This window comes from Streptomyces sp. NPDC088194 (genome assembly GCF_040702025.1).
Lineage (GTDB): Bacteria > Actinomycetota > Actinomycetes > Streptomycetales > Streptomycetaceae > Actinacidiphila.
Window position 1 is genome coordinate 1 of record NZ_JBFBIV010000013.1, and the last position, 113,198, is coordinate 113,198.

Consider the following 113,198-nt stretch of genomic DNA (forward strand, 5'->3'; position numbering starts at 1 on the left):
TCTCGCCGCCCTCGAACTGGTACTTGCCGTCCTTGTAGAACTCGGACGCGGCCACGTCGAGCGGAGGATCTGGGCGCCCGGCGCCTCGCTGACGTTCAGGGCCCGTTGCAGGTGGTGGGCGAGCAGGAGGGCGCCGGCGCCGGTGGGACCCGGGCGGGGGGACGCGGTGCCGTGGTGTTCGGCGCCGACGACCCGTCCGGCCGCCTCGTCGGACCACGCCCAGGCGTAGTGGCGCTCCTCGGCGTCGCCGGCCGGCAGCGCCTCGACCAGCGCCGGAGCGGCGTACTGCCGCAGGGCGCACGGCGCCGCCCAGCCGGCCAGCGCGGTGACCCAGCCGAACTCCCCGTCGTGCCGGGCGAACACGTCGCCGAGCGAGGGGATCTCCAGGATCTCCAGGTCGAGCAGCCAGGCCGCGCCGATCAGCGCGTGCGGGGCCAACTCGCGGCCCGGTACGGAGCCCGGCCCCGCGCCCGGCGCGGCGGGCCGGCCGGGCCGGTGCACCTCGACGGCGCCGCGCTCCGGGTCGTCCACGAACACGGTGTGCGGGCAGCCCAGCCGCGCGGCCAGTTCCTGGCGCGAGCGGCGGTCGGGATACGGCCGCCCGTCGCGTACGACCGCGACCTCGCTGCCGTGACGGCGGTCGGGGCCGCACAGCACGGTCAGCACGTCGACACTGGTACGGGTGGCTGGCACGGGAGCATTCAACCAGCCCGGACCGTACCGCGGTCACCGGTCGTGTCGCGTTGCGGGCGGCGGGCCGGGCCGGGACAGTGGGCCCATGACACGGACGGCGGCAACGGACCCGGCGGCCATGCTCGCGGTGGCCCTCCAGGAGGCGCGGGCGGGGCTGACCGAGGGCGGGGTCCCGATCGGCGCGGCCCTGTTCGGCCCGGACGGCGACCTGCTCGGCCGCGGCCGCAACCGCCGGGTGCAGGACGGCGATCCGTCGGCGCACGCCGAGACCTCGGCGTTCCGCGCGGCGGGGCGGCTGCGCGGATACCGGCTCACCACCATGGTCACCACCTTGTCGCCGTGCTGGTACTGCTCCGGCCTGGTGCGGCAGTTCGGCATCGGCCAGGTGCTGATCGGCGAGGCGCGCACCTTCCACGGCGGCCACGACTGGCTCGCCGAGCACGGCGTGCGGGTGACGGTGCTGGACGACGACGCGTGCGTCACGCTGATGCGGGACTTCATCGCGACACGGCCGGAGTTGTGGGCCGAGGACATCGGGGAATAGCCCGGCGGGAGGTCCTCGGCGGCACGGGCGCCGGACCGCCCGGATACGTCGCGGGGCGGTCCGGCGGCCCGACCTGGCTACCAGCGGCGGTAGTTGACCATCCGTCAGGTGCAACGCGCCTGTCAGGCGAAGGCGTTCACGCCGGTGAGTTCGGCCGACAGGGTCCACAGCCGGGCCGCCTGCTCGGGGTCGACGGCATACTCCTTGACGCCGGTGCGGGGACCGTCGGGCACCGCGACGTCCGCGATGTCGCAGTCCTCCAGGTAGACCCCGCCCTTGCCGTCGAGTTGGGGTGAGGTGGCGGCGAAGACCTGGGTGGCGGCGCCCTGTTCGGGTGTCTTGAAACCCTCCGGGTTCAGCGGGTTGCCGTCCTCGTCGATCCAGCCGCGGTCCACCATCTCCTGCTGGGGAAGGTGGCGTTGGAGCGGGGTGAGGATACCGCCGGGGTGCAGCGCGAAGGCCCGCACGCCGCGGTCGCGGGCGAGGGCGTCGAGCTGGACGGCGAACAGCACGTTGGCGGTCTTGGCCTGGCCGTACGCCTCCCACTTGTCGTAGTCGCCCTGCTCGAACCCGAGGTCGTCCCAGCGGATCGCGGAGTAGTGGTGACCGGCGGAGGAGACCGCGACGACCCGGCCGCGGCCCCGCTCGATCGCCGGCCACAGCCGGTTGACCAGGGCGTAGTGGCCGAGGTGGTTGGTGGCGAACTGCGCCTCCCAGCCCGGGCCGACCCGGGTCTCCGGGCAGGCCATGACGGCGGCGCTGTTGATGACGAGGTGGATGTCGCGGCCGGTGGCGAGGAACCGCTCGGCGAACTTCTCGACGCTGCCGAGGTCGGCCAGATCCAGTTCCTCCAGCTCGACGCCGTCGATGCCGGCCAGCGCCTCCCGCGCGGTGTCGGGGCGGCGGGCCGGCACGACGACGTGCGCGCCGGCCGCGGTCAGCGCGCGGGTGGTCTCCAGGCCGAGCCCGGAGTAGCCGCCGGTGACGACCGCGAGCTTCCCCGTCAGGTCGATTCCGCGCAGGACCTCGGCCGCGGTGCTCTCGGCGCCGAATCCGGATGCGATGGGCTGCTGTGGTGTGGTCATGGCTTCGAGGCTAGGAGCTGGAGTGCTCTCCAAGGCAAATGGCTGCGCGGCATTCGAGCCGAACGGCGGCGGGTTTCACCTCTTCCGCCGCGTTCAGCCGCTGCCGGAAGCGGGCGCGGTTCCGTGTCCGGGCGCGCCGCCCGGACCAGGCGCGCCGCCCGGACCAGGCGCGGCGCCCGGACCAGGCTCAGCGCCCGGACCAGGTGCGGCTCCGGGATCAGGCGCGGCTCCGGCAGGGGGCCGGGACAGCACGGCCGTGGCCACGTACGACACCACGACCGCCACGATCACCAGCGGCATCACGGTCAGGCCGTCCTTGCCGATCAGGAGGGTGGCCAGCAGCACCGACGTGAGCGGCAGCCGCAGCATGGCCACGCTCATCGCCCCCATCCCGGTGGCGAAGGCGGCGACCAGCGGCAGGCCGGGCAGGTGCGACATGAGCACGCCGCCGGCCGCGCCGACGAACAGGGCCGGGAAGATCGGGCCGCCGCGGAAGGCGCTCAACGACGCGGAGTACGCCAGGACCTTGCACACGACCAGCAGCGCGAGCGTGCCGATCGAGAACGTGGCGGCGTCGCTGAGCAGCGGACCCATCGCGGTCTGCCCGGAGTAGAGCACATCGGTGGCGGGCTTGCCCGAGCCCTCCGCGTAGGCGATGGCCAGGCCCGCGACGACCAGGCCGAGCAGCACGGTGAGCGGCAGCCGGTGGCCCTCGACGTGCCGGCGCAGCCGCCGCGCGAGCCACCGGAGTCCGGCCGCGATCAGTGCCGCGGCCAGCCCGATCAGCAGCGCCCAGCCGAACTCGGCCGCGGTGGGGTCGGCCGCCTTCGGCACGTGCGGCAGCTTCAGGGAGTACGTCCCGAGGCCCGTCCACGAGCCCATGCCGACGAAGATGAGCGCGCCGATCCCGGACGCGAGCAGGCCGGGCACCAGCACCGGGCCGAGCATCGGACCGCCCAGCCCGGCCGCCTCCATCAGCAGGAACGCACCCAGCAGCGGCGAGCCGAGCAGTGAACTGACCGCGGCGAAGCTGCCGGTGGCGCCGACCACCGCGTACGTCCGCTCGGGCAGGCCGGGCCGCAGCAGCCGGATCGACCCGGCGGCCAGCCCGCCGCCCAGCGCGAGCAGCGGCGCCTCCGGGCCGAGCACCGCGCCGAAGGAGAGGGTGGCGAGAGCGGCGAGGAAGACGCCGGGCAGCGCGCTCAGCCCGAACGTGCCGGTCGCGGAGAACCCGTCGGTCGGCTCGTGGCCGCCTGCACCGGGCAGGAAACGTACGCACAGCGCGGTCAGCACCCCGCCGACCGCGAGCATCGGCACCGGCCACCACGGCGGGGTCCCGTCGAAGCCGAGCGAGCGGGGCAGGTCGTGGTAGATCAGCGGTTCGAGCTTCGCGGTCAGCGCGAGGAAGCCGAACGCCGCCGCGGAGATCGGGACGCCGAGCAGGACCGCGAATCCCAGCAGGGCGAGGTAGGCGCGGCTGCGCAGCAGCGCGTCCGCCTCGGCCGCCACGCCGTTCCCGCCCGAACCGGCCCCGGGCGCGCCGCCCGTGCCCGGCCCGCCACCCGTGCCACCGCCCATTCCGCCGCCCGTTCCGCCAGGTGTGCCCGCCGCCCCTGCCGCCCCGGCTGCCCCGCCCGCCATGACCCACCGCCTCACCGCCGACCGCGTTCGCGTACCCCGACCCGCCGACCCAAGCACCAGGCGCCGCCCGCCCGGCCGCCGACACCGGTCAGGTCACCCGGCGGAGCGGCGGGAGCGGGCCGAATGCCGCACGGACCGCGGCGCGCCCCGCGGTTCACGGCCGCTGTTCGCGACCTGCCTGGCCCCGGACCGGCACCGGACCCGCCCCGCGGTCATCCACGCGCCCGCCCGCTCCCCGACCACCCCGCCACGCACACGCACGGTGACGGCTCAAGCACGTCCCGTCCGCTACGGTGAGGCACGTGACAGCTCAGCCCGGACCCCGGTGCCTGGTGACCGGGGCGACCGGGTACATCGGCGGCCGGCTCGTCCCGCAACTCCTCGACGCCGGACACGAGGTGCGGTGCCTGGCCCGCACCCCGGAGAAACTGCGCGACCACCCGTGGGTGGGCCGGGTCGAGGTCGCGGCCGGCGACGTGCTGGACCGCGAGGCGGTGGGCGCGGCGCTGCGGGACGTCGAGGTGGCGTACTACCTGGTGCACGCGCTCGGCACCGGCGCCGAGTTCGAGCACACCGACCGCAAGGCGGCGCGGATCTTCGCCGAGCAGGCCAGGGCCGCGGGCGTGCGGCGGATCGTCTACCTCGGCGGGCTCACCCCGCGGGACGTGCCGACCGGCCGGCTCTCCCCGCACCTGCGCTCGCGCACCGAGGTCGGCGAGATCCTGCTGGCGTCGGGCGTGCCGACCACGGTGCTGCGGGCCGCGGTGATCATCGGCTCGGGCTCCGCGTCGTTCGAGATGCTGCGCTACCTCACCGAGCGGCTGCCGGCGATGGTGACGCCGAGTTGGGTACGCACCCGGCTTCAGCCGATCGCCGTCCGCGACGTGCTGCGCTACCTGGTGGGCAGCGCCGCCATGCCGTCCGACGTGAACCGGGCGTTCGACATCGGCGGCACCGGCGTGGTCACGTACCGGGACATGATGCGGCGGTACGCGACGGTGGCCGGGCTGCCGCGGCGGGTGATCGTGCCGGTGCCGGTGCTCACGCCCCGGCTGTCCAGCCACTGGGTCGGGCTGGTCACGCCGGTCCCGGCGAGCGTGGCGCGCCCGCTCGCCGAGTCGCTGCGGCACGAAGTGGTCTGCCACGAGCACGACATCGCCGACCACGTGCCCGACCCGCCCGGCGGTCCGCTCGACGTGGACACCGCGCTGCGGCTGGCGCTGCAACGGGTGCGGGACGCGCAGGTCACCACCCGCTGGTCGTCGGCGTCGGTGCCCGGCGCGCCGAGCGACCCGCTGCCGACCGACCCCGACTGGACCGGCGGCAGCCTCTACACCGACGAGCGGGAGGCGGTGGTCGACGCCTCACCGGCCGATCTGTGGCGGGTGATCGAGGGCATCGGCGGCGAACACGGCTGGTACTCCTTCCCGTTGGCGTGGGCGGTGCGCGGCTGGCTGGACCGGCTGGTGGGCGGGGTCGGGCTGCGGCGCGGCCGGCGCGACGCGGAACGGCTGCGGATCGGCGACTCGTTGGACTTCTGGCGGGTGGAGGAGATCGAACGGGGCCGGCTGCTGCGGTTGCGCGCCGAGATGCGGCTGCCCGGCCCGGCGTGGCTGGAGATGCGCGCGGGCACCGACGGCTCCGGCCGCACCCGCTACCACCAGCGCGCCGTCTTCCAGCCCCGCGGTCTGCTCGGGCACGCCTACTGGTGGTCCATCTCCCCTTTCCACGCTGCCGTGTTCGGCGGGATGGCGCGCAACATCGCGCGGGCGGCGAGCCGTGTGGACGCCTCGGAGGGCCGCGCCTCCGCCGCGAGCGCGTCGGGCCGGCTCACGAAAGGCGGCCGCACGCGATGAGCGGGTCCGCGAAGTCCGCCAAGTCCGCGAAGTCCGCCAAGTCCGCGAAGTCCGCCAAGTCCGCGAAGCCCGCCAAGTCCGCCGACTCCGCTACGGCCGGGGCGCGTTCGGCGACGACGCGGCGTGCGGTCGTGCTGTTCACCTCCGACCTGCGGGTGCACGACCATCCGCCGCTGCGGGCCGCGCTGGCCGGCGCCGACGAGGTGGTGCCGCTGTTCGTCCGCGATCCCGCAGTGGACGGCGCCGGGTTCGCCGCGCCCAACCGGCGGGCGTTCCTCGCCGACTGCCTGGGCGCGCTGGACGCCGGGCTGCGCGAGCGCGGCGGGCGGCTGGTGCTGCGGGCCGGGGAGACGGTCGCGGAGGTGTGCGCGGTCGCGCGGGAGGCGGACGCGGCCGAGGTGCATGTGGCCGCCGGGTGCAGCGGGTTCGCGCAGCGCCGTGAGGAGCGGCTGCGGCGCGCCCTCACCGCGGACGGGCGGCGGCTGCACGTCCACGACGCGGTGGTCACGGCGGTGCCGCCGGGCCGGATCACCCCGCAGAACTCCGGCCACTTCGCGGTGTTCACCCCGTACTTCCGGCGCTGGCGGCAGGAGGGGCTGCGCGATCCGCTGCCCGCACCGAGAGCCGTGCGGGTGCCGGAGTCGGTGCGCTCGGCCGCGATCGAGCCGCGCGCGGCGGTCGGCGCGGTGTCACCCGAACTGGCCGCGGGCGGTGAGGACGTGGCCCGCCGGCTGCTCGCCGCGTGGCTGCGGCGCGGTGTCGGGGAGTACGACGCGCGCCATGACGACATGCCGGGGGACGCGACGTCGCGGCTCTCCCCGCACCTGCACTTCGGCACGCTCTCGCCGGTCGAGGCGGTGCGGCGGGCGCTGGCGAAGGGCGGGCCGGGCGCGGAGGCGTTCGCCCGGCAGGTGTGCTGGCGCGACTTCAACCACCAGTTGCTGGCCGCCCGTCCGGCGGTGTCGGCGGCCGACTACCGCACCCGGCACGACCGTTGGCGTACCGGGGCTTCGGCGGAGGCCGACGCGGAGGCGTGGCGGCAGGGCCGGACCGGCTACCCGGTGGTCGACGCGGCGATGCGGCAGCTGCGTACGGAGGGCTGGATGCACAACCGGGGCCGGCTGCTGACCGCGAGCTTCCTGACCAAGACCCTCTACCTGGACTGGCGGGTGGGCGCCCGGCACTTCCTGGAGCTGCTGGTCGACGGCGACATCGCCAACAACCAGCTCAACTGGCAGTGGGTGGCCGGCACCGGCACCGACTCCCGCCCCAACCGGGTGCTCAACCCGCTGCTCCAGGCGAAGCGGTACGACCCGGACGGCAGTTACGTGCGCCGCTGGGTGCCGGAGCTGGCCGGTGTGGCGGGTGCGGCGGTGCACGAGCCGTGGAAGCTGCCGGCGCGGGAGCGCGCGGGGTGCGGCGACTATCCCGAGCCGATCGTCGAACTGGCCGAGGGGCTGGCCCGGTTCAGGCAGGCGCGGGGGCTCGGGTAGCGAAGCGGCCGGAAGTGGACCGTGGCCGGGCATGGCGGTGCCGCCGGACGGGATGCGTCCGGCGGCACCGTGGAGCGGTGAAGCGTTCAGAGCGGTGGAGCCGTGGTGCGGTGGTGCGGTGACGCCGTGGTGCGTTCAGAGCCGTGGAACGTTCAGAGCAGTGGAGCCGCGGGTCAGATGTTCCAGACCTGGAACTCCGAGAGCTGCCCGGCCGGCCAGCCGGTGTTCGCCGTGACGTTCAGCCGGAAGTAGCGCTGGCTGGTCGCGGGGAACGACAGGGTGACGGTGTTGGACGAGGTCGGGCTGAAGCTGTAACTCGCCGACGCCTTCAGGGTGGTGAAGGTGGAGCCGTCGGTGCTCGCGGACAGCGCCAGCGTCTCGTTGCGGGCACCCCAGCTCGCGGGGAGCTGGAGCACGACCCGGCTGGCGCTCTGCGCGGAGCCGAGGTCCACCTGGACCCACTGCGGGAAGGCGCTGTTGGCGCTCTCCCAGTAGCTGTCCTGGTTGCCGTCCGTCACGTTGGACGAGGGGTAGACGTCGGTGTGGCTGGACTCGCTGGTGGCCGCGTGCAGGGCCAGGTTGGCGCTCACCGTGCCGGTGCCGGTGCCGGTCAGCGGGACCGTGGTCGGGCTGTTCGACGCGTTGCCGGTGACGGTGAGGGTGCCGGTGCGGGCGCCGGTCGCGGTGGGCTTGAAGGTGACGCTCACCGTGCAGGTGCCGCCTGCCGCGATCGAGCTGCCGCAGGTGTTGGTCTGCGCGAAGTCACCGGAGGCGGCGATCGAGGAGACCGAGGCGGCCGCGGAACCGCTGTTGGTGAGGGTGACGGTCTTCGGGTCGCTGCTGATGCCCGGTGCCACGCTGCCGAAGCTCAGCGACGACGGGCTGGCGGCGAGGGTCGCCGAGGACGGCGGGGTGCTGCCGCCGCTCCCGCTGGGGAAGACCTCCAGGTCCGACAACTGGGCCTGCGTCCAGCCGGAGTTGGCGGTGATGTTCACCCGGACGTACCGCGCGTCGGCGGCGTTGAAGGTGATGGTGACGGTGTTGCCGGTGGACGGGTCGAAGGTGCGGTCGGCGGAGGCCGCCAGCGTGGAGAAGCTGGAGCCGTCCGTGGAGCCCTGCACCGACAGGGTCTGGGTGCGGGTGGACCACGCCGTGGCCGGCGGGAGCTTGAGCACGACCTTGCCGACGCTGTAGCTCGCGCCGAGGTCGACCTGCGCCCACTGCGGGAACGCGCCGGAGCTCTCCCAGTACGTCGACGCGTCCGGGTCGGTGATGTTCGTCGCCGGGTAGAGGCTGTTGCTGCTGCTCGCGGTGGCGGGCTTGCCGGCCGCGATGTCGGTGCTGCTGTCGATGCCGCTGCCGGTCAGGCCGACCGTGGTCGGGCTGTTGTTGGCGTTGCTGGTGACGGTGAGGGTGCCGCTGCGGGCGCCGCCGGTGGTCGGCTTGAAGGTGACGTTGACGGTGCAGGAGGCGCCGACCGCGACGGTGGAGCAGTTGTTGGTCTGGGCGAAGTCACCGGTCACCGCGACGCCGGAGACGGTCGCGGAGGTGGTGCCGGAGTTGGTGACGGTGACCGCCTGCGCGGCGGTGGTGGCGCCGACCACGGTGCCGGCGAAGGACAGGCCGCCCGGGTTGGTGTTGAGAATCGGGCCGGGTGCGGTGCCGGTGCCGGACAGGGTGACGGTGTTGGTGACACCGCCGGCGTTGACGGTCAGTGCACCGGTGCGCGCACCGGTCGCCGTCGGGCTGAACTTGACGCTGACCGTGCACGACCCGTTCGCCGCGATGGAGCTGCCGCAGGTGTTGGTCTGCGCGAAGTCACCGGAGGCGGCGATCGAGGAGACCGACGCGGCCGCGTTGGTCGGGTTGGAGACGGTCACGCTCTGCGCGGCGCTGGTGGTGCCGGTGGCGACCGAACCGAAGGACAGCGCGCTGGGGCTGGCGGTGACGCCGGACGGCGGGTACGGCGGGAAGACCGGGGTCGGCCACGGCCCGCAGACCGGGGTGCCGTCGATCCCGGAGTTGCCGCCGCCGTCGGTGACCGCGAAGTTGCCGCCCTCGCAGCTGTAGACCGGCGAGGGGGCGCCCACGCCGGTGGCGGTGACGTTGGTGAACTTCGCGGCGCCGCCGGTCTGTTCCTGCAGCGCGAAGGTGCCGGTGCCGGCGATGGTGACGTTGCTGAGGTTGACCCCGCTGACCGTGCCCTCCACCCACTGCACGGCCTCGTACGGGCTCTGCTCGATCAGGGCGTTGGAGACGTTGATCGGGCCGGTGATGGCGCCCTGGCTGCCGTCGAACCACAGCGCGCCCACGCCGAACTGCCAGTTCGGGTCGAGGCTGCCGTCGCGGATCATGGTGTTGTTGCTGATGGTGGTGGTGCCGACCGGCGTGGAGGTGAAGCGCTGGCCGACCTGGATGCCGCCGCCCTGCGCGAGGCCGGTGTCCTGGACCAGGTTGCCGGTCACGGTGTTGTCGTGGCCGCCGTAGATCGCGATGCCGTTGGCGAGGGTCTGCACCGAGACGGTGTTGTCGGAGATGGTGTCGTTGGCGTCGGCGCCGAGCGAGGAGTCCGCCCAGGTGGCGATGCCGTCGTCACCGGTGTTGCGGATGTCGCTGTTGGTGACCGTCGAATTGGTCACCCCGCCGTGGAAGTTGATGCCGTCGGCGGTGGTGTCGCGGATGCGCATCCCGCTGAAGGTCAGCTTGTCCATCGGGCCGTCCATCCAGGCCCCGACCTTCATGTGGTCGATCCACAGGTTGGAGACGGACGAGTTGCTCATCGCGCCGCCGATCCCGTTCACCTGCGCGTTGTCGTCGCGCTCCTGGACGTTGCCGAAGATCGCGAAGTTCTGCAGGTGGACGTTGGTGCTCGCCGGGCCGCCGGTGCCGTAGGTCCCGTAGAAGCCGGGGGCGGTGCCGGTGACGGTCGAGTACCACATGCCGGCGCCCGCGACGGTGACGTTGTTGACGCTGATGTGGCCGGGGATGTTGTACGTGCCCGGCGGAATCCACACGGTGCCGCCCGACCCGGCCGCGCTGATCGCGGCGTTGAACGCGGCGGTGGAGTCGGCCGCGCCGCTGGAGTCGGCGCCCTCGCTGGTCACCGAGACCGAGCCGGCCGGCTGCGGGAGCGCGGCGCCGACCTGTTCGAAGTCGGCGAAGTCGAGGGTGTAGGAGGACGCGCTGTCGCCCGCGTCGACCTGGAACTTGAAGGTGGTGCCGGCCGGATACGTCGTGTCGAAGAGCCGGTGCGCCTCGTCGTAGAAGTGATGCGGGTTGCTGCCCGGCGAGTTGGTGAACGGGTAGCTGCCGTAGTACCAGGAGTACGCGTTCGTCAGCGTGAAGTCCGGCTGCTTGGTGCCGTCGACGTACAGCGACAGCGGCGCCGTGTACACCGAGCCGCCCGCGGTGTCCGGGATGCTGTACCGGAAGTCGATCGAGTTCGTGGCGACCGGCGTGGTGAACGTGACGTACTTGCCCGAGCCCTGCAGCGTCACCGCCTTGCGGTAGGACGCCTCGTCGGCGAGGTTGCCGGCCGCGTAACTCGGGCCGATCACGGTGCCGTTGGTGGCGGAGTTCTCCGCTTGCACCTCGACGTAGGGAAGGTTCGCGCCGCTGCCGCCGGTGGCGACCGCCGCCGTGGCCGCGATCGCGGGCTGGAACGCGAGGCCGAGCACGCCGCCCGCGGCGAGCACCGCGGTGGTGCCTCCGACCGCGACCGCACGTCTGAGACTTCGCAGGTGTCTGAACACGTCTTGCTCCTTTCGACACGAACAGCCGGACCGGCACCGCGGCGCCGAGCGCGACCGGGTGCGGGCCGAGGAGTGCACGAGCTGGGAGGAGGGGTGGGGAAAGGGGGGAAACGCCGGTGCACCACCGGGGTTCGGGTGGCGACGCAGGGGGACCGTAACCCCTCCGACACATCGCTGCAATATCCAGATCCGTTTTCGTTGAATCTCGACTTTTACTTGCAAGATTGAGTGTGATCACTTGAGTAACCGGCCGCCGTGGCACGGGAGTCGGCGGGGTTCGCACCGACAGCGCGGCAGCGGCGCGGGGCGGCGGCGGGCGGCCGGCGGACACCACGACGCACCCCGCCCCGCACACCGCGACGGCATCGGACGTGCCGGGGCCGTTTCCTCCGCTTGCGCGAGGTCACAATCACGTGAAAACGGCCTGGCCGGAGCGCCTCGCGCCATTGACAGGCGGCTTTGCAGTGATTGTCATGGACATCAATCGAGACCGTGCCCGAGTGGCCCGTTCCGCGCGGTCCCGGACGAGGAGGTCAGCCCGCACCGTGGCACACGAAGCCGCCGGCGCAGCACCGGCCTACCGGCCGTACGCACCCCTGCCCGCGCCCGCGCGCACGGGCGGCGGCGCCGTGCGGCGCCCGCGCACCGCCCCGACCGGACGCGAGGCGCTGCTGGAGGCGGGGTGGGAACACCTCGCGCGCAGCGGCGGGTTGCTGCTGCACGGCCCGGCCGGGATCGGCAAGTCCGTGGTGCTCGACGCGCTCGCCGCACGCGCCACCGACGAGGGCGCCACGGTGCTGTGCTGCTCCCCCACCGCCGCGGACACCCCGCTGCCCTACCTGGGAGTCATCGACCTCTTCGCCCGGGTGCCCGAGGACGTGGTGCGGGCGCTGCCGTCCGGGCCGCGTACCGCGCTGCGCACCGCGCTGCTGCGCGGGCACGGACCGGTCGGGCCGTACGGCGGGCTCGCGGTGCGGCTGGCCGTGCTGGAGGCGCTGCGGCTGCTGGCCGCGCGGGCACCGGTCGTGCTGGTGGTGGACGGCTTGCAGTGGCTGGACGAACCGAGCGCGGAGGTACTGGCGTTCGTCGCGCGCCGGCTGGAGAGCACCGACGTGCGGATGGCCGCGACCGAGCGGGTGGCCGAGGACGGCCGGCCCGCCCGCGCCCGCTGCTGCCCGGCCGGCAGCGCCGAAGTCACCGTGCCCGCACTGGGGGACGACGACATCGCGCTGCTGCTGCTCGCCTCCGGCGTGACCCTGCCGCCGTCCGCGCTGCGCGCGGTGCTGCACGCGGCGGCCGGAAACCCGCTGTACGCGCTGGCGTTGGGCCGGGACGCGCTGCGGGCCGGCACGCCCTCGCTCCCCGACGGCCACCAGCCGGTGCCGCCGGAGCTGCGCGCGCTCGTGCTGGACCGGGTCCGCGCGCTGCCCGGGCCGGTCCAGGAGGTGCTGCTGCTGGCCGCGGCCGCCACCCGGCCGACCCTCACCCTGCTGCGGTCGGCGGCCGGCACCGAGCCCACCGCGGCCGCGCTGGATGCCGCGGAGCGGCTCGGGGTGGCGGCCTGCGACGCGTCGGGCGCGGTGCGTTTCAGCCATCCGCTGCTGCCCGTCGCGCTGAGCGCGGACGCCTCGGGACCGGCCCGCCGCCGCGCGCACGCGCTGCTGGCCGCCGCGGTCGGCGAACCCGTCGACGCGGCACGGCACCTGGCGCTGGCGCACCCGCAGGAGGACGAGGCGACCGCGGGTACGGTGATGGCCGCCGCGCACCTGGCCCGGGAGCGCGGTGAGGCCGCCACCGCGGCCGAGCTGGCCGCGCTCGCCGCCGGCCGGACCCCCGCCGACCGCACCGAGCTGCACGACCAACGCCTGCTGGCCGCCGCCGGGTTCGCCTGCGACGCCGGCCACCGCGAGGAGTCCGAGCGGATCGCGCAGAGCGTGCTGGACTGCTCCACCTCCGCGCCCGGCCGGGTCGCGGCCCGGCTGGTGCTGCTGCGCAACGCCGGGCAGGCGCTGCGCGACAAGGCCGCGCTGATCACGGACGGGCTGCGGGAGGCGGCCGGGGACCAGGCGCTGGAAGCGAAGTTGTACGACTGGGCGGCGCTGCGCGGCCTGCTGTGCGGGGAGTTGGCGCAGGCGGCCGAGCACGCGCTGCGCGCCGCCCGTCGCGCGGCGGCCGTCGGGGACACCGGCACGGAGGTGGACGCGCTGTCCACGCTCGCCCGGGTGCGCTCGCTGGCCGGTGAACCGGCCGCCGCCGAGGCCGCGTTGGACCAGGCGCTGGCCCGGGCCGACCACGGGCCGCGCAGTTGGGGCATCCAGCGGATGCGGGCGATCCTCACCCTCGACTCCGACCGGGTCGGGTCCGCGCGGGCCCAGGTGCTCGCGCTGCTGGGCGCCACCGGCGCGGCGGCCGACGTCGAGCAGGACGTGGCGTCGCTGGTGGCGCTCACCCGGGTCCAGGTGCGGGCCGGCGAGTGCCGGGAGGCGCTGCGGACCGCGGCGCACTGCGCCCGCGTGGTCGCCGACGCCGGTCTCACCTCCGCGCCCGCGCTCTACGCGGCGGCCCTGGCGCGGACGTTCGGCGGCGACACGGACGAGGCGTGCCGGCTCGCGGTGGAGGCGGTGGCTGCCTCGGAGGCCGACGGCGACCAGCTCTTCCTGCTGCGCGCGCTCGCGGCGCTGGGGCAGGCCGCGCTCTTCGCGGGCGACCGGCGGCGCGCGGCCCAGTCCGTCGAGTCGCTGCGCCGCGCGCTGGAGATCGGTGCCGCGATGGGCGCCGCCGACCCGCCGCTGCTGTGCTGGCACGCCGACCTCGCCGAGGCACTGGTCACCGCGGGCGAGACGGACGCGGCCGCCACGGTGCTCGGCCTGGCCCGCGCCCGGGTCACCGGTCCCGTGCCCGGCAGCGTGCTGGCGGCGCTGGAGCGCACCGAGGGGCTGCGGGAGGCGGCGGCCGGTCGGGCGAAGGAGGGCGCGGTGCTCCTGCGCTCGTCGGCGCAGCGGCTGCGCCCGCTGGAGCTGCCGGTGGAGCTGGTCCGTACGCTCACCGCGCTCGGTGCGGTGGAGCGCCGGGCCCGGCACCGTACGGCGGCGCGAGCCGCGCTCACCGAGGCGCTGGAGCTGGCCGAGCGGACCGGCGCGGCGCCGCTCGCCGCGCGGGCCCGGGACGAACTCGCCCGGGTGGACGCGGTGGTGCGCGGCACGGCGAGCGCGGCGCACCTGACGCCGGCGGAGACGCGGGTCGCCGATCTCGTCCGCGGCGGGGCCACCAACCGGGAGGTGGCCGCGGAGCTGTTCATCAGCGTCAAGACGGTCGAGGGGACGCTGTCGCGGCTGTACCGGAAGTTCGGTGTGCGGTCCAGGACGGAACTGGCCCATGTGATGGCGTCCGCGGGGCTCCGGCCGGCGTAGGGGCCGCGCCACCCGGCACCGCCACCCGCACCCCGCGCACGCACCCGGACCGAGAGCGCCCGTCACCCGCACCCGCACCCCGGGCCCGCCCCCTGCGCACGTACCCGGACCGCGAGCGCCCGGGCCCGCCGCCCCACCCCCGTATCCCCGGCGAGCCCCCGCCCGACGCCCGTCCCTCCTCCCCCTGGACCTCTGCCGGACCTCCGCGCACACCATTCCCCCACATACGGCCCACCAACTCCCCACACCTGCCACGGGAAACACATCGTTAACAGTCGTCGCAAGGGTTCCCACGCTTATGTCCGGCCCCAACCGTCCCTAGCGTGGTGGTCGTCCCGATCCGGGCACCATCCCCTCATGGAGGACCTTCGTGACGCTCCGTCTGAAACTGCTGGTCGCCGCCGCGACTCCAGCGTTGCTGGCCGCGGCCATCCCCGCCGCGTACGCCTCCGCCCCCCACGCGGACTCGGCCCGTACCTCCCTGTCCGGCGACGTCGTGCCGGGCCTCACCTCGCACGCCGTCCGCACCGGTGACGTCGCGGCCGGAAAGCAGATATCCGTCGCGGTGAGCCTCACGGCCCGGAACGAGGGCGCGCTGGACACCTTCATCGCCAACGTCAGCGACCCCCACTCCTCCTCCTACGGCCACTACCTGACGAAGGCGCAGTACGCCGCCGAGTTCGGCCGCAGCGACGCCGACGTCAAGAAGGTCACCGACTACCTGCGCTCCCAGGGGCTCAAGGTCGGCAAGGTGCACTCCGGCAACCAGCTGATCGACGCCACCGGCACCGCCACCCAGCTGAAGAAGGCGTTCGGCACCACGCTGGCGAACTACAAGGACGGCGCCACCGGCCGCACCTTCTACGCCAACACCGCCGCGCCGTCGGTGCCCTCCTCGATCGCCTCGATCGTCGGCAGCGTCTCCGGCCTCAACAACCGTTCGCTGCTGCACCACACGGACGCGAAGGTCACTCCGCACAACGGCCCGGGCGGCGGCTACACCCCGGCGCAGATCAAGGGCGGCTACAACGTCTCCGGCGCCACCGGCAGCGGCCAGAAGGTCGCGCTGCTGGAGTTCGACGGCTTCCAGCAGTCCAACATCACCAAGTACGACAGCAACTACGGCCTCAGCTCCACCGCGCCCACCGTCAGCAAGGTGGACGGCGGCTCCGGCTCGCTCGGCGACGGGCAGGTCGAGGTCGAGCTGGACATCGAGGTGCTGAACGCGGTCGCGCCGGCCGCGCAGATCACGGTCTTCGAGGGCCCCAACTCCGACGCGGGCGAGGTCGACACCTACCAGGCGATCGTGGACAGCGGCATCCCCGTCACCTCGATCAGCTGGGGCGCCGCCGAGTCGGAGCGCACCAGCGCCAACATCACCGCCGTGGACGCCGTCTTCAAGCAGGGTGCGGCCGAGGGCCTGGGCTTCTTCGCGGCCTCCGGTGACGACGGCTCCGACGACGCCGGCAACGGCGGCAAGTCGGTCGACTACCCGGCGAGCGACCCGTACGTCACGGGCGTCGGCGGCACCACGCTGACGGTCACCTCGGGGAACGCCTGGAGCAAGGAGACCGCCTGGTCCGGCGGCGGCGGTGGCGTGTCCACCAAGTTCGCCATCCCGAGCTGGCAGACCTCGGTCCAGCAGAGCGCGGGCGGCGGCAAGCGCCAGGTGCCGGACGTCTCGGCGCTGGCCAACCCGAGCCCGGGTGTGTCCATCTACTCGCAGGGCAGTTGGGGCCAGGTCGGCGGCACCAGCGCCGCGGCGCCCGAGTGGGCCGCCTTCGCCGCCCTCTACAACCAGCAGGCCACCGCGGCCGGCAAGGCCAAGCTCGGCTTCGCCAACCCGGCGCTGTACACGGCGGCCGGCACCGGCTTCCACGACATCACCAGTGGCAACAACGGCGCCTACTCGGCCGCCAAGGGCTGGGACTTCGTGACGGGTTGGGGCTCGTACAACGCCGCCACCCTCTCGTCCACGCTGCTCGGCCAGTGAGGTGACGGCCTTCGGGCCGTGAGCACGACCCGGCCCGGACGGGGTGTCCCCGTCCGGGCCGCGGGCTGTCCGGACGTACGGCTCAGCGTTGCCGGTTCAGCGTTGCCGGTTCAGCGTTGCCGGTTCAGCGCTGCCGGCTTGCCGCCTCGCGGTTCACGGCTTGCCCGCCCTACGGCTTGCGGCCGATGGCCGCGTAGACCGGGGTGCGGTCGCCGCCCTCGGGTTCGGGCCAGGGCATCGGCACCGCGAGCTCCGGGTGCCACCGGGGCGCGACGACCAGCCCGGGCTCGACGAGTTCGAAGCCGTCGAAGAACCGCGCCACCTCCGCGTGCGAGCGGACCTGCGCCGGGGTGCCGCCGGCCCGGTAGACCTTCGCCACCCCTTCGCCGGCCTCCGCGTCGAAGTCGCCGGTGACCTGGCTGATGGCGAGGTAACTGCCGGGCACCAGCTGGTCGGTGAGCGTCTTCACGATGCCGTGCGGGTCGAACTCGTCGGAGATGAAGTGCAGCAGCGCGACCATCGTCATCGCGACCGGACGGCTCAGGTCGAGGTGGGCCCGGGCCGCCTCCAGGATCTTCTGCGGTTCCCGGACGTCCGCGTGCACGTAGGAGATCCGGCCCTCGGGGTCCTGCTGGGACAGGTTCTCGGTGTAGCGCAGCACCGTCTTGCTGAAGTCCGTGCACAGGATGCGGGCTTCGGGCCGGGCGGCACGGATGACCTGGTGGTAGTTGGGCTCGGTCGGGATGCCGGTGCCCACGTCGATGAACTGGTCGACCTCCGTCGACTCGCCGAAGTAGCGGGCCATCCGCAGCAGCAGCATCCGGTTGATCCGGGCCGCGTCCTTGATGCCCGGGTAGGCGCGCTCGGCCGCGTCCACCCGCTCCCGGTCGATCGCGTAGTTGTCCTTTCCACCGAGGATGTAGTCGTACATACGCGCCGAACTCGGCACGCTCTCGGCGTCGTCCACGGTGGTGCCGCCGGTCGCCGGATCGTTCACTGCTGTCTCCCGGGTGGGTGTCGGTACGGACGGGGGCAGGTCAGGGGAGGTCGGGACGGGCCAGGAAGTCCGCCCGGCCGTCCTTGGCGGCGGCCACGAACATCGCCATCGCCTCCGCGGGGAAGATCAGCGCGGGACCGCCGGGATCGGTCGACTGCCGGACCGCGACCAGGCCGCCGACGAGCACCTTGACCTCCACGCACGCTTCGCCGTTGGTGCCGCTCCACGGGCGGGACCAGCCCTCGGCGCCGAGTGCGGCGGGGGCGTGCGGAACGTGCGGAACATGCGGAACGTGCGGGGCGTACAGCGCGGGCGGCGGGTTCATCGCAGGTACTCCTTGCGCAGGCCGTCCAGAAAGCCCTTGGTGCGTCGCCGCGCCAGCGCTCCGGTCATCAGATGCTCGAACGTCTGCCGGTAGAGCTCGACTTCGGCGCTCTCGTCCCGGTACGCGGTGCCCAGGAGGCTGTCGACGCACGCGATGTCCGGGAAGTCCGGGATCGGGAAGCGGAAGAGCGTGAACGGCCCGAACGCGCCCCGGTGCAGGCCGGCGTCGAACGGATGCAGCTGGAGCGCCACGTTCGGCAGGTCGGCGGTCTCCATCAGCCGCTCGATCTGCTCGGCCATCACCGCGCGGTCGCCGGCCGGCCGCCGGATCGCGGTCTCGTCGATCACCGCCCACAGGAACGGCGGGCTGTCGGCGCGGGTCAGCACGTTCTGCCGCTGGAGCCGCAGCGCGACCCTGCGGCGCACCTCGTCGTCGGACTCCCGGGGGAAGCCGAGCCGGATGACCGCCTCGCAGTAGGCCGGGGTCTGGAGCAGCCCGGGCACCACCTGGGGTTCGTAGCTGCGGATCTGGGAGGCGGCGCTCTCCAGGCTGACGTACACCCCGAACCTGCCCGGCAGCACGTCGCGGTAACTCTGCCACCAGCCCGACTCGTTGGCCTTGTCGACCAGGGTCAGGAAGTCCGCGGCCTCGGGCCCGGTGACGCCGTACAGCTCCAACAGGGCTTTGACGGTGGCGTAGTTGAGCGAGGTCCTGGCGCCTTCGAGCCGGGTGACGGTGGACTGCGCCACGCGGATGCGCTCACCTGCCTGCGCCGCGGACAACCCGGCCGACTCGCGCAGGTCCCGCAGCCGCCGGCCGAGCGAGATCTGCAACACCGTGGGAGCAGCACGCCGTTCACTCACGCCGATGCGCCTTCCTCTTCGCACGTGCGCCGACCGTGGTGGCAGTCTGCCACGCGTTCGGGCATCAGGCACCCTGCATCATGCACATTGCCCCTTGCGTAGTGATCGGATGCCCGCGCATAGTGAAGCCGTGACACCTGCTGTGACGCCCACTCAGCTCGCCTCGCGCGGCGGCTCGTACGACCCGCGCGGCATGCGGCGTCCGCACGACTCGTGTATCGGGACCGGCGTCCGCGGCCGGGGCGGTGCGGCCGCAGGAGGTGCGGCGACGGCGGGGCACGACTCCCCCAGCGATCCGGAGACACCATGATCCCCACCGTCCACCCCGAAGTGCAGAAGACCGTCGAGGAGTACCTCGCACCGGTCGCGGGGGTGCGCGGCGCCCTGGTGGTCGCGGCGGACGGGCTGCCGCTGTGCGGGTACGAACTGGACGACGAACGCGTCGAGCACTGGGCGGCGTTGGGCGCCACCATGATGGGCGTCGCGCGGCGGGCCGCGGAGCGGGCCGAGGGCGGGGGCATCCGGACGCTGGTGGTCGACATGCACGACGGGCGGATCGTGCTCGCCGAGGCGGGCTCCGACAGCGTGCTGGTGGTGATAGCCGCGGCGGACGCGGAACTCGACCCGGCCGGACCCGAACTCGCCGCGCTCGCGCAGCAGTTGGTGGGCATCCTCGGTGCGGGTGCGCCGGGCGCCGAGGGGGACGGTCCGTCATGACGGACCCGCGCCCGGCGCGCGTCCCCGGCCCGCGGTCCCTGCGCGCCTTAGCCGAAGGGTGCGACGCGCACGCCCGCCCCGCCGCGCCCGACCCGTACGGCCCGCGCGACGCCTACGACCGGTTCGGCCCGCACACCACACGCCCCCGGCCCGAGCCGTCGCCCCTGCCGCCCGGCCGCCCCGCTCCCGCCCAACCCCCGGTCGGCGCGGTCGTGTTCGGGCTGGCCCTCCAGTCGCTGCGCCGCGGCTCCGCGTCCGGCGCGAACCCGGTACGCGGCCGGGCCGACGCGGCCCGGTCCATCGGCGCCGGCACCCGGGCGATCACCCGCCTGGAAGGCGCGCTCGGCGGCCACGGCATCGGCCCGGACGCCCGCCACGCCCTGCTCGCGCGCTACGGCATGACCGACCCCGAAACCCGCGACGCGACCGCGCGGCTCCTCCACGCGCCCGACCCGGCGGCGCTGCACGACAGCGGCGCCGGCTGGCCGCAGCGGCTCGCGGCCTGCGTCGGCCGGGCCGGCCGGGTCCGCACCTACGCCCTGACGGTCTTCCCGCGCGTGCTGTGGACGGCCGGCTACGCCCACGCGCTGTGCACCGCCCACCGGATGCCGCCCGGCCGGTTCACGCCACCGGCCCGGGTGCCCGAGGGGGTGCCGATCACCGCGCTCCTGGACGAGATGGTCCTGTGCCACCTGTGGAACGTCGACCTCGACCCGGCCGTGACCGCCGCCCAACTCGACCACGTGCTCGGCCTCGTGGCCGGCGGCACCCTCACCGTCCGGGTGATCGGGATGCACGCCCAGCCCACCGGCGCCGCCATGATCACCGAACTCGCCCGCGCCGGCGGCCGCCACCACCTCTTCGCCGAGGAGTACGACGACTTCTCCGGCGTCCACTACCGCACCGCACCCTCCCCCGGCCCCTACCCCGGCCTCCTCGACACCGCGGAGAGCCGCGCGATGTCCCCCACCGACAGCCTCGCCGTCCTCAAGGCCGCCCGCCGCCACGCCACCCCCTCGCCCAGCGGCGGCCGTTGACCCCTGCCGCGTCTCCGGCCACCGGTGCCGGGTGGCCCGCCGGCCCGCCGCGGCCCGCCGTGGCCCGCGAACCCGCCCAGGACCGGCGCGAGCGTCGCCGTACGCGTCCGCCGGACATCGTCGCGGGGCAACGCTCAGAGCAGCGGCTTGCGTTCGGGCCACCACCGCTCGACGGCCTCGACGGTGGTGAACGGGCTCACGTTGAAACAGAGCTTCGCACCGGGTGCCAGCTCGTGGGTGGTGTTGACCAGCACCTCCAGCAGCGGGGTGAGCGCCGGGTCCAGCCGGACACCGGCGCCGATCATCACGAGGTCGTAGTCCTTCGCGGCCAGCGCGGCGCGGTACACCGCCTCGGCCGTGCGGCCGTAGTCCAGCAGGCAGAGGTCGACGGTGAAGCCGAGCTCCTCCAGCCGGGCCCGGCCGGCGGCCACACCGGCCCGGACCGTTTCGGCGTCGATCTCGGGGAACGCCGCCCGTGACGAGGGCGCGTCGTCCACCAGCGCGGGGTCCAGTCCGACGGTGAGCATGGTCGGGGACATGCCTCGATACCTCCTGTGCCTCGGGATTTCCGGCTCAAGGGTAGGCAGCGGGGGCGCCGCACGGCCCTCCCCCACTTCTGGGATACCGTTCGGCCGGTGAGTTCCCCGGTGGCCCGGCGCGAGGCCGTGCGTGACATCGAGGCGATCTGCCGTCTCGACCTCGGCTCCCGGGAGCTGCGACGCCGGATCGCCGACCGGCTGACGCGGCTCGTCCCGGCCGACTCCTACTGTTTCGGCACGATCGACCCGACGACGATGCTGATCACCGACGACGTGAGCGTCGGCCTCACGTCGGCCGCGGCCGCGGCGGCCGTGCGCAACGAGTACCTGGTGGACGACGTCCTGAAGTTCTCGGTGCTCGCCCGCTCCAAGGTGCCCGCGGGCACGCTCGGCGCGGCCACCGGCGGCGACCCGGAGTCCAGCCACCGGTACCGGTCCGTGCTGCCGATGATCGACGCGCGGCACGAGCTGCGGGCGAGCTTCGTGAGCGACCGCCGGTGCTGGGGCGCCATCGCCCTGTTCCGCGGCGGTGGGCGGCCCGACTTCACCCCGGCCGACGTCGACGTGCTGCGGCGGCTGTCCGCTCCGGTGGCCACGGCCCTGCGCCGGACCGTTCACCGGGCACCGGGCGGCGACCCCGCTCCGGGCCCGGCCGAGGCGGGCGTGTTCCTGCTCGACCAGGACCTGCGGCTGCTCTCGGAGAATCCGGCCGCGAAACTCTGGCGGGACGAGCTGGTCTCGTCGGGCACTGAGCTGCCCGTCGCGGTCCTGGAGGTCGCCGCGCTGGGGAAGCGCACGACGCTGCCGGCGCACGGGCGGCTCCGCGGCGGTTCGGGCCGGTGGCTGTCGGTCCACGCCTCGCCGCTGAGCGGCGGCCCGCACCCGGCGGTCCTCGCCGTCACGATGCACCCGGCACCGGCCGCCGACGTGGCCGAGGTGCTGCTGCTCGCGTACGGGCTCACCCCGCGCGAGCGGGACGTCCTGGCGCGGGTCGTCGCCGGCCTGCCGTCCCGGGCCATCGCCGCGGAACTGCACATCACCGCGGCCACCGTGCAGGACCACCTGAAGAGCGTCTTCGCGAAGACCGGTGTCCGCAGCCGCCGCGAACTGGTGGCCACGATCCTGGACTTGTGAGCGAGCGCTTCCCTCACCTGTCCACTGTCCACAAGCGCTGACGGTTCCGCCCGGCCGAGCGGCATCATGTCGCCATGACCCTCGCGACGCGCGCGACCGCCGCGCACCCGTCCGGCGCCACGCCCGGCGCCACGCCCGGCGCCGACCCGGCCGCGTACGCGCGCGAGTTGCTGGTGGAGCGGCTCAACCGCGCGCTGCGCCGTCCCGCGGACTTCGGTGGCCTGCCCGCCATACGTTCCCTGCTCGACCGGCTCGCCGCGGACGCCGGGGACGCCGGGGACGCCGGGGCCGCGGCCGGCACCGTGTGGCTGGCCGACACGAACGCGCGGCTGAGCGACGCGGCCCTGCTGCGCCACTGCCTGACGGACCCCGAGGTGCACGTGGCCGCCGCGCAGTACGCCGAGGACGCGCACCGCCTCGGCTGGCTGCGGCCGGACCGTATGCTGCCGGCCGCCGGGCACGCCGCGCTGGTCGAGGGCGTCCTGGAGTGGGCGCGGGCCGACCGGGACGGGGCGGACGTGGTCGCGGCGTACGGGCCGCCCTCGGTGACCTTCGGGGACCCGGACCCGGGGCGGCCGAAGACCCTCGGCTACGTCGGCGCGGACGGGCGCGGCCCGCTCGTCTCCTTCCACCTCGGGCACGCGCCCGGCCGCTCGGGCCCGGCGCTGCTCGCGGCCAGGATCGGCGAGCCGGGCGATTCCCTCTTCCGCTCGGACGGCGGCAGCGAGTTCACCCCGAGCGGGGACGCGCTGCTGGACGCCGAGGGGCAGTGAGGACGGCCGTGCGCGGGGTGGGGGCAGGGGTGCGGGTCAGGTCGGGGTCCACTCGCGGAGGGTGCGGGCCAGGGCGGCGGGCTGGTCGAGCGGGAGGAGGGTGTAGCTGTCCGGGATGGTCACGAGGGTGGCGTGCGGCAGGAGTTCGGCCAGGCGGCGGCCGTGCTCCGGCGGCATGACCTTGTCCTGCTCGGCCCAGACCACCAGGGCGGGCCGGTCGTAGCCGGCCAGTTCGGCCGCGGCCTCGGTGAGCGCGCCGCGGTGCGCGGAGATGCCGCGCAGTATCCGTACGGTGTCGCGCCGGATGGCGGGCCGGGCGAGCAGCGGCTTGATCCAGCGGGCGGTGGCGGCGTCACCGCGCTTGGTCAGCCGGCCGAACGAGACCGGCAGCCGGCGCAGCGGCTTGATCCGCATCTGCTGCATGAACAGGCCGAAGAGGGCGGGCGGAAGCTTGCCGGTGGCGACGACGGTCCGGCCGGTGAGGCCGGGCGGGAAGTTGTCGAACGCGTCGCAGGAGGCGAGCACCACCCGGCCCACCTGCGGCGCGCCCGCGGCAAGCAGGATCTGGACCAGCGCGCCGCCGGTGTCGTTGCCGACGAGGGTGACGTCGTCGAGTTCCAGCCGTTCCAGGAACTCGCCGAGCAGCCGCGCGAGGCCCCGCGGCGACAGGTCGGCGTCCTCCCGCATCGGCAGCGTGTGCGCGCCCAGCGGCAGCGTCGGCACCACGCAGCGGTGGTCCGCCCGCAGGTCGGCCACGACGTCGTCCCAGAGCGAACCGTCCATCAGCAGCCCGTGCACCAGCACCACGACGGGGCCGTCCCCGCCGGTGTCCTCGTACGCGACGGGTCCGGCCGAGAGGTCGAGCTGTTCCATGGTCGGCCGCCACGTAGGGCTCCGGGTGGACCGCGACGGGTTCGGCCTGGGGCGGTGCCGGGCGGCGCGGCGGCGACACGGCCTGCCGGGGCCCGGGCCGTGCTCGTGGCGTGCCCGCCGGTACGGCGCGCGGCGGTCCGATGCGTCCGGTGCGCGGCGGCGTCCGGGTCCGGTCGGGCTCTGGCCTCCCAACGTCCCTCCTCCGTCACTCAGTTGGTGGTCCGGCGGGACGGCCCGCGGCGCCGCTGCGCCGGCAGGGCGGCGGCGCCCCTGCCACCCGGGAGCGCCCGCAGCGCCGCGAGTCCCGCGAGGCTCGCGTACCGGCCCGGGCGGGCCGCGCGCAGCCACAGGGCGTAGCCGCTGCCGCCCGCGCCCGCCACGACCAGCAGCCAGGGCAAGGACGTCACGAGCGGGTTCGAAGTACCGGTCAGGACACGGAAGTTGCACACGACCAGCACCGTGGCGGCGAGCAGCCCGGCGGCGCCCAGCGCGGGGGCGAGCCCGGTGCGCCACCAGTGGCCGGGCCGGCGCCGGTAGTAGCCGAGCACCGCGATCGAGGCGAGGGCCTGGAGCGCGATGACCCCGAGGGTGCCCAGGCCGAGCAGGGTGGTGGACATGTTCAGGTACGGGTCGAGGCCGGCCACGGCGAACACCGTCGCCACGACGGCGGCCAGCGCGGTCTGCACGGCGCTCGCCCGGTGCGGGGCGTGGTGCCGCGGGTGCACCGCGTCGAGCCGGCCGGGCAGCAGCCGGTCCCGCCCCAGCACCAGCAGGTAGCGGTTGGCGGCGTTGTGCAGGGCCAGCCAGCTCGCGAACAGGCTTGTGCAGAGCAGGAGTTGCATGGCCGTGGAGGCGGCGCCGCCCAGGTAGCGGTCGCCGAGGACGAAGAAGAGGTCGCCGAGGTGCGCGGCGGCGGTGGTACGGACCCGGTCCGGCCCGACCGCGCCCACCGCGACCCAGCTGGTGAGCGCGTAGAACGAGGCGACCAGCAGCACCGCGACGAGCGTCGCGCGCGGCACGCTCCGGCCCGGGTCGCGCGCCTCCTCGCCGTAGAGCGCGGCGGACTCGAAGCCGATGAACGACGCGAAGGCGAACATCACGGAGACCCCGGCGCCCGGGACCAGGACCTGGTGCGGGGCGAACGACACGGCGGGCAGAGCGGCCGGGCCGTGCTCGACCAGCACCGCGACGTCCAGCGCGAGCAGGATCGCGATCTCCCCGACCATGCACGCCGCCAGCGCGCGGGCGCTCAACTCGACGTGGCGGTAGCCGAGTACGCCGACCGCCGCGAGCCCCAGCGCGGCCCACACCTCCCACGCGAGGTGCAACCCGTGTGCGGCGGCGACGCCTTGGGCGAAGTACCCGAACGCGCCCAGCAGCGACACCGCGACCGCGTTGTACGCCACGACCGCGACCATCCCGGCGCCGACCGCCACCGGCCGGCCCAGGCCGCGCGCGATGTACCCGTAGAAGCCGCCGCCTTGGCCGATGTCGCGGCTGATCGCGGCGTACCCGCAGGAGAAGCAGAGCAGGGTCAGCCCGGCGAGGAGCAGGAGCGCCGGGACCCCGGGGCCGGCGCCCAGCGCGAAGGAGAGCGGCACCGTGAAGACCATCGCGGCCAGCGGGGCCGCCGCTGCGACGACGATGAAGACGATCTTCGGAGTGGTGAGGGTGCGGGTCAACCGCCCCTGGCGCGCGGCGAGTCGGCCGGGAAGGTCAGCGGCGGCGGATACGGCGTCGGGTGGCGGCAACGGCGACATACCCGGATCTTCCCGGCCCGCCCCACCGCCCGCCGCTCCTTCGCCCCGCCGTCCCACGACGGAGTGACCCCCGACCACCCCAACGCCACACCACCCGGGGCAACTCCGCGTACGCGCGGTGCCGTTCGGCCCCGCGCGGCGGCCTGCTCGGCGGCTCGCTCGGTGGCCCCTTCAGTGGCCCGCCACGGCGACCAGCACGGCAGAGGCCGTGAACAGGCACCCCCAGACGATCGGGAACCACGGCACGACCCCGGCCCGGACCCGCCGCCCGAACCGCGGCTCGTGCCGTACGGTCCCCCGGCTCGGCCCGCCCGTCGCCCGACCGTAAACCCGAGGCGGGATTCCGGAGGAGGCCGCTACCGTGAAGCCCATGCCACACGCTTCCGCGCTCCTCGTCATCGACATGCAGAACGATCCGATGGAGATCGCCTATCGGGCCGCGGAGACCGTCGCCGTGATCGCCGGGCTGCGCGAGCGCGCCGGGGTCGCCGGGGTTCCGGTCGTGACGATCCAGGACCAGGGCGGCGGGATGACAGCCGGGACGGAGGGCTGGCGGGTGGTGGCCCGACTGGCTCCGGGCGAGGGCGAGTCGGTGGTGCACAAGACGAGCCCGGACAGCTTTCTCGGCACCGATCTCGACAGGGTGCTGAAGGAGCGGGGCGTCACCGAGGTGGTCGTCACCGGGTTCGCCACCGAGATCTGCGTGGACACCACGGCGCGGCAGGCGCTCAGCCACGGCTACGACCTGGTGGTGGTCGCCGACGGGCACACGACGTCGGTACGGCCCGACGGCGGCGCGTTCGCCTCGCCGGCGCGGTCGATCGCGCACCACAACGAGATCTTCCGGCACCTCGGGTTCCCCGGACGGAGCATCCGGGTGCTGCCCGCGTCCGAAGTGGACTTCGCCCCGCCCCGATAGGCCGCCCTGCTGCCTGCGCGGGGCGGCGGGCACCGGCACGGGTTGTCGGTGGCTGCCGGCAGCATCGGCGCATGAGTATCGAGACGGTGGAGAAGGAAGACGGCGAGAAGACGTCGTTGCTGGGGTTCCTCGCGGCGCAGAGGGCGTGCGTGCTCGCGGTGGTCGACGGCCTCGACACCGAGGCCCTGACCGCATCGGTGCTGCCCTCCGGGTGGACCCCGCTCGGGCTCGTGGAGCACCTGGGGTACGCGGAGCGGCACTGGTTCCAGGAGGTCGCCACCGGCGCGGCCGAGCCGCTGGACTGGCCCGAGGACCCCGCTCCGTTGACGACACCCCGGCCGCCGGACGTGGTCTTCGCCTTCTACCGTGAGCAGTGCCGGCGCTCCGACGCCGTCCTCGCCGCCGCCCCGCTCTCGACGTCGCCGCGGGGCCGGCACCCCGGCGCTCAGGAGGACGAGGTCACCGACCTGCGCTGGATCGTCCTGCACATGATCGAGGAGACCGCGCGCCACGCCGGCCATCTCGACGTCGTGCGCGAGCTGCTCGACGGGCGGACGGGACTCGGGCCCCGGTAGCCGCCGCGCCGGGCGCCGGGCGCCGGGCGGAAGGCGCGAGCGGCACGCGGCAAGGGGCAACGGGCAAGCGGCAAGCGGCAAGCGGCGGGTCAGGCGACCCAGTGCGGGCGGCGGGTCGCGGCGGAGGGCGGGAGCCCGTCGGCGAGCGCGGTCGCCATCCGCTGCACCGCTTCCCGCAGGGTGTCGGGCTCCGCGGTGTAGGGAATCCGCAGCCGCTGCTCGAAGATGCCGGGGTCGGTGGCGAAGTACGCACCGCCCTCGATCCGTACGCCGTAGTCGAGGACGCGTTCGGCCAGGGCGGAGGCGACGGGTTCGCCGAGGTCGACCCACAACGACAGCCCGCCGGGCGGCAGTTGCCAGGTCCACCGCGGCAGGTGTTCGGCCAGGGCGGCGGTGAGGGCGGCGCGCTGCCCGCGCAGCCGGGTCAGCCGGTCCGGCGGCGGTCCGCCGTCCGCGCCGGACAGCAGGTCGAGCGCGAGGAGCTGGTCGAGCACCGAGCCGCCCATGTCGGAGGCGACGCGCTGCGCGGCGAGTTCGGTGACCAGCCGCGAGGGCGCGCGCAGCCAGCCGACCCGCAGCCCGGCCCAGTGCGTCTTGCTCATCGACCCGACGGTGATGACCTGCCCGGTGCCGCCGGGCGGCGCGTGCGAGGCGAACGGCGCGGGCGCGGGGACGTCCAGGGCGAGTTCGGTGAGCGTCTCGTCGACGACCAGCCAGGTGCCGGCGTGCTGGGCGGCGCGCAGGATACGGGCCCGCTCGCCGTCGGGCATGAGGCATCCGGTCGGGTTGTGGAAGTCGGGGATCAGGTAGGCCAGTTGGGGCACCGCCTGGCGCAGCGTGGACTCCACGATGCCGGCGTCCCAGCCGGTGTCGGCCACCGGCACGGGGACGGTGCGCAGCCGGGCGCGGCGCATCGCCTCCAGGGCGTTGGGGTAGGAGGGGTTCTCGACCGCGATCCGGTCGCCGGGCGCTGACAGCAGGCCGAGCACCAGGGTGAGGGCGTGCTGGGCGCCGGAGGTCACCAGGATCTGGTCCGGCACGGTCGCCAGTCCCCGCCGGGTGAAGCGTTCGGCGACGGCGGCGCGCAACTCCGGCAGGCCGTAGGGGTGGTAGCCGGGGGTACGGGCGTGCTCGGCCAGCCGCGGGGCGACCCGGGCGAGAGCGTCCGCGAGGGTCCGCTCGGGCAGCCCGAGGGATGCCCTGGCCAGGTCGATCGCGGTGTCGGGGAGCCCGAGCGCGCGGGTGACGCCGCGGGGGGTGCGGCCCTCGGGCAGCGCGGTCCAGGTGCCCGCGCCCTGCCGGCTGTGCGCGTGGCCGCTCGCGCGCAGCAGGTCGTACACGGCGGTGACCGTGGCGCGGCTGGTGCCGAGGGCGGCGGCCAGTTCGCGCTCGGCCGGGAGCCTGACGTGCAGGGCGATCCGCCCGTCGAGGATCAACGTGCCGATGGCGCGGGCGAGGTGGCGGTAGGCGGGCCGGGCGCCGGACGGGTCGGGCAGCATCGCGGCGAGTTGCCGGCTGCCCAGGGTCCGGCCGCCGTGCGGCGCGCCCTCCACGGGCCGGGACGGCTGCGGGCCAGCCATACCATTTCCTCCCGATTGGCCATGTGATCCAGGCCAATCACTGTACAGAATCGCCTGCGGTGGCCTCGCCGGCGGACCGGGCGGGGCCTGTGAGGTCCGGCGCTCCCCCGCGGCCACCGTCCAGCGAGGGCGGGGCCGTCTCGTGGCGGGCCCACGCGGACCGACCCGATCCCGCTCGACCCGACCCGACCCCCAGGAGGCGACCGCATGCAGGACCCCGACGACCTCGGCACGGCACAGGACGCCGTCCCCGGCACCGCGAAGGTGACGGTGACGTCGACCGCGACGGCGACCACGACCAACGGACCTCCGCCCGAAGGGCATACGGCCGCCCGCCGCACCCCGGCATCCGCGGACCGCACCGACTACGCCGACCACGCCGACCCCGCCGACCGCCCGGTGCGGATCGCCCTCATGGACGCCGGGATCGGGCTGCTCGCCGCCGCGGCCGCCGTGCGCCGGCTGCGTCCCGACGCCGACCTCGTGCTGGCCTCGGACCCCGACGGCATGCCGTGGGGGCCGCGTACCCCCGCCGACCTCGCGGAGCGCGCGCTGGCCGTCGCCGGGGCCGCGGCCGCGTACGGCCCGGACGCGCTGATCGTGGCCTGCAACACCGCCACCGTGCACGCCCTGCCCGCGCTGCGCGCCCGGTTCGAGCCCCGGCTGCCGGTGATCGGCACCGTCCCCGCGGTCAAGCCGGCCGCCGCGGGCGGCGGGCCGGTCGCGGTGTGGGCCACCCCCGCGACCACCGGCAGCCGCTACCAGCGCGCGCTGATCGACGAGTTCGCGGCCGGGGTGCGCGTCACCGAAGTGCCGTGCGCCGGGCTGTCCGACGCGGTGGAACGGGCGGACGGGGAAGCCGTCGAGCGGGCGATCGCCGCTGCCGCCGCGCGCACCCCGACCGATGTAAGGGCTGTCGTCCTGGGGTGCACCCATTACGAACTGGTCGCCGAACAGGTTCGTGCGGCCCTGCGGCACCCCGGCCGGCCGCCCGTCGTCCTGTACGGCACCGCGGACGCGGTCGCCGCCCAGGCGCTGCGCAGGATCGGCGCCCGCCCCGCACCCGGCTCCCCCGCCGCCGGCACCCTGCGCGTCGTCCACAGCGGCCGCCCTGCCGCCCTCCCCGCCGCCGCGCTCACCTATCCCGAGGGCCGCCTGCTGCACGCGGCTCCCGGCGGCCCCGCGCCCGTACCCGACCGGCGGTCCGCTCGTGCACGGTGACGCCCCGGGCCCCGGCGTCGGCACCCCGCGCCACCCCGCCCCACCGACCCCCGTACCCGCGACCGCACCGGCAGCGGCACCGGCACCCGCGCCCCGGACCCGCGCTCCGCTGCCGGCGCTCGGCTACCTCCCGCTCCGCCTGGCCCCCCGCCGCCGCCTGCCCCAACTGCTGGTCGGCCTGGCCCTGTACGGGTTCGGGCTGTCCGCCATGGTCCGGGCCTCGCTCGGCGTCAATCCGTGGAGCGTGCTCTACGAGGGGGTGCAGCGGCACACATCGCTGAGCTTCGGCACGGTCAACGGGCTGGTCGGGGCGTTCGTGCTGCTGCTGTGGATTCCGCTGCGGCAGCGGCCGACGTTCGGCACGGTCGCGAACATCGTGGTCCTGTCGTTCTCCTCCGACCTCGGCCTCGCGCTCCTGCCCCCGCACCCCGGGCTGCCGGCCCGGGTCGGCCTGCTGCTCGGGGGCGTGCTGCTCAACGGGCTCTCCGTCGCGATCTACGTCGGCGCGCGGCTCGGGCCGGGCCCGCGGGACGGGCTGATGACCGGCACCTCGGCCGCCACCAGCCGCTCGATCCGCTTCGTCCGCACCCTGATGGAGGTCACCGTCCTCGCCGTGGGTGTGCTGCTCGGCGGGAGCGTCGGGCCGGGCACCGTGCTGTACGCGGTGGCGATCGGCCCGACCGCCCAGTCGCTGCTGCCGCGCTTCGCCTACCGGACGGCGGCGGACCGCCGCCGCGACGAGGAGGAGGACGCGCGGGCCGCGCCGGTCAGCTCCGGGTGGCGGCTTCGGACCCGGCGTCGGCCGTGACGTCCGCCTCGGCCTTGACGTCCGCGCCGGCCGTGCCCTCGGGCTCGGGCCCGCGCGGCGCGGGGGGCGCCGCCGCGGCCGGGGCGGCGGCCTTCTTGCGCCGCTCCTTCAGCTCCTGGCGCAGCAGAATCCACCAGCCGACCGGCACCATGAGGGCGAACAGCCACCACTGGATCGCGTAGGGCAGGTGGACGCCCTGGCCGACGACCGCCATGTCGGTGCCCGAGCTGTCGCTGCCCGGCGCGCCGATCTGCTCGGCGGACTGGCCTTTGGTGAGCGGCGGGCTGGTCTTCACGAGTTCCAGGTAGCCGCTGAGCACCGGCTTGGACAGCTTCTTCGTCTGCTCGGTGCTGTTGATCAGCATGAACTGGCGGGGCGGCAGGCCGCCGACGTTCCGAATACCACTGATACGGGTGGTTTCGTCCAGTTGGAGCCGCCCGGTGAGGGTGACCGTCCCGGTGGGCGTCTTCGGCACCGCGGGGAACGCCGCGGTGTCGTCGGCGGGCGCGACCCAGCCCCGGTTGACCAGCACCGCGTCACCGTTGGAGATGATCAGCGGGGTGATCAGGAAGAAGCCCTGGTCGCCGTCGGCGTTGGTGCGGCGCCGGACCACGAACTGGTGCGCGGGGTCGTACTGCCCGGTGGCGGTCACCGGCCGGTAGCGCTCGCTGCCGGGCAGGTTCGCGCCCGGACGGGACAGCGTCTGGATCGGGACCGGCTTGGCGTGCTGGGCCAGCGAGATCTTGTGGTTGCTGCGCTTGGTCTGCTCGTAGCGGTGGTACTGCCACAGGCCCAACCGGCCCATGACCAGTATCAGGGCCACGAACAGGATGGTCAGCAGAATCCAGCGGCGGGTGAACACGACGCGAAGCACGAAACGACGTTACCTCCCGCCCCGCGACCACCCGCACACCGGGTGTGCCCTGCGCGGTGCCCGGGCGGGCGAGCCGAGGCCGCGGGGGTCGGGGCCGCGGGGGTCGGGGCCGCGGGGGTCGGCGACCGGGACGGCGCCGCAGCGGTCGGGGACGGGGGACGGGAAACGAGGAACGGGGGTCACCACTCCGCGTCGTCCACGGCCACCTCCGGGCGGCGCGCGGTGTCGCTGATCCGGATCAGGATGCCGACCAGCGCCCAGTTCGCGGTCACGGACGACCCGCCGTACGCGACGAACGGCAGCGTCATGCCGGTCAGCGGGATGAGGCCCATGACGCCGCCCGCCACGACGAAGACCTGGAGCGCGAACGCGGCCGACAGCCCGCCGGCGAGCAGCTTGCCGAACGGGTCGCGGGTGGCGAGCGCGGTCCGCATGCCGCGCTCGACGATCAGCGCGTAGAGCAGCAGCAGCGCCACCACGCCGGCCAGGCCCAGTTCCTCGCCCACGGTGGCCAGGATGAAGTCGGAGTTCGCGGCGAAGCCGATCAGGTCGGAGTTGCCCTGCCCCAGGCCGGTGCCGATCAGGCCGCCCGAGCCGAACGCCCACAGCGCCTGCATGGACTGCTCGGAGTGGCCGGCCAGGCCCTGCCGGCTCTTCAGGTACTCGCCCATGGGGTGCAGCCACGCCTGCACCCGCTGCTGGACGTGCGGCTCGAAGGAGTCGACGCCCACCGCGCCGCCCGCCGCCATCAGCAGGCCGAAGACGATCCAGCTGGTGCGCTCGGTGGCGATGTAGAGCATCACCACGAACATGCCGAAGAACAGCAGCGAGGTGCCCAGGTCCGTCTCGAAGACCAGGATCAGGATCGACACCGCCCACACCGCGAGGATCGGCCCCAGGTCCCGGCCGCGCGGCAGCGCAAGTCCGGCGAAGCGGCGGCCCGCCAGCGCCAGCGCGTCCCGTTTCAGCACCAGGTAGCCGGCGAAGAAGACCGCGATCACGATCTTCGCGAACTCCGCGGGCTGGAAGCTGAACCCGGCCACCGCGACCCAGATCCGCGCCCCGTACACGTCGACCCCGAGCCCGGGCACCAGCGGCAGGAGCAGCAGCGCCAGCGCGCCGGCCATCGAGATGTACGTGTACCGCTGGAGCTTGCGGTGGTCTCTCAGGACCACCAGCACCGTGCCGAACAGCGCCAGCCCCATCGCGGAGTAGAGCAGTTGACGGGGCGTGTCCGCCACGAAACCGGGGTCGGCCCGCAGCCGCTTCGACTGGTCGAGCCGCCAGATGATCACCAGGCCGAGGCCGTTGAGCAGCGTCGCGATCGGCAGCAGCAACGGGTCCGCGTACCGGGCGAACCTGCGCACCACCAGATGCCCGAGGCCCGCCAGCAGTCCGAGGCCGAGACCGTAGCTCAGCAGCCCGGAGGGCACCTCGCCGTGCAGGGCCAGTCCGGTGTCGACGTAGGCGAAGAGCGGGATCGCGACGGCGAGGAGCAGCAGCGCCAGCTCGGTGTTGCGGCGATCGGGCACGCCCGAGGCGTAGTTCGTCACCATGTGTCCCCCGCGGTCTTCCGTCCCCCGGGCGCCGCCCGCGCGCGACCCGCGCCCGGCGTCCCGCCGCCCCTCCATGATCACGGACTCCGCGGGGCCGCACGCAGTTCCCCGGGTACGTCCCCGGGCCGTCAGCCGGGGTCGGCCTCCACGAGTGCGGCGAGGTTCGCCAGCGCCATCCGCGTGCCGGTCTCGTTGTCGGCGGCGGGCACACCGTCGGGGATGCCCTCGTGCACGACCAGCACCTCGGTGCCGCCGCGCCCGTCGGTGCCCGCACCCGCGTCGGTCAGCGTGGTCGTCATCCTCATCATGCCGTGGAAGCGGGCCTCGCCCGTCTCGAACTCGAACTCCTCCACCACTTCCTCGCCGGGCACGAGCCGCACGAACCGGCCGTGGTAGGTGTCCGTGCGCGCCTCGGACTTGCCGCTCGCGGCGGGCGCGTCATAGGTGAGCGAGATCCGGAACGCGCCCCCCTCGCGGGCGTCGAACGCGTGCACCTCGCTGCGCATGCCGTCCGGCACCCGCCACTTCGCCAGCGCCTCCGCGTCGACCAGCGCCGCGTAGACGTCCGCGCGCGGCGCGTTCACATGACCGGCCACCCGAGTGGTGTACATGCCCGCACTCTACGGCCGCGCGCGCTGCGGACGGCAGTACGCGCCCCGCGTGCCGCGCCGCGTGCCTCGCCGCGGACCGGACGCCGGCGCGGCCACCGGCGGGACCACGGCGGGATCACGACACGACCGGCGCCCCGGCCCCTCAGCGCAACTCCTCAGCGCAGCTTGAGCTTCTTCATGAACCCGGCGTCCACCGCGCCGGCATGGCGGCGGAACGCCGGCAGCGGGACGTCCCGCAGCTCGCCGGTCTCCAAGTAGCTCTGCCGGCCCGCCGCGTCGTCCACCGTGCCCGCGGGCAGCGCCAGCACGCCGGGGAGTTCGCCGTGCCGCTTCGTGGTGATCTTGGCGACCCGCGCGGAGGTCCCCCGCACCGTCAGCACCAGGCAGGGCCGGTCCTTGGACCCGGGCCCGTCCTCGAAGGGCACCTCCGCCCACCACACCTCGCCCCTGCGCGGCACCCGGTCGGCGCCCCGACTCCCTTGCCCGGCACGCGACTTGGGGCCCGTACCGGCGCGCGGCTGCGGGCCCCGCGGCGGGCGCTGCCGGGTGCGCCGCGGCGGACGCCGCGACCTCGCCCGGCCGTCGATCAGCGCGGCGACCAGCGCCAGCGCCGCCACCGCGGCCACAGCCGCCCACATCCCGCCGCTCATCCCTCGCCCGCCTTCTCTTCACCCGGTTCTCCGCGCCCGGTTCTCCGCACCCGACCCCGCCGACGAGTCTGCCCCACGCCCGCCGCACGCCCCGAACCCGCACCCGGGAGCCCGCCGCGCGCCCCCTCCGTCGCGGCCGTTTCCCGGACACGGCGGCCCCCACGATGCCACGATCGCCCGTATGCGGCCCTCTTCGGCGAACGACTCGCACGGTCCGGAGCGCTACGGTCCGGAGCACCAGGACGGCTCCTGGCAGGCCCTGCTCCGGGAAGGAACCGGCCCCGTACAGGAGAGCTTCCTCGACCTGGTCAGGAACACCCGGGACTACGTCGGGTACTCCCCCGACGTCGTCTGGGGGAACCTCCAGACGCCCGCCTACGCCACCGCGATGCTCCGGTTGGTCGTCGACTTCCACGAGATCCCCGACGACATCGAGGCCGGGGTCGCCGCACGGACCGCCCGCGCGGCGTACATCGGACGCGACGGCCGCACCTTCCATGTCCTGCTCGGCGAGCAGGCGCTGCTGACGAACATCGGCGGAGCCGGCGTGATGCGCGAGCAGTTGGAACACCTCGCCGGAGCCACCGTGCTTCCCGGGCTCACGCTCGGGGTCATCCCCGCCCGCGCCCGCCTCCACGTCCACCCCGGTGACGGCTTCGCCCTCTTCGACGACCGCCGCGCGGAGGTGGAGGGTTTCCGGGGCGCCGAGACGATCACCGATCCGGCCCGGCTCGCGGTGTTCCGCAAGGCGTTCGGCCTGCTGCGGCGGTCGGCGGTCTACGGGGCGGAGGCACGCGACCTGATCGCGCAGGCGGCGGAGGCGTTCGACCGCGACGGGTACGGCCCGCCCCACAGCTGACCGTTCCTCCGGCGGCGGCTCACCCCGACCAGGCAGGGCCCACCACGCAAGGCAGGGCCCATCCGGCCAGGCAGAACCCACCCGACCAGGCAGGGCCCACCCCGGCAAGGCTCAGGCCGACAGCGCCGACCGGGCCGCCGTCAGGGCCTGTTCGCCGTAGCCGCGGCCGAAGAGCACCGTGTGGACCAGGAGCGGGAAGAGCTGGTGGAGGGGGACCCGGGAGCGCCAGCCGGCGGACAGCGGCGCGGCCTCGTCGTAGGCGGCCAGCACGCGTTCCAGGTGCGGGCAGCCGAAGAGCCGCAGCATCGCCAGGTCCGTCTCGCGGTGGCCGCCGTGCGCGGCGGGATCGATCAGCCAGGTGTCGCCGTCGGCGCCCCACAGGACGTTGCCGCTCCACAGGTCGCCGTGCAGCCGGGCGGGCGGCTCGGCGGGTCCCGCGAGGTCGGGCAGCCGGTCGCAGACGCGTTCCACGACGGCCGCTTCGGCGGGCCGCAGCGTGCCGCGGTCGACGGCGATCCGCAGGTAGGGCAGCACGCGGTGCTCGGCGTACCAGCGCGGCCAGTCGGGGCCGGTCGCGTCGCGCATCGGCGCGGTGCCGATGTACGCGTCCTCGGGGCCGCCGGGCGGCGGGGCGCCGAACGCGGGGGCGCCGGCGGCGTGCAGGGCCGCGAGGTCGCGGCCGAACCGGTCCGCGGCCCCGGCACCGGGCGGGCCGGTCGGGACCAGGTCGATGACCAGCCACGCGTCGTCGGCGCCCCGGACGGCCGGCACGCGCACCGTGCCCGCGTCGGCGAGCCAGCGCAGCCCGGCCGCTTCCGCGCGGGCCGCCCCGGGGCCGGCACCGCGTTTGGCCAGCACCACGGTGCCGTCGCCGAGCAGCAGTTCGGTGAGCGCGCCGGAACCGCCGCGCCCGCCGGTCACCGGCTGCCCGGTCAGCCGTGCCGCCGCGGCCCGGGCGGACTCGGGGTCGTCCCGGCTCACGCGCCGCGCCTCACGCCGGCCCTCGCTTTTTACGCCTCACGCGTCGGCCCTCACGCGTCGAGGCGCTCGCGCACCCACGCGAGCAGGCCGGGGGTCGACGCCTCGATCATGTCCAGCACCTCTTCGAAGCCGTCGGGGCCGCCGTAGTACGGGTCCGGCACGTCCAGCCCGTCCGGGCCACCGGTCGCCGCCGGGTCGAACGACCGCAGCATCCGCACCCGCGACGGGTCGTCGACCAGCTTGCGCAGCGCCCTCTCGTGGCCGCGGTCCATCGCCAGGAACAGGTCCGCGTCCAGGTGTTCCGCACCCACCTGCGCGGCGACGTGGTCCACGGGGTAGCCGTGCCGCTCCAGCACCTCCCCGGCGCGCGGGTCGATCGGGTCGCCGGCGTGCCAGGGCCCGATGCCCGCGCTCGTGACCCGGACCCGGTCCTCCAGGCCCTCCCGGCGCAGGTGTTCGGCGACCACCAGCGCGGCGGACGGCGACCGGCAGATGTTCCCGCTACACACGAAGCACAGATGCACGGCACCAGCGTACGGCCCCGCCCTCCCTCGTCCGGGCCCGGAACCGGCTCCGGAACCGGCTCCGGAACCCTGGAAACCGGCTCCGGGAACCGGCTCCGGAACTGGCCGGATCTGGACGGTTGTTTCATATGGCGGTCACAGGACGGCTTTCTAGCCTCGCGCAATGACCAAACGAAGCCACGACGAACCCGACAACGACGTCGTCTCCCAGGCACTGACCCGCCGCCGTGCGCTCGCTCTCGGTGGCGCGGGTGCCGTCGCGCTCACCGGCCTCGGTGCCACCGCGTACGCCGCCGACCGGACCGCGTCCGGCGGTTCGGCGGCCGTGGCGGCCGCGAAGGCGAAGGCGCTGGCCACCACCGCGTGCATGCAGTTGACCAGCGAGCAGATCGAGGGGCCCTACTACCTCGACTACGAACTCTTCCGGAAGAACGTCGTCGAGGACCGCACCGGCATCCCCCTGCTGCTGGTCCTGCGCGCGGTGGACGCCTCGACCTGCGAGCCGCTGCGCGACTCGGCCGTGGAGATCTGGCACTGCGACGCCTCCGGGGTCTACTCCGGCTACACCCGGACCGGCAACGGCGGGGGTGGCGGCGGGGGCACGCCTCCGACCGACCCGCCGCCCACCGGCACCCCGCCCACCGGCACGCCTCCGCCCGGCGGTGGTGGTGGCGGTGGGCACGCCACCCCGACGGACGACCTCACCTGGCTGCGCGGCATCCAGATGACCGACCACCAGGGCTTCGTCACCTTCCGGACGGTCTTCCCGGGCTGGTACTCCGGTCGTGCCGTCCACGTCCACACCAAGGTGCACACCGGCGGCACCCGCACGTCCACCGCGTACACCGGTGGCCGCACCTGCCACACCGGGCAGTTCTACTTCGCCGAGAGCGCGGTCACCGCGACCACGGGTGTGAGCCCCTACTCGGCCAACACCGTCACGCGGGTCACTCTCGACCAGGACAGCATCTACCCGGGCACCGGCACCGAGGGCGGACTGCTCAAGCTCGTCTACGACCCCCGGCACATCCAGCGCGGCGTCGTCGGCTACCTCACCATGGCCGTGGACCCCGCCGCCACCAACGACGGCGAGGGCGCTCCCGGCGGCGGCCCCACCCCCACCGCCTCCCCGACCGACAGCGCCTGACAGCGCCCGACCGTCCCGCGCCCGGGACCGCGGTTCCCCGCATGGCGTGGCGGACCGCCCCCGGTGCGTCGGGACCGATGTCGAGAACGGGGGATCAGTACCGTCCCTGGTACGAGCGCGGCGAGTGGCGCCGCGTCTGACCGGAAGGACGCCGTGATGGATCAGCACGCCATCGACACCGAACTGGCCGACGCGGCGGAACTGCTCGACGCGGCCTCCTCGGGCCACCTCGCCTACACCGCGAAGGACGGCACGCCCCGGGTGGTCCTGGTCGGCATCTACTGGACCGGCGAGCAGTTCGTGATCTCCACGGCCGCCACGGCGCCCAAGGTCGCGGCGCTGCAAGCCCATCCGACCGTCGCCCTGGCCGTCGACGCGGGCGGCACCCCGGACCAGGCCCGGGCCCTGTCGGTACGCGGACGGGTGGACGTCCGTATCGTCGACGGCGTGGTCGAGGAGTACCTCGCCGCGGCCCGCAAGAGCATGGACGCCGAGGCCGCCGCGCAGTTCGAGCAGAACTGCCGTGACCTTTACGACCGGATGGCGCGCATCGCGATCACCCCGACCTGGGCCCGCTACTACGACTTCGGCGCCGGCCGGGTGCCGAAGTTCCTCCAGGACCTCGCCGAGCGCGGCGGTCAGTAGGCGCGCGGTGCGGCGTGGGTCGGGAGGGCACGCCCGGTCCTCAGCGTGGTCACCGCCGACGGCACCACCGGGTCCGGCTCCCTGATCGACGCGATCGTGCGCCTGGTGATTCACCCCGCAATTGACTAGGTTGCCCTCACCTCGTCGGATTCTCCCAGGGGAGCGGCAGCCGTGCGGCAGCAGCACAAGACCTTCCAGGCGATAGCGGTCGGCGACGGCGGCGACGGGCGGTGGGCCGCCCACGCCCGGGCCCTGTGGCGGGAGATGGCGGGCCTGCTGACCGCGGAGGGCCGGACTCCGCAGGGCGCGGACCGCGTTGGGACGCTCTTCCGTGCGCACATGCCGGAACTGGTCCCGGTGCTGGACCGCCTTGCCGGCCAACTCGACCGGCCCGACGCGGAAGCCTTCCTCACCCACGCGGCGCTGCGGCCGTTCACCCAGTCCTGCACCCAGATCGGCCGGAACGGCACTCTGCTGCGCAACTACGACCTGCCGCCCGACCAGTGCGAGGGGACCATCGTCTCCTCCTGCTTCCTGCGCCCCGTGATCGGGATGCAGGACGTGCTGTGGGGCTTGCTGGACGGGATGAACGACGCCGGTCTCGCGATCTCGCTCACCTGGGGCGGACGTTCCGTCTACGGACGCGGCTTCGCCGTTCTCATCGTGGTGCGCTACCTGCTGGAGACGTGCGACACCGTCGATGAGGCGGTCGACAGGCTGCGGTCCTTGCCGATCGCCGTCCCGCAGAACCTCACCCTCCTCGATCCCGTGAAGGCGGTGACGGTGTTCGTGGGGCCGGACATGTCACCGATGGTGGCGCCCGACGCCTGCGCCGCCAATCACCAGCACCTGCCGGTGACCGACGAACAGGAGCGGGCCTTGCGGACGCAGGAGCGGCTGCGCGCCATTCGCGCCGCGGGTGCGGACGTGGCCGCGATGCTGAAGCCGCCGCTGTACCGATCCGTCGACGACCAAGGGTCCAGAACGCTCTACACCGCCCGCTACCGGCCCGCCGAAGGCCGCGTGACGTACCACTGGCCCGGCGAGTCCTGGCAGCAGTCCTTCGGCGACTTCACACCCGGGTCCCGCACCGTGACCCTGGGCCGGTCCGGCTGAGAGGTTTTCCGGCCCCCGCTCACCCCGGCACGGACAAGGTCAACTCCGGGTGGGACGGGGCATCCCCGCTGTCTCGGGCCGGGCCGATGCCGGCGCGCGGGCGGGGGTGAGCGGGCGGGGGTGAGGGGCACCGGGCCGCGATCCCGACTCGCTGCCCTTGAGGACCGAAACTGACCTGGTTCGCCCCTACGGTCGCTGTCGGCAGCAACCATCAGCGAGAGGACAGCGATGCCCGAGCAGACCAGCAACGCCCCGGAGGACTACACCACCGTCGCGCCTTGGGTCGTCACCGACGACACGGGGGCCTTCCTCGACTTCGTGACCCGGGCGTTCGGGGGCGAGGAGCTGGGGCGGGTGTCGACCGAGGACGGATTGATCGGTCACGCCGAGATCCGGGTCGGCGACACCGTCGTGCTGGCCTTCGACCGGCACGCGGACTGGCCCGCCATGCCGAGCCTGTTGCGCGTGTTCGTCGCCGACGCGGACCAGGCGTTCTCAGGAGCCCTCGCGGCCGGCGGCCAGGTCGTCACTTCCCTGGCCGACGACGCCTTCGGCCAGCGCGGCGGGCGGATCAAGGACCCGTTCGGCAACATCTGGTGGGTGGTCGGCCTCGTCGAGGACGTCGCGGAAAGCGAGATGTGGGAGCGCCTGGCGGACCCTGTGTACGCCGAGGTGATGCGCGTGGCTCAGGAGACGCTCGACGCGGAGCTCGGTGGCCGGCGCCAGGGAAGCAGCAGCGCGCCCGTCAGGACGACCGACTGACCGTTGCGACCGGCTCGTTCGGCTCGTTCAGCGGGCGAACCCGTAGCCGAAGGTGTTCGACTGGCTCGCCGGTCGGCCGATGTCGTCCGCGGTGATCGTTTGCGGGTGGGCGGTCTGCACGCCGCGTGCGCTGCCGCGCAGCACCCTCACCACCTGCTCGACGACGGTGGAGGCTGGTTGGCCGATGACGAGGTCGCCGTGGCCGTCGTGGTCCAGGTCGATGATGCGGAGGGCGGTGGCGTGACCGGGGATGGTCTGGGCGTGGCTGACGGTGAGGCCGTTCGGGCCGCCGTAGAGCACGACGACGGCCGGTTGCGCCTGACCGGACCCGCCGGACTGACCGGACTCGCCGGAACCGCCCGGAGTGGTGGTGAAGGCGAGGTCGGCGTACCGGTCGTCGTTGATGTCACCGACGGCCGCCGCGCGGCCCAGCTCGGCGTCCGGGCCGGTGCCGGCCTCGGGCAGACCGCGGGTGCTGACGTCGAACGCCTGCGGTGCCCGCGCGGGGATGCCGTGGGGGCTGCCGTAGTTGACGGTGACGCGGGAGCGGGGCGGCACTCCGCCGGTGTCCCCCTGGGTTTCGGGGAGCACGCAGTCGACGACGTCGGCGTGGCCGTCGCCGTTGAGGTCGGCGGTGTAGGTGGTGAGCGAGCCGTAGGTGCTGTGCACATCCTTGCCGTCGGGCCCGGTCAGACGCGGGCCGCGGACGAGGCCGGACGCGGAGCCGTAGTAGATCACGGTGGCCTTCGGGGGGACGTCGTCGCCGTCGTCCTCCAACCACTGGGTGACGACGTCGTCGCGGCCGTCGCCGTTGAAGTCGCCGACCGCCAGCGGGATGCCGAGGTTGGGGTAGCTGGGCGGGCGCTTCGGTAGCTGGGGGGTGAAGGACACGGCCGCGGTACGGGCGGGCTTGCCGGTGCGGGAGAACGGGCCGTAGTCGATGGTGCCCCCGGCCGGGCCGTCGTCGGCCAGGAGCAGGTCGGGGTGGCCGTCGCCGTCGAAGTCCCCGGTGAGGGGTGCGCGGCCCTGCAACCGGGCGGCCGGCGCGGAGGCGGTGGCGCCGCCCCAGACGACGAAGACGGTGGAGCGGCCGGCCTGGGCGATGAGGTCGGCGCGACCGTCGCCGTCGAGGTCGGCCGAGACGGTCACCGCGCCGAATTCGCCGCCCGTCCCGGCGGGCCCCTGACCGATGCCGTTCTGCGTGAACACGGTGGCGTGGGCGGGGTCGGCGCCGGTGGCGGAGCCGGGGACGACGGCGAGGTATCCGGCGGAGGCGACACCGTCGATGGTGGCGTCGGCGGCGGCCACGACCAGGTCGGGACGTCCGTCGCCGGTGAAGTCCTCCGGCACGCCCGGGCCCTTGGCCGGGGGCTTGGCCGGTGACGTGGCCGGTGTCTTGGCGGTGGTCGCGGTCGGGGACGCCGCCGAGTGGGGCCGGCCCGTGCAGCCGAGCAGGCTCAGCAGGGCGGCTGCGGTGCCCGCGACCGCCACGGTGAACGCTGCTCTGCTTCTTCCCATGCCCCTCAGACCTCCGGCACGGCGGGAAGGTTGCCCCCGGTGTGCGGGCGCACCGCAGGCGACGCCCGCCCGCGTTCCGGGCGACCTCCGTCCCGGCCCGTCCGATCTCTCCCGCGAGAGCGGCCACATGCGCGGATACGGCCCGGATACGGCCCGGATGCGTTTCACCCGTCAACACCCCGGATCGGGCGGCTCCTTCTGCCGCCCAGGGTCCGAACTCACCTGCTGGCGGCCGACATAGTGCGACTTGCTCGGAGGCCGCCTACGAACCTCCAGCCGGTTGTCGCCAACCCTCTTGACCCCTCAGAGGCGTCCCACTAGCGTCCTCCGCGAGCCGATACATCCGATGTATCAGCCGGGTTGCCGCGAGGCCGCTCCCACCCGATCACCGTATCGACCGAGACACCGGCCGACCTCTTCGGCCCACCGCACGCGCCTCTATCCAAGGAGCCGCACATGTTGCCTCGCACGTTACGCACCCATGCCCGGAGCAGCCGGATCGCGGAGGTCCTGGGCCTGACCGCCGCCCTCCTGCTCGGCGGCGGGCTGGTCCCGGCCGCGGTGGCGGCGTCGCCGACGAAGTCCCTCACGCTGTACGCCGCACCGTCGGGGTCGGGGCAGAAGCCGGGGTCGGGGCAGAAGCCGGGATCGGGGTCGGGGCCGGGTACGACATGCGAGAAGGCGTCCGCGCCCTGCTCGCTGACCGCGGCGAAAGCGGCCGTCCGCAAGGAAGTCGCCAAGCCGCACCCGGCGGACGTCACCGTCGTCCTGGCCGACGGCACCTACCGCCTGGCGCACGGCCTCGACTTCGGCCCGGCCGATTCGGGCAAGCCCGGTCACCCGGTCACCTGGCGGGCGGCCCCCGGGGCGCACCCGGTGATCTCCGGCGGCACCCGGGTCACGCGGTGGACGCACGCCAAGGGTTCCGACGTATGGTCCGCCCCGGTGCCGGCCGGGACCCGTACGCGGCAGCTGTACGTCGACGGGGTGGAGGCGCCGGTCGCCCAGAAGACCCCGGCGCAGCTCGGCCTGAGCCTGACCTCGTGGGACAGGACGGCGTTCACCACGACCGGTTCCACCGCCACCTGGTTCTCGGATCTGGCCGCGCGGCTCAACGCGACGCAGCTGCACGAGATGCAGTTCGTCTACACGCCCGCACCGCCGATGGACTGGGCGACCGTGGAGTGCCCGGTGGCGTCGGTCGGCGCGGGCGCGAAGCCCGGCACCACCACGGTCGGCATGGCTCAGCCGTGCTGGAACAACGTCACGAACAAGCAGACCACCGTGTGGGGCGGCAACTCCTCGAACATCACCCCGTACAGCCTCGCCGCCGGAACTCCGCCCACGATGATCGAGAACGCCTACGCGCTGCTGAGCCCCGGGCAGTGGTACCTGGACGACTCCGCGGACCGGTTGTACTTCGAGCCCGCGTCCGGGCAGCGCGTGTCCGCCCTCGACGTGGAGATCCCGCGGCTCGAATCGCTCGTGAACGTCGCCGGGACGCTGGCCCACCCCGTGCACGACCTCACGTTCCGCGGCATCACGTTCAGCACCGCGACCTGGAACCAGCCCTCGACCCCGACCGGGTTCGCCCAGGTGCAGGACAACCTCATGGTCACCCAGCCGATCGCCAGGGACGCCGGCGGCGACGCGCTGCCGGCGAGCCAGGGCGAATGCCACTTCGGCGCACCGGCGGAAGGCAGTTGCCCGTGGGCCGCGTTCGATCAGCCGCTCGCGAACGTGCAGTTGACCGCGGCCCGGCACGTGACCTTCGACGGCGACCGGTTCAGCGACCTCGGGGGCATCGGGCTGGGAGTGAGGTACGGCAGCGACGACAACCTCGTGCGCGGCAGCGAGTTCCGCCAGATCGCGTCGAGCGCGATCTGGCTCGGCTGCTCCGGGGACCCGACCCCCGGCTCGGCCGACGATCCGGCCGCCACGGTGATCGCGGACTGCTCCGACAACCCGAGCGCGTCGGCCCACGACGACATCGGCGCCCACGGCGAGGGCGAGATCATGACCGGGAACGTGGTCGACGACAACGTCATCCACGACGCGGGCCTGGACTACATCGGGGCCGCGGGCGTGACGATGCTGTTCACCCGGCACACCACCATCTCCCACAACGACATCTTCGACATGCCCTACGACGGCATCACCTCCGGCGCGTGGCAGGGCCACCCGGACGCGGAGTCCCTGCCGAGCGCCAACCCGCCCGAGACCCTCGACCAGTACTGGAACCACACCACCAACATCAACGCCCACAACGCGATCACCGCCAACTGGTTCCACCGGAACATGCAGATGTTCGGCGACGGCGGCGACGTCTACACCGAAGGCCAGCAGGGCCCGACCGTCTACCGCGCGGACGGCTCGATCGACCAGCAGGCGTCGTACGCGCAGGGCCTGACGATCAGCGGCAACGTCGGTGACACCGACACCGTCCACAGTTCGTACTTCGTCGCGCCCGACGTCGGCTCGCAGTGGATCACGGTCACCGGCAACGTCGAGTGGAACTCGCACTACTCCATGTCGAGTCACTGGCCCACGAACAGCGCGTGCCGCAACGCGACCGTGGGCAACTGGCAGGCGGACCCCGACGACAGCCCCGACGCGGTGTGCATCGGCGCGAACACGGCGTTCCCCAGCCGGCCCGGCCCCGCCGACCTGGCGAGCACCATCAGCGGTCGGAGCGCCCGGGCCGTGCTCGGCGCGGCCGGGCCGCAGGGCGCCTACCAGGCCGTGGACGCCGCGCTGCCGGCCCGCATCACCTACTCCGGCACCTCCCCCGCGACGGCCGGCACCCCCGAGCAGGTACTCGTCGCCGGCTCCGGGTTCTCGCCGTCCAAGGCGGTCTACGTCGGCGGGGTCCGGGTCTCGGGGACCGATCTGGCCGTGCTCTCCAGCGGTTTCCTGATCGCGAACGTGCCCGCCGGAGCGGACCCGACGGACCTCTCGATCGGCCGCCCGCCGACACCGGTCATCACCGACCCGGCACCGTTCGCCGCCCTGCCGAACTCGCCGACCCGCATCGCCGGTACGGGGCTGGCCGGAGCCACCGTCACGGTGACCGATCCGGACGCGGCACGCCAGGTGTGCACCGCCACCGTGGCGCCGAACGGCACGTGGGCGTGCGCTCCGGCGACCGCGTTCGCCAACGGCGTGCGGACCATCTCGGCGGTCCAGGCCGACCGGACCGGTACCTCGGCGCCGAGGACCGTCTCGGTGGTCATCGGGCCGCGCACGCTGAGCCTGACCGCCGAGGTCGGCTTCGGCGGCTCGTTCACGGACCACGCCTACGCTCCCGGCGCCGGCGAGGTCGCCCTCGGCACCATCGACCGCCGGGCGGGCACGGAGACGGTCCAGCCCGGTCAGGGCGTCGTGCTCAAGGGCGGCGACAACGCCGTGGGCTTCGCACCGGCGACCTCCTGGGGCGACGCCCGGCTGACGCGGAACTTCGTCGCCGACGTGAGGTTCACCCCGGCCGCCGGGACCGAACAGCCCTCGCTGGCCACGCTGTTCGCCGTGGGCGGCAACCTGTGGGTCCGCTACGGCGGCGGCCGGCTGACCTACGGCTTCGCTCCCGCCGGGGAGAGCAACCACACCGCGAGCGCTCCGCTGCCGGCGACCGGGCAGCAGCACGACCTCCGGATCGGCTGGGACGGCTTCGGCACCGTAGCGACCCTGCACGTCTTTCTCGACGGCGTCGAACTGCCCGCGGTCACCGGAGACGCCCCGCCCTCGACCCAGGTCCTCGACGACACGGTGGGCATCGGCAACGACGTCCACCCTGCGGCGCAGAGCCGCGGATTCGTCGGAACGATCGCCGGCTTCCGCATCGGAACCTACGACGGCCCGTTCGACCCGGCCCTCCTCACCGAACTGGGAGGCTAGCCAACACCGGCAGCGAATGACCGGGCCGCCGAGGCGTGCGCGGGCGGGAGGCTGCCCGCGGTCGGGGCTTCGGCGGGTGTCCGTTTCCCGCCTCCCCGGGCGTATCGCGGCGGCACCGGCCCTGTCGGGGGACCTCCGCGTGGGGGCACAGTAGGACGATGGAATTTCGCGGTGACATCCAACTGGCCCTGCGGCTGCGGGAGAAGCACTACCGCCAGATCGAGAGCGCGTTCGACGCCGGCCGGCTCTCGGTCTACATGCTCGCCGAACCGGTGCCCGCACCAGCCCTCCTCGCGGAGTTCCACCTGATCGCGGAGGCGTACTACTCCGTCGAGATCCGCTACAGCCCGTCGGCGCCCGGCGAGAACCCGTTACGAGTGATCACCTGGTACGACATCCCGGGGCAGCAGGAGATCACCCCGGAGAACGCCTTCGGGTTCCGGGCCGCGGAAGTCACCGCAGCGGATGCCGAGGTGGACGGCCGGAGCGTCACCGGCACCCTGGGCACCGCCGGTGAGTCCTGGGTCTGGTCGGCCACCGTGCGGGAGTCCCACCTCCTCGTCACCGGCCGCGGCGAGATGGGGCACCTCTCCCTCACCTCGACGGGCGACTTCGCCGCAGCCGTCGCCGGCGGAAAAGCCTTCACCGAACGGAATTTCCGGTGACCCGGTGCCCACCGAGCGCGAACACGGCGCTGATCGCACGACCGCGCCCCGGCCGACCGGGGCCGGACACGGGGCGCGGGTCGGTCCGTCAGGTCGGTCTGTCGGGTCGGTCCGTCAGGTCGGTCCGTCGGTTCAGGTCCAGATGTCCCAGCCCTGGAAACCGTTGTCCTGGGAGGTGCCGTTGCAGGTGTAACCCCGCAGGAGGTCACCGTTGTTGGGTCCCGCGTTGGAGTCGTCCAGGCAGCGGCCGGTGGCGGCGTTCTGGAGCACCTGCTCGTAGTAGCCCTTCGCGGTCGTGCGGTTGACGATCCGCCAGCCCTGCCAACCAGCGGTGAAGCTTGGCGTGAGGCAGGGGAACCCGCGCAAGTAGTCCTTGCCGTCCGAGTGGGAGGAGTCGTCCAGGCACAGTCCGGTGGCGCCGTTCTGGAGCTGGGCGTAGCCGTTGGCCAGGGCGATCACCTTCCATTTCTGCCAGCCCCCGTCGTAGTTGCCCTGACCGCAGGGGAACCCGCGTAGCAGGTTGCCGTCCGCGACGCTGGCGTCGGACGAGTCGTCCACGCAGCGGCCGGTGTTGTCGTTGCCGCCGAGCTGGTAGCCCGGGCTGTTGAGGTCCCACCGGTCGATGTCCCCGTACGCCTGCGCGGTGCCGCCGGTGACGGCGATCCCCCCGAGGACGATCGTCGCGGCGAGAACGCCTTGCACGGTGCGTTTGGTGATGGTCCGCATGCCGGTTGAGCCCCCCGTGTGCGTGCGGAGGGCAGCTCTGTTGCTTCCCCCGTTCACGGCGAGCCTACGGTCGTCCGCCGGCGGGCCGCAGAGACGAAATCCAGCCAACATGTCGCCTTTGCGAGGATTTCAAGGATCGGCCGCGCCGCGAGGCGGCCGCGCGACCGCATCGTCGCACCGCCACGACGGCTCCCCCGGCGCGGCCCGCGACAGCGAGGACGGCGGCCGGCCGCCGTCCTCACCGCTGGGACGTACGAAGGTCAACGGGGAGTCGCCTGGGGGGAGTTGCTACGCACCAGACGGCAGTCGTTCGGGTGAAGGACGCTCACGGCATAGACCTGCCTCTTGCCGAGCCGGATGCGCAGCACCTGGACCGTGTCGCCGCGGTGCAGATACTGCTTGGCGGACACACCGGCCACGGCTCCGTCCACCACGGCGCCGGCCTTGGACTTCTGCACGTCCGGGGCCGCCGCGAACGGCACGAACGAAGCACAGCCCACGCGACCGGCCTTGCCCTGCGGCTGGTAGATCTTGATCCCCGCCGCGCGAAGCTCGGACGTCAGCTTCGCAAGCTCCTCGGTGGTGTTCATGGGCTTGGCCTTGGCGTCGTAACTGATCTCCACCACGCCGTTCTTCTGCACATCGACCGCGTACGCGGGTGCCGCGCCGCCGCCGCCGGGCAGCGCGACCAGGGTGGCGCCCGCGATCGCGGCGGCCGCCAGGCCGAACCCGGCGCGACGCGCGGTCACGGCGCGGCGCGCCGGGCGGACACGGAGGCGGTCGGCGGGCAACTCGTCCGTGGGGCGGCCCGCTTCGCGGACGAGGGCGTCCCACAGCCGGTCCTCAAAACTGGTCGAGTCGTTCATGCTCTGCTCCTGGAGAGGTCGATCGACGCGGCCGAGGCGTCGAGTACGGCGGCCGTGCTACGGGTGAGCGGGGCGGCGGACGAGCTCTCGTCCGACCGGGCCCCGGCGGCTTTGCGCAGTCGCGCGCGGGCACGGTGCAGGGTGACGCGCGCGCTGACCGAGCTGATGCCGAGCGCGCGGGCGGCCTCGGCCACGGTGAGCTGGTCGACGGCGACGAGTTCCAGCACGGCCCGTTGCTGCTCCGGCAGACCTTCCATGGCCTCGACCATCGCGCGCCCCTCGTTCTCGGCGACGATCCGGTCCTCGACCTGCGCGATGTCGTCCGCGCCCAGCAACCGCCGCCCCGCGACACGGGAGTTGAGCACGTCCACCCGGTTCTTGCGGCGGTACTCCGCGGAGACGACGTGCCGCGCGACCCCGTACAGCCACGCTCGCTCATTGCGTGCGGCCGACCGGTAGGCGTCGCCGGAGTCGACGACGGCGAGGAAGATGTCGGCGACGACATCGGCGACGGTGTGCGGGTCGTCGAACCGCCGGCCCACGAACCGCGTCACGTCATCGACATGCCTGCGGTAGAAGCCCTCCAGGTCCTCCAGATCCCGTACACGCCCGCGTGCCGAGCTGCCCGCCGGATCACCCCGGCGGCGTGCGGATATGTCCACTGAATCGCTTCCCCTCTCGACGGCAGCCCGTCCGGCTCCCTCACCCCCTACGTGCGCGTCCGGCCCGAAAGCGTTACAGCACGGCACACCACCACCGCCGTCACCGCCACCCACGAGGCACGCGTCGCCGAATGCGCCGACCCCAAGGTCATGGTCCACGACGGCAAGGTCGCCTCCAGTTCCTGAGGCCCCGGTATCCCCCTGGGCCTCGGCCGGGACAGCACGCACCGGGACGGCCGTGGCTCCGACGTCTGCACAGCGTCGGGGGCCGCCGCTGTCCCGAACCGCCTCGCCCGCCGTCGCAACGCCGCGTACGTTGAGGTGGTCGCGGATCTCGAAGTGGGCCAGGAAGGCGTCCCACTCGTCGCTGGTGGGAGTGCGGCATTCCTCGCTCGGTCGCAGGGCTCGACGGCGTGCGATGAACGCCCGGTGCGCTTCGATCGCCTCCGCCGGATCGACGGCCATTGGTAACTCCGGCTAAGAACTCCTAACGAAATGAGTGGCGGGGGTCGGTAGGCTCGGTGGCCATGAGTCAGAGCGGTTCGCAAGCGGCAGCGTTCTTCCGAGATGTTTGCCGGAACCGAGTGGTCTGGCTTGTCCGGAATGACGAGGGAAGTCCGACTCACCTCTCCGAGCACGGCGGGCGAAGTCTCCCCTTCTGGTCGACGCAGCACCGCGCCCAGAGGGCGGCGGACATCTGGGGGCATGGGCTATGCGTTGAATCCATGCCCTTGGACACCTGGTGCGAGCATGTGCTGCCCGACGCCGCACGGGATGGACTCGTGATCGGTATCAACTGGAGCGGACCGCACCTGGTCGGCTGGAGCCTTACCACCAAGGAGGTTCTCAACCGACTGGCGGCGGCTGACCAACCCACAGCATCGCTCGTCAGTGTGCAGTCGCCGCCAGCAGATGAGTGTGCATCCGAGGATGAGGAAGGCTTCGTGGAGGTCGTCGCGGATCTCCCAGCGGACCGGCATCACCCTGGCGCGCGTCCGCGAGATAGCCGAGGCCGTACTGCACCCCACCACCGGTGAATCCGGATGACGTGCGATCTGACGCTGGTCTAGCGTTCCACCCATGGCCTCCCCGGACAGCGACACCGACGACAAGCCCGGCGTCACCTTCCACTGCCAGGACAACCCGGCCGTCGGCGTGAAGTTCTGCGATCGGTTCAGCTTCGACGAAGGCTCCGTGCACTATGCCGTCGAACTGTGGGCTCCGGTCCTGCCGCTCGTGTCAACGAGGTCGCGGCCTGGAATCGGGACAGCGATCCCGTCCCGTTCCTGGAGGAACTGGCCAGAGACCACCGAGGCTGGAACGGCGAGCGGGCCTGGCCGAAGGCCACCGGCGGCTGGACCGCCTCGGGGACCACGTGGTTCGCGCTCAGTTCGAGTCCGAGCCGACCGCCTACCGGTGGGTCTTCTACCGCGAGGGCGATTGCGTTTGGATCAACCCGCAACAGCGGGGCGGTCCCGACAAGTTCCAACTCCGACCTGGGAAAACCCCAAGGTTCCAACGACGTCCGCGTCATGAACGACTCACAAACAGGCACTTACCTTGTCGTTTAACTCGTCTCTGTGAAGGGGGTGGAGGATGGAGCAGCCGGTCTTCGCGTCCATCAGGTACTCGGCCGCGTGTCAGGACTGTGGTGCAGAGTTGGAATGCTGGGGTGTTCAGGCCCTGGTGAACGGCTCTCTACGCTGGGATACGGAGTCCAGGTGCCCGGCCTGCGGGTTTGCGGTAGCCGCCTGCGGTGGCGATCTGCCTGCTGAACTTCGAGACCGTCTGCTGTCCGAGCGTGGCCCAGCGCTGCTCCAGGTGGTTCCTTCGGCACGCAATGCCGTGATCATGCGTGTCCTGCGGGCCGAACTCGGCCTTGATCTGGTCAGCGTCAGGTCCGTGCTGAACGAGGTCGTGACCGGTGCGTACTCGGGCACCCTGCCCGAGATGGAATTGCTGGCGGGCAGGCTGCGGGCGTCTGGGATCGATGCCGTAGCTGTTCAGCCATAGGAGCCCCGGCCTGGCAATTCAGCTGATCCGCCGGGGTTCGGTCCCGGTCTTGTGATGAGCGGGCCGTTGATAGGTCTCACCGGTGGCAAGGACGCGGCCGATGTCGTGGCGGGTGGCGGCGCGGCGATTCTTCGAGCCGGGCGGTCGGCCGGGGCCGGAGCGGCCGGGTTCGGGTGCACCCGCCGGGGAGCCGGTTGTTGCGCGGAGGTTCCGGAACCCGCGCCGGACGCGGGCCGGAGTGAGTTTGTGCGGTGGCGCCGGCTTCTCCAGGGGCGCCGCAGGTCGGTGGCGAGTGGTCGGGCGAGGCGGACCTGGGCGGTGGTAGTTGCGGCCAGGTCGGCGCCGGGGGTGAGCCGGACCGCGTCCGCGCGGGCGGACAGGCAGCCGTAGAAGTCGGTCCGGAACCGGGACAACACGGTCAGGGACTCGACGCGGACAGACTCACCCTCGCGGCCTTGGCATGATCAACAGCGTCTCGACAACGCACATGATCACACCAAGGCCGCACCGCTGTCGCACCGCCCGCCGGCTACCACCGGGCAGCCAACTGGCCTTTCAGGGACGGACGTTGAACAACGAGCCTACAGGCCGCCGCGCTTGCTGGGGAACGTCTTCAGGACCGCCTCGACGTTGTCCGGGTGCTCGGGGTCGACCAGGTCGACGGGCTTGTCCAAGCGGTACTGATCCCCCCTGGCCGGGTACTGGGTGAGGGACGCGGTGAGGACCATCGGCTCCTTGGTCACCAGGACGAGAGGCTCGCCGCCGTCCTTGGGCTCGAACACCGCCGAGAAGGAGAGCTCGTCGCGCTCCACGTACCTCGGGGGGAACTGCTGCGTGAGGGTGAGGGTGCTCCTCACGTCGACGTCGACGTCGTTCTGCTCGAACACGACGTAGTTGTACTTCCCGCTGTCGATCTCCGCGCTGACCTTGAAGCCGACCGTGCGCAGCCGGACGCTGTAGAGGGGGTCGTTCGGGTTGACGTCGACGCGCTGTTTGATACCCCCGCGGAAGTCCACGTGGTAGGTCGCGCCCTTGACCTCGAGTTCGCTGTTGATCGCGAGCATGGAGGAGGGGATCTCCGCGCCGATGGGCGGCAGCAATCCGCCGGCGCGGGCGGAGGCGCCGTCGGCCGGAGCGGTGGCGGGGGCCGCCGTGGCGGAGGCGCCGGCCAGCATCGGGCAGGCGGCGAGGGCGAGCACGGCCGCGACAGTGGCGAGGGCCGGGCGTTGACGTGAGGACATGAGGTGCGCTCCAAGATCCACTTGATCGGTCGCGAGTAGTGGACCCCAAGTGGCACGTCCAGGACGGGGATTCGTCCGCCGGTGGGCGAGTCCGGCGCCGCGACCGCGGCCAGAGCCGCGCCCCGAACCGCCTCGCCCGCCGCGTCGCCCGCCGTCACCACGCCGCGTGGGTTCACGTCACCGCCGAGAAGTACCGGTGCGCGCAGGGGCTCAGGCGCGGGGGGAGGCTGAAGTGTCGGACTGGGCGCGGTTGGCGCGGATCTCGTCGTGGTGGTCGGCGACCCAGCCGATCAGCCGCATGACGATCTCGTGCAGGCCGCGGCCGAGCGGGGCGAGGGCGTACTCCACCCGCGGCGGCACCTCCGCGTAGGCGGTGCGCGTGATCAGGCCGTCGTCCCGGAGCTGGCGCAGCGTGTGGGTGAGCATGCGCTGGGAGATGCCGGGGATCTGGCGCTGGAGGTCGGTGTAACGAAGCGGGCCGTCCTCCAGGGCCGCGGTGATCAGCATGCTCCACTTGTCGCCGACCCGGTCGAGGACCTGCCGGATGAACGGCATGTGGTCGGCGGGGATGCTCGCGCACGGCCCGATCGCCGCCGCCATCTCCCCATCAGTGCTGTCCTGCATGGCGCCCATCCCTCTCCGTCGCGCACACCGGTGTGCCTTTTGTACCGGCTTCCATACTGGCGCATCATGGCGCTACGAACAAATGAGAGGAATTGGAGCTCGGGCCGTGAAGGCAGCGATCGAGGCAGAGGTCTGGGCCGAGGTCACCTGCCCCCGGTACAGGCCGAAATCACCTGTCCCCGGTACGGGCCGAGGTCACCTGCCCCCGGTACGGGCCGGGCGGCCACCGTGCCCCCCGGCCCGCCCCCGGGCCCGCCCCCGACCGCCCTCCGATCCGGACATCCCGCTGAAAGGCGCCCACGCCATGTCGTACCTGCTGCACATCGACTCCTCCTCGCTCGGCGAGGCTTCCGTCTCCCGCCAGGTCGCCCGGTCCTTCCGCGACCAGTGGCAGGGCCCGGTCGTCCACCGCGACCTCGCCGCCTCGCCGGTACCGCACCTGACCGCCGCGGGAATCACCGCCGGCACCACCGACCCGGCCCGGCGCACTCCCGAGCAGGCCGCGGCCGCCGCGCTCCAGGACGAGCTGATCGAGGAGTTCCTCGGCGCCGGCGCGTACCTGTTCACCGTGCCGATGTACAACCTCTCGATGCCGTCGGTGTTCAAGGCGTGGCTGGACCAGGTCATCGTCCTGGACCGCACGATGAGCCACACCGGCACCTCCCCGGCGGCGGGCCGTCCCGCCGTGCTGATCTCCGCCCGGGGCGGCGGCTACGGACCCGGCTCCCCCAAGGAGGGCCTCGACTACGTGGTGCCCACGCTGGAGGCCGTTCTGGGGCACGACGACCTCCTCGGCCTGGACGTCACCACGGTGATACCCGAGCTGACCATGGCCCCGGTGGCACCGGCCCTCGCCCCGCTGCTTCCGCTGCACGAGGCGTCCATGGCCGCCGCCCACGACCAGGCCCGCCGCCTCGCCACGACCATCGGCACGGCGCGTGCCGCATGACGTAACCGGCCCGCCTCAACCCGACGGTGACCAGAACCCCCTGGCGTGGAACTCCCCGGGTTGACCCACCCCCTTCTCCCCCGTCCCTCACCCTCATTCACCGCCGCTGCCGCAGTAGTTGGAGGAACACCCCCATGTCCAAAGTGATCGCGATCTTCGGCGCCGGCCCCGGTCTCGGCGCCTCCCTCGCCCGACGCTTCTCCGCCGAGGGCTTCCGCGTCGCCCTGGTGGCGCGTCGCAAGGACCGCCTCGACGCCCTCGTCGACCAGCTCAGCGCCGAGGGCGTCGACGCGACCGGCTTCACCGCCGACCTCTCCGAACCCAAGGAGATCCCCGCCCTGATCGAGGCCATCCGCGAGCGGTTCGGCCGGATCGACGCGGTCGAGTACGGCCCGATCCCCAGCGTCCACTTCACCCCCGCCGCCGAACTCGACCCGGACACCCTCGTCCAGGGCATCCCACTGCTCCTGCTCACACCGCTGGCCGTCGTCCAAGCCGTGCTGCCGGAGTGGCAGAAACGCGGCGACGGCGCGTTCCTGATGACCACCGGCGCCACCGCGGTCCACCCCATGCCGAACGCGAGCGGGGTCGGCCCGCTGATGGCCGCCGCCCGCAACTGGCTCTACTCCCTCCACGGGGAACTCACCAAGTCGGGCATCTACGCGGGCACCCTCTCGGTCGCCGCGTTCATCGGAGGCAGCGAGGCGGCAGAGGCCGCCGGCGCGTCGGAGTTGGCGGCCTCGTTCCCGGTCGTCGACCCGGCCGAACTCGCCGCGCTCTACTGGGACATGTACACCGAGCGCGACCGCGTCGAGGAAGTCCACCCCGCGTTCAAGGCCGACGGCTGACGGGCCGCATGATCGGCCGCTCTTCTCGGCGGTGCGGACTACGTGTACGGTCCGCACCGCCGCTCCACCGGATACGCCGGAGGCCCCGCCGGGTCAGGCGAGAGGGAACTCGCCGGCCTTCACACCCGCCACGAACGAAGCAAACTCCTCGGCCTGGAAGACCAGCACCGGACCGCCCGGGTCCTTGGAATCACGGACGGGGACGATGCCACGGGAGGCGGCAAGGTCGGCGGCAACCTCTACGCACTGGCCGCCGTTGTTGCTCTACGAGGACGTGAACCAACGGGGGAATGCGGTCGTCACGGGGGCACCCTTTCGTAGCTGCTTGATCACGGCCACCGGCACCGCCTGCCACAGCGGTTCGGCCTGTCGACGATTGGTACGCGTTGCGGGAGCAGGTCACACGAGGGGGAACTCGCCGGCCTTCACACCCGCCACGAACGAAGCAAACGCATCAGCCGGGAAGGCCAGCACCAGGCCACCCGGGTCCTTGGAATCACGCACAGGGACGATGCCGCGCGAGGCGGCAAGGTTGGCGGCCACCTCAATGCACTCACCGCCGTTGCCGCTGTACGAAGACTTGAACCAACGGGGGGATTCGGTCGTCACGGGGTGCCCCTTTCGTAGCTGGTCGATCACGACCACATCCGCACCACATCCGCCACCTACAACAGCGTCTCCGCCTGTCGACGAATGGCGAGCGTCGCGGGAGTGGGTTCAGACGAGGGGGAACTCGCCGGCCTTCACACCCGCCACGAAGGAGGCGAACGCATCGGCCGGGAAGGCCAAGACCGGGCCACCCGGGTCCTTGGAATCACGGACGGGGACGATGCCACGGGAGGCGGCAAGGTTGGCGGCGACCTCGATGCAGTTGCCGCCGTTGCCACTGTACGAAGACTTGAACCAAAGCGGAGTCTCAGTCATCACGCAGCCGATGGTAGGCCCCCAACATCGGCTCAACAGAGACGATTTCACGCTGGATTCGCCCCCGTTCCCACCGCTCGGCGTACGTGGCCCCAGCGCGTACGGCCCTGCTGCCCGCGAGGGGTAGCAGGGCCGTTGGTGCGTGGTGCGCGAACGGGTCAGACGAGGGGGAACTCCCCGGCCTTCACACCCGCCACGAACGAAGCAAACGCATCAGCCGAGAAGGCCAACGCCGGACCACCCGGGTCCTTGGAATCACGGACAGGGACGATGCCACGCGAGGCGGCAAGGTTGGCGGCCACCTCTACGCACTGGCCGCCGTTGGCGCTGTACGAGGACGTGAACCAACGGGGGGATTCGGTCGTCACGGGGTGCCCCTTTCGTAGCTGGTCGATCACGACCACCGGCACCGCGTGCCACAGCGGTTCGGCGAGCCGTCGATTGGTGCGGGAGCGGAATCGGGAGCGGGTCAGGCGAGGGGGAACTCGCCGGCCTTCACACCCCCAACGAAGGAGGCGAACGCATCAGCCGGGAAGGCCAGCACCGGACCGCCCGGGTCCTTGGAATCACGGACGGGGACGATGCCACGGGAGGCGGCAAGGTTGGCGGCGACCTCGACGCACTGGCCGCCGTTCTCACTGTAGGAAGACGTGAACCAACGCGGGGTCTCGGTCATCACGGGGTGCCCTTCCTCGACTCGCTGATCATGGCCGCCGGCACCGCCTTGCCACGGCGGTTCGGCGAACAATCGATGGGTACGGGGTTGCGGGAGCGGGTCACACGAGGGGGAACTCGCCAGCCTTCACACCCGCCACGAACAAAGCAAACGCATCAGCCGGGAAGGCCAGCACCGGACCGCCCGGGTCCTTGGAATCACGGACGGGGACGATGCCACGGGAGGCGGCAAGGTTGGCGGCAACCTCGACGCAGGCGCCGCCATTGCTGCTGTACGAAGACGTGAACCAAAGCGGAGTCTCGGTCATCACGGGTGTCCTTCCTCAACTCGCCGATCATGGCCACCGGCACCACCTGCCACGGCGGTTCGGCGAACAATCGATGGCTACGGGGTACGGGAACAGGTCAGACGAGCGGGAACTCGCCAGCCTTCACACCCGCCACGAACGAAGCAAACGCATCAGCCGAGAAGGCCAACACCGGGCCACCCGGGTCCTTGGAATCACGCACAGGAACCACGCCACGGGAGGCAGCAACCTCGACGCACGCGCCGCCGTTCTCACTGTACGGAAGACGTGAACCAACGCGGGGTCTCGGTCGTCACGGGGGGCACCCTTTCGTAGCTGCTTGATCACGGCCACCGGCACCGCCTGCCACGGCGGTTCGGCGAACAATCGATGGGTACGGGGTACGGGAGCGGGTCAGACGAGGGGGAACTCGCCGGCCTTCACACCCGCCACGAAGGAGGCGAACGCATCAGCCGGGAAAGCCAGCACCGGGCCACCCGGGTCCTTGGAATCACGGACGGGGACCACGCCACGCGAGGCGGCGAGGTTGGCGGCAACCTCGACGCACGCGCCACCGTTGCTGCTGTACGAGGACTTGAACCAACGCGGGGTCTCGGTCATCACGCAGCCGATGGTAGGCCCCCAGCATCGGCTCAACAGAGACGATTTCACGCTGGATTCGCCCCTGTTCCCGCCGCTCGGCGTACGTGGCTCCAGCGCATACGGCTCTGCTACCCGTGAGGGGTAGCAGGGCCGTTGATGCGTGGTGCGGGAACGGGTCAGACGAGGGGGAACTCGCCGGCCTTCACACCCGCCACGAACGAAGCGAACGCGTCGGCGGAGAAGGCCAACGCCGGGCCGCTCGGGTCCTTGGAGTCACGGACGGGGACCACGCCACGCGAGGCGGCGAGGTTGGCGGCGACCTCGACGCAGGCGCCACCGTTGCCACTGTACGAGGACTTGAACCAACGGGGGGTTTCGGTCGTCACGACGTGCCCTTTCGTAGCTGGTTGATCATGGCCACCGACGCCGCCTGCGACAGCGATTCGGCCTGTAGCTGATGGTAGGCCCCCAACAGGGGCAGTACGGAAGTGGTTTCGCGGTCAAGGTGCCCCTGTGCTTGTGATTCGGCATACAAAGCAACGGACCGGTCGGCAAGGGTGAGCAGGTAGACCGGGAGCTTAAACGCGCGACGCGCTCCAATGCTGAAAGGCGCCACCTGGACGATCCAGTTGGGGAGGGCCGCCGCCTCGACCAGCCGTTGGAGTTGGGCGCCCATGACCTCGGCGCCGCCGACAGCCTGAAGGAGGCAGCTCTCGTCCATCACCACCAGCACCATGGGCGGGCGAGTCCTCACCAGCGCGGCCTGTCGGTCCATGAGCACGGAGACTCGCTCGGCGGCCTGCTCGGCGGTGATAGTGCCGCGCTGTACATCACCGTCCGCCAACGCCTCCGCGTACTCACGCGTCTGCAACAGGCCCGGGACGACACCGATCTCGAACAGCCGGATCTCCGTGGCCCGGCCCTCGTACCTGACGTACTCCGGGAAACCGGCCAGCATCGAGCCGCGCCGCATCTCGTGCCATTCGCGTTCGAACGAATCTGCGGATTCAGCGGTTCCGAAGGCAACATCGGCCTTGCGTGAGAACGAGCGGGTTGGCGGCTTGCGACCAGTTTCAACCGCGGAAACGTGCTGGCTGGAATATGCCAATTCCTCCGCGAGATCGTCCTGGTTCCAGCCGCGGGCTTCCCGCAGCCTGCGCAAGCGAGCACCAAAGGCCGCTCGTGGGCTGCTCTCGGGGTTCAGCTCTTTGCGGTTGACCATGGGACACCCCAAACCTTCCTTCGTTTCTGCTTACTTGAAGGAATTCTGACTGTACGTCACTCTGGCCGAGTCCGGTAGTGGAACCACTACGGAGAGGAACGGGCCATGGGTATGACCATCGCCGTGTATCGGGTCAATCCGATGTCCGGAGAGCGCACCACCGTCCGGGACCGTTACGACGTGCAGCCGGCAACCCTGCCGACACCGTTGAGCAGCGCCCTGCCGCCGTGCGGCTGCAAGCGCTGCCGGCGGAGCGGGCACACCGAGCCGGCCACCCCACCCGACCACCGTTGAAGCACCTCCCCTTGTAGCTCAGTCAGGAAGAGCCCGGGCCCCCGCACTACCTCCGTTCATGCGTGCGGGTCGGCCCGATGACTCCGGTTCGAGTCCGGACAAGGGGACTTGGCGAGCACGAACGACACCGTAGAGAGGACATCCGTATGGCCAGCACCAGCGGCGAGAAGGGCACCACCAGGATGCTCATCGACTGGGAGTGGTTGTCGGCACGGGAGTTGTACGCCAGTGAACTGGCCTATCGGCGCCAGCAGGCGGGGCTGACGCTGATGGAACTCGCGGGGCTGTGCATGTACGAGCAGTCGTATCTGCACCGGCTGGAGCGGGGGCAGCGACTCGGGACCCTGGAGGCGGCCACCGCGCTGGACAAGGTGTACGGCACCGGGACCCTCCTGGTGAAGCTGTGGCACCTGGCCAAACGCGAGGCGAAGGACAAGCCGTTCCTGGGACTTGCCCCCTTGGAGGCGGACGCGGTGAGCGTGCAGGAGTACGCGGTCAGCGCGGTGCCGTACCTCCTCCAGACCCGCGCCTACGCCGAAGAACAGCTCCGCACCGCCCGCCCGCGCAGCATCAAGCAGTTGAGCGCGCAGGTCACCGAGCAGCTCAAGCGGCAGGACCGTCTCACCGGACCCAACCCGGTTCATTACCGCGCACTGATCGACGAGGCCGTACTACGGCGCGGGGCGCGCGACCCCCAGACGTGGACCGGCCAGTTGGAGCACCTCATCGACGTTGCCCAGCAGCCCGATGTGTCGCTGCACGTCGTGCCGTTCGGGACCGGCCCGCACCACATCCGCAGCTGCCTGGAGCTGATCTTCTTCCAGGACGGCCACGTCGTGGCGTACACGCAGAGCAGTTGGAGCGGCCACCTCGTCGAGGAACCCGAAGACGTCGAACCGCTGCGCCTGGCCTACGACTTGCTCCGCGACACCGCTCTCACGCCGACGGACTCGCTGGCTTTCCTGCGTACCGTACTGGCCGAACACACCACGCACACGCGGTCGTAGCGGCAACCCGAGTCCGTATAGTGGACGTGCTGACCAATATACGGACGCCGCCGCCGTCGCGAACTCCCTGCGGGCACTATGCCTGGCATGACGACCACCGAGATCCGCACCGCGTACCTGCTGGCCGCCGAGCGGGCCACGCGCCTCCTGGCGGAACGGGAGGTGGCGCTCCGCTGGCAGCAGGAGTCCGTGCTGCCGGGGATGTCCGTGGGCGGACTGGCCGGCCACCTTGCCCGCAGCGTCCTCCAAGTCGAGTGGTTCCTCGACGGTCCGGTGTTCGGCGCGGAACCGGTGACGCCTGTGCACTACTACGCCAGGCTGGAGGGCACCTCGACTCCCGGCTCCGCGCTCAACGTCGGCGTGCGTACGCGGAGCGAGGAGACCGCCGCGGCCGGTCCCGCCGCCGTGGCCGAGCAGGCGCGGGCCGCGTGGCAGCGGCTGGCCGAGCGGCTGCCAGGGGAGCCGGCCGACCGGCGGGTGTCCGTCCTCCACCGGCCCGGGGAGGAAATGCTCCTCGACGGGTACCTCCAGACCCGATGCGTCGAACTCACCGTCCATCTTGAGGACTTGGCGCTGAGCGTGGGCGCCCCCAACCCCGCTCCCGAGGCCGCGCTCGCCCTCGCGATCGACGTACTCACCGCCGCCGCCCGCGAACGCCACGGCGACCAGGCCGTGTTGCACGCCCTGACCCGACGCGAACGCGACACCCATGACGCCTTGCGCGTGCTGTAGTCGGTCCTCGTCCGGCCGGGCACGGGCTGGGGCGTGGGGACTCAACGGGCTCAACGGGCTCAGCGGCTCAACGGCTCAACGGGCGGGAGCCGGTTCGGACGACGGCCGCCACTCCCGCCTGATCAGCCCGTAGACCCACGAGTCGGAGACCTCGCCGTTGACGACGCAGTCCTCCCGCAACGTCCCTTCGCGCACGAACCCGAGCTTCTCCAGCACGCGGGCACAGGCCACGTTGCGCGTGTCGGCCTCGGCTTGCACGCGATTGAGGTCCAGGGTGTCGAAGGCCCACCGCAGCAGAGCGCGCGCGGCCTCGGTCGCGTAGCCGTGGCCCCACGCCGTATCGATGAAGCAGTAGCCCAGCGACGCGCTGCGGTAGTCCGGATTCCACCTGGTCAGGCCGCACCATCCGATGAACGCCCCGTCGGAGACCCGATCGACGGCCAGCCTCGCCCCGGTGCCCTCCCGAGCCATCTGCCCGCAAGCCGCGATGAACCGCTCGGCGCGGGCGCGCTCGGTCCACGGTGGCGAGTCCCAGTAGCGCAGCACGTAGGCGCTGCTGTGCAGGGCGAAGAGGTCGTTCGCGTCCGCGTCCTCGAAGGCACGCAGGCGGAGGCGAGCGGTGGGCAAGGAGGGGGCCGGCAGCGACGTGCTCATGTTCCATCCCGTGGTCGGCGGCCGATCAATCAGACCTCCGCTGCCGGGCACCCGCAAGGGGTTTTCCCGGCGGGCCCCCACAACGACGTGAGTTGGCCCGTCGACCGGCCGGGATGCCGCGGCTGGTCCGCTGCGAGTTTACCGAGGCGGATGCGGGTGATCCGGGAGAGCCGTCGTGCCGTCAGCGCCACCGGGGCACGGGGAGCAGGTCGTGGTGAGGGGCCGAGTCCCCGTCACGCGAGTTCCACCGGGGACGGCCGAGGCCGCCACGGACGATGTCACGATGGGGCCGAGCGACATCGGCAGCCGCGTACTCGATGGAGCCGCGGCCGGACGGCGGGCGGGACACATGGTGAACCAGGCAGGCGAGAAACGGGAACCCGACGCTGTCGACACGACGACGCCGGACGTCAGCCGCGTCTACGGCTACTTCCTCGGCGAGAAGGAGAACCATCCCGCGGACCGCGCCGCCGCCGACCAGCTCTCCCGGGTCTGGTCGGACGTCGGGATGTCGTGCCGGGCCAGCCGCGCCTTCGTGCTGCGCGCCACCGAGTACGCGACGAGCAAGGGCGTCCGCCAGATCATCGACATGGGCTGCGGCATCCCCACGAAACTCTCCGACAACGTGCACGAGGTCGCCCAACGCGTCCTCCCTGCCGCCCGGGTGGTGTACGCGGACAAGAACCCGCTCGTCCGCCGCCACTGCGCCCGCGATCTCGCCGGCGTCGACGGCTGCACCTACGTTCACCACGACTTCCTCGACGGCGCGTCGCTGTACGAACAGCCGAGGGTCCGCGATCACCTCGACCTCGCGGAGCCCGTGACCCTCCTGCTGGGGGACCTGCTGCACTTCGTGCCCGGTGAGATCGCCTACACGGTGGTGGCCGACCTGGTCCGGCCCCTGGCGCCGGGGAGCCGCCTGGTGATCGCCAGTATCGCCTCCGACCTTCGGCCGGCCCTGATGGAAGAGGCCATGGCTCACTACAGCGGGCGCGTGACCACGAGCTTCGCGCGAAGCCGCACCGAGATCGAGCGGTTCTTCGACGGGCTGACGTTGGAGGAGCCGGGCGTCGTGACGCCACCGCAGTGGCACAGCGACCCGGGCGACGTCATTCCCCCGCCGCAACAGGTGTGCACGTGGGCGGCCGTGGGCGTGGTGGGCTAGCGCCCCCGACGAACCCGCGACCCCGCGAACACACGTCGGCGGGGCCGGTGAGGCGAGCACGTCCTCCCCTGTGCGCAGCCGCACCCCGGCGCGCTGCGGCACCGCGAACCCGCGGGCATATCCAGGTGTCCCTCGCCAGGTGATCCCGGTAGCGTGCGCCGGCATGGCATCGGAACTGAAACGCCCCCCACTCCAAGCGGACGAACGCACCGCGCTCATCGGCTGGCTGGACCTGCAACGGCAGATCCTGCGCTGGAAGTGTGAGGGGCTGAGCGACGAGGACGCGCACCGCTCGGTCGTCCCGACCTCGCCGGCCATGACCATGGCCGGCCTCGTCTCCCATATGCGCTGGACCGAGCACATGTGGCTGGAGGTGGTGTTCCTCGGCGGCGACAAGCAGCTGAACCCGGCGTTCGACGAGTCGAGCCAGGACGCCGACTGGCACACCGGCGGCCGCCCCCTCACCGAACTCCTCGCGGAATACGAGGCGCAGTGCGCCCGCGGCAACGAGATCGTCGCCGCGGCCTCCCTGGACGACGTCGGCCGCCACCCCGACTTCCGCGACGCCGGCGCCAACCTCCGCTGGATACTGATCCACCTCGTCGAGGAGACGGGACGGCACGCGGGCCACGCGGACATCGTCCGAGAGCTGCTCGACGGCACGAAGGGTTACTACTAGGTCGCGTATCGGGTTGTCATCAGCGGAGCCGTGACGAACCGCTACGACGCAACGGCGGCTCGCGGCCGGGCACGGCCAAGAAGCGATGTTGCCCCCGCCTGTGATGGTCACTAAGGTCCATCGGGTGACTGCCGGGTCGGCCATGGGCCACGCACGAGTGAGGTTCCCGGCCTCGGCGTGAGCCCGAGGCGGGCAAGAGGCCCGCCCACTTCTCCGCGTCTTGGCTCCCGGCGCCCGCATACGGCGCCGCATTCCAGCGGAAGATCCCAAAGCGGAGACACACCACTGATGTCCTATGACCAGCATGACCCGCATGAATCCGCGCCGCCGACGGCCGGCGTCCAGCTGAACCACACTGCCATCTACGCAAGCGACCGGCACCTGTCTGCCGAGTTCCTCGCCGCGGTCCTGGGCCTGAAGGTCGGCGCCCCGTTTGGACCGTTCCTCCCCGTCGACCTCGGCAACGGCGTGACGCTCGACTACTACGAGAAGAGGGACGAGCCGATCCAGTCGCAGCACTACGCCTTCCTTGTCCCTGACGAACAGTTCGACGCCGTGATCACCCGTCTGACGGCGGTCGGGGTCACCTACTACGCCGACCCCAGCCACACCGAACCCGGCCAGATCAACCGTCTATTCGGTGGTCGCGGCGCCTACTTCGACGACCCGGACGGTCACAACATGGAGGTCATGACTCGGCCTTACATCCGCCCTTAGGGCGCGACAGGACCGCCATGATGCGGCGTTTGCGCAGGTAGGCTCGGTTGCCGGGGGACGAGTAGGCCTTGTCCCCCGGCGACCGCGTCCGGCCGGGTGCGGGGGCAGCGAACGGTCCGGCGCGGGGCGCCGGTGGGGCGCGGGTGGGGCGGGTCAGCGGAGGGTGACCTCCAGGGTGGCGCCGTAGGTGTGGCGGGTGGTGGCCTCGACGCGGGTCGCGCCGCGGGAGCGGGTGACGCGGATGCCGTCGGCGGCGGAGAGCGCCCGCAGCCGGCGCCCGCGCAGCAGCACCGTGACGGTGTCGCGCGTGGTCGTGGGGTCGGCGACGGAGACCGTGGTGGTGCCGTCGTGCCGCTCGCGGACGAGTACGGAGGCGGGGCCGTCGACCTCCAACTCCCCCGCGCGGTGCGGCCCGGCGGCGAAGGCGTTGGCGGCGGTGATGCCCAGGCCCGCGTGGCGTACGGCCTGGAAGGCGGTGGAGTTGGCGAGCACCGACAGCGGACCGGGCCGCCCATCCGCACCGTGCGCACCGTGCGCACCGCCAGATCCGTACGCCCGCAGCGCGCTCTCCGTCGCGCCCGGCACCAGCGCGTACGCGAACGAGGTCGGCGCCGCGCCGGCCGGCTGGTCGCGGCCGACCGAGAAGACCTGCTTGGTGACGGCGGTGTCGGGATTGGACGTGCGGATCGCCCGCCGGCTGCGGGTCACGGTCTCCAGGCTCACCCGCACCCGCGCGTGCGGGTCCTGGCCGGGGCCGTCGAGCAGGACGTAGCCGATCGCGGTGCCCTGCCCGCCGTCGGCGTAACGCAGCCACGCCAGCGGGGCCGTGCCGGGGCCGGTGAACGGCGTGCCGTCGCGCAGTCGGCCGGTGACGCTCACCGGGTCCGCGGGTGCGGCGATGCGGGTGTCGAAGGTCGTCGTCACCGCGCGGCCCGCGCCGGCGCCCGTACCGTCGCCGACCCCCGCCGCGAGCACCACCACCTCGTCGTCGAAGAGGTACCAGGACTTGGTGGCCCGCGCGTCGCGGTAGGCGACGAAGTCGGCGGGGAGCAGGCCGGCTCGGGCGGCGGCGTACGCCGCGTCATCGGACAGCACCAGGCCGCAGGTGCCGTACGTACCCGAACGCGCGCCCCCGGAATGGGAGTTGGTGGACAGCGGGAAGTAGACGTAGGTGTTCTGCGACTCCGACGAGGAGGTGAACCCGGCCGCCGGGTTGTCGTACCACGCGGTGCCGTACAACTCCGGTACGGTCTCGCGGGTTTCGACGGGCGCGGTCACCCCGCCGAGCGCGTAGGGCGATACGGCGGTGAAGTAGTCGACGCCGAACGCCTGCGTCTGGTCCTGGCCGGACAGGTAGAGGTAGTGCGCGCCCGCGCCCTGGAACCAGGGCATCAGGTTCTCGCCGCTCATGTACTCGTAGCCGCTGATCCGGGTGGAGCTGCGGGCGAGGGTGAACGCCCAGCCGGGGCGGCGGTGCACGACGCGGTCCATCGCGTTGAACGCCGAGTGCTGCGCGGGTGCGTTGAGGTCGGCGGCGGGTACGGAGGTGTCGGCGAGGATGTCGGCGTAGCGGGCCACGCTGACCGGGGAGACGAACGACGCCGGGTTCACCGGTGTGCGCGACTCCTGCCGGACGAACTTGGCGTACCCGGCGAGCGCGGTCGCGTCCGCGCCGGTGGTGTACGCCGACAGGTCCACCACGGACTCCACGACGGTGCCGACGTCGGCGTAACCGGTGCCGGTGCGCGAGACCGCGCGGCCCTTGACCGCCTCCATCATCCAGCCCTCGAAGATCAGCGGCGCGAAGCTGTTCGCGACCCAGCCGCGCGCCGCCCCCACCAGGTCGGCGCCCGCCAGGTAGTCGGTGCCGTCGAGGAGTTTGACGGTCTGCACGATCCGGGTGAGCAGCCCGGTGCCGTACGAGCCGGTGTAGGCGACGGACGCGTGCTGGAGGTAGGACCCGTCGGCGTAGAACCCGTCGGTGACGCCGTGCTGGAGGGCGTACGGGTCGATCGTGGCGAGCACCGTCTCCTGGTCCGCGACGGCCTTGGTGATCCGGGCGTCGTCGTCGAGCAGCGCGCCCTGCATGATCCGGTCGGTGGTGATGTCGGCGAGGTTGGCGCCGGTGTGGAAGCGGGAGTCGAGGTCGACGTCGCCGTCCTTGCCGTTGCGCAGGTAGGCGTCCATCGCGGCGACGTAGGTCGCGGGGAGGTCCGGCCGGGAGGCGGCGACGGTGTCCTTGAGCAGGATCAGGGTCTTGGTGGCGTACTGCGAGATGCCGATCTCCCAGTTGAACCAGTTGCCGTAGTAACCGGTCGCCTGGTCGCCGTAGTAGTGGTCGTAGAGCCACTGCAACCCGTCGACCACGCGCTGCTGTACGGCCGCGTCGCCCGCGAGGTCGGCGGCGCCGCCCGGCACGCGGGTGGCCAGCGCGATCTCGTACAGGTACTGGAAGGAGGAGGTGAGGTTGGTGTCGCTGGTGCCGAGGGCGAGCCCGCCGAACAGCTGGTCGCCGCCCGCCGCCGCGTCCATCGCGGTCAGCCGGGTGCGGGCGGTCGCCGCGATCGCGGCGAGCTTGGCGGCGACGTCCGGCCGGGCGTTGGACTGGGCGGTGCCCGCGAACACGTCCACGGTGTTGGCCAGGATCTGCGCGCGGTCGGCGGGGGTGCCGGCGGCGGCCTTGGCGGCGGTGGCGGTGCGGGCTCCGGTGCGGGGGGCGGCGCCGGTGCCGGTGGCGTCGGCCCACGCGCGGGACGGCTGCGCCGCGGCCAGCAGGGCGGTCGCGGGCACCGCGGCGATCAGGGCACGGCGGGAGATCTGCACGGCGGGACCCTCCAAGGGCGGACGACAGAAAGCGCTTGCCGCATTCAAGCAACACCCTTTCCGCGTGTCACTAGGTTTCACACGATCACGGGAGCGCGGCATCTTCCGCCAGGTGGGGGCCGCCTGCGGCGGGGCCATGCGGGCCACGCGGGCTACGCGGACCACGGGGGTTACGGGGACTACGGGGACTACGGTGGGGCCACGTCCACCGGGCGGGTGCGGGGGCGCGCGTCCACCCGGGTGGGCGCGGGGCGGGTCCGGAACCGGCGATCGCGGCCCAACGTGCCCTGCGCACCGGCACCGTGAGAGGGGCAGCTATGGATCGAGGTACCCGCGGCGAACTCATGGGCCAACTGGCCGGGGCGATCGGGGCCGTCACGACCGCGCACCCGGTGCGGGTCGCCGTCGACGGGCCGCCCGCCGCCGGCAAGACCACGCTGGCCGACGAACTCGCCGTCGTCCTGCGGGCGCAGGGCCGCGAGGTCATCCGCGCGACCGTCGACGACTTCCTCTTCCCCCGCGCACAGCGCTACCGACGCGGCCGGTACTCGGCCGAAGCCTGCTACTTCGACGCCCACGACCACGTATCGCTGCGCCGGGTCCTGCTCGACCCGCTGGGCCCGGGCGGGCACCGGAGGTTCCAGCACTCCGTCTACGACAAGGACACCGACCGCGCGCTGTCGCTGCCGCCCACGACCGCCCCCGCGAACGCCGTACTCCTCTTCGACGGCGTCTTCCTCCTGCGCCCGGAACTCGTCGACCGGTGGGAGCTGCGCATCCTCGTATCCGTCCCCTTCGAGCAGACGGTGGGCCGCGCCCGGGACCGGGACACGGCCCAGGCCGGGCCCTCCGCCGATGCCGCCGACGTCGAACGGTCCTGGCGCGAGCGCTACATCCCCGCCCAGCGGCTCTACGCCGCCACGGCCCACCCGGCCGACCACGCCGACTTCATCGTGGACAACGCCCAACTCCGGCGCCCGGCCTGGGAAGCCCGACCACGCTGACCGGCACGGCAGGAGACACGGCAGGAGACGACGACGGCTCGCCGGCGATTCAGCGTCGCGCGGAGTCGAGAGGGGAGGACTCTCCGAGAGGGCGGGTCTCGCCGAGAGGGCGGGACTCGTCGAGATGGCGGGTCTCGCCGAGGCTGACGACCTGGCGGTTGTGGTAGAAGTCGTCCTCGCGCAGCGTGGTGATGCTGCCGGAGGGGGCCCGGAAGCCGACGTAACCGGCCGACTCGATCGGCATCCTGATCCAGGACGCCACGACGAAGGTCAGCGAGCCGCCGTGCGTCACGACGATCTGGTGTGCGCACGGACGTCGCAGGATGTCGTCCATGGCCGCGTAGACGCGCCGCGCCAACTCCGCCCTCGTCTCGGCGCCTTCCACGCCCTCGTCGTGGTCCATCCGTTCCCCGACCGCCGGCGGCGGGACGAAGCGCCGGTCCAGCCACTCCTGCGGCCTTCCCCCCGCCTGACCGTAGGACTTCTCCCGCAGCCGGCGATCGAGGACCGGCCGCACGCCGAACACGTCGGCCACCTCCTCGGCGGTCCGCCGGGTGCGCCGCAGATCCGAGGAGAACAGCTCCACCTCGGCGCCGTCCGGCACCCGGGCCCGGAGTGTTCGGGCGATGGAGCCCGCCGCGCGGACTCCGGCGGGCGTCAGGCGCGAGTCGTGCCACCCGCCGACGACCCCCTCGACGTGGTGCGTCGCCTCCGGATGCGTGACGACGTGGACTGTGCGCACGAGAGTCCGCCCTTCGGGTCGATGACGTCCTGCTGACCGGCACCCACCCTGGCACGCGCGACCGGCCCTTCTCAGGGTGTCAGTAGGCGCGGCGATACTGCGGCGGGATGCGTACCTCGGCTCCCAGTGCCTTGGCGGCGTCGAGGGGCCAGGTCGGGTGGCGCAGGAGTTCGCGGCCGATCAGGATCGCGTCGGCCTCGGAGTTGGCGAGGATCTTGGCGGCCTGGTCGGGCTCGGTGATCATGCCGACGGCGGCGACCGGCACTCCGGTCTCCGCCTTCACCCGCGCGGCGAAGGGAACCTGGTAGCCCGGCCCGACCGTGATCTTCGCGTCGGGGACGATGCCGCCGCTCGACACGTTCAGCAGGTCAACGCCGTGGTCGGCCAGCAGTGTCGCGAGGCGGACGGTGTCGTCCACGGTCCAGCCCTCGCGGTCGTCCGAAGGGTTCTCGGTGAGCCAGTCCGTCGCGGAGACGCGGGCGAAGAGCGGCAGGTCGTCGGGCCAGACGGCACGCACGGCGTCCACGACACGGAGGGCGAACCGGGTCCGGCTCTCGAAGGAGCCGCCGTAGGCATCCGTGCGGTGGTTGGTGACCGGCGACAGGAACTGGTGGATCAGATACCCGTGTCCGGCGAGCAGTTCGACCACCTGGTACCCGGCCGCGGCCGCCCGACGCGCCGCCGCCGCGAACTCCTCGACGATCCGGTCGATATCGGCGAGGGTCAGTTCGCCGGGGCCGGCCGGCCGCCAGCCGCCCTGCTCCGGACCGAGCCGCTTGCCGCCCAGCCACTGACGGTCGGTCGACCCCTTGCTGCCGGAGTGCGACAGCTGGATGCCGGGCACGGCACCCAGCGAGGTGACCAGAGCGGTGATCCGCTGGAACCCGGGAAGCTGCGCGTCGGTCCAGATGCCCAGGTCGTAGGGGGTGGTCCGGCCGGTGGGGCTCACCCCCGTGCCCTCGGTCAGGATCAGGCCGGCGCCACCGGCCGCGCGGGCGCCCTGGTGCGCGAGGTGCCAGTCGGTGGGGACGCCGACGGCCGGCCCCTCCGACCCCGCGCTGTACTGGCCCATCGGCGGCATCCACACGCGGTTGGGGATGGTCAACGCTCGCAAGCGGAAGGGCTCGAACAACTGGCTCATGGAGATGTCTCCTCAGGGCACACGGCCGGGGCGGCACGCCTTAGTTCGACGATTACCGTATTACGAGATTCATCGAACATCAAAGTTCGAGATTTGTCGAACTACGAGATCCGTCGCAGTAGACTCGCCGTATGCCTCCTCACAGCGCCGGCGCGGCAACTCCGAGCCGGCAACTGGACCATCCCGAGCCCGCCGACATCCGGCTGGAGGCGGTGCTGCACGCCTGCGCCGACCCGATGCGGCTCCGCATCATCCAGGCGCTGGCCGCCGACGCCGCGTCGGCTTGCGGGGAGATCGGGCTCGTGTGCAGCAAGTCCACCGCCACCTACCACTTCCGCGTGCTACGCGAAGCGGGCGTGATCACCCAGCGCTATCAGGGCACCGCGAAGATCAACGAACTGCGCCGCGCCGATCTGGACGCGGTCTTCCCCGGGCTGCTGGACACGCTGCTCGCGTCGGCGGCCGCGCAGTCCGGCAGGTCCAGCGAGTCCTGAGGGGCGGAGCGCGCGCCACCGGGTCTGCCACCGGGTGAGCCGGTGGGTGCGGCGGGAGGAGAGCACGGGCACGGGCATCGCGTCCGTGGACCGCGGGCGCGGGGTCAGGTCAGGATGATCGGGTTGGTGAGTGCGGCGGCGGCTCCGTCGGGGTGGCGGACCTCGACGCGGACGAACGCCGAGTCCTCCGCCGTCGTGTCCCACCGCACCACGCCTGGCCCGTCACCGGGGAGCGACGCGCGGTGCGCCTTTCCCCGGTCGGTGTGGAAGCTGACGGTCGCCGTCGGCACACCGCGTACGGCTGCCCGCACTTCGACCGGCCGGCCCCGGGTGGCGAGTCGTTCTCCCACCCCGGCGACGCGACCATCGGCGCCGGCGGTGAAGGACACGTCCACGTCCGCCGACCCGGCGATCCAGCTGCGGCCCGCGCGGATCGCGGCCAGGACCGCCTGCGTACTCAGCTCCTCGGCGAAGACCACGGTGTGGGGGATGCCGATCTGCCCCTCCAGGTGCGTGTCGCTGTTGCCCATCGCCGGCCGCCACGCGCCCGTCCGGAGGTCCGCCGCCAGGCCGCGTCCCCACTCCGCCAGGGCGGCCTCGTTGTCGGCGTTCCAGGGCTGGTCCGACGTCCACAGCCCGTTCCACACCTCCACGACGTCGAAGCCCCGGAAGGGGAACATGAAGTCGCCCGACGGGTAGGGCGCGTGCGGGTGCGCGGCCACGCACAGGCCCCCGACGCGATGGACCTGGCCCAGGCACCGGTCGACCAGTCCGTCCCTGACCTGGTGGTTCCAGTCGACGACCTGGCCGGGGTCGATGCCGAGCGCGAGCCAGTGCCCGGTCTTCGTGACCACTTCCTCACCGAGGACGATCAGGAAGTCGTCGGCGGCCAGATGCCCCCACGCCCCGGGCGCGGCAGCCGAGTTGTGCTCCGTCGTCGCGATGAAGTCGAGCCCGGCGGCGCGTGCCCGGACGGCCAGCTCCCCGGGCGTGAGTTCCCCGCCGCCCGACCGGACGGAGTGGACATGGCAGTCCCCGCGGTACCAGGCCGCCCCGCGTCCGACCGCCCGCACCGGCGGGAAACCCGCACTGGACAAGGTTCTCCCTCCGAGGTCCTGCCGAGCCAACGCGCGGGCCGAGCAGCCGGTTCCTGCCACCTCGGCACCACCGCCACCCCAAGGCACGGCACGGCACGGCACGGCACGGCACGCCACGGCCCCCCGGGCGTACACCCAGGGGGCCGGCGGTGCCGGGCGGCGCTCAGTAGGCGACGTCCCCCACGCTGGCGCGGTCGAAGTGCAGGTAGAACTTCGTGCCGTCAAGGACCCCGGTGGCGGCCGTGCCCCAGGTCACGGCACTGATCCAGGTGGCCTTGTTGCAGGAGTTCGTCGCCTGGAAGCATGTCTGGACCCACAGGCTGTTGTTGGGCCTGACATTGATGTCCGCGCAGACCGACGACGTGGTGACCCAGCCGCTCGACGGCCACCTGTTGTTGCCGCTGGTGGAGTAGATGTTCGAGCTTCCGTAGCAGTCCAAGGGCGCCGCCGCGCTGGCCGACGAGCCGGCCGCGACCGTCAGCCCGCTCGCTGCGAGCGCGACGGCCGCCAGCGCGGTGATGCCTCGTGAACGGATACGCATGTTCCCTCCCGTCTGTGGAACGGCAGGCCAGGACACCGGGCGGTGCCGAGCCGGCCGATCCCTCGTGTGGTTGCTTGCGGGGTGCCGCGGGGTCGTCAGTCCGTGGTGGGTACGTAGAGGTAGCAGCCGGCACCGACGTAGCCGAGCATCTGGTCCCCGGTCGCCGGTCCGACGACGCCGTCCACGCTCAGGTGCGGGTTCATGCCCGTCTGGTTCCACCACTGCTGGAAGGACTTGACACCCGAGTAGGTCCGGGGGCCGAACACGCCGTCGACCGTGACGTGGGCGGGGGCCGGCGAGTTGTCGATGGCCTCCTGGACGCACTCCACCCCGTTGTGCGTGTTCGCGTAGCCGTATCCGATCCAGCCGGCACCGGTCGTCGCGCCGGCGGTGCCGACGAACCCGCCCACGGCGCACACCAGGGCGGTGGCCGTGATCGCCGCTCCGCGGGCACCCGCTCTCATCCGCTTCATTCCCCGTCCTCCCCGTCCTCCGCGGCGCGCGGCCACACCGTGGGACCGCGCACTCCGTGATCCGATGTTCGGGTCCCACGGTGCGGCAGAAGCCGCGCCGGGTCATTGACGGTGCGCGCACCGCCCTTGGCACTCCGCGCAGGAACGACGACCAGGACCCGGACACGTTCATCCCCCGGACCGACGGCGCTCCTTGCCTCCGCACCCCCGCTCGGGCCGGCCGGCACGCGGAAGCACGAGGTCAGACGTGCGGGGTCCGGGCGACGGCGTGCGCGGCCGTCCACCGGTCGACACGTTCCCACTGGGTGAGCAGCCAGTCGCTGCGGGCCTCCTCGCCCGGCGGAATCGCGGCGGCCGGTATCCGCCACCAGTGGGCCCGCACCCCGCGCGTGAACGGAAGGACGGACCAGGCGGTCCGGACCGAGTCGATGACGTCGAGCCCGGCATGGGTCACGAAGACGACGTCCGCGGTGGGCGCGGCGGCCAGCGCGGCCAACGCCCCGCCGTCGCGCGGCGGCAGCACGTAATGCAGCCGGGACGCGCGGGCGGCGCGGCGGTAGAGGCCGCGGCGGCGCAGCATGGCGATCACGCGGCGGTGGCGGCGCGGGGTGAAGTTGCCGCCCTCGGGGAAGAGCACGAGCGCGTCGCCGGGGCGCAGTCCTGCCGCGAGATCGGCGATGCCGTCGACGGCGGTGCCCGAGGCGGGCGGCACGAAGCAGTGCGGCACCCGGCCGAGGAGCACGTCCAGGCAGGGGTCGGCGCGCAGCGCGCCCTTGAGCACGGTGTGCGGGCGCAACCCGGCCTCGGTGAGCAGGATCTGGAGCAGCAGGAAGGAGTCGCCGAGACCGGCGTGCCGGACGAGTACGAGCAGGGGCGCGCGACGCGGGTCGCTCCCGGGCGCGACGCGTTCGTACGGTCGGCCACCCATCAGGGCGCTTGCCCGCGGGGCGCTTCCACCGGAGACGTCGCCACCCGAGCCGTCGCCATGCGAGGCGTCACCGTGCGAGACGTCACCGTGCGAGACGTCACCGTGCGAGACGTCGCCATCCGAGGCGTCACCGTGCGAGCCGTCGCCACCCGGGCCGCTTCCGCGCGGGACGGCCGGAGTGACCTCGACCCTGAGCCGGAAGACGTGTTCCGCGGCCCGGCGCAGGACAGCCAGCAGCCGGGCGAGCGTACGGAACGCGGTGTCCTCCCGCCGGCGTCGGGCGGCCGGGCGCGGGGACGGGTCGCGCAGGAACACCACGGTCGCCGTCACCAGCCCGGCCAGGTCCGCCAGCAGGTAGAGCAGCGCGAACCCGGCCACCCGGGTCTGCCGCCACGGCCCCCGGGTGGCGAGGGAGACCGGCGCGCCGAGCACGGTCACGGCCACCAACAGGGCCGCCGTCAACGGGATCAGGGCCAGGAGCAGCGCGGTGGTGGCCGCCCGCCGCCCGAGGGTCACCGCGAGGGACACGGCCGAGGATGCGGAAGCGGAGACGGAGGCGGACACGGAGGCGGGTGCGTCCGACGGCACGGACGCAGCCGCGGACGCGGCCGCGGACGGGTGGGGCGGGGGTGTCGTCATGCGGGGGCGCCGCCTTTCGGGGCGAGGGCGGTGTCGAGGTAGCGCGAGGACGCCGCGTAGGCGCGCTCGATGCGTTCCGCGGTCGCCCCGAACGCGGCGCGCCTGCGGAGTTGGCGCAGCGTCCCGCCGGTCTCGTCACGGGTGGAGGCGCTGGGCAGCACGTGCACGGTGACGTCCGGCGGCAGGTCGGCCATGTCCCGGGCGAAACGGTGCCTGCGGGCGATCTCGAAGGCGACGGTGGCGACTTCCCACGGCAGCCGGGGCGGGGTGAGCGCGTGCTCGACCCGGCCGACCTGGAGCACGTAGATCTCGCGGGCGCCGAGCGCCACCGCCCGGCCGACCGGGATGCTGTTGACCAGCCCGCCGTCCACGAAGTGCGCGTCGCCCAGCCGGACCGGCGGCAGCAGCCCCGGCACCGAGCAGGACGCGAGCACCGCGTCGGCCAGCGGTCCGCCGTCGAACCAGTGCTCGGCCGCGTCCTCGATCCGCGCCGCGACGCACTGGAACGGTACGGCCAGGTCCTCGATCCGGGTGACCGGCAGATGGGTGCGCAGCAACGTACGCAGGGGCGCCGCCGCGTAGAGGTGGGTACCGCTGCGCAGCGCCGTGGACAACCGCGCCGCCAGCGAGCCGGTGAAGACCCCGGCCCGGCCCAGCCCCGTCCACAGTTCCTCCAGTCGGGCCACCGCGGACTGCGACGGGTCCGCCGCGACCGCCGCGCCGTTGATCGCCCCCACCGACGTGCCCAGCACCAGGCCGGGCCGCACCCCCGCGGCGAACAGCGCCTTCAGCATCCCCACTTCGTGCGCTCCCAGCGCCCCGCCGCCGCCGAGTACGAACGCCCGCCCGCCCTCGTCTCCCGCGCCGCTGTCCATGCCACCCCGCGTGCCCCGCCCCACCGGCCGCAATCCCGCCGGGCGCCCGGCCCTACCGGCAGCCGGGCACCGAGCCACCCGCGCACCCGGGCTCCCCCGGACACCCGGCCACCGGGTTCGCCCCCCCCTGACGCGATGTCAGCCCCGGCCGCCGCGCACCCGCCCGTGCAGGTGCATGTCGTGCCAGCCGTCCGCGTGCCGCGCCGCCCCGCGGCGTACGCCCTCCTGCGCGAAGCCGGTCGCGACCGCCACCCGGCAGGACGCCGGATTGGCGGCGGAGTGCGCCAGTTCGAGCCGGTGGAAGCCGCCGTCGCCCAGCGCCCAGGCCGCGAGCGCGCGGACCGCGCCGGAGCAGACCCCGGTGCCGCGCGCCGCCGGAACCGTCCAGTAGGCCATCTCCGCCTGCCCGTCGGCGAGGTCGAACGCCTTCAGCGCCACCCGGCCCAGCAGCGCGTCGGTCGCCGCGTCCGCCACCGCCCAGTGCCCGCCGGTCTCGGCGGGCCAGGCGCCGCGCCACTGCTCGATCCACTCCCCCGCCTCGGCGACGGAGTCGGCGCGGCGCACGTGCCAGCGCTGGATCTGCGGGTCCTGGTAGGCGGCGTGGACGGCGCCGGCGTCGTCCGGCCGCCAGGGCCGCAACTGCCGCCCGCCCTCGACCGGGAGGAACGGCTGCCCGGTCGAACGAAGTGCGCCGGCGGGTATCGCGGGGGTGGCCAGAGAGGGCATGCTCGTATTGTCTCCACCCGGCCGGGCCGCCGCGGGCCCTCCCGGACGGGCTCCCCGTGCTCCTCCCGTGCTCCTCCCGTGCTCCCTCCCGGGCGAGCCGCGGGCCGGACCGCTCCCCCGGGCCACCCGGGCGCCGCGCACCGGCAACTCCGGTTCCCCAGATCCCCCTTGAGGACCTGAGACGTTTCAAAAGTGCATAGAATAACCGCGCCGAGCAGGCTCCGCAATGGGGCGTACCGGCACGATTCGGAGACGATGCCCACCGCTCGGCTCCGCCCGCCACCGAACCCCCGCGGACCATGATCGTATCCGCGACCGTACACAAGACCCGGGTCCCGCCTCCGACGACCGCCGCGACCAGGGCGGTTGGCCGTCCGGAGGGAACCCGTCAGGTCCGGACGCACGCGCGGGCACCCCGGCCGGGCACCCCCGCCGCGCCCGCCGGCGAGCGCCCCGGGAGCCCGCGCCGCCGGCCCGTACGGCGGCCCCCGCGGGCCGACGCGCCCACCAGCGCTCTTCCCCGCCAACGGATATTACGTGCGGGACCCTAGACGTCACGTGACGCAGGACATAGTCTCGCGTCCGTCAACTTTTGTGAAACGTTCCAATTTACCGGTGGCCCGACGTTCGGACGGAGGGCACGACGAGTCCCGGACGACGTTCCGGGGAGGGGGTGGGCACACATGTGGCGAGCCCGCCGCGCAAGCGCACCACACCAAGACGAGGACCTGGCACGATGAAAGATCCCGTAGGCAAGGACCCGCTCCTCGTCCTGGAGCAGGCGGCAAAGCGCTTCGGCGCGGTGCGCGCGCTCGAGGACGGGTCGGTCACCCTGTACCCAGGCGAGGCACACGCCCTGTTGGGCGAGAACGGCGCGGGCAAGTCCACGCTGGTGAAGATCCTCGCCGGCGTGCACCAGCCCGACAGCGGCCGGCTGCTGATCGGCGGCACCCCGGTCGTCCTGTCCGGGCCCGCGGCCTCCCGCGCCGCCGGGGTGTCGATCATCTACCAGGAGCCCACCCTCTTCCCCGACCTCACCGTCGCGGAGAACATCTTCATGGGCCGCCAGCCGCGCCGCGCCGGCCGCCGGATCGACCGGACCGCGATGAACAAGGCGGCCGTCGCGGTCTTCGAGCGGCTGGGCGTCCAGTTGGACCCGCAGCGCCAGGCCCGCGGCCTGTCCGTCGCCGACCAGCAGATCGTCGAGATCGCCAAGGCGCTGTCCCTGGACGCCAAGGTGCTGGTGATGGACGAGCCGACCGCCGCGCTGACCTCGGTGGAGGTGGAACGCCTCTTCGACGTGATGCGCACGCTGCGCGAGCAGGGCGCGGCGGTGCTGTTCATCTCGCACCGGATCGAGGAGGTGCTGGCGAGCTGCCAGCGCGTCACCATCATGCGCGACGGGCGCTTCGTGAGCACCGCGCCGATCGAGGACGTGACCGCCGACTCGATCATCCGCTCGATGGTCGGCCGCGAGCTGGGCACGCTCTTCCCGAAGACGCAGACCGACCCGGGCGCGACCGTGCTGGAGGTCGAACACCTCACCCGGGAGGGCGTCTTCCACGACATCAGCTTCACCGTGCGCAGGGGCGAGATCGTCGGCCTGGCCGGGCTGGTCGGGGCCGGCCGCAGCGAGGTCGCCCGCGCCGTCTTCGGCATCGACCGGTGGACGTCGGGCACGGTCAAGGTGGGCGGCAGGAAGCTGCGCAACGGCAACCCGGCCGACGCGATGGCCGCCGGCGTGGCGCTGGTCCCCGAGGACCGCCGCCAGCAGGGCCTGGTGATGGACATGGGCATCGACCGCAACGTCGCGCTCGCCTCGCTGGAGCGGCTGGGCCGGTTCGGGCTGATCCAGCGCGGCTCGGAGCGCGAGCTGGCACTGACCTGGGCGGAGCGCCTGCAGTTGAAGTTCGGCCGGATGAGGAACCCGGTCGCCACCCTGTCGGGCGGCAACCAGCAGAAGGTCGTGCTCGGCAAGTGGCTGGCCCGCGGCCCCTCCCTGCTGATCATCGACGAACCGACCCGAGGTATCGACGTCGGGACCAAGGCCGAGGTGCACCGCATCCTCGACGGACTGGTGGCCGACGGGATGGCGGTGCTGATGATCTCCTCCGAACTGCCCGAAGTGCTGGGCATGGCCGACCGGGTGCTGGTCCTGCACGAGGGCCGGATCACCGCCGAACTCAGCCGCGCCGAGGCCGACGAGGACTCGATCATGCGCGCCGCCACCGGATACGCGGCGGTGGCGTCATGACCGCACAGCTCACCGCGCCGGCCCCGGCGCCCGACACCCAGCGCTTCGCCCGCGGCGCCGCCCTGCTGCGGGCCCGGGAACTGGGCATCGGCGTCGTCATCGTGCTGGTCTTCGTCGCCACCACGATCAGCAACCACGCCTTCGCCAACCCGCACAGCATCCAGCAACTGCTCACCGGCGCCTCGCTGATCGCGCTGCTCGGCGTCGGCGAGACGATGGTCATCGTCACCCGCAACGTGGACCTGTCGGTCGGCTCGGTGGTCGGCCTGTCCGCGTACGTCGTCGGCGACGTCTTCAAGCACCACTCCGGCTTCCCGGTGCTGCTGGGCTACGTGCTCGGCATCCTGGTCGGCGCCCTGGTCGGCTCGATCAACGGCCTGATCACGGTCGTGACCCGGGTGCCGAGCCTGGTGGTGACGCTCGCGATGCTCTACATCGTCCGCGGGGTGGACGGGGTGATCGTCGACGGCAAGACCATCGACCCGGGGGCGATCCCCAAGTCCTTCACCGAGGTGGGGTACCGGACCTTCCTCGGCGTGCCGTGGCTGGCCATCATCGTGGCGGTCGTGGTCGCGGTCGTGGGGTACGCGATGCGCTCCTTCCGGGCCAGCCGCGACCTGTACGCGATCGGCTCCAACCCGGAGGCCGCCGCACTGGCCGGCATCCCCGCCGGGCGACGGGTGTTCACCGCCTTCCTGATCAGCGGCGCGCTCGCCGGCCTGGCCGGGTCGCTGTTCCTCGCGCTGCACGCCCAGATCGACGTCACCGGCGGCAACGGCTACGAGCTGACGGTCGTCGCCGCGGTGGTCGTCGGCGGGGTGGCCATCTTCGGCGGCAGCGGCACCGTGCTGGGCGCCGCCCTCGGCGCTCTGCTGCTCAACACGATCAACCAGGCGCTGGTCGCCGCGAAGATCTCGTCCTTCTGGAACGAGGCGATCGCCGGCGGGCTGCTGCTGGCGGCCATCGCCTTCGACCGCTGGCTGGGCCTGCGGGTGGCCCGCAGCCTCCAGTCCGCACAGGGAGCCCACCGTGACGCCTGACATCACCACCACGAAACCGGCCACCCCCTCCTACCAGGGTGCCGACGACGCCGGGCAGCCGTTCTGGCGCGGGCTGGTGCGCTGGGAGACCGCGCTGGTGTTCGTCCTGATCGCGGTGCTGATCTTCGGGTCGGCGCAGTCGTCGGACTTCCTGGACGGCACCAACTTCTTCTACATCAGCCTGAACATGGGCGAGATCGCCATCATGGCGCTGCCGTTGACGCTGATCGTGATGACCGGCGAGATGGACCTGTCGGTGGCCTCGATGCTGGGGCTGTCCGGCACCGTGATGGGCTCGCTCTTCCACGACGGCTGGTCGGTGTGGGCCGCGATGGCGGCGGCGCTGGCGGTCGGCGCGGCCGGCGGCGCGCTCAACGGCCTGCTGGTGTCGAAGATGGGGCTGCCGTCGATCGCGGTGACGATCGGCACGCTGACCCTCTTCCGCGGCCTCTCCGAGATCGTGCTGGCGCCGCGCACCATCACCGGGTTCCCGATGTCGCTCACCAAGATCGGCGTGATGCCGGTGCAGGGCACGAAGATCGCCTGGTCCGCGCTGATCTTCCTGGTGCTGGCGGTGATCTTCGGGGTGATCCTGCACGCGACCTCGCTGGGCCGCTCCATCGTGGCGATCGGCCTGCAACCGGAGGCCGCCCGCTTCTCCGGGGTGCGGGTCGACCGGGTCAAGTTCGGGCTCTACGTGGCCTCCGGCCTCTTCTGCGCGCTCGCCGGCATCCTGTTCACCCTGAAGAACTCCTCGGTCAGCTACGACGCCGGCACCGGGCTCGAACTCAACGTGGTGGCGATCGTGCTGCTCGGCGGGGTGTCGATCTTCGGCGGCCGGGGCACCGTGATCGGCGTGGTGCTCGCGGTGGTCATCGTCGGCTGCCTCCAGCAGGCGCTGACCCAGATGGGCGTCCAGCCGGAGGTGCAGAACATCGTCACCGGCGCGCTGCTGCTGGTGAGCGTCGTCGTGCCCAACGGCGGCGAGCTGGTGCGCCGGATCAGAGCCCGCGCCAAGCGGGGCCCGCTGCCCGCCGCCTGACCCGCCGCCACCCGGAGCCCGCGGCTCCACCCGGCCACCCCGTCCGGAGCCGCGGCTCCACCCCCGCCACCTCGTCCGGAGCCGCGGCTCCCCGCCGCTTCCTCACCGGCCGGCACCCGGCGGCGCCGGCCGTTCCGTCCGACCCTCTGAAGAAAGACAGTCACGTGACCATCAGCAGAACCGTGCGCCGCAGGGCGACCGCACTCCTCTCCCTCTCCGTTGCCGGCCTCATGCTCGCGGCCTGCGGCTCCTCCTCCAACGCCGGCGCCGACCCGACCGGCAAGCCGACCGCGACCGGCGTCAAGAAGGGCCTGACGGTCTACTTCATCCCCAAGGACACCCAGAACCCGTACGAGGTGCTGGCCGACGCCGGCGGCAAGAAGGCGCTGGAGGAGCTCGGCGGCAAGGTCGTGGTCTCCAGCGGCACCGCCGACACCGCGGCCGCACAGATCCCGTCGATCCAGACCGCGATCCAGAAGCACGCCGACGCCATAGTGATCGCCGGCAACGACCCGTCGGCGCTGTGCCCGTCGCTCAACCAGGCCGCTGCCGCCGGGATCAAGATCGTCTCGTTCGACTCGGACATCTCCTGCGGCACCACCCCGAACCACCTGTTCATCAACCAGGCGGACACCGAGACCATCGGCACCTCCGAGGTCGACCTGCTCGCCAAGCAGATCGGCAGCAGCGGCCAGGTCGCGATCCTGTCCGCGGCGGCCAGCGCGACCAACCAGAACGCCTGGATCAAGTACATGAAGCAGCAGCTGACCAAGTACCCGAAGATGAAGCTGGTCAGCACGGTGTACGGCAACGACGACCCGGCCACGTCGCTGACCGTGCTGCAGGGCCTGCTGTCGGCCTACCCGAACCTCAAGGGCATCATCTCGCCGACCACCGTGGGCATCTCGACCGCGGCGCAGTACCTGTCCAACCACAAGGACGTGGCGAAGAAGGTCACGCTCACCGGACTCGGGCTGCCCTCGCAGATGAAGTCCTACGTCAAGGACGGCACCGTGAAGTCCTTCGAGCTGTGGGACCCCAACCAGCTGGGCTACCTGGCCGGTTACGCGGCCGCGTCGCTCGCGTCCGGCAGCGCCAGCCTGCAGACCGGGTCCAGCTTCAAGGCGGGCACGCTCGGCACGTACAAGGTGCTCGCCCCGACGAGCGGGGTCGGCCCGTCGGTGGTGCTCGGCCCGCCGACCGTCTTCGACGCCTCCAACGTCGACAAGTTCGACTTCTGATGCCGCGGGGCGCCCGGCCGGTCCTGTCCTGGGGCCGGCCGGCGCCGGCGGCAACCGGGGCGCCCCGGCGCCCCGGAGAGCACAAGGGAACGACGATCGGATGAACCGCTACTGCTTCCTGCTACGGGTCAGGCCCGACCGGCTCGACGAGTACCGCGAGCGGCACGCGCAGGTCTGGCCGGACATGCTGCGCGCGCTCGACGCGGCCGGCTGGCGCAACTACTCGATCTTCGCCGCCGACGACGGGCTGATCGTCGGATACGTCGAGGCCGACGACCTCGCCGCCGCGCAGGCCGCGATGGCCCGCACCGACGTCAACGCCCGCTGGCAGGCCGAGATGGCCCCCTACTTCACCGGCCTGGACGGGCAGCCGCCGGACGAGGGGTTCGTGCTGCTGCGGCAGATCTTCAACCTCGACGACCAACTGCACGCCAGTGGAGAAGGACCCGGCCGATGACCACGACTTTCGACTCCCCCCAGCCCGACGGCCCCGCGCGGCAGCCGGGTTCCGCGCCGCCCTCCGCCGCGCCGCCCTCCGCCGCGCCGCCTTCCGCTCTGCCGGCCGGGCTGCGGCGCATCACCGCCCGGCGCACCAAGGTCGGCCTGGTGGCCGGCGGACTCGGTGCCTACTGGCCGCAGTTCCCCGACCTGCTGCCCCAACTCCAGCGCTCCGCGGACCGGGTGGCGGAGCGGATGCGGGCGCTGGACTGCGACGTGGTGGACGCCGGGTTCGTCTCCGACGCCTCCGACGCCGCGCGCGCCGCCGAGACGCTGCGGGTGGCCGGCTGCGACATCATCGTCGGCTTCCTCACCACCTACATGACCGCGTCGATGCTGGTGCCGATCGCCCAGCGCAGCGGCGCTCCGGTGCTGCTGATCAACCTCCAGCCCACCGAGGCGATGGACCACGCGACCTTCGACACCGGTCAGTGGCTGGCGTACTGCGGCGCCTGCCCGCTGCCGGAGATGGCCAACGCCTTCCTGCGCTGCGGCATCGACTTCCGCTCGGTGTCGGGGTACCTGGAGGACGAGCGGGCCTGGGCCCGGATCGGCCGCTGGATCAAGGCGGCCGGGGTGCGCGGCGCGCTGCGGCACGGCCGGCACGGCCTGATGGGGCACCTCTACCCGGGCATGCTCGACGTGTCGACCGACCTCACGCTGGTCCCGGCGAACTTCGGCGGCCACATGGAGGTGCTGGAGTTCGACGACCTGCGGGTGCGGGTCGCCGCGGTCAGCGACGCGCAGGTCGAGGAGCGGATCGCGCTGGCCCGGGAGGTGTTCGACCTGGACCCGACGGTCCAGGAGGAGGACTTCCGCTGGGCGGCGAAGGTGTCGGTGGGGCTGGACCGGCTGGCGGACGACTTCGCGCTGGACAGCCTCGCCTACTACCACCGCGGCCTGGAGGGCGAGCAGCACGAACGGCTCGGCGCCGGCATGATCCTCGGCGCGTCCCTGCTCACCGCGCGCGGCGTGCCCACCACCGGCGAGTACGAACTGCGCACCTCGCTGGCCATGCTCATCGTGGACCGGCTCGGCGGCGGCGGCTCGTTCACCGAGCTCCAGGCGCTGAACTTCCGCGACAACGTGGTGGAGATGGGCCACGACGGCCCGGCCCACCTGGCGATCAGCCAACGGCGGCCGCTGCTGCGCGGCCTGGGCGTCTACCACGGCAAGCGCGGCTGGGGCGTGTCCGTGGAGTTCGACGTGGCGCACGGCCCGGTCACCACCTTCGGGATCGCCCAGCAGCGCGACGGCGCCTTCAGGTTCGTCGCCTCCACCGGCGAGGTGGTCCCCGGGCCGCTGCTGGAGATCGGCAACACCACCTCGCGGGTCGACTTCGGCTGCGACCCTGGCGAGTGGACCGACGCGTGGAGTGCCACCGGCATCTCGCACCACTGGGCGCTGGGTGTCGGCGACCTGCTGCCCCAACTGCGGGCGACCGCCGACCTGCTGGGCGTGGACCTGGTGGAGGTCGCCCTGTGAGCACCGATCCGAACTGTCAGCAAGAACCGTCCGCACTGGAAAGCAGGTCCGCCCATGGCCGGTCGTGAGGCAGCCAAGAACGTACTGCGCGCGCAGCGCATCGAGTTGCCGTCGTGGGCGTTCGGCAACTCCGGCACCAGGTTCAAGGTCTTCGCCCAACAGGGCGTGCCCCGGGACCCGTTCGAGAAGATCGCCGACGCGGCCCAGGTGCACGCCTTCACCGGGGTCGCGCCGACCGTCGCCCTGCACATCCCCTGGGACGAGGTCGCGGACTACGCGGAGCTCGGCCGCGCCGCGGCGGACGCCGGCATCACGCTGGGCACCGTCAACGCCAACGTCTTCCAGGACGACGACTACCGGCTCGGCAGCGTCACCAACCCCGACCCGGCCGTCCGGCGCAAGGCGCTCGACCACCTCTTCGCGTGCGTGGACGTGATGGACCGGACCGGCTCGCGGGACCTGAAGCTGTGGTTCTCCGACGGCACCAACTACCCCGGCCAGGACGACATCAGGGCCCGGCAGGACCGGCTGGCCGAGGCGCTCGACGCGGTGTACGCGCGGCTGTCGGCCGACCAGCGGCTGATCCTGGAGTACAAGCTCTTCGAGCCGGCCTTCTACACCACCGACGTGCCGGACTGGGGCACCGCCTACGCGCACTGCCTGCGGCTGGGCGAGCGGGCGCAGGTGTGCGTCGACACCGGGCACCACGCGCCGGGCACCAACATCGAGTTCATCGTGGCGTTCCTGCTGCGCGAGGGGAAGCTCGGCGCGTTCGACTTCAACTCCCGCTTCTACGCCGACGACGACCTCATGGTCGGTGCCGCCGACCCCTTCCAGCTCTTCCGCATCCTCTTCGAGGTCAAGCAGGCGGGCGGGCTGGCGGAGGACTCCGGGATCGCGTTCATGCTCGACCAGTGCCACAACATCGAGCCCAAGATCCCCGGCCAGATCCGTTCGGTGATGAACGTGCAGGAGGCCACCGCGAAGGCGCTGCTGGTCGACACCGAGGCACTCGCCGCGGCGCAGGCGGCCGGTGACGTGCTGGGCGCCAACGGCGTCCTGATGGACGCCTTCAACACCGATGTGCGCCCGCTGCTGGCCGAGTTGCGCGCGGAGTCGGGGATCGACCCGGACCCGATGGCGGCGTACGCGCGGTCCGGCTACGCCGAGCGGATCGTCGCCGACCGGGTCGGCGGCACCCAGGCCGGCTGGGGCGCCTGAGCGCGCGTCCGTCCCCGCGTCAGCGGTACGGCCCGGGGCGGGTCCGGCGGTTCGCCGGTCCCGCCCCGGGCCGTTGACCGTCACCTGTCCCGGGATCTCAGCGGACGGTGACGGTGGTGGCGCTGTGCACGCTGCGGGCCGGGAGGGTGACGGTCAGTGTGTGGTCCGCCGCGCTGTAGTGCCAGGCCGTCCTGGGCAGCCGGACGCCGGTGGCGGCCACCGCGCCGGGCGCGGAGATCCCGCGGAAGGCCACCGTCCACTGCCGGCTGGTGACCTGGCCGGGGAAGGAACCGTCGGCCGCGCCGATCCGCAGGGTGTGCACTCCCTTGCGCTCGCTGTAGTGGACGGCCGTGGTCGCGGAGCGGGCCGGCACCGCGGAGGTGCCGTCGTCCTCGTAGAGCTGGAACGAGCCCGACGCGCCGCCGGTGACGGTGAGCGTGACCTTCTTCAGCGGGCTCTTCGCGTCGCTGCTGACGTGGTCGGTCCTGGTCGGCACGACCGCGCCGGCCCGGACGAACACCGGCATCGTGTCGAGCCCGGTGGTGATGGTCTGCGTGGTGCCGCCGGGGTAGGTCTGCCCGGTGAAGTAGTCGGTCCAGGTGGTGCCCGGCGGCAGCCACACCGAGGTGGTGGCGGTGGTGCCGGGCGTGGTGACCGGCGCGACCAGCACGTCGGGCCCGTACATGTACTCGCTGCCCGCCGTGGTGTAGGCGCTGTCCTCCTCCGGGTACTGGAGGTACATCGGCCGGACCACCGGGACGCCGGTGGCGTTGGCCTGCTGGGCGAGGGTGTAGGTGTACGGCAGCAGGTCCTCGCGCAGGTTGAGGAACTTGTCCGCGGAGGCGCGCGCGTCCGTGCCGTACTGCCAGGGCAGCCGGTCGCTGTGGTTGCCGTGCAGCCGGTCCACCGGCTGGAAGGTGCCGAGTTGGACCCAGCGGGCGTACAGGTCGTCGGGGAGCTTGGTGGTGGACTTCTGCTGCCCGCCGTCGGAGTACGTCTCGGAGCCGGTCAGCCCGGTCGCATCGTTGAAGCCGCCGATGTCGTGGCTGACCGCGGACAGGCCGGTGGAGGCGGACTCGCCCGGGGTGTAGCCGACCTCGAACTTCAGGGTGCCCCAGGTGGAGGAGGTGTCCCCGGTGAAGTGGACGGTGGTGCGCTTGTCCGCCCACGGTCCGGTCGGCAGGCCGGTCGGGCTGCTGTAGCCGCCGGACTGGAGTGACCCGAAGGCCCGGGAGAGCACGAACCCGCGCCCGACGGTCTTGTCCGCGTCGGTGGCGTACTGCTGGTTGATCCAGGCGTCGGGGGTGACACCGGCCAGCGTGGACTGCGAGTTGTCGCAGCACCAGTCCAGCCACCAGAAGTCCGCGCCGGCCTGCTCCATCGTCTGGTGCAGCCCCAGGTACGCCTTGAGCTGGTCCGGGTCGCCGAAGTCGAAGGTGTACGTGCACACGTCGCCGTCGCAGCCGCTCTTGGCGAGCTTGTTCTTCGCGGTGGACTCGGCCTGCGCGAACTGCGGGTCGGTGCTGACGATGCTCGGGTGGATGTTGAGCGTGTTGTGCAGCCCCTGGCCGGCGGCCCAGTCGAAGAACGCCTTCGGGTCGGGGAACTTGGCCGGGTCCATCTCCCAACCGTCCCAGGTCGCCGGTGACTTGAAGTCGGTGTCGGTGACCAGGACGTCCAGCGGGTCGCCCTCGGAACGGAACGCGGGCAGGATGGTGTTCTCGTAGTCGGCCGCGGTGCGGTCCAGGTACTCCGAGTACCAGACCCCGTAGGCCCATTCGGGCAGCAGCTCGGAGGGGCCGGTGAGGGTGGCCAGGTCCGTCAGCGCCTGCTGGTAGTCGTGCCCGTAGCCGAAGAGGTAGCCGTCCTGGTAGGGCGCGCCGCCGTGGCCGGGCCGCGCGGAGGCCGTCCCGGTCGCGGTGGAGTACAGCGCCGAGGAGGTGTCGTCCAGCAGGTACCAGCCGTCCCGGTAGAGCAGGCCGGGCGTGATGGACGGGTCGCCGTTGTCGCCGTTGACCCCGTCCAGGCCGCGGCGGTAGCCGCCCAGGGCGATGTGCGGCGCGGGCGCGGGCGCGCTCTGGTCGCTGACGGACACCGTGTCGGCGTTGACGTGGCAGCTGGTCGCGTCCGGGCAGCCCAGGGTGATGTCGTCGGTGCCCGCGGTCAGGGTGACCGGGACCGACGCGGTGCCCCAGGTGTCCCAGTCGGCGGTGGCCGGCAGGCTGAGCGTCGTGTCGTCGCCGCCGGCCGTGACCGTCATGGTGCGGGTCTGGTGCAGGCCGTCGCCGCCGACGCCGTTGGCGTAGCGCACCCGCAGCAGGTAGGTGCCGTCGGCCGGCACCCCGACGATCCGGTGGGTCAGCCCGGCGCCCTGGTTCAGCTCCGCGACGAAGCCGGCCCCGGAGTAGCCCTGGTGGTTCGTGGCGACCACCGCGGAGCCCGTGGCGCGGCCCGCCTCGGACTCGCAGCTCACCCCGAACCGGCAGTCCGTGATCGCGGTGGCCGACGTCCCCGGGTAGGACGCGCCGGGCGTGACCACCGCGACGCTGTCGAGGTTGACGTTGCCGGAGTCCGCGGCGGCGTGCGCCAGCGTCACCGTGTGGTGGCCGGCGGTCAGGTCGATCGGCACCCGCGCGACGGCCCAGGTGTCCCAGTCCGCGGTCACCGGCAGGCTCACCGTCCGCGCCGTGCCGCCGTCCACCGTCAACGACAGCGTGCGGGTGGTGTTCTTGCCGTCGCCGCCCAGCGCGTTGGCGTACCGGGCGTCGAACTCGTAGGAGCCCGCCGACGTGGCGTCGACGTCGGCCGAGACCGAGTCGCCCTGCGCGGTGAAGCCGGCCAGGAAGCCGGTGCCGGTGGCCCCGGTGTGGTCCGACGCGGTGCTGACGCCCGCGGCCGAGAGGTCCTCCGCCTCGCACAGCGCGCCGACCGTGCAGGTCAGCCCGTTCCACGGGGTGGCGGTGACCGGGGTGGTGCCCGCGTTCTGGTCCACCGTGAGGTTCTGCGCGGTGAAGGCCCCCGAGTCCACCTTGTACCGCAGGGTCACCTTGCTGGTGGTGAGGGTGAGCCAGCCGTCGGAGGTGCTGGAGGTGTACGGCGTGCTGGTGAAGGAGTCCCGGCCGATGGCGTTGAAGGTCGGGCTGTCGGTGAACTGCCCGTCGCCGGCGTACTCGGTACGGATCAGCGTCGGCGACAGCACCTCGAACCGGGCGTCGCCGGACGTCACGGTCGGGATGCGGGGGTGGGCCGTGCCGTGCGCGGACGCCGCCTGTCCGGTGCCGGTGAGCACCGTGGCGGCGGCCGCCGCCGCGGCCACGACCGCGATCCGCCGCCGTACGCCGATCGCCCGGCGGCGCGACCTCGCCGCGCTCATCGGGTCACGCTCAGCAGGGCGAAGACGCCGCCGATCACCGGGCGCGCCTGGAAGCCGCCGGCCGGCCGGTCGTTGACGGTGTCGTACCAGTCGGTGAACGGCACCCGGGACGGCGTGGTGTGCGCGAACGCGTAGTACGAGTCGATGAGGTAGGCGCTCACGGGATGGTCACGCAGCCAGGCGGCGGTCCACATCTCCCAGTCTCCCTTGGTGTAGGCGTGCCGGACGTCCAGCGGGATGCCGTAGGGGTTGACCTGGGTGAGGTACCACGCCGCCTCCTCGGCGGCGACCGAGGACGGCACCAGGCCGAGGCCGAGCAGCGCGTCCGGGTAGCCGTTGTACTTCAGGCTCCAGGTGCCCGGCTGGTCGTAGGCGAGCTTGAGGTGGTCGGGGGTGGTGTCCTGCGCCTTGCCGGTCCACTGCCCGATGTAGTCCTTGGCGACGCCGAGGTAGCGGGTGCGGTCGGCGGCGTTGCCGGCCGCGGCGGCCACCTCGCTCATCGCGCCCAGGCCGAGGATGCCCTTCAGGGCGAGGTTGGCGCTGTGCCCGATGAAGCCGGTGAAGTCGTCGGTCTGGTTCTGGAAGCCCGGGTCGAGGGCGTTGTCGACCAGGTAGTCCGCCCACTGCTTGAGGATCGGGTAGTGCCCGGTGGCGAAGGCCCGCCCGGCCGAGGCGGACGCGCCCTTCAGGTAGGCCGCCGACATCAGCAGCATGTTCGCGGACTCCTCGACGGGCATGTCCTCCTCGTTGCCGTCGTTGTGGCCGGCGGCGTTCGGGTAGGAGGAGCCCAGGTCGTGCTCGGCGAACTCCTTGGGCCAGCCGCCGTGTTCGGCGTACTCCAGCACCGGCGCCAGCAGCAGCCCGAGGTAGGCCGGGTCCGCCCAGGCGAAGACCGGCATCGCCGGGTAGAGCAGGTCCACGGTGGAGACGTTGCCGGAGGAGGAGATCTCCTTCAGCATCGCCCACGGCTTGCCGTCCTTGCTGACCAGTTCGGTGCCGCCGTACGCCTGCCGCAGCGCCAGCGCGCACAGCGCCGCGTACTTCGGGCCGCCGGCCGCCGTCGCCTCCTGGCGCACCTTGCGGTCGAGCGCGGCCGTACGGGTGGCGGCGGTGGCGAGGTCGCCGTGGAAGAAGGCCGCCATCTGCTGCCAGGTCGGCCAGTACGACTTCCACAGCGGCGGCAGCGGCGTGCCGAGGTAGCTCACCGCGGGCTCGCGCACATGGCCGACGGACAGCACCGCCTGCTGCGCGGTGCGGTGGACGCTGCCGAGGTCGAAGTGGAAGGCGAAGACCGGCCAGGCGTCGTTGATCGCGCGCGGCTGGCGGGTGTCGGCGCTGCCGGCGAGCTTGCCGTCGGTCAGGGCGGCCGGGCGCACCACCGTGTCGGCGCCGATCTGCCAGGTCAGCCCGGGGCGGTTGGTGGCGCTCCACACCACGGTGCCCCAGGTCGCCATGTCCCCGTTCTCCGCGAGGGACTTGGTGCCGTCGGGGGTGAACGACAGCGAGGTGAGCGAGCCGCTGCCGGCGCCGGCCACCTGCTCCCCCGACCAGCCGATCTTCGTGCCGGAGTCGCCGTGCGCCCACTCGCCGGAGATGTCGAGGTACAGCTTCACGTCGTGCGCCGCGCCGTCACCGCTGCGCACCTCCGCCGTCAGGTACGACAGCGGCACCGACTGCCGGCGCAGGTCGCCCGGCTCCACCGGGGACAGGAAGGTCAGCGTCAACTCCACGCCGGCCGCCTCGTACTGGAACACCGAACGGGTCGCGGTGGTGGTCAGCGAGCGCTGCGCCATGCCGCGCAGCACCTGCCCGTCGATGTTCGGCGCGCCCAGGAACAGGTACGGCACGCCGTCGATCTGCGCGATGCCGGTCATCGCGGTGGTGCGGCCGGTCCAGAACGTCGGCCAGGTGCCGGCGGTGTTGCTCGCCGGCAGCCAGGCGCTCAGATACGGCGAGCGCACCGCCAGCGGCACCGCCGGCGGCCGGATCGGGTCGAAGACGGTGTCCACCGCGGTGGTGCCGCCCGGCTTCCCGGACGCGCCGCTCCGCGCGGCGGCGAAGGAGGAGGCGGTGGAAGCGGAGGAGGAGGGGGCCGCCGTGTCCGCGGCCCGCGCGCTGCCCGCGACACCCGGCAGCAGCCCGGTGCCCGCCGCGCCGAGCCCGACGACGCCGGCCGCTCCCGTCCAGCGGATCAGGCCGCGCCGGCTCATCCCCTGCCCCGGCCCGGCGGCGGCAACGGTGGTGTCGGCGTCGGTGGAGTCGGCGGCTTCCACGGGCGGCGGGCCGTCCGGCGGCCCGGTGACGGGTGGGGCCACGTCGTTGCTTCTGTATGTCATCGGTTTCCTCCAGGAACCGCTCCCGTGCGGAGCGGGATGGCAGGGGCGCGCGCTCCGGCCCGGGTGGGGCAGACCGAAGCCGCGGCTTGGGGCGTGCCCGTCGGAAGAGATTCCTACAACGATGTAAAGCGAGGCGAGATGATGACAGCACAGCCCAGATGTCATGTCCATCCCCTGTACCGGACAGATTTCCGCCGCGTTTCGCGATGTCCGGCCATGGCACACCGCGCCCCGTGAATATCCGAACACCCTTGCCCATCAGCAGGTTTGAAGCCGACTCCAGGAGGAGCGAGCCGGTCGGGGAGAGCGCCGCCGGCGCCTCGCGCAGCCGCGCACGAAGGAGCCCGCACGCCTGGCACGCGCCAGGAGAGCGTCACGGCGACCGCACACGTTCGGCGCCGTGGCGACCAGGTTTCTCCATCGTTGTAAAGGCGCCCGCCGGACCCGGCGCACCGGCCGCGACCTGCGGTCGGCGACCGCGAAAGCCGTGCCGCACCCCTTGACCCGCGACAGTACGGCGATGCGAGAATCCGTGAGTTCCTGGTTGGTTCTGTTCAATGCTGGTCAGTTATGACGCCTCTTCAGGGCGCCATCGGTGCACGCGTCGACGAGAAGGGTCCCACCATGCCGGTCGACCGCAGGTCTTTTCTGATCGCAGGAGCGGCCGGAGCCGCGGCCCCCGCGCTGCCCGGGCTCGCCGCGACCGCGAGCGCCCACACCGACCCGGCGCGGCCGGCCGGCTCGCACTCCGCCCTCCCCCGCACCGTCGACCTCGCGGACGGCTGGCGCTTCGCGCTGGTGAACCCGGCCGGCATCACCGACCCCACCGGCTCCTACGCCGACGCCGCCGACCCCGGCTACGACGACTCCCGCTGGCGGGCCGTCCGCGTCCCGCACGACTGGAGCATCGAGCAGACCCCCACCACCGCCGACAACACCTCCGGCGGCACCGGCTTCCTGCCCGGCGGACTCGGCTGGTACCGCAGGTCGTTCACCCTGCCGGCCGCCGTCAAGGGCCGCCGCGTCTCGGTCGAGTTCGACGGCGTCTACATGGACAGCTCCGTCTACTGCAACGGCACCCTGGTCGGCACCCACCCTTACGGCTACACCGGGTTCGCCTACGACCTCACCGACCTGCTGCACACCGACGGCCGCACGGCCAACGTGATCGCGGTCCAGGTCCGCAACCAACTGCCCAGCAGCCGCTGGTACTCGGGCAGCGGCATCTACCGCAACGCCCGGCTGGTCGTCACCGACCCGGTGCACGTCGCCCGGCACGGCACCTACGTCACCACGCCCGACCTCGCCGACACGCTGAACCCGAGGCAGGGAAGCGGCTACGCCACCGTGCGCGCCCAGGTCGGCGTCGTCAACGAGACCGGCGGCACCGTCGCCGCCACCGTGGTCAACACCGTCCGGGACCGCCAGGGCCGCCAGGTCGCGCGGGCCAGCTCGCCGCTGACGCTCGCGGCGGCCACCGGCGCGCAGGACGTCACCACGCAACTGCGCGTGGAGCGACCGCAGTTGTGGTCGTACGCCACTCCGGAGAACCGGTACACCCTGGAGACGGACATCCAGGTGCACGGCGAGACCGTGGACACCGTCACCACCACCTTCGGCGTGCGCCACTTCACCCTCGACCCGGACCACGGCCTGTCCGTCAACGGCGAGCCCACCAAGATCCGCGGCGTGGACCTGCACCACGACCAGGGCGCGCTCGGCGCCGCGATCCACTACGACGCGGTGCTGCGCCAGATGACGATCATGAAGTCCATGGGCGTCAACGCCTTCCGCACCTCCCACAACCCGCCGTCGCCGGAGATGATCCGGGTCTGCGAGGAGCTGGGCATCGTGATGATGGTCGAGGCGTTCGACTGCTGGCGCACCGGCAAGAACACCTACGACTACGGCCGGTTCTTCGACGCCAACAGCGCCGCCGACATCGCGGAGATGGTGTCCGCCGCCCGCAACTCGCCCGCGGTGATGATGTGGTCGATCGGCAACGAGATCCCCGACTCCACCTCCACCGCGGGCCTGGCCATGGCCGACGGGCTGATCGCCGCGATCCGCGCGCTCGACACCACCCGCCCGATCGTCATCGGCTCCGACAAGTACCGCGGCCTGCCGGCGGTCGGCTCCCCCGCCGACCTGATGCTCGCCAAGCTCGACGGCCTCGGCCTCAACTACAACACCGCCGCCTCCGTGGACGCGCTGCACGCCCGCTACCCGCACCTGTTCCTCTTCGAGTCCGAGTCGTCCTCGGAGACCTCGACCCGCGGCACCTACCAGGAGCCGCAGCACCTCAACACCGGCGAGAACCACACCCCCGGCCGGCGGGCCACCTCCTCGTTCGACAACAACCTCGCCTCATGGACCATGAGCGGCGAGTACGGCCTGAAGAAGGACCGCGACCGGGCCTTCTTCGCCGGCGAGTTCCTCTGGTCCGGCACCGACTACATAGGCGAGCCGACGCCGTACGGCGTCTTCCCGGTGAAGGCGTCGTTCTTCGGCGCGGTCGACACGGCCGGCTTCCCGAAGGACATGTACCACCTCTTCCGCAGCCAGTGGACGTCCGAGCCGATGGTGCACCTGCTGCCGATGGACTGGACGGACCACCGGCCGGGCGAGACCGTCGAGGTGTGGGCGTACTCCACCGTGGACACCGTCGAGCTCTACCTCAACGGCCGCTCGCTCGGGGTGCGCCGCTTCGACACCAAGAAGACGGTGGACGGGCGTACCTACCTGGAGACCACCGAGCCGACCGGCGACGACAAGACCGTCACCACCGGCGCCTACCCCGGCAGCTACACCAGCCCGAACGGCAGCGCGGGCAAGCTCCACCTGACCTGGCAGGTGCCGTTCGCCGCCGGCGAGCTGAAGGCGGTCGCCCGCAGGAACGGCAAGGTGGTGGCCACCGACGTGCTGCGCACCGCCGGCGAGCCGCACGCCGTCCGGCTCACCCCGGACCGCGCCTCCGCGGTGGCCGACGGCGACTCGCTGGTCTACGTCACCGCCGAAGTGATCGACTCCCACGGCGTGGTGGTGCCCGGCGCCGACCACCTGCTCACCTTCACCGTCTCCGGCGGCTCCCTGGCCGGCCTGGACAACGGGCAGCAGGAGAGCGCCGAGCGCTACCAGGCCACCACCCGCACCGCCTTCCACGGCAAGGCCCTCGCCATCGTGCGCTCCGGCACGAGCGCGGGACACCTCGACGTGACCGCGAGCGCCCCCGGCCTGCACCGCGGCACCACCTCGGTGCGCACCACGCGCGCGCCCGGCGCGGTGGCCGCCACTCCCCCGGTCCGCTTCGTCCCGGACCCCGGCCCCGGCACCCCGTCCTACCCGCTGGCCGACGCGAGCTACTCCGGCTCGCCCTCCTCGCTGCCGGCCGCGATGCTCGACGGCGACCCGGCCACCGGCTGGTCCAACGCCTTCGCCAAGAGCGCCACCGCGCTGCTGCCCGCGTTCAACGGCGCCCGCCCCGCGGACTGGGTCTCGGTCACCTGGGCCACCGCCCGCCGCGTCGACACCGTCTCCGTCTCCTTCACCGTGGACGCGACGCACACGCTGCCGGCCACGGTCACGGTGTCGTACTGGGACGGCGACCGCTGGACCCCGGTGAAGCACCCGGCCGTCTCCTGGGCGAGCGCGAGCGACAGCCCCACGGTCGTCTCCTTCACCGCCGTCCACACCGCGCGGCTGCGGCTGGACCTGACCAGCGCGGCCCCCGGCACGCCCGCCGGCGCGCAGCGCGTCAGCGCGCTGACCGCCACGGCGGCCGGGTGAGCGGATGAGCGGATGACCCGGTGGAGCGGCGCTGCTCGGAGTACCCCACGTCATAGTGGAGAGCGCGCCGCTCCACGTACGATCACGCAATGGCTGACATGACCGACACCACGCCCGGCTGGCTGGCTCCCGAGGAACTGGAGCTGGCCCGCGCTCGTATGCCGATCCTCTACGTCGACGCCGTGCCGGTGCGGGTCGACGACAACGGAGAAGTCACCCACATCGGGCTGCTGCTGCGCATCGGACCGGACGGGACGGTCAGCCGCAGCCTCGTCTCCGGGCGGGTGCTGCACCACGAACGGGTGCGGGACGCGCTCGTCCGGCACCTGGAGAAGGACCTCGGGCCGGTCGCGCTGCCGCGGGTGCCCGCCTCGCTCCAGCCGTTCACCGTCGCGGAGTTCTTCCCGACCGAGGGCGTCACGGCCTACCACGACCCGCGGCAGCACGCGGTCTCGCTCGCGTACGTCGTGCCGGTGGCGGGTGACTGCCGGCCGCGGCAGGACGCGCTGGACCTGGTCTGGTTCACCCCGGAGGAGGCGTCCTCGGCGCAGCTCCAGGAGGAGATGCCAGGCGGCCGCGGCATCCTGCTCAAGCAGGCACTGGCGCACGTCGGCCGCCTGGACTGACCCCGTCCGGCCGCGTGGGTCGGACGGCGCGGTCACCGGGTGGAGAAGGTCACCCGGTGAACCCGGTCACCCGGTCACCCGGTGGAGGTGTCCCCGGTCACGGTGACCTGGCGGCCCTGGGGCGTGCTGGTGGACGTGGTGCTGAGGCAGCTGCCCGAGCTCGGGTCGGTGACGGCCGGGAGGCCGCCGGTGTAGTCGGTGCCGCCCTCCGAGCCGACCGGGGCGCCGTAGGTCACGGTGACCTGCTGGCCGCACCCGGCGGTCAGGTAGGGCTCGATGAAGCCGGAGTCGGCGGGCTTGAAGCGGCCCGAGTCGGACGGCAGGCTGAAGCTGCCGATGTGGGTCACGGTCGCGCCGGTCGCCTCGTCCACCACGTCCCCGGTCATGAGCTGGGTGTCCCCGGTGACGCTCGCCCGCTGCAGCACCAGCGCGTACATCGTGCCCTTGGTGTAGGCGAAGCGTGCCGCGCAGCTCACACCGGCCCCGCCGTCCGCGCCGTAGGAGCAGTTGGCGTCGGTCGTGGTGGCCGCGGCGTTGAAGGAGCTGAACACCGCCTGGAGGGTGGGGCGGCCGTCGGCGTCCACCTCCTTCGGCTGGAAGCCGGCGTACGGGCGGGTGCCGCTCTCCAGCGTCGTGTAGTAGGCGAAGTAGATGCCGCCGGCGTCGGGCGCGGACTCGAAGGACATCGGGAGCGTGAGCCGGCTGACCGGGGTCGGCGCGCCCGTGCTCCAGGAAGAGGTGGGCGTCGAGGCCCACGACTGCCCGGTCATGGCGACGCCGAGCAGCGCGGCCGCCCCGGCGACGGTCGCCGAGCGCAGCAGCGTACGGCGCCGGGAGCGGATACGGGTGCGGATACGGGTGGGGGTGGAGGTGCGGGACGCGGCGGGAGCGGGGCGGGAGGAGCCGGGGGAACGCAGGTCGGGTCGCATGTCATCTCCGGTGTGGGGCGGGCCAATGGATGCGGAACGGTGGTTCGGGGTGGGTCGGTTGGGGGCCGGGTCGGTGGGCGAGGGCTCACGTCGGCTGCGGGCGGCGCCGGTCGGGGTGCGCGGGGCCGGGCCGGGAACCCGGGGTGGGGCGAGGGTGCGGCCGGGCCGGTTCGGAGCCGCCGGCCGGGTCGCGGCAGCGGGTGTTCCCGAACCGGCCGCGGCCGTCGGCGAGTCGGGCGGTCAGGCGGTCAGGCGGTCAGGCGGTCAGGCGTGGACGCGCACCTCGGCCAGGCCGATCCGGGCCGGACCGGTGCCGGTCGCGGTGATCCGCACGTAGCGGCCCCGGGCGTGCAGGTGGTCCAGGATGCTGGGCCGCAGCGCCTTGCCGCCGAGGTGCACCGTGGTGGCCCGGGCGAAGTCGGGCGTGGCGCTGATCGACACGTCGACGTCGGCGGTGGCCATGGTGGCGTCGTTCCAGATCTCGATCCGGTCGATCGGGCGGACCGCGCCGAGGTCGGTCTGCCACCAGGAGCCGGCGCCGGAGAGCGTGAGCGCGTCGGTGGTGGTGTCGCCGTCGATCGCGTTCGCGGCCGTGGCCGTGCCGTCGGTGGCGGACTGGGTGGCCGTGCCGGCCCGGGCCAGGTCGGCGGGCAGCGGTTCGACGTGCGGGCCGTCGGCGCCCGCCCGGGCGGCGATCGCGGTGGCCTGGGCCGGCAGCGTGTCGAGCCGGGTGTGGTTGCCGGTCGCGACCGAGCCGGTGCCGGCCAGGGCGGGGGCGTCGGTGTCCGTCCAGTTGCCGGTGGCGGTGTTCTGGATGCCGTAGTCCGCCCAGTTGGAGATCCACTTGTAGCCGAGGCGGGTCAGGACGTTGTCCGCCACGGTGATGTGGGAGGACTGCTCGTCCAGGTAGATGCCGTTGCCGTCCCGCTCGGTGTTGCCGTACGCGGAGCGGTTGATGTAGTTGCCGGAGATCACCGTGCCCGGCTGGTCGCCTTGGGTGTAGATCGCGCCGCCGTCGTGCTGGCCGTCCTTGACCGCCATGACGTCGGTGATCCGGTTGTCCGTGATGTGGTTGTCGCGCAGCACCGACTGCTGCGCGCCGGGCTGGTTCCAGCCCCATCCGACGGAGACACCGGAGTACGGCAGGTGCTCCAGCGTGTTGTGGTCGACGGTCAGGCCGGCCTCGTAACCGGCCCAGATCCCGGCGGCGTCGGTGTACTCGACTCCCGCGTGGTCGATGGTGTCGTACGCCACCGTGTTGTCGGTGCCGGCGAGTTGAGGCGCCGGGTTCGGGTCGGTGTCGCCGATGTAGAGGGCGCCGGAGGACAGGTCGGTGAAGCGGGAGCGGGTGACCGAGGAGTGCTGGGTGCCGTCCTGGAGCACCGCCCCCGCGCCGCCGAGATGGGTGAAGTCGGCGCCCTGGACGTGTACGTCGCGCCCGCCGTCGACGGTGAGCGCGGCCGACGGCTTGGTGTAGTAGCGGCCGGACTGGTCGGCGGGGCCGCTCGCTCCGGTGAGGGTGAGGCCGGCCTGGGTGCCCGCGTACCCGTCCGCGGTGTCCGGCTGGTGGTAGGCGGCGTAGGCGAAGCCGATGCCGGTCAGGTCCAGGTCGTGCGCGTGGTCGAGGACCGCGAGCTGCTCGGTGGCGGGGGTGACGGCCTGGTCGCGGCGCATGTCCTGCCCGGGCAGCGGCAGGTAGGTGACCGTGCGGGCCGCCGAGTTCCAGACGAACTCGCCCGGCGTGTCGAGGAGTTCGGGCGCGTTCTGGAACCAGGCGACGCCCGTGTAGCGGGTGGAGTCCACCGTGGTGGTGTCCCACGAGGGGCCGGTGCGGCCGGTGCCGCTGGAGGAGTCGGCCCAGCACGGCTGCGCGAAGGTCAGCACGTCGCCGCTGACGCCGGTGACCCGGCACTGGTAGTTGCGCCAGCGGACCTTGATGACGGCGGTCACGTCGGTCGGACGGGCCCACCGCGCGATGCCGGTCGCGACGGCTCCGGTCAGGCCGTCCTTCGTCGCGTGGCAGACGCTCGCGGCGCAGGCGGCGCCCCGGGCCGGTGTGGCGCGCCGGCCGCCGACGAAGAGCTGGCGGGCCGTCACTCCGGCGGGCACGGCGGCGGTCCAGGTGCCGTCATGGTTCCTCGTCCAGCCGGTCAGGGTGCGGCCGCCGGACAGCACGGGGTGCGCACCGGGTGCGGCGGCCCAGGTGACGGTGTGCCCGTCGCGGCCGGAGTCGTCCGGGCCGAGCGTCAGGGGCGCGGTCAACGGGTAGGTGCCGCCGCGCAGTTCGACCCGCACGTCCCGGTCCATGCCGCCGGCGATGTCGGCGCGGACCTTGGCCCGCGCGCCGTCCAGGGAGCAGGGGCGCGCACGGTCGCAGACGTCGCCGCTGCCGGTGGGCGCGGCCTGGTAGACGGTCGGGCCGGGCCGCGCGGCCGACGTGGCCGAGGTGGCGGACGCGGCGCCGGCGGGCAGCACGGTGGCGGCCAGCGCGGCGGCGGCGAGTACGGCGGTGCGGATGGTCGGCTTCACGCGCTCACGCTCCAGTCGGGGTGGCCCGGCATCGGGGGGTTGACGGCGCCGAAGAGCCAGTCACGCAGGAAGGGGTCGAGGGAGGAGTCCCCGGTGACCTGCACGGCGTGCCGGATGAAGTCCTCGCTCGACGCGTTGGAGTTCCTGAAGCGCTCCGGCCACAGCCGCATGATCCGGTCGAACCGCGCCTGGCCGGCCCGCATCCGCAGGGCGTAGAGCACGAGCGCGCCGCCGTCGTAGATGTTGGTGCCGCCGAGCGCGTTCGGCAGCCCGGGCGGGCCGTCGGCGGCACGGACGGCGTTCAGCGACCCGTAGGTCTTCCGCATCGCGTCCGCCAGCACCGACCAGCCGCGCTCCTCGCTGTAGAGGGCCGCGTAGTACGTCGCCGGGCCCTCGTTGAGCCATGCCTGCTGCCAGTCGCGCGGCGTGACCGAGTCGCCCCACCACTGGTGGGTCAGCTCGTGCACCATCGTGTTCTCCCACGTCGGGTTGCCGTCCGCGTTGGGCTTGAACCAGTTGGTGCCGAACAGGCTCAGCGTCTGGTTCTCCAGGGCGTCGGTGTAGCCGCCGTAGATGTGCAGGCCGTACAGCGAGAACGGGAAGCGCCCGAACTTCGCCTCCAGCCAGGCGAGATGGTCCGCCGTCCGCGCCACCACCGGGGCGTAGGTGTCCTCCTCGCCCTGCGGGACGACGTGGCGCAGCGGCAGCCCGGTGTGGCTCGCGCCGTACAGGTAGGTGCCCTTGACGACGGCGATCCCGCACAGTTCGGTGGGCATCGGCTCGCGCAGCGCGAAGTGCCAGACCGCCGAGCCGTCCGAGCGTGGCGTCCTGCGCAGCAACTCGCCGTTGGCGGTGGCGACATAGCCCTCGGGGGCGCTGAGGTGGAAGGTCCACGCGGCCTTGTCGGAGGGGGTGTCGTTGCAGGGGAAGAAGGTGTCGGCGCGTGACGCCTGGGCGGCGCAGGCGAAGCCGCCGTCGGCGCCGAACACCCAGCCGCTGAGGCCGGACCGGTGGTCCTTGCCGTTGCCGTGGTAGCGGACCTCGACGGTGAACGGGGCCCCGTCGTGCAGCGGCCGGGCGGGGGTGACGGTCAGCTCCTGGCCGCTCTGCCCGAGCGAGAGCGCCCATGCCGCGTCCCGCCCGTCCACGGTCACCCGGTCGATGGTGTGCCCGTCGGTGTCGAGGTTGAACGCCGACAGGTCCTGGGTGGCCAGCGCGCGCATCGCCACGACTCCGGTGAAGTCGTAGCTGACCGGGGTGAAGTCGAAGGTCAGGTCGTAGTGCGTGACCCGGTAGCCGCCGTTGCCGAGGGTCGGGAAGAGCGGGTCGCCGACACCGGGCGCGCCCGGCTCGGGATCGAAGCGGTGGGTGGCGGACGCGGCCGACGCGGGGGCGGCGCCGGCCACGGCGACCGTCCCGGCGGCGACGGCGCCGACCGCGCCGGCCCGCAGGACGGTCCGGCGGCCGGGGGCGGTCGGGGCGGTCGCGGCGGCGGGGGCGGTTCGGGTACCGCGGGGGGCGGGCTCGTCGCTGGGCAGTCTCACTTCTTCGCCCCCGTCTGCGCGGCCTCCTGGAACTCGGTCCTGGCCTTCTCGCCGCCCGCGGCGAGGTAGTTCTTCGTCAGCGTTCCGTACCAGGACATCGGCTTGCGGCCGGTGATCAGGTCCGCGACACCGTCGCCGAGCAGCGTGAGCAGGCTGCCGTAGCCCTTGGAGTCCCAGGTCGGCGAGGAGTAGCCGAGGGTGGGGTCGGGCGCCATCATCGGGATGAGGGTCGCGTACGCGTCGTGGCTGTAGCGCACGCCCTGCTCGGAGGTCGCGCTGAAGACCGCGGGCACCGCCGAGCCGAAGAACTTCCAGGGCACCGCGACGTCGGAGGTGCCCTTCGTGGTGAGCACGGGGTTGCCGCGGGCGTCCCTGGTGAAGTCGGTGCCCTCGACGCCGTAGTTGATGAGCGTGTACTCCACGCTGCCGAACGGCGAGGCGGCGAAGTCGGCGAAGGCCAGCAGCTGCCGCACCCGGTCGCCGGACGCCTTCTTCAGGTGCACGTTCTGCAGCGAGACGTTGTCCATCCAGGAGACCGCGGTCTTGCCGAACGGCACCATCGGCCGCGGGTCGAAGCTCTTGTCGACGGCCTTCATGGCGTCGACGTAGCCGGTGCTGGGGGTGAGGTAGGAGGGCATGCCGTCGTAGACGTAGGCGGCCTTGCCGTTCATGAACATGTCGGTGTACTTGGCCTTCTGGGAGCCCGACATGCCGATCGAGCCCGGGTAGAAGCAGCCCGCCTTGTACAGCGTGCGCAGCGTCTCGACCGCCGTACGGAACTCGTCGGTCTCCAGCTGGTGGGTGAACTTCCCCGTCCCGGCGTCCATCCGCCAGTCCTTCGGCGAACCGGTGCTCATCGCCACCAGGTTGGTGGCGCCGGCCATGATGGCGTACTGGTCCTTCGAGGGGCGGGTCAGCTCCTTGCACACCTTCACGAACGCGTCCGGGTCGGCGATCTCGCGCGGGTCGGTGACGCCGACCTCGGCGAACAGGTCGTGCCGGTAGAAGCCGGCGCCGCCGGTGCCCATCCGGGAGATCGGCACGCCGTACAGCCGGCCGCCGAAGATGGCGCCCTGCCACGCGGCCTTGGGGATCGCCGCGAGGTTCGGGTAGGCGCTGACCTTGTCGCCGGCCAGGTACGGGGTGAGGTCCGCGCAGGTGGCGGCGAGGAAGGCGGCCTTGTCGTCCACCCCGCCGGTCTCCGGGTACTCGAAGATGTCCGGCAGGCTGCCGCCGGCCACCATGGTCGAGAACTTCGTCGGGTAGTCGTCGGTGGGCACCGCGGTGACGTCGACCTCGGCGCCGAGCAGCTTCTCGATCTGCTGCCAGGCCGCGTTCTTCCCCCGGCCGGGCGGCGGCGGCATGAACGTCTCCGAGGTGGCCCGCACCGACTTGGCGCCCGCCAGCGGGGCGCCCTTGGTGGCGCGCAGCGGGGTGGCCGGATAGCGGTAGAAGCCCTGCGGGACGCCGGCCGCGGTGCCCGGCAGGTCGGGCTTGAGGCCGATGTCGCGGACGGTGGTGGCGGGCAGCAGGTCGGCGGCCTTCGCCGACGCCTTCGCGGTGCTCCCGCCGTCACCGCACGCGCTGAGCACGGGGGACGCGGCGAGGCCCAGGCCGACGCCGATGGCGGAGCGCAGCAGCGCTCTGCGGCCGAGGGAGGGGATGGCGGAACGGGACATGGCTCTCCTTGCCAGGAGTGGGGCAGGGTGCTGCAGGACGAGGCGGGCGGGGCTCAGCCCTTGACGGCGCCGGTGAGCACGCCCTTGGTGAAGTAGCGCTGGAGGAAGGGGTAGACGAGCAGGATCGGCACCACCGCGATGACGAGCACCGCCATCTGCACGGCCTCCTGCGGTGCCACGGTCTCGCCGGCCGCGGCGCCGCTCAGGCTCTGGCCCTGGAGCACATAGCTGCGCAGCACCATCGGCAGCGGCCACTTCGTGGAGTCGTCGAGGTAGAGCAGGGCGTTGAAGAACGCGTTCCAGTACGTCACCGCGTAGAAGAGGCTGACCACCGCGATGACGGCCTTGGACAGCGGGAGCACGATGCTGACCAGGATGCGCAGGTCGCCGGCGCCGTCGATGCGGGCCGCGTCGAGCAGTTCGGCCGGCAGGTTCATGAAGAAGGCCCGCAGCACCACCAGGTTGAAGGCGCTCATCAGCGTCGGCATCACCAGCGAGGCGTAGGTGTTGTACAGCCCGAGGTTCTTCACCAGCAGGAAGTTCGGGATGATGCCGGCGTTGAACAACATCGTGACCAGCGCCGTCATCAGGATGAGCCGGGAGCCGGTCACTTCGCGCCGGGACAGGCCGTACGCCATGCCGATGGTGAAGAGCAGGCTGACGAAGGTGCCGACGACGGTGACGCCGATGCTGACGAACAGGGCGCGCAGCACCACGCCGCCGGTGAAGACGGTGCGGTAGGCGGCCAGCGTCGGGTGGGCGGGCCACAGCACCAGTCCGGAGCTCTTGATGATGTCGGACTGGGAGGCGAAGCTGGTCGCGATGATGCCGATCATCGGATAGGCGACGGCGGCCACCACCAGGACCAGGATCAGCGCCTTGCCCCAGCGCCCGATCAGGCTCGGCCGTTCCATCCACGGCGGCCGTCCCTCGGGCGCGGCGGCCCGGCGGCGGGCGTCGCGGCGGGCCTTGCGCAGCGCCTTCGCCCCGCTCCCGGCCGGGCCGGACTCCTCCCGGCCGGGGAGGGATCGCGTGACGTCGGTGGAATCAGCGGTCAGCACCGCGGTACACCCCCTCATGGCCCAGCCGGTGGGCGAACTTGTTGGCGCCGACCACCAGAACGGTGCCGACGACGGCCTTGACCAGGCCGACCGCGGCCGCGACGCCCCAGTCGTTGTCCTGGATGCCGTGGTAGTAGACGTAGGTGTCGAGCACCTCGCCCGCGTCCGGTCCCACCGCGTCGCGCTGGAGCAGGATCTGCTCGAACCCGACGGACAGCAGGTTGCCGAGGTTGAGGATCAGCAGCAGCACGATCACCGACGAGATGCCCGGCAGCGTGACGTGCCACAGCCGCCGCCAGGGCCCGGCGCCGTCGATGGCCGCCGACTCGTACAGCCCGCGGTCGATGCTGAGCAGCGCGGCGAGGATGATGATCGTGCCCCAGCCGGCGTCCTTCCAGATCGACTCCAAGGTGAGCAGCCACGGGAAGGCGTGCGGGTCGGACATCATGTCGTAGCGCGGCAGGCCCACCTTGCCGAGCAGGTGCGGCAGCAACCCCGCGCCGCCGAGCACCTGCTGGAAGATCGAGACGATGATGATCCAGCCGATGAAGTGCGGCAGGTAGACCACGCTCTGCACGAACCGGCGCACCTTGCTGCTCATCACGCTGTTGAGCAGCAGCGCGAGCGCGATCGGCACCGGGAAGAAGAACACCAGCTGGATGACCGCGATCTCCACGGTGTTGCGGGTCGCGGACCAGAACGCCGGCTGGGAGAAGGCCGTCGAGAAGTTGGCCAGCCCCGTCCAGGTGCTGTGCATGTAGCCCAGGTAGGGCTCGTAGTGCTGGAACGCCACGACGTAGCCGAGCAGCGGCACGTAGTGGAAGACCACGAAGTACAGCAGGCCCGGCAGGGTCAGCAGCAGCATCACCTTGTCCCGCTTGAGCCGTTGCCACAGGGACAGCCGGTACACCGGCGGGCCGGCGGACGCGGCGCGCTCGCGCCGTCCGCTGCGCGGTGGACCTGTTGCGGTGTCAGCCATACGACGGGGTTCCTCTTCGACGGGGTGGCGCAGGGGTCGCCTCGGGCGGCGCCGGGGGTGTGATCGGATGTCTTCTGCTGCGAGAAAGTAGTAAGCGATTACGTCCAGCGTCAATAGTCTTCGTGAAAAGTCTGTGTTTCACGGCCGTGCGGCAGCCGGTTTCGCGAGCCACGAAACCCGTGGTCAGGCCGTATGTGCGGGCGTGACCAGCGGTGTTGGGCACCAGGAGGTTTCTTGACGGCCGCCCGGCCGAGTGCCTAGCGTGCTCTCGTCCGTAGTACACGTTTACTGTCCGGAGGCAGGGTGCGTAGCATCGATGAAGCGTCGGCTGGTCCCGCAGCGGAGGCCGGCGATCCACCGAGGCGGCCGCGCGCGCTGTTGACGATGAGCCCCGGCGCGGTCGACAACGTCTTCCCGCCGGCCGTGCGGCGCCGCCTGGCGGAAGTCGCCGACCTGCGCCGCCCGCACCCGGTGGACGACTTCTCCTCCGCCGCCGTGGCGGCCGAACTGGCCGACGTCGAGGTGCTGGTGACCGGCTGGGGCTGCCCTCCGGTGGACGCGGCGGTGCTGCGGCGGGCGCCCCGGCTGCGCGCGGTCATCCACGCCGCCGGCACGGTGCGCACCTTCCTGTCACCCGAGGTCTTCGACCGCGACATCGTCGTCTCCTCGGCCGCGGCCGCCAACGCCGTACCGGTCGCCGAGTTCACGCTGGCGGCGATCATCCTGGGCGCCAAGCGGGTCATGCCGCTCGCCCGGCTCTTCCAGCACCGCCGCACCCACCGCACCGCGGCCGACCTCGACGGCCAGCACTGGCTCGGCACCCACGGCCTGACCATCGGGGTGATCGGCGCGTCGCGCACCGGCCGCCGGGTGATCGAACTGCTGCTGCGCACCCTGGACGCCCAGGTGCTGCTCTACGACCCGTACCTGCGCGACGGCGAGGCCGAACTGCTGGGCGCGCGGCGGACCGACCTGGACACCCTGGTGGCCGGCAGCGACGTGGTGACCGTGCACGCGCCCCAGACGCCGGCCACCCGCCACCTGCTCGACGCCCGGCGGCTGGCCCTGATGCGGCCGGGCGCCCTGCTGGTGAACACCGCGCGCGGCGCGCTGGTCGACATCGACGCGCTCACCGAACACCTGGTCAGCGGCCGGCTGGACGCGGTCCTCGACGTCACCGAGCCCGAACCGCTCCCCCCGCAGCACCCGTTGTGGACCTTGCCGAACGTCTTCCTGACGCCCCATCTGGCCGGCGCCCAGGGCAACGAGGCGGCCCGGCTCGGATCGCTGGCCGTGGACGAACTCGTCCGCTACACACGGCGCGAGCCGCTGCTGCACCAGGTGCGGCAGGCCAGCTGGGAGTATCTGGCATGACGGCGGCCGACCCGGTCGGGGAGAGGTGGCGCGAGGCCGCACCGCCAGACCATAGGCTCAGCGGAACGAGACGGCGGGCAGAGGGCGGCACGATGCGTCGGGCAGGTACGACATCCCAGGACGCGCGACGGCGCGCGACAGTCACCGACGTGGCACGGCACGCAGGTGTCTCCACGGCCACGGTGTCACGGGTCATGAACCGCAACTACCCGGTGGCCGCGGCCACCCGGGAACGGGTCGAGGCGTCCATGCGCGAACTCGGCTACGTCGTCAACGCGCACGCCCGCGCGCTCGCCGGGGTCTCGGCCCGCACCGTCGGCATCGTGGTCAACGAGGTGATCGACCCGTTCTACGCCTACATCGCGCGCGGCGTGGAGCGGGAGGCGGCCAGTGGCGACCGGCTGTGCCTGGTCTGCTGCACGCAGGGCGACCCGCAGCGCGAGCTGGCCTTCATCGAGTTGCTCCACCAGCGCCGCGCGGACGCGGTGATCCTGGTCGGCGGCAGCGTGCAGGACCGCGGCTACGTCGCCGAACTGGAGCGCCGGGCGAGCGCGTTGCACGCCGACGGCAGCAAACTGGTGCTGTGCGGGCGGCCGGGCATCGGCGAGCGGGCCCCGACCGCGCAGGTGGAGTACGACAACGAGGGCGGCGCCTTCGCCATAACCGACCACCTGCTCACCCAGGGCCACCGGCGGATTCTCTACCTCGGCGGCCCACCGCGGCTGTCCACCAGCCGCGACCGGCTGGCCGGCCACCGCCGGGCGCTGAAGGCCCGGGGCGTCGAAGCCGACCCCGAGCTGGTCCAGCACGGCCCGTTCAGCCGCTCCTTCGGCCACCACCGGATGGCCGAACTGCTCGACGGGGGCCCGGACTTCACCGCCGTCTTCGCGGCCAACGACATCGTGGCGGCCGGCGCCGCCCAGGCGCTCGAAGAGGCGGGCGTGCGGGTGCCGAAGGACGTCTCGCTGGTCGGCTACGACGACATCCCGGTCGCCCAGGAGCTGCGTCCGCGGCTCACCACCGTGCACGTCCCGCTGGAGGAGATGGGCCGCCAGGCGGTCCGGCTCGCCCTCGCCGGCGGCGACGAGGACGACTGGCGCGAGCAGCCGAGCGGCGTCGTGCGGCTCGGCACGCACATCGTGGTCCGCGACTCGGTGGCACCGCCCGGCGGCGGCAGCCGGGCCCGCCGGGTGTGAGCGTTTACTAGCCGTCTCAGCCCGCTTGCCATAGTAAAAGACAGTAACTTGCCGGGCGTTCTTGCGCTCACATAGCAATCGCTTACATGCTGTCCGGCATCCGCTGAACGCTTCCACGCCTCATCTCAGCAGAGGAGTTCGCATGCGCTCGGACCTCCCCCCCTCGCGATCGCACGCAAGCCGGCGCACCATCCTCGCCGGGCTCGCCGGCGCCGGCGCGGCCGCGGTGCTCGGCCCGCTCACCCCCGCACCCGCCGTCGCCGCCGACGACCCCTTCGAGAGCCTGCTCGCCCGTGCCGAGACCCTGATCACCGGCGGGGACATCGACCCGGACGACCCCGACTTCGCCACCGCGCTGCGCACGCTGGACAGTTCGGCCGGCGGACTGTGGAGCACACTCGACCGCTCGGCGGACCGGACCGTGCTGTGGCCGGACTTCGCCCCCGTCACCGACCCCGACATGTTCGCGCAGTGCTACACGGCCCTGCGGACCCTCGCCGTCGCCTGGGCCACCCCGGGCACCTCGCTGACCGGCAGCCAGGACGTCGCGGACGCCCTGCTCGCCGCACTGCGGTTCCTGCGCGAGCGGGCGTACGACCCGGCCCGCGCGGAGACCGGCAACTGGTACCAGTGGGAGATCGGCTCGCCGCGCGCGCTGCTCGACACGTGCGTGCTGCTGCGTGCGCGGCTCACCCCGGACGACCTCGCGGCCCATCTGGCGGCCGTCGACCACTTCGTCCCGAACCCCGACCGCCGCACCAACAGCCCCACGCTCTCCGAGACCGGCGCGAACCGGGCGGACAAGTCCGTCATCGTCGCGCTGAGCGGCCTGCTGAGCCGCGACGCGGACCGGCTGGGCCTCGCCCGCGACGGCCTGTCCGACGTCCGGGACGCGGGGAAGGACAGCCTGTTCCAGTACGTGGCCGCGGGCGACGGCTTCTACCAGGACGGGTCGTTCGTCCAGCACGACGTCTTCGCCTACACCGGGTCCTACGGCAGCGTGCTCCTGAACAGCGCGTCCTACCTGCTCGCCCTGCTCGGCGACTCCGACTGGCAGATCACCGACCCGGCCGTCTCGGTGCTCTACGACGCGGTGGAACGGACCTTCGCGCCGTTCGTCCTGGACGGCCTGATGATGGACCCGGTGCGCGGCCGGGCCATCTCCCGTGAGTACTCCCAGGACTTCAACGCCGGCGCCGACGCCGTGTCCGGCATCCTGCTGCTGGCCGAGCGGGCGCCCGCGGACCGCGCCGCGACCTGGCGCGCGCTGGTGAAGGGGTGGATCAGCCGCGGCCAGGACCACCCGTTCCCCCGGTCGGCGACGATCCCGGCGATCGTACGGGCCAAGGCGCTGACCGCCGACCGCGGCCTCGTGCCGACCGGCCCGGCCGCCGCCCACACGGTCATGGCCGACATGGACCGCGTGGTGCACCGCCGCCCGACCTGGTCCTTCGCGCTCGCCCTGTCCTCGCGCCGGATCGCCCGCTACGAGGCGGGCAACGGCGAGAACCTGCACGGCTGGTACACCGGCGACGGCATGGCCTACCTCTACACCGACGGCGACCGCGGCCAGTTCGCGGACGGCTTCTGGCCGACCGTGAACTCCTACCGCCTGCCGGGCACCACCGTGGACACCCGGCCCCGCGCCGACCTGCAAAGCAGCGGCACCTCCGGCGACCTTCCGGCCAACGCGGTCGCGGGCGGCGCCGTCCTCGCCGGCCGCTACGGCGCCGCCGCCATGGAACTGGCCGCCGAGGGCAGCACCCTGCGGGCCAGGAAGGCGTGGTTCTGCCTCGACGACGCGGTCGTCGCGCTGGGCACCGGCATCACCGCGAGCGACGGCCGGCGGATCGAGACCGTGCTGGAGAACCGCCGGCTCCCGTCCGGCGCCTCCCGCCGGCTGCTGGTCGACGGGGTGCCGCAGCCGGAACGGGACGGCTGGCAGCGTGACTTCGACCACGTCCGCTGGGCGCACCTGGAGGGGGTGGGCGGCTACGTCCTGCCGTCGGGGGCGGCCCTGCGCGCGCTGCGCGAGGAACGTACCGGCACCTGGCACGACCTGGACGTCGGCGGCACCACCTACGGAAGCACCACTCCCGTCACCAACCGCTACGCCACCTTGTGGTTCGACCACGGCGTGTCACCCGCGGGCGCGACCTACGCGTACGTGCTGCTGCCGGGGGCCGACGCCGCACGGACGGCCGCCTGGTCACTGGCCCGGCCGGTGCGGGTGCTGTCCAACCTCCCCGCGCTGCAAGCGATCGAGGATCGCACGGCCGGGCTGCTGTCGGCCCACTTCTGGTCGGCCGGCGAGGTCGCCGGGCTGGCCTGCGACGGGCCCGGCAGCGTACTGGTGCGGCGCCGGGGGACGCGGGTGTCCGTGGCGGTGGCGGACAGTGGCCGCTCCGCCGAGTCGCTGGCCGTCACGCTGCCGTTCCCGGTCGGCGACGTGCTGCGGGCGGACGACACGGTGACCGTCACCACGGGACGGCGCCCGGTGCTCCACGTGCGGGTGGGAGGGTCACGGGGGCACACCCACAGCGCAGAACTGACCTGAGCACCACCGCGACGCGCCGCGCCGTGCGCGCCGGACGGCGGACACGGCGCGGCGTACGACAAGACCACCCGGCGCAGCAGACAGAGAAGAAGAGAAGACAGGACCCCCGCATGCCCGCTCCGTTCCTCCCGCTCCCGCCGACCGACCGGGTGCTGTCGCCCCGCACCGGCTGGACCCGCGCCCACTGGGAAGCGGTCGCCGACCATCTGCTGGACTCCGTCGTGCCGTTCGCCACCCCGGACTTCGCGCAGTACCGGCTGCCGGGGCGCAACTCCTGGTCGGGCGTGGTCTGCGACGGCCTCGAAGGGTACGCCCGGACCTTCCTGCTGGCCGCCTTCCGGATCGCCGGGGCGGGCGGCGCGGTGGACGGGCACCTGATCGAGCGGTACGCGCGGGGACTCGCGGCCGGCACGGACCCCTCCTCCGGCGAGGCGTGGCCGGTGCTCACCGACTGCTCGCAGCAGATGGTGGAGGCGGCCTCGATCGCGGTCGGCCTGCACGAGACCCGGCCCTGGATCTGGGACCGGCTGGACACCGCGGTCCAGCAGCGGGTGGTCGACTGGTTCTCCGGGTTCGTCGGCGGCCGCACCTGGGACAACAACTGGCGGCTGTTCCAGGTCGTCTCCGAGCAGTTCCTCTCCTCGGTCGGCGCGCCGTTCAGCCAGAGCGACATCGACGGCGGGCTGGACCGTATCGAGGACTGGTACCTGGGCGACGGCTGGTACACCGACGGCGACGGCCGCAACTTCGACTACTACGGCGGCTGGGCGATGCACCTGTACCCGCTGCTGTGGGCGCGCATCGCCGGCGCGGAGGACGGCGGGCGGGCCCGGGAGTACCGCGAGCGGCTGGGCCGGTTCCTCGCGGACTACCCGCACTTCTTCGGCGGCGACGGCGCCCCGGTCCACCAGGGGCGGTCCCTCGCCTACCGGTTCGCGGCGACCGCGCCGGTGTGGATGGGGGCGCTCGCGGACTGCTCGCCACTGGCCCCCGGGCTCACCCGGCGGCTCGCGTCGGGCGCGGTGCGGCACTTCGTGGAGCGCGGCGCGCCGGACGAGCGCGGCCTGCTCACCCTCGGCTGGCACCGCACGTTCCTGCCCGCCACCCAGCCGTACTCCGGGCCCGCCTCGCCGTACTGGGCGAGCAAGGGCTTCCTCGGGCTGCTGCTGCCCGCCGACCACCCGGTGTGGACCGCGCGCGAGGCTGCGCTGCCGGTCGAGGAGTCCGACCACTGCACGGCGCTGCCGGTCCCCGGCTGGCTGCTGCACGGCACCCGGCACGACGGCATCGTCCGGCTGGTCAACCACGGCAGCGACCACAACCCGCTCACCGGCCCGGCCCAGGACGACCCGCACTACGCCAAGTTCGGCTACTCCACCGCGACCGCGCCCGAGTCGGCGCAGCACGCGTGGGAGCGCGCGGTGGACGGCCACCTGGCCCTCCTCGCGCCCGACGGCACGGCGTCCCGCCGGGTGCGCATCCACCCGCTGCACTGCGACGGGCGGACCGCCGCCTCCCGCCACGACGCCCTGCTCCCCGGCAGCGACGAGGCGGTGCCGATCGAGTCGGCCAGTGTCCTGCACGGCCCGTGGGAGGTCCGCGTGCACCGCGTCGGCGGCGCGTGGCACGCGGCCGTACGGGAAGGCGGCTACGCGGTCGCCGACGCCGAGCCGCCTTACGTCGAGACCGGTCCGGGCTGGGCGCTCGCCCGCACCGCGAACGGCCTCACCAGCGCGGTGATCGCCCTGCACGGCTGGGACGAGCAGGCCGCGGTCGCCCGCGAGGTCGCCGCGAACGCGTTCGGCTCGCACTCGGCGACGCCGTATCTCTCGCGCGCGGCACGCCCTGAGGGCACGGGCGCGGGTGCGGGTGCGGGCGCGGGCGGGAACGGGGACGAGGGCGCGGGCGCGGGTGCGGACGCGGGTGCGCCGGGAGGTCAGGGTGCGGGTGCGGGTGCGGACGCGGACGCGGGTGCGGGTGCGGGGGTCCACGTCACCCTGGTCGTCCTCTCGCAGGACACCGTCGACCCCGGGGCACTGCGGCAGGCGATCCGCTGCGAGGTGCGGGGGGACCGGGTCCGGCTGAGCTTCCCCGGCGCCGACCCGGTCGAGATCCCCACGCGGTCGTGACGGTCCCCCGCCGTCACGCAAGACGCGCGGGCCGCACCGGAGTTGGCGGCGGGCCGGGGTCAGGAGACGGCCGGGGCCAGGTGGCGGCCGGGGCCAGGTGGCGGCCGGACCCGGTCAGGTGGCGGAGTGCGGTGTCCGGAGGGCCGGGGGCGGTCCTGCGGCGGTGTCGCGGTCCGCGACCCACCGCACCAGCCCGGCCGCGTCGATGCCGTAGGGCGCCCGGTCCCCGTACGGGGCGAGCCCCTTCGCGGCGCGCTCCAGGAGGGCTGCGGCGCCACGGCTGTTGCCCCGGGCGGCATGGGTGAGGCCGACCGCAAGTTGGGCCAGGGCCCGCCACAGGGCGCGCTCGTCGGTCGGCGCGGCCTTCCACATGTCCTCCAGCACCTCGTGGGCGTGGAAAGGCATGCCGTCGTCGAGGAGCCGCTGGGCTTCGTCCAGGGTCTGCCGGGGCGTGCGGAGGATTCCCTCCGGCTGGCGCTCCACGCCCTGCGCGCCGTAGGGCAGCGGGCGCCCGAGGCCGTCGCGCGGCCGGCTGTTGCGCGCCCGGCCGTCGACGTCCCGGTCACGCCCGGAACGCCCTTGCGCCGCGCCTGAGTCGGTGGCCTGCTCCCGGCGGTCGGGCCTGCCGTGCGGCGCCTCGTCCATCGGCTCGGGGACCGCGCCGCAGCGCTCGCAAGGCGCGGCGGCCGGCGTGGTGCGGACGGCTCCGCACCGGTCGCAGACGCCGTGCGTCCGGTCGGCCGGGGCTCCGTCCTGCGGCGTGTGGTCCATCCGGCAATTGTGCCGCGCGGTGGCGCGCGGGTGGGTCAGCGGCCCGCCGTCCGGAGCGACCGGCTCGGTGGGTGCCGCGGAAGCGGTGCGGGAGGGGCGGTACGGGAAGGGCGGTGCCGGAGGGGGCGCCGGAGAGGCGGTGCCTCGGAGCCGGGGAGATCCGCCGACGCGTACCCGGTCCGCGCTGCTCACCGGCCCCGTCTGTTGAGGGCCTGCACACGGGCGATGAGCCCGGCGAAGGTGAACGGCCCGTCCGCGTGGCCGTCGGTGCCGAGTCCGGTGCCGAAACCCGGGCCGGTGCCGAAGCCGAGGCCCGGGCCGCCGGCGCGCTCGTCGCACGCGACCGTCGCGAGAGGTCTGTGGTCGTGTCTGTGGTCCTCCGCAGTTCTTACGCTCATGGCCACACCCTGACATCCGTCAGGTCACGATGGCATAAAGGTCCGGGCGAAGTGGCCGCTCTCCCCTTATGTGGGGCTCATCCCCGCACCCTGGCGAGGAGTTGGCCGTGCTCGGGGTAGGGGCGCTCCGCCGGCAGCAGGTGCCGGGCGGCTTCCAGTTCCCCGTTCCGCACGTGGGCGTGGACCTCGTGCGCGAGCGCGGTGACGTCGGTGACGTCGACCGTCCACTCGTCGGCGTAGCGGCGCGCGGCGTCGCCCGCGAGGCCGAGTTGCAGCGAACGGTGCGGCAACGGCCGCAGGTGCAGGTCGCGTTCGGGGTCCCACTGGACCCGGGCCGGGGCCCGCTTGAGCTCGCGCTTCCAGGCGTCGTGGTCGGGGTGGAGCGCGGGGTCGTAGTGGGCCAGGCAGGCGTGCTCCAGGGCCCATTCGAAGCCGTCGCGGGTGATCTCGACCGCGAGCACGGTCTCCTGGCCCTCCTTGGTGCCCCACCCGCAGCGGTACATCATCCACAGGAAGGACGGCTTGATCCACGTCATACGGTCCCGCTTCCAGGCCGCGGGGAATCGCCCGTGCCGGACGGCCGGTCCGCCGATCTCCGGCGCGTACGCCTGGTAGACGGTCACCGTCGAGGCCGTGTGCACGGCGCGGATCTGCTGTCGGGGTATGTCCACGCTGCCCAGCCTCGGCGTTCGGAATCGCGGGCGCCACCCTTTTACGTACGGGTACGGGTACGGGTACGGAGCAACGGACGAGGTCCGCACGAGTCGCGTACGGCGTCCGCGCGAGGTCGGGACGAAACGTCAACTCCCGCGCGCCCGCAGGCGGCGCAGCATGCGGGGGTCGTCGAAGCCGACCGCGCGGGCGGCGGCCTCGACCGTGGCGCCGTGGCCGATGAGGTGCTCGGCGCGTTCGAGGCGGAGGGCCTGCTGGTAGCGCAGCGGGGTGAGCCCGCCGGTGGCGCGGGTGAACAGTCGGGTGAGGGTGCGCTCGCTCACCCCCACGGCCCCGGCCAGGACCGGCAGCGGCAACGGCTCGGCGAACCTCGCGTCGAGCACGTCCTGGGCGCGGTGCACGGCGTCGTCGAGGTGGGAGCGGTATCTGAACATGGCGCTGGCCTGCGGTTCGTGGCCGTTGCGCCGCGTGTGCAGCACCATGTCCCGCGCCACTCGGGCGGCGACGGCGGGCCCGTGCCGGCCGGCGACCAGGTGCAGGGCCAGGTCGATGCCGCTGGCGATGCCGGCCGAGGTGACCACCCGGTCGTCGGCGGTGTAGAGGACGTCGCGGACCACCACGGCCGCGGGGTGCCGGCGGGCCAGCTCGTCCTGCACCTCGTGGTGGGTGGTGCAGCGGCGCCCGTCGAGCAGCCCGGCCCGGCCGAGCGCCTCCGCGCCCACGCACACGCCGGCCACCGTCCCACCCCCGGCGTGGTGGTCCCGCAGCGCGCGCAGGGCGGCCGCGCCGATGGCGGGGCCGCCCACCCCGACGCCGGTACGAGGCCCCGCCGCCGGGACGGACACCCGCCAGCCGGGCACCACGATCAGGTCCTCCGGGCCGAGGCGGGGCCACTCGGTGCCGGCCACCACCGGCAGCCCCTGAGCGGTCGGGACCACCGGCCGCTCGGCGACGTAGACGAGCGTGCTGGGGTGCCCGAAGTCCGCGGCCGTGGAGAAGACCTGCGCGGGTCCGGCCAGGTCGAGCAGATGGACCCCGGGCACCAGGAAGAAGACGACGCGGCTCACGATCCGGCCATCATGCCGAACGCCCGCCCACCGCCGCACCCGCGGGTGTGCCCGCCGCCGCGCCCGAGGACGGAGCCGCACCCGCGGGTGCGCCTGCCGCCGGAGCCGAGCGCTCGGCCCCCGTGCCCGAGCGTTCGGCCGCTTCCTCCAACTGCTCGACGGTCGCGATGGTGGCGAAGCGTCCGGCGAGCGCGTACTCGGTGCGCCTGATGACCTCCTCGGCGCTCAACGTCCGCGGGTCCGCCAGCAGTTCGGCGACGCTCTGCCCCGCGGGCGCGTCGCGGTGCGGGATGGGGTTGGTGGCGGTGGCGTCGACGACGAAGGTGACCTGGTAGCCGAGGTCGCTCGCGACCCGGGTGGTGGTCTCCACGCACTGCTCGGTGCGGATGCCGCAGACGGTCAGCTCGCGCACGCCGTGCTGGGTGAGGAGCTGTTGCAGGTTGGTGGTGGTGAAGGCGTTGTGCGAGGTCTTGTGGAGCAGCGGTTCGGCGTCCAGGCGCCGCAGCTCCCCCATCAGCCGGACGTGTCCCAGCGCCGGGTCGAACGTGTCGCCGCTGCCGGGCTCGGTGTGCAGCACCCACACCACCAGGTCCCCGGCCCGCCGGGCGAGCCGGACCAGCCGGTCCACCCGCTCGGCGATCCTCGGGTCG

99 protein-coding genes, 1 tRNA gene and 4 pseudogenes (1 of these 104 running past the window's edge) are annotated in these 113,198 nt (G+C 72.9%); 47 read left to right on the top strand and 57 right to left on the bottom strand.

Features of this window, described 5'->3' with window-relative positions:
* The coding region (locus AB0399_RS09365; RefSeq protein WP_366410837.1) for a hypothetical protein at positions 1 to 666 on the bottom strand (666 nt) is incomplete at its 3' end.
* Between the two features lie 112 nt (positions 667 to 778).
* Between AB0399_RS09365 and AB0399_RS09370 the strand changes: the two genes are divergently transcribed.
* A complete protein-coding gene (locus tag AB0399_RS09370) occupies positions 779 to 1,237 on the top strand; it encodes a nucleoside deaminase (RefSeq protein WP_366410838.1) in 459 nt (152 codons plus the stop codon).
* Positions 1,238 to 1,359: 122 nt separating this feature from the next.
* Here AB0399_RS09370 and AB0399_RS09375 read toward each other — a convergent pair whose 3' ends face one another.
* Together AB0399_RS09375 and AB0399_RS09380 are read right to left on the bottom strand one after the other, a co-directional pair.
* A complete protein-coding gene (locus tag AB0399_RS09375; RefSeq protein ID WP_366410839.1) occupies positions 1,360 to 2,322 on the bottom strand; it encodes an SDR family NAD(P)-dependent oxidoreductase in 963 nt (320 codons plus the stop codon).
* A 93-nt stretch (positions 2,323 to 2,415) separates the two neighbouring features.
* Complete coding sequence (locus tag AB0399_RS09380) at positions 2,416 to 3,900, bottom strand: chloride channel protein (RefSeq protein WP_366410840.1); 1,485 nt, start codon at positions 3,898 to 3,900, stop codon at positions 2,416 to 2,418.
* Between the two features lie 365 nt (positions 3,901 to 4,265).
* On the opposite strand from AB0399_RS09380, the gene AB0399_RS09385 reads away from it, so the two are divergent.
* The gene (locus tag AB0399_RS09385) at positions 4,266 to 5,819 is read left to right on the top strand and encodes an SDR family oxidoreductase (protein ID WP_366410841.1); all 1,554 of its coding nucleotides are present in this window, start codon (positions 4,266 to 4,268) and stop codon (positions 5,817 to 5,819) included.
* Complete coding sequence (locus AB0399_RS09390; protein WP_366410842.1) at positions 5,816 to 7,312, top strand: deoxyribodipyrimidine photo-lyase; 1,497 nt, start codon at positions 5,816 to 5,818, stop codon at positions 7,310 to 7,312. Before AB0399_RS09385 ends, AB0399_RS09390 begins: the two co-directional genes overlap by 4 nt.
* 173 nt (positions 7,313 to 7,485) lie before the next feature.
* Here AB0399_RS09390 and AB0399_RS09395 read toward each other — a convergent pair whose 3' ends face one another.
* Positions 7,486 to 11,064, bottom strand: a complete 3,579-nt coding sequence (locus AB0399_RS09395) for a choice-of-anchor D domain-containing protein (protein WP_366410843.1) — start codon at positions 11,062 to 11,064, stop codon at positions 7,486 to 7,488.
* A gap of 545 nt (positions 11,065 to 11,609) precedes the next feature.
* On the opposite strand from AB0399_RS09395, the gene AB0399_RS09400 reads away from it, so the two are divergent.
* Positions 11,610 to 14,474 (top strand): AAA family ATPase, encoded by a 2,865-nt coding sequence (locus AB0399_RS09400; RefSeq protein WP_366410844.1) that lies wholly within the window; start codon positions 11,610 to 11,612, stop codon positions 14,472 to 14,474.
* A gap of 370 nt (positions 14,475 to 14,844) precedes the next feature.
* Entirely contained in the window at positions 14,845 to 16,467 is a 1,623-nt protein-coding gene (locus AB0399_RS09405) for a S53 family serine peptidase (RefSeq protein WP_329362847.1), read from the top strand.
* A 169-nt stretch (positions 16,468 to 16,636) separates the two neighbouring features.
* Here AB0399_RS09405 and AB0399_RS09410 read toward each other — a convergent pair whose 3' ends face one another.
* Genes AB0399_RS09410 through AB0399_RS09420 form a run of 3 tightly spaced genes read right to left on the bottom strand, consistent with a single transcriptional unit; the run spans position 16,637 to position 18,652 of the window.
* Entirely contained in the window at positions 16,637 to 17,464 is an 828-nt protein-coding gene (locus AB0399_RS09410; protein ID WP_366410845.1) for an SAM-dependent methyltransferase, read from the bottom strand.
* A gap of 40 nt (positions 17,465 to 17,504) precedes the next feature.
* Positions 17,505 to 17,789: a DUF397 domain-containing protein gene (locus AB0399_RS09415; RefSeq protein WP_329362849.1), complete on the bottom strand. Its 285-nt coding sequence runs from the start codon at positions 17,787 to 17,789 to the stop codon at positions 17,505 to 17,507.
* Positions 17,786 to 18,652 (bottom strand): helix-turn-helix transcriptional regulator, encoded by an 867-nt coding sequence (locus AB0399_RS09420; protein WP_366410846.1) that lies wholly within the window; start codon positions 18,650 to 18,652, stop codon positions 17,786 to 17,788. The genes AB0399_RS09415 and AB0399_RS09420 overlap by 4 nt, the downstream gene beginning before the upstream one ends.
* A 306-nt stretch (positions 18,653 to 18,958) precedes the next feature.
* Between AB0399_RS09420 and AB0399_RS09425 the strand changes: the two genes are divergently transcribed.
* Both AB0399_RS09425 and AB0399_RS09430 read left to right on the top strand, forming a co-directional pair.
* Entirely contained in the window at positions 18,959 to 19,369 is a 411-nt protein-coding gene (locus AB0399_RS09425; protein ID WP_366410847.1) for a roadblock/LC7 domain-containing protein, read from the top strand.
* Entirely contained in the window at positions 19,366 to 20,406 is a 1,041-nt protein-coding gene (locus tag AB0399_RS09430; RefSeq protein WP_366410848.1) for a Scr1 family TA system antitoxin-like transcriptional regulator, read from the top strand. The genes AB0399_RS09425 and AB0399_RS09430 overlap by 4 nt, the downstream gene beginning before the upstream one ends.
* A 134-nt stretch (positions 20,407 to 20,540) precedes the next feature.
* On the opposite strand, the gene AB0399_RS09435 is transcribed toward AB0399_RS09430, so the two are convergent.
* Positions 20,541 to 20,945, bottom strand: coding sequence for a hypothetical protein (locus AB0399_RS09435; RefSeq protein ID WP_329362855.1), 405 nt, complete (start codon positions 20,943 to 20,945; stop codon positions 20,541 to 20,543).
* Between the two features lie 96 nt (positions 20,946 to 21,041).
* On the opposite strand from AB0399_RS09435, the gene AB0399_RS09440 reads away from it, so the two are divergent.
* Entirely contained in the window at positions 21,042 to 22,079 is a 1,038-nt protein-coding gene (locus AB0399_RS09440) for a LuxR C-terminal-related transcriptional regulator (RefSeq protein WP_366410849.1), read from the top strand.
* 74 nt (positions 22,080 to 22,153) lie between these two features.
* On the top strand, positions 22,154 to 22,852 hold the full coding sequence (locus AB0399_RS09445) for a hypothetical protein (protein WP_366410850.1): 699 nt from the start codon (positions 22,154 to 22,156) through the stop codon (positions 22,850 to 22,852).
* Positions 22,853 to 22,888: 36 nt separating this feature from the next.
* Here the strand turns inward: AB0399_RS09445 and AB0399_RS09450 are convergent, their stop codons facing one another.
* Together AB0399_RS09450 and AB0399_RS09455 are read right to left on the bottom strand one after the other, a co-directional pair.
* Positions 22,889 to 23,725, bottom strand: a complete 837-nt coding sequence (locus AB0399_RS09450; RefSeq protein ID WP_366410851.1) for an alpha/beta hydrolase — start codon at positions 23,723 to 23,725, stop codon at positions 22,889 to 22,891.
* Between the two features lie 209 nt (positions 23,726 to 23,934).
* Positions 23,935 to 25,485 (bottom strand): APC family permease, encoded by a 1,551-nt coding sequence (locus tag AB0399_RS09455; RefSeq protein WP_366410852.1) that lies wholly within the window; start codon positions 25,483 to 25,485, stop codon positions 23,935 to 23,937.
* Positions 25,486 to 25,855: 370 nt separating this feature from the next.
* Here AB0399_RS09455 and AB0399_RS09460 point away from each other — a divergent pair, with 370 nt between their 5' ends.
* Together AB0399_RS09460 and AB0399_RS09465 are read left to right on the top strand one after the other, a co-directional pair.
* The gene (locus AB0399_RS09460; protein ID WP_329362865.1) at positions 25,856 to 26,404 is read left to right on the top strand and encodes an isochorismatase family protein; all 549 of its coding nucleotides are present in this window, start codon (positions 25,856 to 25,858) and stop codon (positions 26,402 to 26,404) included.
* Between the two features lie 71 nt (positions 26,405 to 26,475).
* Positions 26,476 to 26,979: a DinB family protein gene (locus tag AB0399_RS09465; RefSeq protein ID WP_366410853.1), complete on the top strand. Its 504-nt coding sequence runs from the start codon at positions 26,476 to 26,478 to the stop codon at positions 26,977 to 26,979.
* An 89-nt stretch (positions 26,980 to 27,068) separates the two neighbouring features.
* Here AB0399_RS09465 and AB0399_RS09470 read toward each other — a convergent pair whose 3' ends face one another.
* Positions 27,069 to 28,559 carry a PLP-dependent aminotransferase family protein gene (locus tag AB0399_RS09470; protein ID WP_366410854.1) on the bottom strand — a complete coding sequence of 497 codons (1,491 nt, stop codon included), beginning with the start codon at positions 28,557 to 28,559 and terminating at the stop codon, positions 27,069 to 27,071.
* Positions 28,560 to 28,958: 399 nt separating this feature from the next.
* Here AB0399_RS09470 and AB0399_RS09475 point away from each other — a divergent pair, with 399 nt between their 5' ends.
* Positions 28,959 to 29,780 carry an aspartate/glutamate racemase family protein gene (locus AB0399_RS09475; RefSeq protein WP_366410942.1) on the top strand — a complete coding sequence of 274 codons (822 nt, stop codon included), beginning with the start codon at positions 28,959 to 28,961 and terminating at the stop codon, positions 29,778 to 29,780.
* Positions 29,770 to 30,588 carry a hypothetical protein gene (locus tag AB0399_RS09480; RefSeq protein ID WP_366410855.1) on the top strand — a complete coding sequence of 273 codons (819 nt, stop codon included), beginning with the start codon at positions 29,770 to 29,772 and terminating at the stop codon, positions 30,586 to 30,588. The genes AB0399_RS09475 and AB0399_RS09480 overlap by 11 nt, the downstream gene beginning before the upstream one ends.
* Here the strand turns inward: AB0399_RS09480 and AB0399_RS09485 are convergent.
* The 4 genes from AB0399_RS09485 to AB0399_RS09500 form a co-directional block, all read right to left on the bottom strand.
* Positions 30,548 to 31,462, bottom strand: coding sequence for an SURF1 family protein (locus tag AB0399_RS09485; RefSeq protein WP_366410856.1), 915 nt, complete (start codon positions 31,460 to 31,462; stop codon positions 30,548 to 30,550). The two genes, AB0399_RS09480 and AB0399_RS09485, sit on opposite strands and share 41 nt — an antisense overlap.
* A 179-nt stretch (positions 31,463 to 31,641) precedes the next feature.
* Complete coding sequence (locus tag AB0399_RS09490) at positions 31,642 to 33,018, bottom strand: FtsW/RodA/SpoVE family cell cycle protein (RefSeq protein WP_329362872.1); 1,377 nt, start codon at positions 33,016 to 33,018, stop codon at positions 31,642 to 31,644.
* 128 nt (positions 33,019 to 33,146) lie between these two features.
* Positions 33,147 to 33,629, bottom strand: coding sequence for an SRPBCC domain-containing protein (locus tag AB0399_RS09495; protein ID WP_366410857.1), 483 nt, complete (start codon positions 33,627 to 33,629; stop codon positions 33,147 to 33,149).
* Between the two features lie 155 nt (positions 33,630 to 33,784).
* Positions 33,785 to 34,279, bottom strand: coding sequence for a type II toxin-antitoxin system PemK/MazF family toxin (locus tag AB0399_RS09500; protein WP_366410858.1), 495 nt, complete (start codon positions 34,277 to 34,279; stop codon positions 33,785 to 33,787).
* Positions 34,280 to 34,460: 181 nt separating this feature from the next.
* On the opposite strand from AB0399_RS09500, the gene AB0399_RS09505 reads away from it, so the two are divergent.
* The gene (locus tag AB0399_RS09505) at positions 34,461 to 35,138 is read left to right on the top strand and encodes a DUF5753 domain-containing protein (RefSeq protein WP_366410859.1); all 678 of its coding nucleotides are present in this window, start codon (positions 34,461 to 34,463) and stop codon (positions 35,136 to 35,138) included.
* Positions 35,139 to 35,249: 111 nt separating this feature from the next.
* Here AB0399_RS09505 and AB0399_RS09510 read toward each other — a convergent pair whose 3' ends face one another.
* Together AB0399_RS09510 and AB0399_RS09515 are read right to left on the bottom strand one after the other, a co-directional pair.
* Positions 35,250 to 36,119 carry a fructosamine kinase family protein gene (locus AB0399_RS09510; protein WP_366410860.1) on the bottom strand — a complete coding sequence of 290 codons (870 nt, stop codon included), beginning with the start codon at positions 36,117 to 36,119 and terminating at the stop codon, positions 35,250 to 35,252.
* Positions 36,120 to 36,169: 50 nt separating this feature from the next.
* Positions 36,170 to 36,643 carry a low molecular weight protein-tyrosine-phosphatase gene (locus AB0399_RS09515; protein ID WP_366410861.1) on the bottom strand — a complete coding sequence of 158 codons (474 nt, stop codon included), beginning with the start codon at positions 36,641 to 36,643 and terminating at the stop codon, positions 36,170 to 36,172.
* A 163-nt stretch (positions 36,644 to 36,806) separates the two neighbouring features.
* On the opposite strand from AB0399_RS09515, the gene AB0399_RS09520 reads away from it, so the two are divergent.
* The 4 genes from AB0399_RS09520 (at position 36,807) to AB0399_RS09535 (ending at position 40,313) form a co-directional block, all read left to right on the top strand.
* Positions 36,807 to 37,790, top strand: a complete 984-nt coding sequence (locus tag AB0399_RS09520; protein WP_366410862.1) for an intradiol ring-cleavage dioxygenase — start codon at positions 36,807 to 36,809, stop codon at positions 37,788 to 37,790.
* A gap of 156 nt (positions 37,791 to 37,946) precedes the next feature.
* Positions 37,947 to 38,435 (top strand): pyridoxamine 5'-phosphate oxidase family protein, encoded by a 489-nt coding sequence (locus tag AB0399_RS09525; protein ID WP_366410863.1) that lies wholly within the window; start codon positions 37,947 to 37,949, stop codon positions 38,433 to 38,435.
* Positions 38,436 to 38,606: 171 nt separating this feature from the next.
* Positions 38,607 to 39,551, top strand: a complete 945-nt coding sequence (locus AB0399_RS09530) for a C45 family peptidase (protein WP_366410864.1) — start codon at positions 38,607 to 38,609, stop codon at positions 39,549 to 39,551.
* 228 nt (positions 39,552 to 39,779) lie between these two features.
* Positions 39,780 to 40,313: a VOC family protein gene (locus AB0399_RS09535; protein WP_366410865.1), complete on the top strand. Its 534-nt coding sequence runs from the start codon at positions 39,780 to 39,782 to the stop codon at positions 40,311 to 40,313.
* Between the two features lie 27 nt (positions 40,314 to 40,340).
* Here the strand turns inward: AB0399_RS09535 and AB0399_RS09540 are convergent, their stop codons facing one another.
* Positions 40,341 to 41,831, bottom strand: coding sequence for a VCBS repeat-containing protein (locus tag AB0399_RS09540; protein ID WP_366410866.1), 1,491 nt, complete (start codon positions 41,829 to 41,831; stop codon positions 40,341 to 40,343).
* A gap of 456 nt (positions 41,832 to 42,287) precedes the next feature.
* On the opposite strand from AB0399_RS09540, the gene AB0399_RS09545 reads away from it, so the two are divergent.
* Both AB0399_RS09545 and AB0399_RS09550 read left to right on the top strand, forming a co-directional pair.
* Positions 42,288 to 45,725 carry an Ig-like domain-containing protein gene (locus AB0399_RS09545; RefSeq protein WP_366410867.1) on the top strand — a complete coding sequence of 1,146 codons (3,438 nt, stop codon included), beginning with the start codon at positions 42,288 to 42,290 and terminating at the stop codon, positions 45,723 to 45,725.
* Positions 45,726 to 45,883: 158 nt separating this feature from the next.
* Positions 45,884 to 46,390 carry a hypothetical protein gene (locus AB0399_RS09550; protein WP_366410868.1) on the top strand — a complete coding sequence of 169 codons (507 nt, stop codon included), beginning with the start codon at positions 45,884 to 45,886 and terminating at the stop codon, positions 46,388 to 46,390.
* Positions 46,391 to 46,522: 132 nt separating this feature from the next.
* Here AB0399_RS09550 and AB0399_RS09555 read toward each other — a convergent pair whose 3' ends face one another.
* From AB0399_RS09555 to AB0399_RS09565, 3 genes are all read right to left on the bottom strand, one after another.
* Entirely contained in the window at positions 46,523 to 47,116 is a 594-nt protein-coding gene (locus tag AB0399_RS09555) for an RICIN domain-containing protein (protein ID WP_366410869.1), read from the bottom strand.
* 260 nt (positions 47,117 to 47,376) lie between these two features.
* Complete coding sequence (locus AB0399_RS09560; protein ID WP_366410870.1) at positions 47,377 to 47,982, bottom strand: hypothetical protein; 606 nt, start codon at positions 47,980 to 47,982, stop codon at positions 47,377 to 47,379.
* Entirely contained in the window at positions 47,979 to 48,644 is a 666-nt protein-coding gene (locus AB0399_RS09565) for a sigma-70 family RNA polymerase sigma factor (RefSeq protein WP_366410871.1), read from the bottom strand. Before AB0399_RS09565 ends, AB0399_RS09560 begins: the two co-directional genes overlap by 4 nt.
* A 527-nt stretch (positions 48,645 to 49,171) precedes the next feature.
* Here AB0399_RS09565 and AB0399_RS09570 point away from each other — a divergent pair.
* From AB0399_RS09570 to AB0399_RS09580, 3 genes are all read left to right on the top strand, one after another.
* Positions 49,172 to 49,681, top strand: coding sequence for a DUF2750 domain-containing protein (locus AB0399_RS09570; protein WP_366410872.1), 510 nt, complete (start codon positions 49,172 to 49,174; stop codon positions 49,679 to 49,681).
* Positions 49,682 to 49,858: 177 nt separating this feature from the next.
* The gene (locus tag AB0399_RS09575; protein WP_366410873.1) at positions 49,859 to 50,215 is read left to right on the top strand and encodes a DUF6228 family protein; all 357 of its coding nucleotides are present in this window, start codon (positions 49,859 to 49,861) and stop codon (positions 50,213 to 50,215) included.
* A 25-nt stretch (positions 50,216 to 50,240) separates the two neighbouring features.
* Positions 50,241 to 50,657 (top strand): hypothetical protein, encoded by a 417-nt coding sequence (locus tag AB0399_RS09580; RefSeq protein WP_366410874.1) that lies wholly within the window; start codon positions 50,241 to 50,243, stop codon positions 50,655 to 50,657.
* 18 nt (positions 50,658 to 50,675) lie between these two features.
* Here AB0399_RS09580 and AB0399_RS09585 read toward each other — a convergent pair.
* The 3 genes and pseudogenes from AB0399_RS09585 to AB0399_RS09595 form a co-directional block, all read right to left on the bottom strand.
* Positions 50,676 to 50,971: pseudogene (locus tag AB0399_RS09585) on the bottom strand (transposase); the annotation flags it as partial.
* Positions 50,972 to 51,238: 267 nt separating this feature from the next.
* The gene (locus AB0399_RS09590; protein WP_366410875.1) at positions 51,239 to 51,898 is read right to left on the bottom strand and encodes a hypothetical protein; all 660 of its coding nucleotides are present in this window, start codon (positions 51,896 to 51,898) and stop codon (positions 51,239 to 51,241) included.
* Between the two features lie 210 nt (positions 51,899 to 52,108).
* The gene (locus AB0399_RS09595) at positions 52,109 to 52,522 is read right to left on the bottom strand and encodes a helix-turn-helix domain-containing protein (RefSeq protein ID WP_366410876.1); all 414 of its coding nucleotides are present in this window, start codon (positions 52,520 to 52,522) and stop codon (positions 52,109 to 52,111) included.
* 304 nt (positions 52,523 to 52,826) lie between these two features.
* Here AB0399_RS09595 and AB0399_RS09600 point away from each other — a divergent pair, with 304 nt between their 5' ends.
* Together AB0399_RS09600 and AB0399_RS09605 are read left to right on the top strand one after the other, a co-directional pair.
* Positions 52,827 to 53,471 carry an NAD(P)H-dependent oxidoreductase gene (locus AB0399_RS09600; protein WP_366410877.1) on the top strand — a complete coding sequence of 215 codons (645 nt, stop codon included), beginning with the start codon at positions 52,827 to 52,829 and terminating at the stop codon, positions 53,469 to 53,471.
* A gap of 134 nt (positions 53,472 to 53,605) precedes the next feature.
* On the top strand, positions 53,606 to 54,319 hold the full coding sequence (locus tag AB0399_RS09605) for an SDR family NAD(P)-dependent oxidoreductase (RefSeq protein ID WP_366410878.1): 714 nt from the start codon (positions 53,606 to 53,608) through the stop codon (positions 54,317 to 54,319).
* Between the two features lie 93 nt (positions 54,320 to 54,412).
* Here AB0399_RS09605 and AB0399_RS09610 read toward each other — a convergent pair.
* The 10 genes and pseudogenes from AB0399_RS09610 to AB0399_RS09655 form a co-directional block, all read right to left on the bottom strand.
* Positions 54,413 to 54,622: pseudogene (locus AB0399_RS09610) on the bottom strand (DUF397 domain-containing protein).
* Positions 54,623 to 54,718: 96 nt separating this feature from the next.
* On the bottom strand, positions 54,719 to 54,928 hold the full coding sequence (locus AB0399_RS09615; protein WP_366410879.1) for a DUF397 domain-containing protein: 210 nt from the start codon (positions 54,926 to 54,928) through the stop codon (positions 54,719 to 54,721).
* 108 nt (positions 54,929 to 55,036) lie between these two features.
* Positions 55,037 to 55,246 (bottom strand): DUF397 domain-containing protein, encoded by a 210-nt coding sequence (locus AB0399_RS09620; protein WP_366410880.1) that lies wholly within the window; start codon positions 55,244 to 55,246, stop codon positions 55,037 to 55,039.
* 155 nt (positions 55,247 to 55,401) lie between these two features.
* The gene (locus tag AB0399_RS09625) at positions 55,402 to 55,611 is read right to left on the bottom strand and encodes a DUF397 domain-containing protein (RefSeq protein ID WP_366410881.1); all 210 of its coding nucleotides are present in this window, start codon (positions 55,609 to 55,611) and stop codon (positions 55,402 to 55,404) included.
* A gap of 101 nt (positions 55,612 to 55,712) precedes the next feature.
* A complete protein-coding gene (locus tag AB0399_RS09630; protein ID WP_366410882.1) occupies positions 55,713 to 55,922 on the bottom strand; it encodes a DUF397 domain-containing protein in 210 nt (69 codons plus the stop codon).
* Positions 55,923 to 56,019: 97 nt separating this feature from the next.
* The gene (locus AB0399_RS09635; RefSeq protein WP_366410883.1) at positions 56,020 to 56,229 is read right to left on the bottom strand and encodes a DUF397 domain-containing protein; all 210 of its coding nucleotides are present in this window, start codon (positions 56,227 to 56,229) and stop codon (positions 56,020 to 56,022) included.
* A 94-nt stretch (positions 56,230 to 56,323) separates the two neighbouring features.
* A pseudogene (locus tag AB0399_RS09640) lies at positions 56,324 to 56,522 on the bottom strand (DUF397 domain-containing protein).
* A gap of 97 nt (positions 56,523 to 56,619) precedes the next feature.
* Complete coding sequence (locus AB0399_RS09645) at positions 56,620 to 56,829, bottom strand: DUF397 domain-containing protein (protein WP_366410884.1); 210 nt, start codon at positions 56,827 to 56,829, stop codon at positions 56,620 to 56,622.
* A gap of 155 nt (positions 56,830 to 56,984) precedes the next feature.
* Complete coding sequence (locus AB0399_RS09650) at positions 56,985 to 57,194, bottom strand: DUF397 domain-containing protein (RefSeq protein ID WP_328471711.1); 210 nt, start codon at positions 57,192 to 57,194, stop codon at positions 56,985 to 56,987.
* Positions 57,191 to 58,030: a helix-turn-helix transcriptional regulator gene (locus tag AB0399_RS09655; RefSeq protein ID WP_328471709.1), complete on the bottom strand. Its 840-nt coding sequence runs from the start codon at positions 58,028 to 58,030 to the stop codon at positions 57,191 to 57,193. The genes AB0399_RS09650 and AB0399_RS09655 overlap by 4 nt, the downstream gene beginning before the upstream one ends.
* Positions 58,031 to 58,135: 105 nt before the next feature.
* Here AB0399_RS09655 and AB0399_RS09660 point away from each other — a divergent pair, with 105 nt between their 5' ends.
* The 4 genes from AB0399_RS09660 (at position 58,136) to AB0399_RS09675 (ending at position 60,063) form a co-directional block, all read left to right on the top strand.
* Positions 58,136 to 58,324, top strand: coding sequence for a hypothetical protein (locus AB0399_RS09660; protein ID WP_366410885.1), 189 nt, complete (start codon positions 58,136 to 58,138; stop codon positions 58,322 to 58,324).
* A gap of 7 nt (positions 58,325 to 58,331) precedes the next feature.
* Positions 58,332 to 58,431: transfer RNA gene (locus tag AB0399_RS09665), tRNA-OTHER, on the top strand.
* A gap of 39 nt (positions 58,432 to 58,470) precedes the next feature.
* The gene (locus AB0399_RS09670) at positions 58,471 to 59,331 is read left to right on the top strand and encodes a helix-turn-helix transcriptional regulator (RefSeq protein WP_366410886.1); all 861 of its coding nucleotides are present in this window, start codon (positions 58,471 to 58,473) and stop codon (positions 59,329 to 59,331) included.
* A gap of 87 nt (positions 59,332 to 59,418) precedes the next feature.
* The gene (locus AB0399_RS09675; protein ID WP_366410887.1) at positions 59,419 to 60,063 is read left to right on the top strand and encodes a maleylpyruvate isomerase N-terminal domain-containing protein; all 645 of its coding nucleotides are present in this window, start codon (positions 59,419 to 59,421) and stop codon (positions 60,061 to 60,063) included.
* 75 nt (positions 60,064 to 60,138) lie between these two features.
* Here AB0399_RS09675 and AB0399_RS09680 read toward each other — a convergent pair whose 3' ends face one another.
* The gene (locus tag AB0399_RS09680; RefSeq protein WP_366410888.1) at positions 60,139 to 60,717 is read right to left on the bottom strand and encodes a GNAT family N-acetyltransferase; all 579 of its coding nucleotides are present in this window, start codon (positions 60,715 to 60,717) and stop codon (positions 60,139 to 60,141) included.
* A gap of 283 nt (positions 60,718 to 61,000) precedes the next feature.
* Here AB0399_RS09680 and AB0399_RS09685 point away from each other — a divergent pair, with 283 nt between their 5' ends.
* The 3 genes from AB0399_RS09685 (at position 61,001) to AB0399_RS09695 (ending at position 63,278) form a co-directional block, all read left to right on the top strand.
* A complete protein-coding gene (locus AB0399_RS09685; RefSeq protein ID WP_366410889.1) occupies positions 61,001 to 61,882 on the top strand; it encodes an SAM-dependent methyltransferase in 882 nt (293 codons plus the stop codon).
* A gap of 163 nt (positions 61,883 to 62,045) precedes the next feature.
* Positions 62,046 to 62,561, top strand: coding sequence for a DinB family protein (locus tag AB0399_RS09690; RefSeq protein WP_366410890.1), 516 nt, complete (start codon positions 62,046 to 62,048; stop codon positions 62,559 to 62,561).
* A 288-nt stretch (positions 62,562 to 62,849) separates the two neighbouring features.
* On the top strand, positions 62,850 to 63,278 hold the full coding sequence (locus AB0399_RS09695; RefSeq protein WP_366410891.1) for a VOC family protein: 429 nt from the start codon (positions 62,850 to 62,852) through the stop codon (positions 63,276 to 63,278).
* 153 nt (positions 63,279 to 63,431) lie between these two features.
* Here AB0399_RS09695 and AB0399_RS09700 read toward each other — a convergent pair whose 3' ends face one another.
* The gene (locus tag AB0399_RS09700) at positions 63,432 to 66,101 is read right to left on the bottom strand and encodes a polysaccharide lyase family 8 super-sandwich domain-containing protein (protein ID WP_366410892.1); all 2,670 of its coding nucleotides are present in this window, start codon (positions 66,099 to 66,101) and stop codon (positions 63,432 to 63,434) included.
* 317 nt (positions 66,102 to 66,418) lie between these two features.
* Here AB0399_RS09700 and AB0399_RS09705 point away from each other — a divergent pair, with 317 nt between their 5' ends.
* Positions 66,419 to 67,105, top strand: a complete 687-nt coding sequence (locus tag AB0399_RS09705; protein ID WP_366410893.1) for a cytidylate kinase family protein — start codon at positions 66,419 to 66,421, stop codon at positions 67,103 to 67,105.
* 49 nt (positions 67,106 to 67,154) lie between these two features.
* Here the strand turns inward: AB0399_RS09705 and AB0399_RS09710 are convergent, their stop codons facing one another.
* Complete coding sequence (locus AB0399_RS09710; RefSeq protein WP_366410894.1) at positions 67,155 to 67,847, bottom strand: histidine phosphatase family protein; 693 nt, start codon at positions 67,845 to 67,847, stop codon at positions 67,155 to 67,157.
* Between the two features lie 79 nt (positions 67,848 to 67,926).
* Complete coding sequence (locus tag AB0399_RS09715; RefSeq protein WP_366410895.1) at positions 67,927 to 68,988, bottom strand: NADH:flavin oxidoreductase/NADH oxidase; 1,062 nt, start codon at positions 68,986 to 68,988, stop codon at positions 67,927 to 67,929.
* A 131-nt stretch (positions 68,989 to 69,119) separates the two neighbouring features.
* Between AB0399_RS09715 and AB0399_RS09720 the strand changes: the two genes are divergently transcribed.
* Positions 69,120 to 69,482 carry a helix-turn-helix transcriptional regulator gene (locus AB0399_RS09720; protein ID WP_366410896.1) on the top strand — a complete coding sequence of 121 codons (363 nt, stop codon included), beginning with the start codon at positions 69,120 to 69,122 and terminating at the stop codon, positions 69,480 to 69,482.
* A 104-nt stretch (positions 69,483 to 69,586) separates the two neighbouring features.
* On the opposite strand, the gene AB0399_RS09725 is transcribed toward AB0399_RS09720, so the two are convergent.
* The 6 genes from AB0399_RS09725 to AB0399_RS09750 all read right to left on the bottom strand — a co-directional run bounded on the left by AB0399_RS09725 (position 69,587) and on the right by AB0399_RS09750 (position 74,761).
* On the bottom strand, positions 69,587 to 70,579 hold the full coding sequence (locus AB0399_RS09725) for a CehA/McbA family metallohydrolase (protein WP_366410897.1): 993 nt from the start codon (positions 70,577 to 70,579) through the stop codon (positions 69,587 to 69,589).
* 163 nt (positions 70,580 to 70,742) lie between these two features.
* Positions 70,743 to 71,120, bottom strand: coding sequence for a hypothetical protein (locus tag AB0399_RS09730; RefSeq protein WP_329362944.1), 378 nt, complete (start codon positions 71,118 to 71,120; stop codon positions 70,743 to 70,745).
* A 95-nt stretch (positions 71,121 to 71,215) separates the two neighbouring features.
* The gene (locus AB0399_RS09735) at positions 71,216 to 71,593 is read right to left on the bottom strand and encodes a peptidoglycan-binding domain-containing protein (protein ID WP_329362947.1); all 378 of its coding nucleotides are present in this window, start codon (positions 71,591 to 71,593) and stop codon (positions 71,216 to 71,218) included.
* 241 nt (positions 71,594 to 71,834) lie between these two features.
* On the bottom strand, positions 71,835 to 73,160 hold the full coding sequence (locus AB0399_RS09740; RefSeq protein ID WP_366410898.1) for a 1-acyl-sn-glycerol-3-phosphate acyltransferase: 1,326 nt from the start codon (positions 73,158 to 73,160) through the stop codon (positions 71,835 to 71,837).
* Positions 73,157 to 74,035, bottom strand: a complete 879-nt coding sequence (locus AB0399_RS09745) for a patatin-like phospholipase family protein (protein WP_329362950.1) — start codon at positions 74,033 to 74,035, stop codon at positions 73,157 to 73,159. Before AB0399_RS09745 ends, AB0399_RS09740 begins: the two co-directional genes overlap by 4 nt.
* Positions 74,036 to 74,173: 138 nt before the next feature.
* Complete coding sequence (locus AB0399_RS09750; protein ID WP_366410899.1) at positions 74,174 to 74,761, bottom strand: GNAT family N-acetyltransferase; 588 nt, start codon at positions 74,759 to 74,761, stop codon at positions 74,174 to 74,176.
* A gap of 736 nt (positions 74,762 to 75,497) precedes the next feature.
* Here AB0399_RS09750 and AB0399_RS09755 point away from each other — a divergent pair.
* From AB0399_RS09755 to rhaI, 7 genes are all read left to right on the top strand, one after another.
* Complete coding sequence (locus tag AB0399_RS09755; RefSeq protein WP_366410900.1) at positions 75,498 to 77,015, top strand: sugar ABC transporter ATP-binding protein; 1,518 nt, start codon at positions 75,498 to 75,500, stop codon at positions 77,013 to 77,015.
* Positions 77,012 to 78,055, top strand: a complete 1,044-nt coding sequence (locus AB0399_RS09760; RefSeq protein ID WP_328471668.1) for an ABC transporter permease — start codon at positions 77,012 to 77,014, stop codon at positions 78,053 to 78,055. Before AB0399_RS09755 ends, AB0399_RS09760 begins: the two co-directional genes overlap by 4 nt.
* On the top strand, positions 78,045 to 79,097 hold the full coding sequence (locus AB0399_RS09765; RefSeq protein WP_329362955.1) for an ABC transporter permease: 1,053 nt from the start codon (positions 78,045 to 78,047) through the stop codon (positions 79,095 to 79,097). Before AB0399_RS09760 ends, AB0399_RS09765 begins: the two co-directional genes overlap by 11 nt.
* A gap of 164 nt (positions 79,098 to 79,261) precedes the next feature.
* On the top strand, positions 79,262 to 80,338 hold the full coding sequence (locus AB0399_RS09770; RefSeq protein ID WP_329362956.1) for a substrate-binding domain-containing protein: 1,077 nt from the start codon (positions 79,262 to 79,264) through the stop codon (positions 80,336 to 80,338).
* A gap of 100 nt (positions 80,339 to 80,438) precedes the next feature.
* On the top strand, positions 80,439 to 80,795 hold the full coding sequence (locus AB0399_RS09775) for an L-rhamnose mutarotase (protein WP_366410901.1): 357 nt from the start codon (positions 80,439 to 80,441) through the stop codon (positions 80,793 to 80,795).
* Positions 80,792 to 82,321: an L-fucose/L-arabinose isomerase family protein gene (locus AB0399_RS09780; RefSeq protein ID WP_366410902.1), complete on the top strand. Its 1,530-nt coding sequence runs from the start codon at positions 80,792 to 80,794 to the stop codon at positions 82,319 to 82,321. The genes AB0399_RS09775 and AB0399_RS09780 overlap by 4 nt, the downstream gene beginning before the upstream one ends.
* 54 nt (positions 82,322 to 82,375) lie before the next feature.
* Positions 82,376 to 83,542: an L-rhamnose isomerase gene (rhaI, locus tag AB0399_RS09785; protein ID WP_328471658.1), complete on the top strand. Its 1,167-nt coding sequence runs from the start codon at positions 82,376 to 82,378 to the stop codon at positions 83,540 to 83,542.
* Positions 83,543 to 83,639: 97 nt separating this feature from the next.
* On the opposite strand, the gene AB0399_RS09790 is transcribed toward rhaI, so the two are convergent.
* Complete coding sequence (locus tag AB0399_RS09790) at positions 83,640 to 86,915, bottom strand: TIM-barrel domain-containing protein (RefSeq protein ID WP_366410903.1); 3,276 nt, start codon at positions 86,913 to 86,915, stop codon at positions 83,640 to 83,642.
* A complete protein-coding gene (locus AB0399_RS09795) occupies positions 86,912 to 89,251 on the bottom strand; it encodes a DUF5127 domain-containing protein (RefSeq protein WP_366410904.1) in 2,340 nt (779 codons plus the stop codon). The genes AB0399_RS09790 and AB0399_RS09795 overlap by 4 nt, the downstream gene beginning before the upstream one ends.
* Positions 89,252 to 89,875: 624 nt before the next feature.
* On the opposite strand from AB0399_RS09795, the gene AB0399_RS09800 reads away from it, so the two are divergent.
* Together AB0399_RS09800 and AB0399_RS09805 are read left to right on the top strand one after the other, a co-directional pair.
* The gene (locus AB0399_RS09800; protein ID WP_366410943.1) at positions 89,876 to 93,037 is read left to right on the top strand and encodes a glycoside hydrolase family 2 TIM barrel-domain containing protein; all 3,162 of its coding nucleotides are present in this window, start codon (positions 89,876 to 89,878) and stop codon (positions 93,035 to 93,037) included.
* Positions 93,038 to 93,135: 98 nt separating this feature from the next.
* On the top strand, positions 93,136 to 93,663 hold the full coding sequence (locus tag AB0399_RS09805) for an NUDIX hydrolase family protein (protein ID WP_366410944.1): 528 nt from the start codon (positions 93,136 to 93,138) through the stop codon (positions 93,661 to 93,663).
* A gap of 74 nt (positions 93,664 to 93,737) precedes the next feature.
* Here the strand turns inward: AB0399_RS09805 and AB0399_RS09810 are convergent, their stop codons facing one another.
* The 6 genes from AB0399_RS09810 to AB0399_RS09835 all read right to left on the bottom strand — a co-directional run bounded on the left by AB0399_RS09810 (position 93,738) and on the right by AB0399_RS09835 (position 102,384).
* A complete protein-coding gene (locus tag AB0399_RS09810) occupies positions 93,738 to 94,592 on the bottom strand; it encodes a hypothetical protein (protein WP_366410905.1) in 855 nt (284 codons plus the stop codon).
* A 264-nt stretch (positions 94,593 to 94,856) separates the two neighbouring features.
* Positions 94,857 to 97,121: a right-handed parallel beta-helix repeat-containing protein gene (locus tag AB0399_RS09815; protein ID WP_366410906.1), complete on the bottom strand. Its 2,265-nt coding sequence runs from the start codon at positions 97,119 to 97,121 to the stop codon at positions 94,857 to 94,859.
* The gene (locus AB0399_RS09820) at positions 97,118 to 98,665 is read right to left on the bottom strand and encodes a M1 family metallopeptidase (protein ID WP_366410907.1); all 1,548 of its coding nucleotides are present in this window, start codon (positions 98,663 to 98,665) and stop codon (positions 97,118 to 97,120) included. Before AB0399_RS09820 ends, AB0399_RS09815 begins: the two co-directional genes overlap by 4 nt.
* Positions 98,662 to 100,344 (bottom strand): extracellular solute-binding protein, encoded by a 1,683-nt coding sequence (locus tag AB0399_RS09825; RefSeq protein WP_366410908.1) that lies wholly within the window; start codon positions 100,342 to 100,344, stop codon positions 98,662 to 98,664. Before AB0399_RS09825 ends, AB0399_RS09820 begins: the two co-directional genes overlap by 4 nt.
* Before the next feature lie 53 nt (positions 100,345 to 100,397).
* Positions 100,398 to 101,258: a carbohydrate ABC transporter permease gene (locus AB0399_RS09830; RefSeq protein ID WP_329373731.1), complete on the bottom strand. Its 861-nt coding sequence runs from the start codon at positions 101,256 to 101,258 to the stop codon at positions 100,398 to 100,400.
* Between the two features lie 133 nt (positions 101,259 to 101,391).
* The gene (locus tag AB0399_RS09835) at positions 101,392 to 102,384 is read right to left on the bottom strand and encodes an ABC transporter permease subunit (protein WP_366410909.1); all 993 of its coding nucleotides are present in this window, start codon (positions 102,382 to 102,384) and stop codon (positions 101,392 to 101,394) included.
* A gap of 384 nt (positions 102,385 to 102,768) precedes the next feature.
* Here AB0399_RS09835 and AB0399_RS09840 point away from each other — a divergent pair, with 384 nt between their 5' ends.
* The 4 genes from AB0399_RS09840 to AB0399_RS09855 all read left to right on the top strand — a co-directional run bounded on the left by AB0399_RS09840 (position 102,769) and on the right by AB0399_RS09855 (position 109,640).
* Positions 102,769 to 103,758: a hydroxyacid dehydrogenase gene (locus tag AB0399_RS09840; protein WP_329362971.1), complete on the top strand. Its 990-nt coding sequence runs from the start codon at positions 102,769 to 102,771 to the stop codon at positions 103,756 to 103,758.
* Positions 103,759 to 103,850: 92 nt separating this feature from the next.
* Positions 103,851 to 104,954, top strand: coding sequence for a LacI family DNA-binding transcriptional regulator (locus AB0399_RS09845; RefSeq protein WP_366410910.1), 1,104 nt, complete (start codon positions 103,851 to 103,853; stop codon positions 104,952 to 104,954).
* A gap of 142 nt (positions 104,955 to 105,096) precedes the next feature.
* A complete protein-coding gene (locus AB0399_RS09850) occupies positions 105,097 to 107,511 on the top strand; it encodes a polysaccharide lyase 8 family protein (RefSeq protein ID WP_366410911.1) in 2,415 nt (804 codons plus the stop codon).
* A gap of 110 nt (positions 107,512 to 107,621) precedes the next feature.
* The gene (locus AB0399_RS09855; protein WP_366410912.1) at positions 107,622 to 109,640 is read left to right on the top strand and encodes a DUF2264 domain-containing protein; all 2,019 of its coding nucleotides are present in this window, start codon (positions 107,622 to 107,624) and stop codon (positions 109,638 to 109,640) included.
* 114 nt (positions 109,641 to 109,754) lie between these two features.
* On the opposite strand, the gene AB0399_RS09860 is transcribed toward AB0399_RS09855, so the two are convergent.
* From AB0399_RS09860 to AB0399_RS09880, 5 genes and pseudogenes are all read right to left on the bottom strand, one after another.
* Positions 109,755 to 110,411, bottom strand: a complete 657-nt coding sequence (locus AB0399_RS09860) for a DUF309 domain-containing protein (RefSeq protein ID WP_366410913.1) — start codon at positions 110,409 to 110,411, stop codon at positions 109,755 to 109,757.
* Positions 110,412 to 110,599: 188 nt separating this feature from the next.
* On the bottom strand, positions 110,600 to 110,809 hold the full coding sequence (locus tag AB0399_RS09865) for a hypothetical protein (RefSeq protein ID WP_366410914.1): 210 nt from the start codon (positions 110,807 to 110,809) through the stop codon (positions 110,600 to 110,602).
* 77 nt (positions 110,810 to 110,886) lie between these two features.
* Positions 110,887 to 111,480, bottom strand: coding sequence for a DUF4291 domain-containing protein (locus AB0399_RS09870; RefSeq protein ID WP_366410915.1), 594 nt, complete (start codon positions 111,478 to 111,480; stop codon positions 110,887 to 110,889).
* Positions 111,481 to 111,609: 129 nt separating this feature from the next.
* The gene (locus AB0399_RS09875) at positions 111,610 to 112,548 is read right to left on the bottom strand and encodes a DJ-1/PfpI family protein (RefSeq protein WP_366410916.1); all 939 of its coding nucleotides are present in this window, start codon (positions 112,546 to 112,548) and stop codon (positions 111,610 to 111,612) included.
* A 133-nt stretch (positions 112,549 to 112,681) separates the two neighbouring features.
* Positions 112,682 to 113,198 (bottom strand): annotated as a pseudogene (locus tag AB0399_RS09880) (isochorismatase family protein); its annotated part runs 71 nt beyond the window's last position; the annotation flags it as partial.

Excerpts from the sequence above, each read along its gene's own strand:
- AB0399_RS09560 (WP_366410870.1), bottom strand. The coding sequence starts at position 47,982 with ATGAACGACTCGACCAGTTTTGAGGACCGGCTGTGGGACGCCCTCGTC.
- AB0399_RS09795 (WP_366410904.1), bottom strand. The coding sequence starts at position 89,251 with ATGACATACAGAAGCAACGACGTGGCCCCACCCGTCACCGGGCCGCCG.
- AB0399_RS09845 (WP_366410910.1), top strand. The coding sequence starts at position 103,851 with ATGCGTCGGGCAGGTACGACATCCCAGGACGCGCGACGGCGCGCGACA.
- AB0399_RS09425 (WP_366410847.1), top strand. The coding sequence starts at position 18,959 with ATGATCCCCACCGTCCACCCCGAAGTGCAGAAGACCGTCGAGGAGTAC.
- AB0399_RS09570 (WP_366410872.1), top strand. The coding sequence starts at position 49,172 with ATGAGTCAGAGCGGTTCGCAAGCGGCAGCGTTCTTCCGAGATGTTTGC.
- AB0399_RS09675 (WP_366410887.1), top strand. The coding sequence starts at position 59,419 with ATGACGACCACCGAGATCCGCACCGCGTACCTGCTGGCCGCCGAGCGG.
- AB0399_RS09750 (WP_366410899.1), bottom strand. The coding sequence starts at position 74,761 with ATGCCCTCTCTGGCCACCCCCGCGATACCCGCCGGCGCACTTCGTTCG.
- AB0399_RS09370 (WP_366410838.1), top strand. The coding sequence starts at position 779 with ATGACACGGACGGCGGCAACGGACCCGGCGGCCATGCTCGCGGTGGCC.
- AB0399_RS09850 (WP_366410911.1), top strand. The coding sequence starts at position 105,097 with ATGCGCTCGGACCTCCCCCCCTCGCGATCGCACGCAAGCCGGCGCACC.
- AB0399_RS09500 (WP_366410858.1), bottom strand. The coding sequence starts at position 34,279 with ATGAGCGGCGGGATGTGGGCGGCTGTGGCCGCGGTGGCGGCGCTGGCG.
- AB0399_RS09810 (WP_366410905.1), bottom strand. The coding sequence starts at position 94,592 with ATGCGACCCGACCTGCGTTCCCCCGGCTCCTCCCGCCCCGCTCCCGCC.
- AB0399_RS09805 (WP_366410944.1), top strand. The coding sequence starts at position 93,136 with ATGACCGACACCACGCCCGGCTGGCTGGCTCCCGAGGAACTGGAGCTG.
- AB0399_RS09415 (WP_329362849.1), bottom strand. The coding sequence starts at position 17,789 with ATGAACCCGCCGCCCGCGCTGTACGCCCCGCACGTTCCGCATGTTCCG.
- AB0399_RS09450 (WP_366410851.1), bottom strand. The coding sequence starts at position 23,725 with ATGGAACAGCTCGACCTCTCGGCCGGACCCGTCGCGTACGAGGACACC.
- AB0399_RS09600 (WP_366410877.1), top strand. The coding sequence starts at position 52,827 with ATGTCGTACCTGCTGCACATCGACTCCTCCTCGCTCGGCGAGGCTTCC.
- AB0399_RS09865 (WP_366410914.1), bottom strand. The coding sequence starts at position 110,809 with ATGAGCGTAAGAACTGCGGAGGACCACAGACACGACCACAGACCTCTC.
- AB0399_RS09760 (WP_328471668.1), top strand. The coding sequence starts at position 77,012 with ATGACCGCACAGCTCACCGCGCCGGCCCCGGCGCCCGACACCCAGCGC.
- AB0399_RS09655 (WP_328471709.1), bottom strand. The coding sequence starts at position 58,030 with ATGGTCAACCGCAAAGAGCTGAACCCCGAGAGCAGCCCACGAGCGGCC.
- AB0399_RS09840 (WP_329362971.1), top strand. The coding sequence starts at position 102,769 with ATGAGCCCCGGCGCGGTCGACAACGTCTTCCCGCCGGCCGTGCGGCGC.
- AB0399_RS09735 (WP_329362947.1), bottom strand. The coding sequence starts at position 71,593 with ATGAAGCGGATGAGAGCGGGTGCCCGCGGAGCGGCGATCACGGCCACC.
- AB0399_RS09380 (WP_366410840.1), bottom strand. The coding sequence starts at position 3,900 with ATGGGCGGTGGCACGGGTGGCGGGCCGGGCACGGGCGGCGCGCCCGGG.
- AB0399_RS09740 (WP_366410898.1), bottom strand. The coding sequence starts at position 73,160 with ATGACGACACCCCCGCCCCACCCGTCCGCGGCCGCGTCCGCGGCTGCG.
- AB0399_RS09555 (WP_366410869.1), bottom strand. The coding sequence starts at position 47,116 with ATGCGGACCATCACCAAACGCACCGTGCAAGGCGTTCTCGCCGCGACG.
- AB0399_RS09580 (WP_366410874.1), top strand. The coding sequence starts at position 50,241 with ATGGAGCAGCCGGTCTTCGCGTCCATCAGGTACTCGGCCGCGTGTCAG.
- AB0399_RS09535 (WP_366410865.1), top strand. The coding sequence starts at position 39,780 with ATGCCCGAGCAGACCAGCAACGCCCCGGAGGACTACACCACCGTCGCG.
- AB0399_RS09800 (WP_366410943.1), top strand. The coding sequence starts at position 89,876 with ATGCCGGTCGACCGCAGGTCTTTTCTGATCGCAGGAGCGGCCGGAGCC.
- AB0399_RS09605 (WP_366410878.1), top strand. The coding sequence starts at position 53,606 with ATGTCCAAAGTGATCGCGATCTTCGGCGCCGGCCCCGGTCTCGGCGCC.
- AB0399_RS09705 (WP_366410893.1), top strand. The coding sequence starts at position 66,419 with ATGGATCGAGGTACCCGCGGCGAACTCATGGGCCAACTGGCCGGGGCG.
- AB0399_RS09460 (WP_329362865.1), top strand. The coding sequence starts at position 25,856 with ATGCCACACGCTTCCGCGCTCCTCGTCATCGACATGCAGAACGATCCG.
- AB0399_RS09720 (WP_366410896.1), top strand. The coding sequence starts at position 69,120 with ATGCCTCCTCACAGCGCCGGCGCGGCAACTCCGAGCCGGCAACTGGAC.
- AB0399_RS09495 (WP_366410857.1), bottom strand. The coding sequence starts at position 33,629 with ATGTACACCACTCGGGTGGCCGGTCATGTGAACGCGCCGCGCGCGGAC.
- AB0399_RS09520 (WP_366410862.1), top strand. The coding sequence starts at position 36,807 with ATGACCAAACGAAGCCACGACGAACCCGACAACGACGTCGTCTCCCAG.
- AB0399_RS09730 (WP_329362944.1), bottom strand. The coding sequence starts at position 71,120 with ATGCGTATCCGTTCACGAGGCATCACCGCGCTGGCGGCCGTCGCGCTC.
- AB0399_RS09590 (WP_366410875.1), bottom strand. The coding sequence starts at position 51,898 with ATGTCCTCACGTCAACGCCCGGCCCTCGCCACTGTCGCGGCCGTGCTC.
- AB0399_RS09445 (WP_366410850.1), top strand. The coding sequence starts at position 22,154 with ATGACCCTCGCGACGCGCGCGACCGCCGCGCACCCGTCCGGCGCCACG.
- AB0399_RS09690 (WP_366410890.1), top strand. The coding sequence starts at position 62,046 with ATGGCATCGGAACTGAAACGCCCCCCACTCCAAGCGGACGAACGCACC.
- AB0399_RS09695 (WP_366410891.1), top strand. The coding sequence starts at position 62,850 with ATGTCCTATGACCAGCATGACCCGCATGAATCCGCGCCGCCGACGGCC.
- AB0399_RS09545 (WP_366410867.1), top strand. The coding sequence starts at position 42,288 with ATGTTGCCTCGCACGTTACGCACCCATGCCCGGAGCAGCCGGATCGCG.
- AB0399_RS09745 (WP_329362950.1), bottom strand. The coding sequence starts at position 74,035 with ATGGACAGCGGCGCGGGAGACGAGGGCGGGCGGGCGTTCGTACTCGGC.
- AB0399_RS09490 (WP_329362872.1), bottom strand. The coding sequence starts at position 33,018 with ATGGTGACGAACTACGCCTCGGGCGTGCCCGATCGCCGCAACACCGAG.
- AB0399_RS09780 (WP_366410902.1), top strand. The coding sequence starts at position 80,792 with ATGACCACGACTTTCGACTCCCCCCAGCCCGACGGCCCCGCGCGGCAG.
- AB0399_RS09540 (WP_366410866.1), bottom strand. The coding sequence starts at position 41,831 with ATGGGAAGAAGCAGAGCAGCGTTCACCGTGGCGGTCGCGGGCACCGCA.
- AB0399_RS09830 (WP_329373731.1), bottom strand. The coding sequence starts at position 101,258 with ATGGAACGGCCGAGCCTGATCGGGCGCTGGGGCAAGGCGCTGATCCTG.
- AB0399_RS09755 (WP_366410900.1), top strand. The coding sequence starts at position 75,498 with ATGAAAGATCCCGTAGGCAAGGACCCGCTCCTCGTCCTGGAGCAGGCG.
- AB0399_RS09525 (WP_366410863.1), top strand. The coding sequence starts at position 37,947 with ATGGATCAGCACGCCATCGACACCGAACTGGCCGACGCGGCGGAACTG.
- AB0399_RS09715 (WP_366410895.1), bottom strand. The coding sequence starts at position 68,988 with ATGAGCCAGTTGTTCGAGCCCTTCCGCTTGCGAGCGTTGACCATCCCC.
- AB0399_RS09775 (WP_366410901.1), top strand. The coding sequence starts at position 80,439 with ATGAACCGCTACTGCTTCCTGCTACGGGTCAGGCCCGACCGGCTCGAC.
- AB0399_RS09390 (WP_366410842.1), top strand. The coding sequence starts at position 5,816 with ATGAGCGGGTCCGCGAAGTCCGCCAAGTCCGCGAAGTCCGCCAAGTCC.
- AB0399_RS09685 (WP_366410889.1), top strand. The coding sequence starts at position 61,001 with ATGGGGCCGAGCGACATCGGCAGCCGCGTACTCGATGGAGCCGCGGCC.
- AB0399_RS09835 (WP_366410909.1), bottom strand. The coding sequence starts at position 102,384 with ATGGCTGACACCGCAACAGGTCCACCGCGCAGCGGACGGCGCGAGCGC.
- AB0399_RS09680 (WP_366410888.1), bottom strand. The coding sequence starts at position 60,717 with ATGAGCACGTCGCTGCCGGCCCCCTCCTTGCCCACCGCTCGCCTCCGC.
- AB0399_RS09430 (WP_366410848.1), top strand. The coding sequence starts at position 19,366 with ATGACGGACCCGCGCCCGGCGCGCGTCCCCGGCCCGCGGTCCCTGCGC.
- AB0399_RS09670 (WP_366410886.1), top strand. The coding sequence starts at position 58,471 with ATGGCCAGCACCAGCGGCGAGAAGGGCACCACCAGGATGCTCATCGAC.
- AB0399_RS09855 (WP_366410912.1), top strand. The coding sequence starts at position 107,622 with ATGCCCGCTCCGTTCCTCCCGCTCCCGCCGACCGACCGGGTGCTGTCG.
- AB0399_RS09660 (WP_366410885.1), top strand. The coding sequence starts at position 58,136 with ATGGGTATGACCATCGCCGTGTATCGGGTCAATCCGATGTCCGGAGAG.
- AB0399_RS09435 (WP_329362855.1), bottom strand. The coding sequence starts at position 20,945 with ATGTCCCCGACCATGCTCACCGTCGGACTGGACCCCGCGCTGGTGGAC.
- AB0399_RS09455 (WP_366410852.1), bottom strand. The coding sequence starts at position 25,485 with ATGTCGCCGTTGCCGCCACCCGACGCCGTATCCGCCGCCGCTGACCTT.
- AB0399_RS09825 (WP_366410908.1), bottom strand. The coding sequence starts at position 100,344 with ATGTCCCGTTCCGCCATCCCCTCCCTCGGCCGCAGAGCGCTGCTGCGC.
- AB0399_RS09860 (WP_366410913.1), bottom strand. The coding sequence starts at position 110,411 with ATGGACCACACGCCGCAGGACGGAGCCCCGGCCGACCGGACGCACGGC.
- AB0399_RS09375 (WP_366410839.1), bottom strand. The coding sequence starts at position 2,322 with ATGACCACACCACAGCAGCCCATCGCATCCGGATTCGGCGCCGAGAGC.
- rhaI (WP_328471658.1), top strand. The coding sequence starts at position 82,376 with ATGGCCGGTCGTGAGGCAGCCAAGAACGTACTGCGCGCGCAGCGCATC.
- AB0399_RS09505 (WP_366410859.1), top strand. The coding sequence starts at position 34,461 with ATGCGGCCCTCTTCGGCGAACGACTCGCACGGTCCGGAGCGCTACGGT.
- AB0399_RS09595 (WP_366410876.1), bottom strand. The coding sequence starts at position 52,522 with ATGCAGGACAGCACTGATGGGGAGATGGCGGCGGCGATCGGGCCGTGC.
- AB0399_RS09550 (WP_366410868.1), top strand. The coding sequence starts at position 45,884 with ATGGAATTTCGCGGTGACATCCAACTGGCCCTGCGGCTGCGGGAGAAG.
- AB0399_RS09470 (WP_366410854.1), bottom strand. The coding sequence starts at position 28,559 with ATGGCTGGCCCGCAGCCGTCCCGGCCCGTGGAGGGCGCGCCGCACGGC.
- AB0399_RS09790 (WP_366410903.1), bottom strand. The coding sequence starts at position 86,915 with ATGAGCGCGGCGAGGTCGCGCCGCCGGGCGATCGGCGTACGGCGGCGG.
- AB0399_RS09465 (WP_366410853.1), top strand. The coding sequence starts at position 26,476 with ATGAGTATCGAGACGGTGGAGAAGGAAGACGGCGAGAAGACGTCGTTG.